The organism is Campylobacter sp. LR291e (assembly GCF_008633915.1).
Taxonomy (GTDB): Bacteria; Campylobacterota; Campylobacteria; order Campylobacterales; family Campylobacteraceae; genus Campylobacter_D.
This window is the reverse complement of the sequence record NZ_VJNV01000026.1, coordinates 1-115,343: the sequence shown is the minus strand read 5'-3', so window position 1 is coordinate 115,343 and position 115,343 is coordinate 1. Positions and strand designations below refer to the sequence as shown.

Annotated in this window: 112 protein-coding genes, 6 tRNA genes and 6 pseudogenes (1 of these 124 running past the window's edge); 72 read left to right on the top strand and 52 right to left on the bottom strand. The window is 29.4% G+C overall.

The genetic code is table 11. The features are described from left to right. From FMM58_RS06155 to FMM58_RS06125, 7 genes are all read left to right on the top strand, one after another. Positions 1-681, top strand: partial view of a bifunctional aconitate hydratase 2/2-methylisocitrate dehydratase gene (locus FMM58_RS06155; RefSeq protein ID WP_150141070.1) — the final stretch only. Its footprint begins 1,866 nt before the window's first position; 681 of the gene's 2,547 nt are visible here — the last part of the coding sequence; the start codon falls outside the window, past its left edge; it ends in the stop codon at positions 679-681. Positions 682-798: 117 nt separating this feature from the next. Then, positions 799-2,022 (top strand): ankyrin repeat domain-containing protein, encoded by a 1,224-nt coding sequence (locus FMM58_RS06150; protein WP_150141068.1) that lies wholly within the window; start codon positions 799-801, stop codon positions 2,020-2,022. A 6-nt stretch (positions 2,023-2,028) separates the two neighbouring features. Continuing rightward, positions 2,029-2,349, top strand: a complete 321-nt coding sequence (locus tag FMM58_RS06145; RefSeq protein WP_150141066.1) for a DMT family transporter — start codon at positions 2,029-2,031, stop codon at positions 2,347-2,349. Then, positions 2,346-2,657, top strand: a complete 312-nt coding sequence (locus FMM58_RS06140) for a DMT family transporter (RefSeq protein WP_150141064.1) — start codon at positions 2,346-2,348, stop codon at positions 2,655-2,657. Before FMM58_RS06145 ends, FMM58_RS06140 begins: the two co-directional genes overlap by 4 nt. Positions 2,658-2,705: 48 nt before the next feature. Then, positions 2,706-3,650, top strand: a complete 945-nt coding sequence (locus tag FMM58_RS06135) for a cation diffusion facilitator family transporter (RefSeq protein WP_150151903.1) — start codon at positions 2,706-2,708, stop codon at positions 3,648-3,650. Further along, on the top strand, positions 3,640-3,834 hold the full coding sequence (locus FMM58_RS06130) for a heavy-metal-associated domain-containing protein (RefSeq protein WP_150141060.1): 195 nt from the start codon (positions 3,640-3,642) through the stop codon (positions 3,832-3,834). Before FMM58_RS06135 ends, FMM58_RS06130 begins: the two co-directional genes overlap by 11 nt. Next, entirely contained in the window at positions 3,834-5,960 is a 2,127-nt protein-coding gene (locus tag FMM58_RS06125) for a heavy metal translocating P-type ATPase (RefSeq protein WP_150151906.1), read from the top strand. Before FMM58_RS06130 ends, FMM58_RS06125 begins: the two co-directional genes overlap by 1 nt. Here FMM58_RS06125 and FMM58_RS06120 read toward each other — a convergent pair. Further along, positions 5,957-7,132, bottom strand: coding sequence for a MalY/PatB family protein (locus tag FMM58_RS06120; protein ID WP_150180509.1), 1,176 nt, complete (start codon positions 7,130-7,132; stop codon positions 5,957-5,959). The two genes, FMM58_RS06125 and FMM58_RS06120, sit on opposite strands and share 4 nt — an antisense overlap. Before the next feature lie 9 nt (positions 7,133-7,141). Next, complete coding sequence (locus FMM58_RS06115; RefSeq protein ID WP_150151911.1) at positions 7,142-8,956, bottom strand: Na/Pi cotransporter family protein; 1,815 nt, start codon at positions 8,954-8,956, stop codon at positions 7,142-7,144. Positions 8,957-9,244: 288 nt separating this feature from the next. Here FMM58_RS06115 and FMM58_RS06110 point away from each other — a divergent pair, with 288 nt between their 5' ends. From FMM58_RS06110 to dnaK, 3 genes are read left to right on the top strand one after another with little or no spacing between them, the layout of a single operon-like run. Further along, complete coding sequence (locus FMM58_RS06110; protein WP_150141052.1) at positions 9,245-10,030, top strand: HrcA family transcriptional regulator; 786 nt, start codon at positions 9,245-9,247, stop codon at positions 10,028-10,030. After that, a complete protein-coding gene (grpE, locus tag FMM58_RS06105) occupies positions 10,027-10,545 on the top strand; it encodes a nucleotide exchange factor GrpE (RefSeq protein WP_150151914.1) in 519 nt (172 codons plus the stop codon). Before FMM58_RS06110 ends, grpE begins: the two co-directional genes overlap by 4 nt. A gap of 21 nt (positions 10,546-10,566) precedes the next feature. Beyond that, a complete protein-coding gene (gene dnaK / locus FMM58_RS06100; protein WP_150141048.1) occupies positions 10,567-12,444 on the top strand; it encodes a molecular chaperone DnaK in 1,878 nt (625 codons plus the stop codon). Positions 12,445-12,619: 175 nt separating this feature from the next. On the opposite strand, the gene FMM58_RS06095 is transcribed toward dnaK, so the two are convergent. The 4 genes from FMM58_RS06095 to FMM58_RS08755 form a co-directional block, all read right to left on the bottom strand. Then, entirely contained in the window at positions 12,620-12,802 is a 183-nt protein-coding gene (locus FMM58_RS06095) for a hypothetical protein (protein ID WP_150141046.1), read from the bottom strand. 95 nt (positions 12,803-12,897) lie between these two features. Beyond that, positions 12,898-13,368: a hypothetical protein gene (locus FMM58_RS06090; protein ID WP_150151917.1), complete on the bottom strand. Its 471-nt coding sequence runs from the start codon at positions 13,366-13,368 to the stop codon at positions 12,898-12,900. 42 nt (positions 13,369-13,410) lie between these two features. After that, the gene (locus tag FMM58_RS08760; RefSeq protein ID WP_190317962.1) at positions 13,411-13,551 is read right to left on the bottom strand and encodes a hypothetical protein; all 141 of its coding nucleotides are present in this window, start codon (positions 13,549-13,551) and stop codon (positions 13,411-13,413) included. Between the two features lie 374 nt (positions 13,552-13,925). After that, positions 13,926-14,069, bottom strand: a complete 144-nt coding sequence (locus FMM58_RS08755) for a hypothetical protein (protein ID WP_190317961.1) — start codon at positions 14,067-14,069, stop codon at positions 13,926-13,928. Between the two features lie 241 nt (positions 14,070-14,310). Between FMM58_RS08755 and FMM58_RS06085 the strand changes: the two are divergent. The 8 genes and pseudogenes from FMM58_RS06085 (at position 14,311) to FMM58_RS08740 (ending at position 17,915) form a co-directional block, all read left to right on the top strand. Continuing rightward, positions 14,311-15,168: pseudogene (locus FMM58_RS06085) on the top strand (hypothetical protein). A gap of 114 nt (positions 15,169-15,282) precedes the next feature. Further along, positions 15,283-15,423 carry a hypothetical protein gene (locus tag FMM58_RS08750; RefSeq protein WP_190317960.1) on the top strand — a complete coding sequence of 47 codons (141 nt, stop codon included), beginning with the start codon at positions 15,283-15,285 and terminating at the stop codon, positions 15,421-15,423. Further along, entirely contained in the window at positions 15,420-15,824 is a 405-nt protein-coding gene (locus FMM58_RS06080) for a hypothetical protein (protein WP_150151920.1), read from the top strand. The genes FMM58_RS08750 and FMM58_RS06080 overlap by 4 nt, the downstream gene beginning before the upstream one ends. A gap of 268 nt (positions 15,825-16,092) precedes the next feature. Beyond that, positions 16,093-16,254 carry a hypothetical protein gene (locus tag FMM58_RS08745; protein ID WP_190317959.1) on the top strand — a complete coding sequence of 54 codons (162 nt, stop codon included), beginning with the start codon at positions 16,093-16,095 and terminating at the stop codon, positions 16,252-16,254. A 324-nt stretch (positions 16,255-16,578) separates the two neighbouring features. Then, the gene (locus tag FMM58_RS06075) at positions 16,579-16,770 is read left to right on the top strand and encodes a hypothetical protein (protein ID WP_150151923.1); all 192 of its coding nucleotides are present in this window, start codon (positions 16,579-16,581) and stop codon (positions 16,768-16,770) included. Continuing rightward, entirely contained in the window at positions 16,742-16,981 is a 240-nt protein-coding gene (locus FMM58_RS06070) for a hypothetical protein (RefSeq protein ID WP_150151926.1), read from the top strand. Before FMM58_RS06075 ends, FMM58_RS06070 begins: the two co-directional genes overlap by 29 nt. A gap of 20 nt (positions 16,982-17,001) precedes the next feature. Beyond that, positions 17,002-17,589: pseudogene (locus tag FMM58_RS06065) on the top strand (cysteine peptidase family C39 domain-containing protein). A gap of 152 nt (positions 17,590-17,741) precedes the next feature. Further along, positions 17,742-17,915: a hypothetical protein gene (locus FMM58_RS08740; RefSeq protein ID WP_190317958.1), complete on the top strand. Its 174-nt coding sequence runs from the start codon at positions 17,742-17,744 to the stop codon at positions 17,913-17,915. A gap of 304 nt (positions 17,916-18,219) precedes the next feature. Here the strand turns inward: FMM58_RS08740 and FMM58_RS06060 are convergent, their stop codons facing one another. The 4 genes from FMM58_RS06060 to FMM58_RS06050 all read right to left on the bottom strand — a co-directional run bounded on the left by FMM58_RS06060 (position 18,220) and on the right by FMM58_RS06050 (position 20,849). Then, positions 18,220-18,444, bottom strand: coding sequence for a hypothetical protein (locus FMM58_RS06060; RefSeq protein ID WP_150141036.1), 225 nt, complete (start codon positions 18,442-18,444; stop codon positions 18,220-18,222). A gap of 113 nt (positions 18,445-18,557) precedes the next feature. Continuing rightward, positions 18,558-18,710 (bottom strand): hypothetical protein, encoded by a 153-nt coding sequence (locus FMM58_RS08735; RefSeq protein ID WP_190317957.1) that lies wholly within the window; start codon positions 18,708-18,710, stop codon positions 18,558-18,560. A gap of 412 nt (positions 18,711-19,122) precedes the next feature. Then, entirely contained in the window at positions 19,123-20,004 is an 882-nt protein-coding gene (locus tag FMM58_RS06055) for a polysaccharide deacetylase family protein (protein ID WP_150152090.1), read from the bottom strand. Beyond that, positions 19,983-20,849, bottom strand: coding sequence for a carbon-nitrogen hydrolase family protein (locus tag FMM58_RS06050; RefSeq protein WP_150152093.1), 867 nt, complete (start codon positions 20,847-20,849; stop codon positions 19,983-19,985). Before FMM58_RS06050 ends, FMM58_RS06055 begins: the two co-directional genes overlap by 22 nt. Positions 20,850-20,981: 132 nt before the next feature. Between FMM58_RS06050 and radA the strand changes: the two genes are divergently transcribed. Further along, complete coding sequence (radA, locus tag FMM58_RS06045; protein ID WP_150141030.1) at positions 20,982-22,319, top strand: DNA repair protein RadA; 1,338 nt, start codon at positions 20,982-20,984, stop codon at positions 22,317-22,319. A 1-nt stretch (position 22,320) separates the two neighbouring features. Then, entirely contained in the window at positions 22,321-22,698 is a 378-nt protein-coding gene (locus FMM58_RS06040; protein ID WP_150141028.1) for a hypothetical protein, read from the top strand. Between the two features lie 13 nt (positions 22,699-22,711). Here FMM58_RS06040 and FMM58_RS06035 read toward each other — a convergent pair whose 3' ends face one another. Further along, the gene (locus FMM58_RS06035) at positions 22,712-24,877 is read right to left on the bottom strand and encodes a DEAD/DEAH box helicase (protein WP_150180508.1); all 2,166 of its coding nucleotides are present in this window, start codon (positions 24,875-24,877) and stop codon (positions 22,712-22,714) included. After that, positions 24,877-26,538 (bottom strand): site-specific DNA-methyltransferase, encoded by a 1,662-nt coding sequence (locus tag FMM58_RS06030; protein WP_150180507.1) that lies wholly within the window; start codon positions 26,536-26,538, stop codon positions 24,877-24,879. The genes FMM58_RS06035 and FMM58_RS06030 overlap by 1 nt, the downstream gene beginning before the upstream one ends. 190 nt (positions 26,539-26,728) lie before the next feature. Between FMM58_RS06030 and FMM58_RS06025 the strand changes: the two genes are divergently transcribed. The 11 genes and pseudogenes from FMM58_RS06025 (at position 26,729) to FMM58_RS05975 (ending at position 37,767) form a co-directional block, all read left to right on the top strand. Further along, a complete protein-coding gene (locus FMM58_RS06025) occupies positions 26,729-27,949 on the top strand; it encodes an argininosuccinate synthase (RefSeq protein WP_150141022.1) in 1,221 nt (406 codons plus the stop codon). A 13-nt stretch (positions 27,950-27,962) separates the two neighbouring features. Next, the gene (gene rplI, locus FMM58_RS06020; RefSeq protein ID WP_150141020.1) at positions 27,963-28,406 is read left to right on the top strand and encodes a 50S ribosomal protein L9; all 444 of its coding nucleotides are present in this window, start codon (positions 27,963-27,965) and stop codon (positions 28,404-28,406) included. Continuing rightward, complete coding sequence (gene hslV, locus FMM58_RS06015) at positions 28,406-28,948, top strand: ATP-dependent protease subunit HslV (protein WP_150141018.1); 543 nt, start codon at positions 28,406-28,408, stop codon at positions 28,946-28,948. The genes rplI and hslV overlap by 1 nt, the downstream gene beginning before the upstream one ends. Continuing rightward, a complete protein-coding gene (hslU, locus tag FMM58_RS06010) occupies positions 28,945-30,264 on the top strand; it encodes an HslU--HslV peptidase ATPase subunit (RefSeq protein ID WP_150152108.1) in 1,320 nt (439 codons plus the stop codon). The genes hslV and hslU overlap by 4 nt, the downstream gene beginning before the upstream one ends. Further along, positions 30,261-31,136, top strand: coding sequence for a GTPase Era (gene era, locus FMM58_RS06005; RefSeq protein WP_150152110.1), 876 nt, complete (start codon positions 30,261-30,263; stop codon positions 31,134-31,136). The genes hslU and era overlap by 4 nt, the downstream gene beginning before the upstream one ends. Beyond that, a complete protein-coding gene (locus FMM58_RS06000; RefSeq protein WP_150152113.1) occupies positions 31,133-32,221 on the top strand; it encodes a hypothetical protein in 1,089 nt (362 codons plus the stop codon). The genes era and FMM58_RS06000 overlap by 4 nt, the downstream gene beginning before the upstream one ends. Further along, positions 32,214-32,771: a hypothetical protein gene (locus FMM58_RS05995; RefSeq protein ID WP_150141010.1), complete on the top strand. Its 558-nt coding sequence runs from the start codon at positions 32,214-32,216 to the stop codon at positions 32,769-32,771. Before FMM58_RS06000 ends, FMM58_RS05995 begins: the two co-directional genes overlap by 8 nt. Before the next feature lie 3 nt (positions 32,772-32,774). Further along, entirely contained in the window at positions 32,775-34,583 is a 1,809-nt protein-coding gene (locus FMM58_RS05990; protein WP_150180506.1) for an aminopeptidase P family protein, read from the top strand. 48 nt (positions 34,584-34,631) lie between these two features. Beyond that, positions 34,632-34,799, top strand: a pseudogene (locus FMM58_RS05985) (sugar phosphate nucleotidyltransferase); the annotation flags it as partial. A gap of 62 nt (positions 34,800-34,861) precedes the next feature. Then, on the top strand, positions 34,862-36,460 hold the full coding sequence (locus tag FMM58_RS05980; RefSeq protein ID WP_150180505.1) for a glycosyltransferase family A protein: 1,599 nt from the start codon (positions 34,862-34,864) through the stop codon (positions 36,458-36,460). Then, positions 36,457-37,767, top strand: coding sequence for a glycosyltransferase family 8 protein (locus FMM58_RS05975; RefSeq protein ID WP_150141004.1), 1,311 nt, complete (start codon positions 36,457-36,459; stop codon positions 37,765-37,767). Before FMM58_RS05980 ends, FMM58_RS05975 begins: the two co-directional genes overlap by 4 nt. 267 nt (positions 37,768-38,034) lie before the next feature. Here FMM58_RS05975 and FMM58_RS05970 read toward each other — a convergent pair whose 3' ends face one another. Both FMM58_RS05970 and dsbD read right to left on the bottom strand, forming a co-directional pair. Continuing rightward, complete coding sequence (locus FMM58_RS05970) at positions 38,035-39,411, bottom strand: sodium-dependent transporter (RefSeq protein WP_150141002.1); 1,377 nt, start codon at positions 39,409-39,411, stop codon at positions 38,035-38,037. Then, positions 39,411-41,096, bottom strand: coding sequence for a protein-disulfide reductase DsbD (gene dsbD / locus FMM58_RS05965; protein ID WP_150141000.1), 1,686 nt, complete (start codon positions 41,094-41,096; stop codon positions 39,411-39,413). Before dsbD ends, FMM58_RS05970 begins: the two co-directional genes overlap by 1 nt. 107 nt (positions 41,097-41,203) lie before the next feature. Here dsbD and ppk2 point away from each other — a divergent pair, with 107 nt between their 5' ends. Next, positions 41,204-42,175 (top strand): polyphosphate kinase 2, encoded by a 972-nt coding sequence (ppk2, locus tag FMM58_RS05960; RefSeq protein WP_150180504.1) that lies wholly within the window; start codon positions 41,204-41,206, stop codon positions 42,173-42,175. A 2-nt stretch (positions 42,176-42,177) separates the two neighbouring features. Continuing rightward, positions 42,178-43,362, top strand: coding sequence for a M20 family metallopeptidase (locus FMM58_RS05955; RefSeq protein ID WP_150180503.1), 1,185 nt, complete (start codon positions 42,178-42,180; stop codon positions 43,360-43,362). A 100-nt stretch (positions 43,363-43,462) separates the two neighbouring features. Here FMM58_RS05955 and FMM58_RS05950 read toward each other — a convergent pair whose 3' ends face one another. Together FMM58_RS05950 and rpsO are read right to left on the bottom strand one after the other, a co-directional pair. Beyond that, entirely contained in the window at positions 43,463-44,371 is a 909-nt protein-coding gene (locus FMM58_RS05950; RefSeq protein ID WP_150140994.1) for a hypothetical protein, read from the bottom strand. Between the two features lie 51 nt (positions 44,372-44,422). Beyond that, a complete protein-coding gene (gene rpsO / locus FMM58_RS05945; protein WP_150140992.1) occupies positions 44,423-44,695 on the bottom strand; it encodes a 30S ribosomal protein S15 in 273 nt (90 codons plus the stop codon). Between the two features lie 147 nt (positions 44,696-44,842). On the opposite strand from rpsO, the gene FMM58_RS05940 reads away from it, so the two are divergent. From FMM58_RS05940 to FMM58_RS05920, 5 genes are read left to right on the top strand one after another with little or no spacing between them, the layout of a single operon-like run. Then, positions 44,843-45,247 (top strand): Rrf2 family transcriptional regulator, encoded by a 405-nt coding sequence (locus FMM58_RS05940; protein ID WP_150140990.1) that lies wholly within the window; start codon positions 44,843-44,845, stop codon positions 45,245-45,247. Beyond that, on the top strand, positions 45,234-47,405 hold the full coding sequence (gene flhA / locus FMM58_RS05935; protein ID WP_150140988.1) for a flagellar biosynthesis protein FlhA: 2,172 nt from the start codon (positions 45,234-45,236) through the stop codon (positions 47,403-47,405). The genes FMM58_RS05940 and flhA overlap by 14 nt, the downstream gene beginning before the upstream one ends. Positions 47,406-47,417: 12 nt before the next feature. Next, positions 47,418-48,455, top strand: a complete 1,038-nt coding sequence (locus FMM58_RS05930; protein ID WP_150180502.1) for a DHH family phosphoesterase — start codon at positions 47,418-47,420, stop codon at positions 48,453-48,455. Further along, positions 48,448-48,678: a hypothetical protein gene (locus tag FMM58_RS05925; RefSeq protein ID WP_150140984.1), complete on the top strand. Its 231-nt coding sequence runs from the start codon at positions 48,448-48,450 to the stop codon at positions 48,676-48,678. The genes FMM58_RS05930 and FMM58_RS05925 overlap by 8 nt, the downstream gene beginning before the upstream one ends. Beyond that, positions 48,675-49,310, top strand: a complete 636-nt coding sequence (locus FMM58_RS05920) for a hypothetical protein (RefSeq protein WP_150140982.1) — start codon at positions 48,675-48,677, stop codon at positions 49,308-49,310. The genes FMM58_RS05925 and FMM58_RS05920 overlap by 4 nt, the downstream gene beginning before the upstream one ends. On the opposite strand, the gene FMM58_RS08730 is transcribed toward FMM58_RS05920, so the two are convergent. The 3 genes from FMM58_RS08730 to FMM58_RS05910 all read right to left on the bottom strand — a co-directional run bounded on the left by FMM58_RS08730 (position 49,307) and on the right by FMM58_RS05910 (position 50,793). Then, positions 49,307-49,447 carry a hypothetical protein gene (locus tag FMM58_RS08730; protein ID WP_190317956.1) on the bottom strand — a complete coding sequence of 47 codons (141 nt, stop codon included), beginning with the start codon at positions 49,445-49,447 and terminating at the stop codon, positions 49,307-49,309. The genes FMM58_RS05920 and FMM58_RS08730 overlap by 4 nt on opposite strands. An 82-nt stretch (positions 49,448-49,529) precedes the next feature. Continuing rightward, a complete protein-coding gene (locus FMM58_RS05915; RefSeq protein WP_150140980.1) occupies positions 49,530-50,165 on the bottom strand; it encodes a disulfide bond formation protein B in 636 nt (211 codons plus the stop codon). 1 nt (position 50,166) lies between these two features. Then, positions 50,167-50,793: a thiol:disulfide interchange protein DsbA/DsbL gene (locus tag FMM58_RS05910; protein WP_150140978.1), complete on the bottom strand. Its 627-nt coding sequence runs from the start codon at positions 50,791-50,793 to the stop codon at positions 50,167-50,169. A 602-nt stretch (positions 50,794-51,395) separates the two neighbouring features. On the opposite strand from FMM58_RS05910, the pseudogene FMM58_RS05905 reads away from it, so the two are divergent. The 4 genes and pseudogenes from FMM58_RS05905 to FMM58_RS05890 form a co-directional block, all read left to right on the top strand. Then, positions 51,396-52,457: pseudogene (locus FMM58_RS05905) on the top strand (tyrosine-type recombinase/integrase); the annotation flags it as partial. A 150-nt stretch (positions 52,458-52,607) separates the two neighbouring features. Further along, entirely contained in the window at positions 52,608-52,985 is a 378-nt protein-coding gene (locus FMM58_RS05900; RefSeq protein ID WP_150139705.1) for a hypothetical protein, read from the top strand. Between the two features lie 3 nt (positions 52,986-52,988). Beyond that, complete coding sequence (locus FMM58_RS05895; RefSeq protein ID WP_150139707.1) at positions 52,989-53,363, top strand: hypothetical protein; 375 nt, start codon at positions 52,989-52,991, stop codon at positions 53,361-53,363. A gap of 61 nt (positions 53,364-53,424) precedes the next feature. Continuing rightward, a tRNA-Gly gene (locus tag FMM58_RS05890) sits at positions 53,425-53,499 on the top strand. 208 nt (positions 53,500-53,707) lie between these two features. Here FMM58_RS05890 and dnaE read toward each other — a convergent pair. Then, on the bottom strand, positions 53,708-57,298 hold the full coding sequence (gene dnaE / locus FMM58_RS05885; protein WP_150139709.1) for a DNA polymerase III subunit alpha: 3,591 nt from the start codon (positions 57,296-57,298) through the stop codon (positions 53,708-53,710). Positions 57,299-57,364: 66 nt separating this feature from the next. Next, positions 57,365-57,775 carry a hypothetical protein gene (locus FMM58_RS05880; RefSeq protein ID WP_150139711.1) on the bottom strand — a complete coding sequence of 137 codons (411 nt, stop codon included), beginning with the start codon at positions 57,773-57,775 and terminating at the stop codon, positions 57,365-57,367. 126 nt (positions 57,776-57,901) lie between these two features. On the opposite strand from FMM58_RS05880, the gene FMM58_RS05875 reads away from it, so the two are divergent. Together FMM58_RS05875 and ilvA are read left to right on the top strand one after the other, a co-directional pair. Next, positions 57,902-58,312, top strand: coding sequence for a CoA-binding protein (locus FMM58_RS05875; RefSeq protein ID WP_150139713.1), 411 nt, complete (start codon positions 57,902-57,904; stop codon positions 58,310-58,312). Further along, positions 58,299-59,507, top strand: coding sequence for a threonine ammonia-lyase (gene ilvA, locus FMM58_RS05870; RefSeq protein ID WP_150139715.1), 1,209 nt, complete (start codon positions 58,299-58,301; stop codon positions 59,505-59,507). Before FMM58_RS05875 ends, ilvA begins: the two co-directional genes overlap by 14 nt. Before the next feature lie 502 nt (positions 59,508-60,009). Here ilvA and FMM58_RS09180 read toward each other — a convergent pair. The 16 genes from FMM58_RS09180 to FMM58_RS05795 form a co-directional block, all read right to left on the bottom strand. Next, positions 60,010-60,132: a hypothetical protein gene (locus tag FMM58_RS09180; protein ID WP_263312599.1), complete on the bottom strand. Its 123-nt coding sequence runs from the start codon at positions 60,130-60,132 to the stop codon at positions 60,010-60,012. Positions 60,133-60,486: 354 nt separating this feature from the next. Further along, on the bottom strand, positions 60,487-65,034 hold the full coding sequence (gene rpoC, locus FMM58_RS05865; protein ID WP_150139717.1) for a DNA-directed RNA polymerase subunit beta': 4,548 nt from the start codon (positions 65,032-65,034) through the stop codon (positions 60,487-60,489). Further along, positions 65,027-69,160, bottom strand: coding sequence for a DNA-directed RNA polymerase subunit beta (gene rpoB / locus FMM58_RS05860; protein WP_150139806.1), 4,134 nt, complete (start codon positions 69,158-69,160; stop codon positions 65,027-65,029). The genes rpoC and rpoB overlap by 8 nt, the downstream gene beginning before the upstream one ends. A gap of 102 nt (positions 69,161-69,262) precedes the next feature. Next, complete coding sequence (gene rplL, locus FMM58_RS05855) at positions 69,263-69,640, bottom strand: 50S ribosomal protein L7/L12 (RefSeq protein ID WP_150150922.1); 378 nt, start codon at positions 69,638-69,640, stop codon at positions 69,263-69,265. A gap of 13 nt (positions 69,641-69,653) precedes the next feature. Next, positions 69,654-70,136: a 50S ribosomal protein L10 gene (gene rplJ, locus FMM58_RS05850; protein ID WP_150139720.1), complete on the bottom strand. Its 483-nt coding sequence runs from the start codon at positions 70,134-70,136 to the stop codon at positions 69,654-69,656. A 142-nt stretch (positions 70,137-70,278) separates the two neighbouring features. Then, positions 70,279-70,980 (bottom strand): 50S ribosomal protein L1, encoded by a 702-nt coding sequence (rplA, locus tag FMM58_RS05845; RefSeq protein WP_150180501.1) that lies wholly within the window; start codon positions 70,978-70,980, stop codon positions 70,279-70,281. Positions 70,981-71,030: 50 nt separating this feature from the next. Further along, positions 71,031-71,456 carry a 50S ribosomal protein L11 gene (rplK, locus tag FMM58_RS05840; protein ID WP_150139724.1) on the bottom strand — a complete coding sequence of 142 codons (426 nt, stop codon included), beginning with the start codon at positions 71,454-71,456 and terminating at the stop codon, positions 71,031-71,033. 23 nt (positions 71,457-71,479) lie between these two features. Then, on the bottom strand, positions 71,480-72,016 hold the full coding sequence (gene nusG, locus FMM58_RS05835) for a transcription termination/antitermination protein NusG (RefSeq protein ID WP_150139726.1): 537 nt from the start codon (positions 72,014-72,016) through the stop codon (positions 71,480-71,482). A gap of 10 nt (positions 72,017-72,026) precedes the next feature. Next, positions 72,027-72,206, bottom strand: a complete 180-nt coding sequence (gene secE / locus FMM58_RS05830; protein ID WP_150139728.1) for a preprotein translocase subunit SecE — start codon at positions 72,204-72,206, stop codon at positions 72,027-72,029. A 17-nt stretch (positions 72,207-72,223) separates the two neighbouring features. Further along, positions 72,224-72,299: transfer RNA gene (locus tag FMM58_RS05825), tRNA-Trp, on the bottom strand. Between the two features lie 11 nt (positions 72,300-72,310). Beyond that, on the bottom strand, positions 72,311-72,469 hold the full coding sequence (rpmG, locus tag FMM58_RS05820) for a 50S ribosomal protein L33 (RefSeq protein ID WP_150139730.1): 159 nt from the start codon (positions 72,467-72,469) through the stop codon (positions 72,311-72,313). Positions 72,470-72,523: 54 nt separating this feature from the next. Beyond that, a complete protein-coding gene (gene tuf, locus FMM58_RS05815) occupies positions 72,524-73,723 on the bottom strand; it encodes an elongation factor Tu (protein WP_150139731.1) in 1,200 nt (399 codons plus the stop codon). Between the two features lie 63 nt (positions 73,724-73,786). After that, positions 73,787-73,861, bottom strand: a tRNA-Thr gene (locus FMM58_RS05810). A gap of 100 nt (positions 73,862-73,961) precedes the next feature. After that, positions 73,962-74,038 (bottom strand) — tRNA-Gly (locus FMM58_RS05805). Positions 74,039-74,050: 12 nt separating this feature from the next. After that, positions 74,051-74,136 (bottom strand) — tRNA-Tyr (locus FMM58_RS05800). An 81-nt stretch (positions 74,137-74,217) separates the two neighbouring features. Next, a tRNA-Thr gene (locus FMM58_RS05795) sits at positions 74,218-74,293 on the bottom strand. Positions 74,294-74,458: 165 nt separating this feature from the next. On the opposite strand from FMM58_RS05795, the gene FMM58_RS05790 reads away from it, so the two are divergent. Continuing rightward, positions 74,459-74,743 carry a hypothetical protein gene (locus FMM58_RS05790; protein WP_150139733.1) on the top strand — a complete coding sequence of 95 codons (285 nt, stop codon included), beginning with the start codon at positions 74,459-74,461 and terminating at the stop codon, positions 74,741-74,743. Between the two features lie 358 nt (positions 74,744-75,101). Here FMM58_RS05790 and FMM58_RS05785 read toward each other — a convergent pair whose 3' ends face one another. From FMM58_RS05785 to hemB, 6 genes are all read right to left on the bottom strand, one after another. Then, positions 75,102-77,267 carry a polyribonucleotide nucleotidyltransferase gene (locus FMM58_RS05785; protein WP_150150925.1) on the bottom strand — a complete coding sequence of 722 codons (2,166 nt, stop codon included), beginning with the start codon at positions 77,265-77,267 and terminating at the stop codon, positions 75,102-75,104. A gap of 60 nt (positions 77,268-77,327) precedes the next feature. After that, positions 77,328-79,400, bottom strand: a complete 2,073-nt coding sequence (locus FMM58_RS08725) for an LPS-assembly protein LptD (protein WP_190317955.1) — start codon at positions 79,398-79,400, stop codon at positions 77,328-77,330. Continuing rightward, positions 79,390-79,845, bottom strand: coding sequence for an RDD family protein (locus tag FMM58_RS05775; protein WP_150180500.1), 456 nt, complete (start codon positions 79,843-79,845; stop codon positions 79,390-79,392). The genes FMM58_RS08725 and FMM58_RS05775 overlap by 11 nt, the downstream gene beginning before the upstream one ends. Next, positions 79,842-81,092, bottom strand: a complete 1,251-nt coding sequence (gene purD, locus FMM58_RS05770) for a phosphoribosylamine--glycine ligase (RefSeq protein WP_150139738.1) — start codon at positions 81,090-81,092, stop codon at positions 79,842-79,844. Before purD ends, FMM58_RS05775 begins: the two co-directional genes overlap by 4 nt. Before the next feature lie 360 nt (positions 81,093-81,452). Further along, positions 81,453-82,352, bottom strand: a complete 900-nt coding sequence (gene argF / locus FMM58_RS05765) for an ornithine carbamoyltransferase (protein ID WP_150139740.1) — start codon at positions 82,350-82,352, stop codon at positions 81,453-81,455. A gap of 8 nt (positions 82,353-82,360) precedes the next feature. After that, complete coding sequence (hemB, locus tag FMM58_RS05760; protein ID WP_150139742.1) at positions 82,361-83,344, bottom strand: porphobilinogen synthase; 984 nt, start codon at positions 83,342-83,344, stop codon at positions 82,361-82,363. Positions 83,345-83,479: 135 nt separating this feature from the next. Between hemB and ribA the strand changes: the two genes are divergently transcribed. From ribA to FMM58_RS05715, 7 genes and pseudogenes are all read left to right on the top strand, one after another. Then, a complete protein-coding gene (gene ribA / locus FMM58_RS05755) occupies positions 83,480-84,049 on the top strand; it encodes a GTP cyclohydrolase II (RefSeq protein ID WP_150139744.1) in 570 nt (189 codons plus the stop codon). Then, the gene (gene rsmG, locus FMM58_RS05750) at positions 84,039-84,602 is read left to right on the top strand and encodes a 16S rRNA (guanine(527)-N(7))-methyltransferase RsmG (protein WP_223810139.1); all 564 of its coding nucleotides are present in this window, start codon (positions 84,039-84,041) and stop codon (positions 84,600-84,602) included. Before ribA ends, rsmG begins: the two co-directional genes overlap by 11 nt. A 144-nt stretch (positions 84,603-84,746) precedes the next feature. Then, on the top strand, positions 84,747-86,165 hold the full coding sequence (locus FMM58_RS05745; RefSeq protein WP_150139748.1) for a hypothetical protein: 1,419 nt from the start codon (positions 84,747-84,749) through the stop codon (positions 86,163-86,165). A gap of 309 nt (positions 86,166-86,474) precedes the next feature. Then, a complete protein-coding gene (locus FMM58_RS05740) occupies positions 86,475-86,789 on the top strand; it encodes a hypothetical protein (RefSeq protein WP_150139750.1) in 315 nt (104 codons plus the stop codon). Continuing rightward, positions 86,752-87,597: pseudogene (gene wecB / locus FMM58_RS08720) on the top strand (non-hydrolyzing UDP-N-acetylglucosamine 2-epimerase). Before FMM58_RS05740 ends, wecB begins: the two are co-directional and overlap by 38 nt. A gap of 127 nt (positions 87,598-87,724) precedes the next feature. Continuing rightward, positions 87,725-87,856, top strand: coding sequence for a glycosyltransferase family 2 protein (locus FMM58_RS09370; protein ID WP_150139810.1), 132 nt, complete (start codon positions 87,725-87,727; stop codon positions 87,854-87,856). Positions 87,857-88,019: 163 nt separating this feature from the next. Beyond that, entirely contained in the window at positions 88,020-88,262 is a 243-nt protein-coding gene (locus tag FMM58_RS05715; RefSeq protein ID WP_150139757.1) for a hypothetical protein, read from the top strand. 337 nt (positions 88,263-88,599) lie between these two features. Here the strand turns inward: FMM58_RS05715 and gmhA are convergent, their stop codons facing one another. The 4 genes from gmhA to FMM58_RS05695 are packed head-to-tail and all read right to left on the bottom strand — an operon-like array spanning position 88,600 to position 92,015. After that, the gene (gmhA, locus tag FMM58_RS05710) at positions 88,600-89,163 is read right to left on the bottom strand and encodes a D-sedoheptulose 7-phosphate isomerase (RefSeq protein WP_150139759.1); all 564 of its coding nucleotides are present in this window, start codon (positions 89,161-89,163) and stop codon (positions 88,600-88,602) included. Next, positions 89,160-90,545, bottom strand: a complete 1,386-nt coding sequence (gene rfaE1, locus FMM58_RS05705; protein ID WP_150139761.1) for a D-glycero-beta-D-manno-heptose-7-phosphate kinase — start codon at positions 90,543-90,545, stop codon at positions 89,160-89,162. The genes gmhA and rfaE1 overlap by 4 nt, the downstream gene beginning before the upstream one ends. Continuing rightward, complete coding sequence (gene rfaD, locus FMM58_RS05700; protein ID WP_150139763.1) at positions 90,538-91,491, bottom strand: ADP-glyceromanno-heptose 6-epimerase; 954 nt, start codon at positions 91,489-91,491, stop codon at positions 90,538-90,540. Before rfaD ends, rfaE1 begins: the two co-directional genes overlap by 8 nt. Further along, complete coding sequence (locus FMM58_RS05695; protein ID WP_150139765.1) at positions 91,488-92,015, bottom strand: D-glycero-alpha-D-manno-heptose-1,7-bisphosphate 7-phosphatase; 528 nt, start codon at positions 92,013-92,015, stop codon at positions 91,488-91,490. The genes rfaD and FMM58_RS05695 overlap by 4 nt, the downstream gene beginning before the upstream one ends. 116 nt (positions 92,016-92,131) lie before the next feature. Between FMM58_RS05695 and FMM58_RS05690 the strand changes: the two genes are divergently transcribed. From FMM58_RS05690 to FMM58_RS05680, 3 genes are all read left to right on the top strand, one after another. Continuing rightward, positions 92,132-92,431 carry a c-type cytochrome gene (locus FMM58_RS05690; RefSeq protein WP_150139767.1) on the top strand — a complete coding sequence of 100 codons (300 nt, stop codon included), beginning with the start codon at positions 92,132-92,134 and terminating at the stop codon, positions 92,429-92,431. 141 nt (positions 92,432-92,572) lie between these two features. After that, on the top strand, positions 92,573-92,872 hold the full coding sequence (locus tag FMM58_RS05685) for a c-type cytochrome (RefSeq protein ID WP_150139769.1): 300 nt from the start codon (positions 92,573-92,575) through the stop codon (positions 92,870-92,872). A gap of 150 nt (positions 92,873-93,022) precedes the next feature. Then, positions 93,023-94,069 carry an FkbM family methyltransferase gene (locus FMM58_RS05680; protein WP_150139771.1) on the top strand — a complete coding sequence of 349 codons (1,047 nt, stop codon included), beginning with the start codon at positions 93,023-93,025 and terminating at the stop codon, positions 94,067-94,069. Here FMM58_RS05680 and FMM58_RS05675 read toward each other — a convergent pair. Beyond that, the gene (locus FMM58_RS05675) at positions 94,066-94,272 is read right to left on the bottom strand and encodes a cbb3-type cytochrome oxidase assembly protein (RefSeq protein ID WP_150139773.1); all 207 of its coding nucleotides are present in this window, start codon (positions 94,270-94,272) and stop codon (positions 94,066-94,068) included. The two genes, FMM58_RS05680 and FMM58_RS05675, sit on opposite strands and share 4 nt — an antisense overlap. Beyond that, complete coding sequence (locus FMM58_RS05670; protein WP_150180497.1) at positions 94,269-96,620, bottom strand: heavy metal translocating P-type ATPase; 2,352 nt, start codon at positions 96,618-96,620, stop codon at positions 94,269-94,271. Before FMM58_RS05670 ends, FMM58_RS05675 begins: the two co-directional genes overlap by 4 nt. Positions 96,621-96,734: 114 nt before the next feature. Here FMM58_RS05670 and rho point away from each other — a divergent pair, with 114 nt between their 5' ends. From rho to FMM58_RS05625, 9 genes are all read left to right on the top strand, one after another. After that, the gene (gene rho, locus FMM58_RS05665) at positions 96,735-98,027 is read left to right on the top strand and encodes a transcription termination factor Rho (RefSeq protein ID WP_150139777.1); all 1,293 of its coding nucleotides are present in this window, start codon (positions 96,735-96,737) and stop codon (positions 98,025-98,027) included. Positions 98,028-98,029: 2 nt separating this feature from the next. Further along, positions 98,030-99,538, top strand: a complete 1,509-nt coding sequence (locus FMM58_RS05660) for a DNA polymerase III subunit gamma/tau (RefSeq protein ID WP_150139779.1) — start codon at positions 98,030-98,032, stop codon at positions 99,536-99,538. 15 nt (positions 99,539-99,553) lie between these two features. Beyond that, the gene (gene tatB / locus FMM58_RS05655) at positions 99,554-99,970 is read left to right on the top strand and encodes a Sec-independent protein translocase protein TatB (protein ID WP_150139781.1); all 417 of its coding nucleotides are present in this window, start codon (positions 99,554-99,556) and stop codon (positions 99,968-99,970) included. A 1-nt stretch (position 99,971) separates the two neighbouring features. Beyond that, positions 99,972-100,709: a twin-arginine translocase subunit TatC gene (gene tatC, locus FMM58_RS05650; RefSeq protein ID WP_150150933.1), complete on the top strand. Its 738-nt coding sequence runs from the start codon at positions 99,972-99,974 to the stop codon at positions 100,707-100,709. Beyond that, the gene (queA, locus tag FMM58_RS05645; RefSeq protein ID WP_411675304.1) at positions 100,702-101,721 is read left to right on the top strand and encodes a tRNA preQ1(34) S-adenosylmethionine ribosyltransferase-isomerase QueA; all 1,020 of its coding nucleotides are present in this window, start codon (positions 100,702-100,704) and stop codon (positions 101,719-101,721) included. Before tatC ends, queA begins: the two co-directional genes overlap by 8 nt. Positions 101,722-101,802: 81 nt before the next feature. Next, positions 101,803-102,291, top strand: a complete 489-nt coding sequence (locus tag FMM58_RS05640; protein WP_150139787.1) for a DUF2603 domain-containing protein — start codon at positions 101,803-101,805, stop codon at positions 102,289-102,291. After that, a complete protein-coding gene (gene hemN, locus FMM58_RS05635; RefSeq protein ID WP_150139789.1) occupies positions 102,278-103,633 on the top strand; it encodes an oxygen-independent coproporphyrinogen III oxidase in 1,356 nt (451 codons plus the stop codon). Before FMM58_RS05640 ends, hemN begins: the two co-directional genes overlap by 14 nt. A gap of 3 nt (positions 103,634-103,636) precedes the next feature. Further along, the gene (locus FMM58_RS05630; RefSeq protein WP_150139791.1) at positions 103,637-104,905 is read left to right on the top strand and encodes a (Fe-S)-binding protein; all 1,269 of its coding nucleotides are present in this window, start codon (positions 103,637-103,639) and stop codon (positions 104,903-104,905) included. Beyond that, a complete protein-coding gene (locus FMM58_RS05625; RefSeq protein WP_150139793.1) occupies positions 104,902-105,657 on the top strand; it encodes a DUF5416 family protein in 756 nt (251 codons plus the stop codon). Before FMM58_RS05630 ends, FMM58_RS05625 begins: the two co-directional genes overlap by 4 nt. Here the strand turns inward: FMM58_RS05625 and FMM58_RS05620 are convergent. Both FMM58_RS05620 and FMM58_RS05615 read right to left on the bottom strand, forming a co-directional pair. Beyond that, positions 105,638-106,369, bottom strand: a complete 732-nt coding sequence (locus FMM58_RS05620; protein WP_150139795.1) for a YaaA family protein — start codon at positions 106,367-106,369, stop codon at positions 105,638-105,640. The genes FMM58_RS05625 and FMM58_RS05620 overlap by 20 nt on opposite strands. Positions 106,370-106,372: 3 nt before the next feature. Then, positions 106,373-107,515 carry a JlpA family lipoprotein adhesin gene (locus FMM58_RS05615; protein ID WP_150139797.1) on the bottom strand — a complete coding sequence of 381 codons (1,143 nt, stop codon included), beginning with the start codon at positions 107,513-107,515 and terminating at the stop codon, positions 106,373-106,375. Between the two features lie 147 nt (positions 107,516-107,662). Here FMM58_RS05615 and FMM58_RS05610 point away from each other — a divergent pair, with 147 nt between their 5' ends. The 8 genes and pseudogenes from FMM58_RS05610 to FMM58_RS09360 all read left to right on the top strand — a co-directional run bounded on the left by FMM58_RS05610 (position 107,663) and on the right by FMM58_RS09360 (position 113,962). Beyond that, positions 107,663-108,532 carry a cysteine ABC transporter substrate-binding protein gene (locus FMM58_RS05610; RefSeq protein WP_150139798.1) on the top strand — a complete coding sequence of 290 codons (870 nt, stop codon included), beginning with the start codon at positions 107,663-107,665 and terminating at the stop codon, positions 108,530-108,532. A 93-nt stretch (positions 108,533-108,625) separates the two neighbouring features. After that, positions 108,626-108,952, top strand: coding sequence for a putative quinol monooxygenase (locus FMM58_RS05605; RefSeq protein WP_223810457.1), 327 nt, complete (start codon positions 108,626-108,628; stop codon positions 108,950-108,952). Positions 108,953-109,022: 70 nt separating this feature from the next. Next, on the top strand, positions 109,023-110,168 hold the full coding sequence (thiH, locus tag FMM58_RS05600; protein WP_150180496.1) for a 2-iminoacetate synthase ThiH: 1,146 nt from the start codon (positions 109,023-109,025) through the stop codon (positions 110,166-110,168). Next, entirely contained in the window at positions 110,158-110,769 is a 612-nt protein-coding gene (locus FMM58_RS05595; protein ID WP_150139812.1) for a thiamine phosphate synthase, read from the top strand. Before thiH ends, FMM58_RS05595 begins: the two co-directional genes overlap by 11 nt. A gap of 10 nt (positions 110,770-110,779) precedes the next feature. Then, a pseudogene (locus FMM58_RS09365) lies at positions 110,780-112,817 on the top strand (class I SAM-dependent DNA methyltransferase). A gap of 227 nt (positions 112,818-113,044) precedes the next feature. Continuing rightward, entirely contained in the window at positions 113,045-113,395 is a 351-nt protein-coding gene (locus tag FMM58_RS05580) for a hypothetical protein (protein WP_150150939.1), read from the top strand. Beyond that, a complete protein-coding gene (locus FMM58_RS09175) occupies positions 113,379-113,663 on the top strand; it encodes a restriction endonuclease subunit S (protein ID WP_317845995.1) in 285 nt (94 codons plus the stop codon). The genes FMM58_RS05580 and FMM58_RS09175 overlap by 17 nt, the downstream gene beginning before the upstream one ends. Next, positions 113,660-113,962, top strand: a complete 303-nt coding sequence (locus FMM58_RS09360) for a hypothetical protein (protein ID WP_411675303.1) — start codon at positions 113,660-113,662, stop codon at positions 113,960-113,962. The genes FMM58_RS09175 and FMM58_RS09360 overlap by 4 nt, the downstream gene beginning before the upstream one ends. Positions 113,963-115,125: 1,163 nt before the next feature. On the opposite strand, the gene FMM58_RS08715 is transcribed toward FMM58_RS09360, so the two are convergent. Further along, on the bottom strand, positions 115,126-115,343 hold a 218-nt coding region (locus FMM58_RS08715), incomplete at its 5' end, for a hypothetical protein (protein ID WP_223810143.1).

Below are 115,343 nucleotides of genomic sequence, written 5' to 3'. Positions count from 1 at the left end.
AATAAAGCAACCCTTGCAAGACGTGCTGAAAAAATGAGAGAATGGCTAAAAAATCCTACTCTTTTAAGGGCTGATAAAGATGCAAAATATGCTTATGTTTTTGATATAAATTTAAATGATATAAAAGAACCTATCTTAGCTTGTCCAAATGATCCTGATGATGTGGCTACATTAAGTGAAATTTTAAATGATAGTAAACGTCCTAAGAAGATTGACGAGGTTTTTGTTGGTTCTTGTATGACAAATATAGGACATTACAGGGCTTTAGGAGAAATTCTAAAAAATAAGGGCATGATAAATACGCGTCTGTGGGTAGTACCACCTACAAAAATGGATAAGGCCCAACTTACAAGCGAGGGTTATTATAGTATATTTGGGGCTGCTGGTGCTAGGATTGAGGTGCCTGGTTGTTCTTTATGTATGGGTAATCAAGCAAGGGTTAATGATAATGCTGTGGTATTTTCTACTTCAACTAGAAATTTTGATAATAGAATGGGAATGGGTGCACAAGTTTATCTTGGCAGTGCTGAACTTGGTGCTGTTTGTGCCTTGCTTGGAAAAATTCCAACCCCACAAGAATATCTACAAATCGTTAGCGATAAATTAAGCGATGCCCATAAGGCAAATATTTACAGATATCTAAATTTCAACGAGATTAAGAATTTCAAACTTGAAAGCTAGATTTTAAACTTGAAATTTTAAGTCCCTTTGGGCTTGAAATTTCAAGCTATTTTAAAGTAATTTTAGCTTTAATTATAAAATGTTTTAATAAAACAAATAAATTTTTAAGGCTTTACTTTGAGAATTTTAACTATTTTATTTTTCTTTGTATGTTATTTAACAGCACAAAATATCACTTGTGAATACATTGAAAAAAATCCTACTTATTTAAAAAATGTAGATTATACGAATCAAAATATACAAAATATAATAGCAAGTTGTAAAAGTTCTTTTAAAAATCAAGCTTTTACTCAAAAACTTTATAAACTTGCAAATGATATTAGAGGTAGCAATAGTTCATGTTCTGGCATTTCTTACATGCCAAAGCTAAATCATTTTAATAGCTTACTCTTAGAATTTGCCCTTAATCCTAGAAGCTTAAATAATAAAATTTCAGAAGAAAAAAATAAAAAATTAAAGACTTATTTTCGCTATTGGGGTTATCAAACCATAGGAAATTATAGGCTTTATACGCAGTTTTGGAGTGAATACGAAAAAACCTTTGAAAAATTAAAACAATATTTTCAAACAAATTTTAGCTTTAATGCAAATGAAAATACCTTGTACGCAAATAATGTTTTAAATGAATTTTTAAACTGGGCAGTTGGGGAAACAAAGATTATAAGGGATATTTCGCCTATTTCAAAGGTCTTTGTAGATAAAAATTATAATCTTACGAAATTACAAGAATATATTTATAAAAATAACCCAACAAGAGAAGAATTAACCCTTGGTCTACATACTGCACTTTTAAAAGGAGTTTCAAAAGATAGTATAGAACTACTTTTACAAATGGGGGCACAACTTGAAGCAGGGTACGAAAGTGCTATTTTTTATGCCTTGGAAAATTATGAAAGTGTTAAATTTTTAATTGATGAGGGTGCAAATGTAAATTTTACAAATGTATTTGGAAAATCGCCCTTATTTTATGCTATTGAATTTGGACAAAAGGACATTGTAAGGCTTTTAATTGCAAACGGGGCAAATGTAAATCAAAAATACATAAACAATAACGAAAAATTAGCCCTTAGTACAAATAATACTAATGCTCCATATTTTATAACCTTTTGTGCCTTAGAACATACCTCAAAAAATGTTTTAATGCACGCTGCTGCTTATGGTGATGTTGAAATTTTAAAACTTTTGGTTGAAAATAGGGCATTGTTAAATGAGGTTGATGATTTAGGCTTTAATGCCCTTGACTTTGCCTTGGCTGCTAAAAAAGATGAAAATGTAAAGTATCTTTCAACTTTGGGTTTAAAAGCAACTGATAATTTATATTATGGCGGTACTTTAGAATAAGATTTTATGAAGTTAGCTTTTTTACTGCTTTTTCTTGCCATTGTTTTTGAAAGTATAGGCACAGCCTTTTTAAAGCTTGAAAATATGCTTTTTGCACTTACTCTTACTTTTATTTTTATAAGCATTTCTTATGTTTTAATGTGCTTTTCGTTAAAAAAAATTCCAGTAGGCGTAGCCTATGCTATGTGGGAGTTAATAGGAACTATATTTGTACTTTGCATAGCCTTTTTTATTTTTAATGAAAAATTAAGCAATACTCAAATTTTAGGAGTAATACTTGCAATAATTGGAATTTTAATGATAAATTATAAGGTTTTTAAACCATGAATTATTTTTTAATTATCATTCTTTCAGCCTTGCTTGATATATTTGCAAATTTAATGCTTAAAAAATCAAATGCCTTTGAAAATAAATTTATAGGAATTATCGCTATTTTATTAGCTGTATTAGCCTTTATAGCCTTATTTTTTGCTATAAAAATCATGCCTTTAAGCATAGCTTATAGCACCTGGGGTTGTATAGGTATAATTGGTACTTTTTTAGGTGGCTTTATATTTTTCAAAGAAAAGCTTGATATTATAGGCTTTTTAGGGCTTTGTTTGATTATTATTTCTGTATTGCTTTTAAATTTATAACTTTTCATTTAATAAAGCGTATTATAAGGCTTAAAAAAAGGAGATTTTATGCCAGAAATTTTACTTCATACACCATTAATTGATAGTTCTTGTAAGCACGAATACAAACATACTCACACACATAACCATAATCATGACGCAAGAAAAATGGATAAAAAAATTTTATTAATATCATTAATTATGACCTTTTCAATGATGATAGTTCAATTTATTTATGCCCTTTTATTAAATTCACTTGCCCTGCTTAGTGATACCTTGCATATGTTTTCTGATGTTTTTGCCCTGTCAATGAGCCTTTTAGCTATATTTGCCATACAAAAATTGCATAATAAAGAAAAAAGTTTTGGATATTTTCGCCTTGAAATTTTAGTAGCCTTTATAAATTCACTAACCATTATAGTTTCTGCAATTTATATCATTTATGAAGCTATTATTAAGCTTTTATATCCTGTTAGTATTGATGCAAAAAGCTTAATGATAATCGCACTTATTGGCCTTTTGGTAAATGCTATTAATGCCTTTATGATGCTAAGGGGTGCCAATTTAAAAAATATAAACATGAAATCGGCTTTTTTACACATGCTAAGCGATTTATTAGGTTCTTTGTTTGTGTGTATAGGTGGGGTGATTGTATATTTTACAAATTTTGTCTATATTGATACAATTTTAGCACTTATTTTATCGCTTTTATTGCTTAGATGGGCTATAATTTTACTTAAAGAAAGTGTAAATGTCTTGCTTGAGGCCTCTCCTATTAATACAAAAGAGGTTGAAAAAAAGATTTTAAGCCATAGAGAAGTTAGTGAAATTTTAGATTTACACATTAGTCAAATTACGTATAAAATGCTTATTGCAACTATGTATTTAAGGGTACATCTTAAAAGCCTTGATGAGTTTGAAACTTTGGCAAAAGAACTTTCAAGAGAGCTTTTACACGACTTTGAAATAGGGCATTGCACCATACAACCATTAAGGAGTAAAAATGAAATTTAAGGTAGCAAAGGTAAATTGCCAAAACTGCGTTAATCTTATCAAAAATAGCTTAGAAGATGATTTTGGTAAGATTGATATAAATTTAGAAGATAAAATTTTAAATGTTGAGATTAGCGAAAATGATATAGAAAAATTGTGCAAAGAGATTAAAGAGTTAGGATTTGAACTTTTAGAGCGTTTATAATGAAAGAACTTCGTCTTAAAATTGGCAAAATGACTTGTACTAATTGTAGTAACGGCATTGAAAAGGTATGTAAGAAGATTGATGGTGTTGAAAATGCCAGTGTTTCTTATATAAATTCAAGTGGTGTTTTTTTGCTAAGGGATGAAAATATTATTAATACCATAAAAAATAAAATCATAAGCCTTGGTTATGAAATTTTAGAAGATGAATTTGGACTTAATAAATTCAAGCAAAAAGAACTGAAAAAGCTTAAATTCAAGCTTTTTTTAAGTTTTACTTTAAGCATTTTAATAATGTATTTTGAAATGTTTGTAAGTGGTGAATTTTCTGCTTTGATACAGGGAATTTTAAGTATGTTTGTGATTTTTTATTGTGGAAAAGATTTTTTTAAACACGCTTTTTTAGGTGTTAAAAATAAAAATTTAGATATGAATACTTTGATAGTACTAGGAAGTTTAAGTGCTTTTTTGTATTCTTTAATGGCTTATTTTGGCTTATTTGGTGAAAATTCTCAACTTTATTTTAGTGGCGGGGCTATGATTATTAGCTTTGTTCTTTTAGGTAAGGTTATTGAAGAAAGCATTAAACAAAGGGCAAGTACTTATCAAAATAACTTAAATAAAATAAACGCAAATAAAACTCTAGTGCTTGATAAAAACAATGAATTTAAAGAAAGTTTAAGTTCTTTTGTCAATATAGGGGATGAAATTTTAGTAAAAGAAGGTCAGTGTGTGTGCGTTGACGGCGTTATTTTAAAGGGTCAAGCACAAATTGATATGAGTTTTTTAAATGGGGAATTTTTGCCAGTTTTAAAAAAAGAAAATGATAAAATCGAAGCTGGTAGTATTTTAATAAATGGAAATTTACACATTAGGGCTAGTAAAAAGGCCATGGATAGTACGCTTGAAAGGCTAAAAGACTTAGTTTTTAAGGCTAGTAGTATTAAAACGCCATTAACAAAATTAGTAGATAAAATTTCAGCTTATTTTGTTGGTAGCATTATAATAATCGCCCTTTGTGTCTTTATTTTTTGGCTTATAAAGGTAAATTTAAACTTAGCCTTACTTCATGCATGTGCCACGCTTTTAATATCTTGTCCTTGTGCGTTAGGACTTGCAACGCCTATAGCTTTAAGTTTAGCCTTTAGCAAAGGTGCTCGCAATTTTATACTCATTAAAAATCCAGTAGCCCTAGAACTTTTAAGCAGTATAAAACTCGTTCTTTTTGATAAAACAGGTACCCTAACCACTAATGATTTAAATATTTTTAAGCACAATTTAAGCGATGAAGATTTTAATAAATTAGCACAAATTGAAAGCCAAAGTTTTCACCCTATTGCAAAGGCTATTGTTAAAAAGGCAGGTATTAAGGAAAATAAACTTTTAGGAGAAAGTGAGGTTTTATTAGCAAAGGGTATAAAATATAGTGAAGAAGGCGAAATTTATATAAGTGGGAATGCTGATTTTTTGCAAGAAAATTATATAAATATTGATAAAACAAGAACTTTTTTAAATGAATTTGAAGAAAGGGCACCAACCCAGCTTTATTTTGCAAAAAATAAGCTTTGTCTTGGTGGACTTTGTTTTGAAAATTCCATTAAACAAGGGGCAAAAGAATTAATTTCTTATTTATATAATAAAAAAATTTCAAGCATTATTTTAAGTGGAGATAATGAAAAAAGCGTAAGTAAGATTGCTAAGGAACTTGGCATTAAAGAATTTTACTCAAAATTAAGTCCTGATGATAAGCTAAATTTTTTACAAAAATGCAAAAAAGAAGTTTTATTTATAGGCGATGGTATAAATGATGCGACCTGTTTAAGTAGTGCAAATGCTAGTATGAGTTTTGCAAAAGCAAGTGAGTTAGCTCAAAAATCAGGTGATTTTATATTAATGAAAGATGATTTAAGATTAGTTATATTTGCTTTTAAACTTGCAAATAAAACAAAAACTATCATTAAAGAAAATCTTTTCTGGGCCTTTATTTATAATACTTGTTGTATACCTATAGCAGCAGGGGCTTTGCCTTTTATTACGCTAAGCCCTCATATTGCTGCCCTTGCTATGTGTTGTAGTTCAATAACTGTTGTATTAAATTCGCTTAGATTAAAGGCTTTAAAATTTTAGTTAAGTTCTTTGATATTGATATTATTTTCATTACAATACAACTCAACCCCTCTTACAAGCCTTTTTAAGCCATCTTGTAATCTTTCTTTTTGAGTGGCTATATTTATGCGTATAAAGCTTTTTCCATTTTTACCAAAATCAATACCCTTTGATATAAAAAGACCTGTTTTTTCTCTTAAAAACGTGGCAAAATTCGTAGTATCCTTGCAAATTGCTGAACAATCAACCCATAGTAAATAAGTAGCATTTGAAGGTACTACCTTTAACGGAGTGTGCATTTTTATATAAATTTTAGCATAGTTTTTATTTTTAGCAATCACTTCATTTAAGGCATTTAGCCATTCTTCTTGCTTATAAGCACAAATACTAGCCTCAACGCTAAAAGCACCAATATCAGCGATTTTATCGGCATTAAAGGCAATATATATCTTTCTTTTTAAATGTGGATTTGCAGCAAAGGCACTTGCACTATGTATACTTGCTAGATTAAAGGCCTTGCTAGGCGAGATTAGAGTAATTGAGTTATGATTATCTATACTAGCAAAGGGAGTATAACTATCTTGAGTTATATCACAATGAATTTCATCACTTATCACTAAAACCTTATATTTTTTACAAAGTGTAGCGATTTTTTCTAAATCCTGTCTTTGCCAAATTTTACCTATTGGATTGTGAGGGTTACAAAGTATCATTATTTTAGTTTTTGAGTGTTTTAGTTTTTTTTCAAGATCTTTAAAATCTATCTTGTAAGCATTATTTTTATAAATTAGTGGATTTTCAAGCACCTTTCTATTATTAGCCTTAATACACTTATAAAAGGTCCCATAAACTGGGCTTTGTACTAAAATAAAATCATTTTTCTTACTAAATGCTTTAATAATTGAACAAATAGCAGGAACAACTCCATAAACAAAACAAATATATTCTTTTTTTAATTCTAAATTATGCCTTTTTTTCCACCAATCTATAATGCTTTGATAAAATTCATCATTTACGATTTTATAGCCATAAAGCCCACTTTTTGCACAATCTACTATTGTCTTTACAACTTCTGGTGCACTTTCAAAGTCCATATCTGCAACCCACATAGGAAGTTCGTTATCTAAGACATTGAATTTTAAAGAATTTGTATTAAGCCTATTTGTAAGCTTAGAAAAATCAAAATCACTCATTTTAAACCCTTAATCTTTATGTATTTCTTCATCTATTAATTTTTGAGATGAATCGCCTAATTTATCATTCATGTGATAAACTAAAATTTCACTAGAATGCGTTAAATCATTTGCTATACTTTTTGCTAGTGCCATATCATTCATAATAGAACTTGCTATTGTATCGGTGATTCTATTATATCTAATGTGAGAATCAAGAGAACTTGATGATATAGAATCATATTTTTTAACATTATAATTAAGTTCTTCAATCAACTCCTTAACCCCTTCATTATCTTGTGCTTCAATGAGTGCTTGGGCTAATCTAAGTGTCCTTAATAGATTTTTTCTAATCCCATCATACTCATTTTTTATAACCTCGTTTGTAGAAAAGGCATATTTTATAATATTTATTTGCAAGGTTTGGGCTGATTTTATAGCTGTTGCCATAAATAAATTTGCCCTTCTTAAATCCATAAATTCAGCACTTATTTCAGAATCATCACTTAAAGCACTTGCATCCACTGCAAATTCTAAGATATTAGAATAAATTCCTTTAAATTTGTTTTGATATTCTTCGTCAAAATTCATCTCAATAGGGCGATTCCTACGAGATATTAACTCATCAACATTTTCTTCTGTGTAAATATCACCCGAATTTAAACTAATTGCCCTTGATACTAAATTTGTAGTATTTTTAAACAAATGCTTACTTTCAAGATATAAAACCTCTAAGGCACTATCGCTAAATTCTAAGGCACTTTCAGTAAGATAAACTGGTTGTTCGATATGTGATTTTCTAGGATTTACCTTTATTATTTTATTTAAAAAGGTACACATTTGAGATATAAAAGGATAGAAAATAACCACGCCTATAATGTTAAAAATAGTAGCAAATAATGAAAGTTTTAATACTAAATCATCACTTGCAATGCCTACAAGTTCAGCCCCCACTTCAGTCATCCAAAGATAATATTTAAAGAAAACAATGGCTAAAAGTGCAACAGCTATATTAAAAAATACATGCGTTGCAGTAAGTTTTTTACCCTCAATATTTGAATTTAAGGAACCAATAACGGTCATAATGGTACTTCCCACATTTGCCCCTATTACTATGGCTATTGAGTTTTCATAAGAAATTTCACCAGCATTTAAGGCAACTATTGCTAGGGTTAGGGTAGCGTGAGATGATTGGGTTAGGGTCGTGATAAAAAAGCCTATTAAGACATAAACTATAAGCCCTAAAAAGCCTTGCATTTGAAATTGAGAAATATCAATGCTTTCTTTGAAATTTTCAAAACCTTCTTTCATATAAGAAATGCCTAAAAATAAAAAGCCAAGTGATAATAAAAATAAGCCCAGTCCCTTTACTTTTTTGTGTTTATTTATGAAAAATAAGACCCCAAAGACTATTAAAGGCATTGCATAAAGTGAAATTTGAGATTTAACACCGAAAAAACTCATAATCCAAGCACTAAGAGCTGTGGATAAATTCACCCCATAAATCATTGCCACGCCAGAACTTAGAGTAATCAAACTAGCACTTAAAAAAGAAATGGCAATAACTGAAACAAGACCACTAGATTGCACAAAGGTAGTTAGCACAAAGGCAAAAATGAAAGATTTAAAATTCGTATTTGCTACCTTGTCTAAAAACTGGTCTAAAATTCCACCAGATAATATTTTAAAGCTTTCTTGTAAAAGAGTCATTGCAAATAAAAATATACAAATTCCGGTAAAAAGCGTTAAGAATGAAGTATGTTCTAGTAAAATTGTAAGTAAAAACAAAGATAAAATTGTTGGTACTATAATTCTAAATATGGTCCATGCTCGTTTTTTAGTCATTAATCTACCTTGTGATTTTTAAATAAAGTATAATTATACTTTAACTAAACTTAAAATAAGCATTAAATTTTAAATTTCATTGTAAATTTATTACAAAATTACAGCTTTTAAATATTTTTTTAAGTTTTTTAATACTTTATAAATATATACTAATTTAAATTGAGTTTATAAGACTAAATAAAATTAAGTGAAATTTTTTATAATTATACTTGACAAATTAACACTCAATGTTATATAATGCTGTTAGCACTTTAAGAAAGGAGTGCTAAATTTAAAGGATAAAGCTTAATGAAAAGTAGAAATAAAAGGGATTTGATTTTAGAATCTATAATTCAAACCTATTTGCTTGATAATGTTCCTATAGGTTCAAATGAGTTAAATTCCACCCTTTGCATACCAGCTTCTACAATTCGCGTTTATCTTAAACAATTAAGCGATGAGGGAATTTTAAGTAAGATTCATTTAAGTAGTGGGCGAATTCCTACCATTTTAACTATGCAAAATTACTGGGAAAATAACCTTGATACTATGTTTGAATTAGATATTAAGAATATAGATTTTTTATATGATTTAAGTAAGAAATTTGAAATTTATTGTCTAGTTTATGCAGGCAGGGATATAATCTTTAAGGAATTATTTAGCTTAAATAATAAATTTATAATTTTGGACTTTGAAGAAAGTGAAATAGCCTTAAAATATCAAGATGAAGCCTTTAAATTTTTAAAAACATTAATAGGCTTTGATTTATTTAGCCTTGAAGCCTTAGCATTAAGATTAAAATTTTTTGAATTAGTAGAAAAAATTGATAGCTTAAAGCAAAATTTACTTATGTTTAGAAGTAATGAAGAAAGGGCTTATCAAATATATAAAAATGATGATTTTGTAAGGCTTTTAGATAGTGGAATTAATCGTTATTTTACAAAAAATATAGAATTTGAACCACTTTTTAAAGAAGGCTTTATGGGTCTTAAAATAGATACTAAATTTTTAGGAAAGAATGCAAATATTATATTAGCAGGTAGTGTTTATACAGATTATAAAAAGATATTAAATCAATTAAAGGAGGTAGCGTGAGCGAAGAAGTCAATTCACAAGATACGCAAAAGGATGAAAATTTAGAAGAAGGTGTGCAAGAACTTCAAACGCACAAGGAGGAGATTTTACAAAAAGAACTTAATGATTTGCGTGATAAGTACATGAGGGCAAATGCTGAATTTGAAAACATTAAAAAAAGAATGGAAAAGGAAAAGCAAAACGCTTTAATTTATGCAAATGAAAGCTTTGCTAGGGATTTGCTTGAAGTAATTGACGCATTAGAAGCAGCTATTCGCGTAGAGGCTAATGATGAGATTAGTAAAAAAATCAAAGAAGGAGTTGAGATTACTTTAGAATTATTTTTAAAGAAACTTGAAAAACATGGGATTAAGGCTATAGATGACTCAAAGGAATTTAACCCTGATTTACACGAGGCTATGTATCATATTGCGAGTGAAAATCATAAAAGTGGTGAGATAATTGAGTCCTTACAAAAGGGTTATACAATTGCACAGCGTGTGATTAGACCTACAAAAGTTAGTGTTGCAAAATAAATTCAATAAAAAGGATAAAAAATGAGTAAAGTTATAGGCATAGACTTAGGAACAACAAATTCTTGTGTTTCTGTTTATGAAAGGGGTGAAAGCAAGGTTATACCAAATAAAGAAGGTAAAAATACAACACCTTCTGTAGTTGCTTTTACTGATAAGGGTGAAATTTTAGTAGGCGATAGTGCCAAAAGACAAGCTGTTACAAATCCTGAAAAGACTATTTATTCTATTAAAAGAATTATGGGCTTGATGATTAATGAAGAAGCAGCTAAGGAGGCAAAGGATAGATTGCCTTATCATATTACTGATAGAAATGGTGCTTGTGCTATTGAGATTGCAGGTAAAATTTATACTCCTCAAGAAATTTCAGCTAAGGTTTTAATGAAACTTAAAGAAGATGCTGAAGCCTTTTTAGGAGATAAGGTAATAGATGCAGTTATAACCGTTCCTGCGTATTTTAATGATGCTCAAAGAAAGGCTACAAAAGAAGCAGGGCAAATTGCAGGGCTTAATGTTTTGCGTATTATAAACGAACCAACAGCAGCAGCCCTTGCTTATGGGCTTGATAAAAAAGAAAGTGAAAAAATCGTAGTTTATGATTTAGGAGGTGGTACCTTTGATGTTACCGTGCTTGAAACAGGGGATAATGTAGTAGAGGTACTTGCAACTGGAGGTAATGCGTTTTTAGGAGGCGATGACTTTGATAATAAATTAATAGACTTTTTAGCATCTGAGTTTAAAAACGATACTGGCATGGATATAAAGGGCGATTTTATGGCTATGCAAAGGCTTAAAGAAGCAGCAGAAAATGCTAAAAAAGAGTTAAGCTCAGCTCAAGAAACAGACATAAATCTACCTTATATAACAGCCGATGCAAGTGGTCCTAAACACCTTGTTAAAAAGCTTACAAGGGCTAAATTTGAATCAATGATTGAAAATTTGGTTAAAGAAACAATTACAAAGATTAATGAGGTTGTAAAAGATGCCGGGCTTAATAAGGGCGATATTAAAGAAATCGTTATGGTAGGGGGTTCTACACGCGTTCCTCTAGTACAAGAAGAGGTTAAAAAAACTTTTGGAAAAGACCTTAATAAATCAGTTAATCCTGACGAAGTAGTAGCCATTGGTGCTGCTATTCAAGGTGCGGTAATTAAGGGCGATGTTAAGGATGTGCTTTTACTTGATGTTACGCCACTTTCGCTTGGTATTGAAACATTAGGTGGGGTTATGACTAAGATTATTGAAAAGGGTACTACTATTCCTACTAAAAAAGAACAAACTTTTTCAACCGCTGAGGATAATCAAAGTGCAGTTACTATCAATGTTTTACAAGGTGAAAGAGAATTTAGTAGGGATAATAAATCCTTAGGAAATTTCAATTTAGATGGCATTCCACCAGCTCCAAGAGGTGCGCCACAAATTAATGTTACCTTTGATATTGATGCAAATGGAATTTTAACAGTGTCAGCAAAGGATAATGCTACAGGTAAGGCACAAGAGATTAAAATCACAGGTTCAAGTGGATTAAGCGATGAAGAGATTAATAGAATGGTAAAGGATGCTGAAATTCACAAAGAAGAGGATAAAAAACGCAAGGAAACAGTTGATGCTAGAAACCAAGCTGATAGTTTAGCACATCAAGTAGAAAAATCTTTAAGTGAGCTTGGTGAAAAGGTGCCTAGTGAAGATAAGCAAAATATCCAAAAGGCATTAGATGAGCTTAAAGAAACACTTAAAAATGAAAATGCTACAAAAGAAGAGATTGAAAGCAAAATGAAAACTTTAAGCGATTATTCTCATAAGTTAGCTGAATCTATGTATAAAAAAGATGACAATAATCAAGCAGACACATCTAAACAAAATAAAAAAGATGATGATGTAATCGACGCTGAAGTCGAGTAATCTTTACTCTAACCTTTAAGGTTAGAGTTTAAGTTTTTATATCAATTTTAAAATTTTTTACATTATGCAATTTTTCTAAAAGTTTTATTATGCTTGTTCCCTTATTTTTTCAACTTCTAAGAAATTTAAGAAAAAATTTTTAGCTATATTATCTTTTGTGTAAGTTTGAGTGTTTTTACTTTTGCTTTGTATGGGCGTGAAAGTTATTATTTTTAGACTCATTTTCATTATTTTCATTACTAAGTATATCGTTATTAATTTGAGTATTTTGCTTTTCTTGTAAGGTTTTATTATTTAATTCTTCTAATTTTAACCATTCTTTCTTAAATTCTTCAATATCATTCATTGTCATAGACATAAGCAAAACTTGTCTTAAAATTTCACTATTGCCAACTTCTGTTATAGAATGTTCGTCTAAAAATTGGCCTAAGGCTTTTATTTCATCAAGTCCGTTTATTTACCTATTATAATAGTATCTCCTTGGGTTATATGATAACTTGCATTAATTTCTTTATCCAAATTTTTAATAAAAAGCACTAACGCATCGCCCTTACTTATGCTTTGATTATTTTCAATATCAAAATTTATTGAAGCTTCAATTTTAAAATTGCATCTATCTTCTTTTGATTTTGTAACATTCATAAGTTCATTTTTATTTTCATATATTTTTATTATATTAAAATTTTGAGTATCATATTGAAAGTATTTAGGAATATTTTCAAGTACTTCTTTGTTTAATTTTGTATTTTCATCATCAGAAATAAGCTGTAAAAACAGCTTATATGCGTTAGATAAGGTTTTGTTTATATCAATACTTGTAAAAAAAGCATTATTAATAGAACTCTTTTGGCTAATAATGTTTGCATATTCTTGTATATCCTTAGCATAAATTTTTATAATCACTTGGGATTCCTGTACTTTCATTAAAATCACTTGTAAAATATCCTTGACTATCTACTCCAAAGCCTAAATTTCACTTACAGCTTGTGATTTATTGTTTACTAAATTTGAAGATTGATTTAAGGTATCAGTGTTTAAATTTTCTTCTTTTGTATATTGCATGTTAGTTTGATAATTTAAATTTGTATGATTTATGTTATTTATCATCTTAATCCCTTTTTTAATAAATTAATTTTTATGTCAAATCGGTATAAACATGTTTATTTTAAACCACCAAAATATTTATCAAATTGATTTTTATACTGAATGCTTAGCTGTCTAATTATTAAATTATTATTTAAAACTTGTTTTTATTGTTTATGTATGCGTCCAGTTTTTAAATCATAAATTATTACATCATAAGTAAAATAATTGTATTTGTGCCCTGACTTTGATATTGTCCAATTATTTTTAGCCATAAATCCAACAAATAAATATAAATCTCCATTGGTTAAAGCGTTCCATTCTATATTCTCTCTATATGACATAGTATTAAATGATTTTGTGCGATTTGCAAGAGCGTAACATGAAGTTGTACCACATTAGTATAATGTTCCATAATACCCACCCTTAATCTCTTTCATCTCTTCATAACTAAGCTTTTTAATACCTGGCGAGTTATTACTTACTGTCCCATTTGTAATCTTTGCTAAAAAATCATCTGCTAAAGCAGATACTAAAACCAAGCTACTTAAAATAGTCGCACTAAGAAATTTTTTTTATTTTTTTATCCTTAAAATAATTTTTAAACTAATTAAATTATAACATAAAAAATTTTTATTTTTTGTAATTTATTTGTAATTTGTTTTAAAAGTAGTTTCCAAATTTATACATTTAAAAAATATACAAAGTTATAAAACATTGACTTCTTTTTAAATTTTTATAAACTTGATTTTTTTCTAAAAATCAAACTTTTATGTAGTAATAATGAGAAATTTTAAAATATTTTTAAGTTCTATTTTTGCATTTAATCTACTTTTTGCAAGTGATGAATTAAGCATTGTTTCTCTTTTTAAAAAGCAAATAGGCTTAAGAAGTATAACAAATTTATTACTTCTTAGTACAGGAAATGCAAATTCTTATTATTTTTATCTAAATATTACAGTAAGTGGAGATCCTACTATTTGGAATGATACTAAGCAATTAAGCTTAAATCAAAGTTTTGTTTCTATCTTGCATTCTAAATTTGATATATTAATATCAGGTGGTGGAAGTTATATAAGGCAAGAATATACGTATTTTTATACAAATGATTATTCAAGTGAAAATTCCTTTAAATTTGATTCATTATGGCTAGGTTTTATATACACCTTTGATAGTGTTGCAGACTTCATTCCACGGCTTACCTTTTAATCAGCCTTAATGCAAAGAGAAAAGGCAGTAGATGAAACAAAGAATTTTTATTTAAAATCTCAAAGCATACAAAGGACTTTAAGAGAATACAGCGACCCAGTTGTTTATAGCGTTTATACTGGTTTTGGATACAATGCAAAAAGAAAGTTTGATTTTGCTAGCGTTGAATACGGAAATAGTTTTTATATAGGTGGAGATTTATTCATAGTTTTAAGCCCAAAAATTACCTTAGATTTAGGAGCTGAACAAAGATTTCAAAATAAACAAAAGATTAATGGGGTACAAAACTCAGAATTAAGGTCAATTCCTACCTTTTCTATATTCAACCTATAGCTTAAATTCTAATACTGCTATGTCTGTAAATGCTAGCATAGGTGGAAGTTCTGCAACCTTGATTCTATATTTGCCTTAAGCTTATGGAAAAAATTTTAAAAATATAACAAATTTATACAAGATATAAGCATATTTAATAAAAAGATTAAATTTTTTAAAATAAGTACGATTATTGTGTTAGGATTTAATAAATTTTAGTTTAAAGTGGAAAAGATGAAAAAATTTATTAGTGTGGCTATTTTAAGTAGTTTGGTTTCAATGTTTGCTTTAGCAGATGATTTTTTAGCAAAGATTACAAACGGGACAGTAAGTGATAACTCACTAGGGGTAAAAAACTTAGTTATGAAAAGATGAAAGAGATTAAGGGTGGTTATAATATTTCAAATCCTGTACTTTTTCAAAATGCAAATTCAGGTTTTGGTGGTTTTATAGCACAAATCGGTGTAGTAATTCTTCCTGATATAGATAACGAAGTTAGTAATGGTGTAATGTGTGGATATGGTTATTCGACTTGTTCTTCTTATACAAATAAACAAGGATTTAATGAATTTGTTGATATAGCAGACCCAAGACAACATCAGTATTTAGCTATTACTGCTACAAAAACTATATCTGTTGGTGCTTTTGGGATACCACAATATACTTTTTCAAATAGTGGGATAGTTGTTGATTTAAATTCTAATGGAAGTGTTTATAAAATAAGAAATGCTGCTATTAAGGGCTATGTTGCTAATGATGTTTCTATTAAGAGTTAAAAATGATTTAAATAGAATTTTAACAACTTAGTACTAGTGTATTATATAAATTTTCTTTTAAGAAATATATGAGTTTTAATTTAATAAATAGAGCTGTAATATGTTAACTTCGAACTATCAAAATTATAATACTAGTTTAAATATTAATTTAAATACGCAAAGCAAAGGTTTAAAAGATTCAAGCCAAAGCGTAGCCTTAAATTCATAAAATACTAAAATTCAAATTTAGTAACTGATAAATCACAATCAGTAAGTGAAAGTTTAGGTTATGGAAGTGGATAAGGATGGATATTTTACAAGTGATTTTAACGAGGTTGCAAATATCTCAAGTGATATAAAATTTCATTCTTCAACCATGGAAAGCATAGTAAGGGCAAAGACTCAAACAAAAGCACCTTTTTATAGATTCTATAAAAGTAGATATAGCTAAAACAATAGGTAATGCTTATAATATGCTTATAGTATTGTAGGCGAGGATGTATTAAATTCAAAGGATAGTTTTACACTTAATGATATTTCTAATTTTCCACAAGGTTATGAGTATAACACAAAAACTCTTGAAGTTACACAAATTTATAGCAATAAAGAATTTACAAGTGCAGACCTTTTATATAATTACAACAATAAGGAAAATAAACTTATAAATTCTTTATTTTTCAATACTTCAAGCCTAAGTCAAATATTAAATAATAATAGTGGTGGTAAAGAATATTTAAATGTCGGCTTTTTGATTTCACTGCCACAAAATATATAAATGGTGATACATAAGCAAAGGTGGGCTTTTAATAGTGTTAATAGGGCAAATTACAGCGTTATAGAAAGTGAAATAACAATCACAGGAAAGCTTACAGGACATGACAAAAGTATAGATGAGACAAATTTAAAGTCTTGGGTACAAGCCCAAGGAATTTTTATAATTGATATTAATGATACAAGCTCAAATTAAATTAAATGATATTATGTCAAATACTGATATTTCTAAATTTAAGCAAGAATTTAGCGCCTTTGTTAAAGAACAACAAGATAAATATAAAAAAGATGAAACCAGCATTTACAAGGACCCTTTAAGTTTAATCTTTGAAGAAATAGATAGGGCAAGGAAGGAGATGTTACAAAAATTAAAAGAAATTCAACAAAGCATAGATATCAAGGATTAAAAGGTGTAGGTTGAAAGTATATTTTATTATATTTTTTTATAAGTATTAATCTTTTAAAAGCTGATTTTATCGTTAAATCTTATCAAGAAATTAAAAATGAAAGGGTGATAAGGTAAAATTATGAAGAAAGTTGCGGTGCTACGTCATTAACTACTATTTTTAATTTAATTGATAATAGCACTTTTAGCGAACTTGATATTTTACAAATGATAAATTCAAAAGATTTATACACAGATAAGCTAAGTTTTGCAGAATTAAAAGATATATCTAAAAAATTAGGTTTTAAAAGTAATTCTTATAAAACCAATAAAGAAATTTTAAATCAGCTTTTAAATATTCTTATTTTATTAAAAATATAAGATGACCCACGTTATCCAGATTTTATAGTAATTATAAATCACAAGGGTAATTATTTACAAGCACTTGACCTAAGTCATGGCGAATATTTTAGTTCTAAAAATCAGTTTTTTAGCATATGGGACAGGTATAATAATGGTTGTTATACCCCAATCATAGCCCCAAAGAAAAAATCAAAATTTTTACTTGACATTTCTAAATCTTTGAATTTTGATTTTAAGTCTTTTAGCTTATTAATCTTTATACTTTAAAATTTATCATTTGCGATAAAATTTTAAAAAGGAAAAATCAAATGAAAAATAACTTATTTGCACTTGCATTAAAAAAACATTCTATAAGAAGCTATAAAAATACGCGAATTGATAATTATATTATAAATGATATTATATAAATAGCACTTAGCGTGCCAACTTCTTTTGGGTATAAGGGCGTGGAATTTGTAGTTGTTAGAAATAAAGATATTATTTATAAAATAGGTGAGTGTAAAACATTTGGTGGTTCTCAAATCAATGGGGCTGATAGCGTAATAGTAGTAATGGTAAAAACGGCTGATAAAAGGCAAAGTGATTTTGGATAGAAGATGGGGCTATCGTATCAACATATATACTTTTAGCTACCGAATAATATAATCTTGGTACTTGTTGGGTATAAATTCGAAATAGAATAGGGTGATATGAGATCTCTGATGAAGAAATTTGCAACTTACTTAAAAAACCAAATGGCTATACCATTTTTAATCTTATCGCAATAGGTGAAAAAAACGAAATGAAAGCAGCCTATAAAGAAAGTGATTTAAATATGAACCTTGTACATAATGAAGCGTTTTGAAATCTTTGCAAAGTGCTTTGATTGTAATTTAAAATTTATTTTTATTTATAAACCTAAGTTTTTATATCAATCTTAAAATCATCTATATTATGCAAATTTTCTAAAAGTTCTATTATACTTGTTTCTTTGCTTTTTTCATTTTCTAAGAAATTTAAGAAAAAATCTTTTATTAAATTATCTCTTGTGTAAGTTTGAGTACTTTTAGCTTGTATAGGCACGAAATTTTTAGTATCTTTAACAACTAAATTATCTCCCATTGCCACTTCAAACTCTTGCACAAATTCATCATGCCTTTGTTTAAAATCAAGATATTTTTCTTTAAATTCATCAAGGCTTAAATCTTCTTTTATAAGTTCATTAAATTCATTTATAAAATCATTTGCTTTTTGTGTTATACTAGAATCAAGTTTAAAACTAATAGCATAGAAACATAAGCTTGTAATTTAGTTTTTTCTCTATCTAAACCTATAAAATCATTGCTAAGAATATTTTTAAAGGATGATTTTTCTATTTTATTAGGGTCTTTTAACTCATTTTCTTTCATAAAAAAATATTAAAAGATTGCATTTGTTTTTCATCTATATTCTTATAAGGTCCTAAAATTCTAATATTTATATCTAATTTTTTACCACGATAATCAGGTTCTTTAATATTTGATTGATTTTGTACTTCTAAATTATTTTCTTGTTTAATTTGAGTGTTTGAGATAATAGGACTATAATCTAAACTAGAATTTATATTTATTATTTTATATCCTTTATAAATTTTTATTTATAGGCTGATTTTTTAAATTTTAATACTTTTATATTATTTTAAAGTCAAATTTAAATCATAACACAAGTATCATTTTTATTTTAAAAAATTTAATTTTATATTTAAATATATTGCTATATTATATAAATTTATTACATTTTTAAGTTAGTGATTAAAAAGCACTTTGCCCAAAGGGGCAAAGTTTATTTTCTAGGAAAGTGTTTTAAGAAATGATTAGCCATAGTATCAAGTGTTACCCATTTAACGCCACTATGTTTATTTATATGTTTAATGATTCTTTCATGCATTAATAAAACCTGAGGTCTGCCACTTACATCAGGGTGAATTGTCATAGGAAATACTGCATAATCCATATTTTCATATACCCAATCAAACTGGTCAATCCACATTTTGCCAATATCTCTTGGAGAAATGAAACCAAAGCTGTTTGGAGATTTTTTAATAAACATCATAGGAGGCAAATCATCTAAATACCAATTAGCAGGAATTTCTACTAAATCAGTTTCTTCCCCTCTAATCAAAGGTTTCATCCAATCCTTAGCCTCGCCACTATAATCAATCTTAGTCCATTTATCCCCAACCCTTACATAATAAGGAGTAAAATCATTATGCATAAGACTATGGTCGTATTTTATACCATGTTTTAATAAAAGCTCATTTGTAATATTTGAAAATTCCCACCAAGGTGCTACATAACCAGTTGGCTTTTTGCCTGTTAATTTTTCTATCAATTCTATATTTTTAAGCAACACATCTTCTTCTTGCTTAGCACTCATAGCTATAGGATTTTCATGAGAATATCCGTGTGCCCCTATTTCATGCCCTGAATCAACTATCATTTGCATTTGTTCAGGGAAAGTTTCAATAGAATGCCCTGGAGAAAACCAAGTAGCTTTAATTTTGTATTTTTTAAAGAGTTTTAAAAGCCTAGGAATTCCAATCTCACCAGCAAAAAGACCTCTTGAAATATCATCGGGAGAATCCTCGCCCCCGTAACTTCCAAGCCAACCTGCAACAGCATCAATATCTACACCATAACCAACTAAAATTTCTTTTTTAGCCATTTTTTCTCCTTGATAATTTTTTTTAAGATTTTGCTATTAAGTTTTAAATCTATATCTTTAAGATAAGGCAAATTCTCCCTTTGAATAGCAACTTCTTCTAAGTCTATTTCCCTTATTAACACACCTTCTTTTTGAGTAATTTTTCCTAAAATTTCTCCTTTTGGATTAATTATCCTTGAATTTCCTGCAAATAAAAGTTCTTCTTGACTTAATTTTGAAATCTCGCTTCCACTTCTATTGCAAGCTAGAATAAATTGCCCATTTTCAAGAGCTCTTGCCTTACTAGCAAGGTCCCAAACATAGTTTCTAGCTTTTCCAAAGGCAGCCATATAACAAAGAATTTCAGCCCCCTTTAATGCTAAAAATCTAGCCCCCTCGCCAAAGCCTATCTCATAGCAAATTTGCAAACCTACCTTAACACTAAATTCATCAAAATTAAGCTTAAAAACAGGATATTCATTTCCACTTTTAAATCTTTTTATCTCATCGCCCCAAAGATAAATTTTTCTATATTTGCCTAAAATGCCTTTTTTGCCAATTACATAGGCAGTATCATAAAGCTTTGATTTTACCTTTTCTATGCTACAAGCTATCATATAAGCCTTATATGTTTTAGCAAGTTCTAAAAGCTTAGAAAAAATTTCATTTTTGCTAAAATCAAGCCCGAATTCTTTATCCCTATCCTCAATACAATAACCACTATCAAAAAGCTCAGGAAAAAGAACGATTTTTGCCCCGTCTTCAAGTGCGTTTTTTGCTAAATTTAAGGATTTTTTAAGATTGGCTTTTCTGTCGTAAGATATCGGTGAAAATTGAATTAGAGCTACCTTTAAAATTTTACTCATTTACCATCCGTTTTTTTATTTTAATTTTGTAATAAAGATTATACTTTTATATTATTAAATAAAACTTAGATGAAAATTTATATTAAATAATTTATGTTAAAATTTTTAAAATTAGTGTAAAAATGGAAAGTTATGGCTAAAAAGGTTATTTTTGAATGCGAAGCCTGTGGCAATCAGCAAAGCAAATGGCTAGGAAAGTGCCCTGATTGTGGTGCTTGGGATAGTTTTGTAGAATTAAATCAAGCCCAAATTCAAGTTTTAAAAGAAATCGCAAATGCAAGCTTAAAGCCTAGTGTGGCAGTTTGCATAAAAGATATAGAATTAGAAAATTTTAGTAGAATAAGCACAGAAGATGACGAGCTTAACATAGTTTTAGGTGGTGGCTTAGTAGAAGGTTCTTTAGTTTTAATAGGTGGTAGCCCCGGTGTTGGTAAATCCACGCTTTTGCTTAAAATAGCATCAAATTTAGCTAAAAATGGAAAAAAAGTACTTTATGTAAGTGGGGAAGAAAGTAAATCTCAAATTAAACTCCGTGCTGATAGACTTGATGCAAATACTGAAAATTTGTATCTTTTAACTGAACTTTGCTTAGAAAATATCCTAGAAGAACTTCATAAAAATAAGTATGAAATTTTAATAGTTGATTCAATTCAAACAATTTATTCTAACAAGATAAGTTCAGTTGCTGGTAGCATAAGTCAGGTTAGAGAGATAACCTTTGAATTAATGCGTTTAAGCAAGGCAGAAAATATTTCTACTTTTATAATAGGACATATCACAAAGGATGGTAGCATTGCAGGACCAAGAGTTTTAGAACATATGGTTGATGTGGTACTTTACTTTGAAGGCGATGCAAACCGAGAAATTCGCTTACTTCGTGGCTTTAAAAATCGCTTTGGAGGAACTAGCGAGGTAGGAATTTTTGAAATGAGTTCAAAGGGCTTAATATCTGCAAAAAACATAGCAAAACGTTTTTTTACAAGAGGAAAGGCAGTTTCAGGTAGTGCCTTAGGCGTTGTTATGGAAGGAAGTAGGGCGTTAATCTTAGAAATTCAAGCCCTTGTTTGTGAAAGTTCTTATCCTAAACGAAGTAGCACGGGCTATGAAAAAAATAGGCTAGATATGCTTATAGCCTTACTTGAAAGAAAGCTTAATATCCCCTTGGGTCATTATGATGTTTTTATAAATGTAAGTGGAGGCGTGAAAATTACAGAAACCGCCGCTGACTTAGCCGTGGTGGCTGCGATAATTTCAAGCTTTAAAAATAGACCACTAAGCAAGGATAGCGTTTTTATAGGAGAACTTAGCTTAAATGGTGAAATTAGAGATGTTTTTAGCCTTGATATTCGCTTAAAAGAAGCCAGTATGCAAAAATTTAAAAATGCTATAATTCCAGTAAAACCTTTACAAGACATGGGCTTAAAATGTTTTGTAACAAGTGAATTAAGTCAAGTTATAGAATGGATGTAAGATGCTTATTTTTGGACATAAACTTATAAAAAGTGATGAATTTATTTTTTTTCAAAAGGATTTTGATAAGGAAAAAATCAATTGTTTTAGCTTTGATGAAAAAAAACTTTTACTAGCAAAGACTCTTAATATTAAATGTGCAATCTATGTTAAAAATATTAATGAGGCTATTCTTTGCAATGCTTTAAATATTGAATTTATAATAAGTGATGATAAAAAATTAAGTAAAAAACTTAGTAAAATAGCCCAGTTTTACCTCTTTGATACAAAAACTTTATTTTTAGCAAATGATTTAAACGCCATTAAAACAGCTATTAAATGTAAAAGCGACGGATTATTGCTTAAAAATTTTATTATTGATTTTAAGGAATTTGAGTAGTCTTATAAGCAATTTAATTTTGTGATATTGCTTTGATTTGTTCTTCAAAATCAAGCTTATTTAAATCTTCTTTAAATTGTTTTTCATTATAAAAGACCTTACTATAAATTTTTTTACTATCTACTCTACATAACATAATTACAAGTTTTTTCTCAAATAATGTTTCTTTAGTGTTTTTAAAATAATCATCATACGCACTTTCTAAAAGTTTAGTTTTATTAGAATCTATATCTTTTTCATTGCTTTTGACTTCGATATATAAATAAACTCCATTTTCAAATAGCACAATAAAGTCAAAATAACTTCTTTTTATGCTATTTTCATCATCTAAATATTCTCCATAAATATTTGAGGTAGTTAGATTCTTAGCCCAAATTTTTATTGCTTCACTATCAAATAACTTATCATAGATTATTCTTTCTGGCTTAGAATCTAGTATTTGTCTATTTCCATTTTTTGATTTTATATCAAATAAATACTCCTTATTTATTTTTTCTCCTTCTTCTTTGCTATAAATTTCTCTATATTCTAGTGGATTATAACTTTCCTCTTTTATCTCATATTTTGGGCTTATTTTTCTAGTTTGTTTTAACAAGCTATTTAAATCAGTTCTAAGCTCATCAAGCAAAATTGTCATCACAAATTCACTTTGCTTCTTATTTTTTTTAGCAAACTCCTTAACACTATCAGCGATATTGTCATACAAAAATTTATTCGTATTAATAAGTTTTTTATATTCTTTTAAAAATACAAAAGCATTTGTGATATTGCTATAAATCACATTTGCACCTACATTCATTGCGATTTTCTTATACACGCCATTTACAAATCTAGCATTAATTCTTTGCATTATTTTATTGCTTTCACAGCTTAGATATTCTTGCACTTTTTCTTTAAAAGCCCTGATATTTTCACTCGCTTTTAAATCCTCTGCATTGCTTACCTCGATACGCAAAAACTTCTCATCTTTGAATCTATCCCTTACTTTATATTGATATTGCACCACTTCATTATCACTAAAATTTGAAAATAAATAATATTTATCTGTTACTTCATTTTTCTCCAAATTTGGATAAGGATTGCGTTTAATTCTACCTATTGTCTGAGTGTTTAGTTTTGTGGAGCTTACATTGCGAAGTTGCACGAGCATACACGCCCTTGGTATATCCCAGCCAGTCGCAGGTCCGATTTTAAAGATAATCACATCTATATCATTATTATTTTTAGTAATATTTTCGAGGTTAAAATTATCCTTATATACTCGATTTGAATCTTTATCATCACCAAAATATTGAATCCATGATAAATTTGCCACATTTAAAGCTTTTTTGATATTTTCTAACTCTTTCCTATATGCCTCCTTTTTCTCCATATCACTTGGCTCATTATCAACTTGTATTAGCATTGCAGGATTAATGCTTATTTTTGCATTTTTATATTCTTGTTGAATATCCTTAAATTTTTTTATTGAAGTTTCTAGCACTTCATTATCATTCACATCATTATCTAATATGGATTCAAAACTCGTCTTAAGCAAAAATTTTCCATCATTTAAAGTTTCATTATTTAAATCTTTTTCACTCATTGTCACTTGATGAGTCCCATTTTCAAAACTAGGTGTTGCTGTCATTTTGAGGATAAAATGTGCGCTAGTGTTTAATAATTTTTCAAAATTATTGTCGCTTTTAGAATCCACTTTATCTGTCCCTATATGCGCCTCATCTCTTATATAAATTATTTTATATCCACTTTGTTTGCTTGATTTTATAAAATCATCAATGATTCCATATTCGCTTAGGATTCTATTTTTGCCAAAGCTTGCCTTACCAAAAATATAGACCTTATTTCGCTCTGGTTTTATCATAGGGATAGATTCACTTTTATCATTTTTGCTTGATGAGGGCGACTTGATATATTCTACTTCAAAGTGCGCATTAAAGTCTATTTTATAGCGATTGAGTTTGGATTCAAATGCTTTTGGCAAATCCGCCGAGCTTGGCGTGGCAATGATAAAGATAAATCTATCGCCACTCTCAATTAATCTGGCTATCAAGCTACTTGCCATTAGTGTTTTGCCGCTACCTGTTGGGGATTTAAATTCAACGATAGATTTATTTTGTGGATTGTAATATCCAAAAATATTATCTACCATTTGTTCTTGTAAGTTTGTCAGTTGCATTACTTATCCTTTTGTGGATTAAGCGAGGCAAGCTCACTATATATTTTTAGCTCATCGTTTATGTCATATTCAGGATTTAATTTTTGTAATTCGCCTTTAGCAATGTTTGTTAAATCTTGAGCCTTTTCTAAATCCTTTAAACTTAATTCGTGTGTTTCTATTTCAAAAACTCTAACAGAATTTCCTTCAAGGCATTTTTTATCCTTAGAATATTGCCATTTTATAGATTCGCCATTAATCCCCTCGCCATTAATCACACGATAAAGTCTCTCGCGTGTAACATTAATGGCGATGTTATTTTCATTATTCGTAACCAAAATACACTCTCTTCTACCTCCATCCTCGGCGTTTAATTCCATAACCGCTTGCGCGGTAGTGCCACTGCCTGCAAAGAAGTCTAGAATAATAGGGCGCGAGGATTGACTAATTGATTGTGGTAGAACAAAATTTACAAGGTATTTAATAAGTTCAACAGGCTTGGGAGTGCTAAAAACACTATCATTAAAAATTTTTCGTATCGTTTCTGTCCCGTTTTCATTATTAAACATTTTATCAGCTAAAATAGTTTTTGTTTTTGTTAAACTGCTATTTTCGTTTAAATAATCTTTACGATAAATCCCCCATTTGCCATTTGACTTTTTTCTGGCTACTATTAAATCATTCTCTCTTTCTATTTTGTTTTTACTCCAAGTCCAACACTGCTCCACATTAAATGAATTTATAGGAAAAACTTCATCAGTATATTTTTCATTTCGTTGAGTGGAAACTAAACAATTTTGCGGATTTACATAAAGCGGGAAATATAGATTTGGGCGCTCTTGCCTTGTAAAATTCCTGTTGCCATTCATAAGACGCATTTCACGATACAAGCCTTTTTCATCTTGCCTATTATATTCTGCAATACTTTTATCAGTTTTATTTAACAAAAATGGCTTTAAATTCTTATAATCCCTACAATAAGAAATGCAATATTCGTGTGTTTGTGCTAGAATTTTACTTAAACTTCTCCCGCGCGGGTTGTGTTGCACTATAAAATTCGCTACAAAATTTTCCTCCCCAAAAATCTCATCACAAAGCACTTTGAGATAAGCTTGCTCTCTATCATCAATCGAGATAAATATCACTCCGCTATCTTTTAGTAGTTTCCTAGCAAGTTTAAGCCTCTCATTCATCATATTTAGCCAACCATTGCGCGTGAATTTATCGCGATAAATAAATTTATTTGCGCTAATTTCATCTTTATAGTCATTGCCATCACCTTTCATCGCCTCTGTGTTATAAGGAGGGTCGATATAAATTACATCAATTTTTTCATAATGAGTTACTAATAAATTTTTAAGCGCATCATAATTTTCGCCAATAATGAGTTTATGCTCTATATTTCCAGCCAAATTTTCTAAATTCGTGATATTGATATTAAGATTCTCATTTTCCCTTACAAAAGAAACCGCATCGTGATTAACCTCGGGCGCTTCATCAAAAACAAAGCCTAGCTTTACTCTTTGCGTAATAAAATTAAAAACTTCGTGCAAATCCGAATCTGGCGTATTTTCTATGATTTTCTTAGCGATTGCCTTTTGCTCTTGATTAAAAGAAACACTAGCTATATCATCAATTTCTCTTATTTTTTCTTTTTGTAATTCGCTAAGTTTTGTACCCATTGCATACTCCTAAAAATATTTTTGATATTCTAGCTTTTTTCTTTAAATATGTGCGTAATTAATTATTATTAATAAGAATTTCAAAATTAATAAGAATTTCAAACAAATTTTTAAAAAAATTTCCTTTTAAAATCTTAGCTTAATTAAAATTAGATACAATTTTACAAAATTTTATTTCTAAGGAAAAAATATGAAAAATAGCGTTAAAAAGGTTGTTTTAGCATATTCTGGTGGGCTTGATACAAGTATTATTTTAAAATGGTTACAAGATGAGTACAAATGTGAAGTGCTTACTTTTACAGCTGATATAGGACAGGGCGAGGAACTTGAACCTGCTAGAAAAAAGGCTTTAAGCTTAGGAATTAAAGAAGAAAATATTTTTATAAAAGATTTAAAAGATGAATTTGTTAGCGAGTATGTTTTTCCTATGTTTAGGGCTAATGCTATTTATGAAGGCGAATACTTACTAGGTACTAGCATTGCAAGGCCTTTGATTGCAAAGACTCAAGCAAATATAGCAAATATGACAAATGCCGATGCAGTAAGCCATGGGGCCACTGGTAAGGGAAATGACCAGGTTCGTTTTGAGTTAGGGTACTTAGCCTTTAATCCAAATTTAAAGATTATTGCACCTTGGAGAGAATGGGATTTAAATAGTAGGGAAAAATTACTAGCTTACGCACAAAAACATGGCATTGATATTTCTAAAAAAAAGGGAAAATCGCCTTATTCTATGGATGCAAATTTACTTCATATATCTTATGAGGGCTTGATTTTAGAAGACCCAAATGCAGCACCTGAAGAAGATATGTGGCGTTGGACAAAGAGTTTAAAAGATGCAAGTAATGAAAGTGAAATTATAGAACTTGAATTTAAAAAGGGTGATTTAGTAGCTATAAATGGTGAAAAAATGAGCCCGGCAGGGCTTTTAGCAAAATTAAACGAACTAGGAAGCAAGCATGGAATTGGTCGTTTAGATATAGTTGAAAATCGTTTTGTAGGTATGAAAAGTAGAGGTTGTTATGAAACTCCAGGGGGCACAATCTTACTTAAAGCTCATAGGGCACTTGAAAGTATAACCCTTGATAAAGAAGCAGCTCATTTAAAAGATGAATTAATGCCAAGATACGCTCATTTAATTTATAATGGCTTTTGGTTTAGCCCTGAAAGGATAATGCTACAAGCTTTGATTGATGAGAGTCAACGCTATGCAAATGGGGTTGTTAAACTTGAATTATATAAGGGAAATGTGATTGTAAGGGGTAGATTTAGTGCAAATGATAGTTTATTTAATACTGCATATTGTACCTTTGAAGAGGATGAAGTTTATAATCAAAAGGATGCGGGTGGCTTTATAAAATTAAATGCTTTGCGTTTGATAATAGCAGGTAAAAATGGACGTAAATTTTAATTAAGGAAAAATAATGAAGGTATTATTAATAAAAGATGTAAAAGCACTTGGAAAGGCAGGTGAAGTTAAAGAGGTAAAGGATGGCTATGGTCAAAATTTCTTAATAGCTAAGGGCTTTGCTAAACTTGCTACAAATGAGGTTTTGAAAAAATTTGAAAGTGATAAGAAAAAAGAGGCTGAAAATTTGCGTTTTGAACTTGCAAATTTAGAAAAATTAAAAGAAGAATTAGAAAAAATTACCATTGAAATTTTTAAACCCGTTGGGGCAAATGGTAGCTTGTTTGGTGGGGTTACGAAGGATGAAATTATACATGCTTTAAAAGAACAAAAAAAATTAGAACTTGATAAAAAAAGTTTGGAATGCGATACCCTAAAAAGCATAGGTTTACACGAAGTTTCTGTAAAGCTTGGTCATGCCATTCATGCTAAATTTAAAGTAGATTTAAAGGCTGAGTAATGTTTCATGCAACTACTATTTTAGCATATAGGGGCGAAAACAAATCAGTAATTGGAGGAGATGGTCAAGTAAGCCTTGGAAATACTATTTTTAAAAACACGGCTGTTAAAATAAGAAAATTGCAAAATGGCAAGGTTTTAGCTGGTTTTGCAGGAAGTACGGCCGATGCCTTTAATTTATTTGACATGTTTGAAAATTTACTTCAAAGTTCAAAGGGAGATTTAGAAAAGGCTGTTATTGATTTTTCAAAATCTTGGCGTAAGGATAAGTATTTAAGACGTTTAGAGGCTATGATGCTTGTTTTAGATAGAGAAAATATCTTTGTGCTTTCTGGTACAGGTGATGTTATAAAACCAGATGATGGCGCCATTGCAGCCATTGGAAGTGGTGGAAATTACGCACTTTCAGCAGCTCGTGCCTTGCATAAATACGCAAAATTAGACGAAGAAGTACTAGTAAAACAAAGCCTTGAAATAGCAGGTGAAATTTGCATTTATACCAATACAAATATACAAACTTATGTAATCGAGGATGAAAAATGAATTTAACACCAAGGCAGATAGTTCAATTTTTAGATGATTATGTAATGGGGCAAGAACAAGCAAAAAAGATAATAGCGATAGCCCTTAGAAATCGTTATCGTAGAATGAAATTAAGCAAAGAATTACAAGATGATATTATCCCTAAAAATATCTTAATGATAGGTTCAACCGGTGTTGGTAAAACAGAGATTGCAAGAAGATTATCAAAAATGCTTGGTTTTCCCTTTGTAAAAGTAGAGGCTAGTAAATATACAGAGGTGGGCTTTGTTGGTAGGGATGTAGAAAGCATGATAAGGGATTTAGCTAATGCAGCCTTAAATTTGGTAAAACAAGAAGAAAGGGAAAAGAAAAAAGATAAGATTGAAGAATATATAGAAAATAAAATTTTAGAAAAGCTTTTACCTCCACTTCCAAAAGGGGTTAGCAAGGAAAAGCAAGATGAGTATCAAAATAGCCTTGAAAAATTGCGTTTAAAGCTTAGAAATAATAGCTTAGATGATAATATCATAGAAGTAGAACTTACTCAAAGCACTCTTGAATCAGAGTCAAATTTACCACCAGAACTTGGGGCTATGCAAGATATGATAAGGGTTATTGGCGTGGGTTCAAAACGCGTTAAAAAAGAGATGAAAATAAAAGAGGCTAAGCAAGTTTTAAAAAACGAGGCTAGTGAAAAAATTTTAGATATAGAAAGCATTAAAATTGAAGCTTTAAAAAGGGCTGAAAATGAAGGGATTATCTTTATAGATGAGATTGATAAAATAGCCGTTTCAAGCACAAACTCAAGCAGACAAGACCCTAGTAAAGAAGGCGTTCAAAGGGATTTGTTGCCTATAGTTGAAGGAAGTAGCGTTCAAACTAAGCTTGGAAGTTTAACGACAGACCATATCTTATTTATAGCAGCAGGAGCCTTTCACCTTAGTAAGCCAAGCGATTTAATACCAGAATTACAGGGCCGTTTTCCTCTAAGGGTAGAACTTAATAGCCTTGATGATAAGGCACTTTATGCTATCTTAACTAGACCTAAGAATTCGCTTTTAAAGCAGTATGAAGAACTTTTAAAAACCGAAAATGTCACGCTTAAATTTGAAGAAGAGGCCATTATGGAGATTGCTAGGATAGCAAGTGTTGCAAATGATGAAATGCAAGACATTGGGGCTAGACGTTTGCACACTGTTATAGAAAAATTGCTTGAGGATTTAAGTTTTGAGGCCGATTCTTATGTTGGAGAAAGCTTTGTTGTAGATAAAAAAATGGTAGAAGAAAAACTTGGAGATATTATAGAAAATAAAGACCTTGCAAGGTATATTTTGTGAAAAGTGGCTTTGTGAGTGTTGTTGGTAGGACAAATTCAGGCAAAAGTTCTTTAATAAATTTTTTACTTGATGAAAAGATAGCCTTTACCTCTCACAAGCAAAATGCCACAAGACGCAAAATTCAAGCCATTATAATGCATGAAAATAATCAACTTATTTTTATAGATACACCAGGACTTCATAAAAGTAAAAATTTGCTTAATCAAATGATGATTGAAAGTGCTATTAAGTCTATACAAGATTGTGATGTGATTTTATTTGTAGCTAGTATTTTTGATAAAATTGATGAGTATGAAAATTTCTTAAATTTAAAGCCTAAATTTCCACATATCATTCTTTTAAACAAGGTTGATTTAGCAAAAAATGAAGAGGTTTTAAATAAGCTTGATGAATATGCTAAATTTAGCGAGTATTTTAAGGCGATTTTGCCCTTTTCTTGCAAACAAAAAACTTATAAAAAAGCCCTTTTAGATGAACTTTGCAAGTATATCCCAGAACATCCTCATTTTTTTAATAGTGAGTTTTTAAGCACAAATTCGCAAAAAGAATTATTTAAGGATTTTATTTTAGAGGCTATCTTTGAAAATGTTAGCGAGGAATTGCCATATTCTAGCGAGGTTTTAATATCAAACATAGAAGAAAAAAAAGAACTTTTAATAATAAATGCAAATATTATCACAGATACAAATTCTCACAAAGCCATGCTTATAGGAAAAGATGGCCTTACTCTTAAAAGAATAGGCAAAAGTGCAAGATTTAAAATAGAAAAATTAGCACAATGTAAGGTTTTATTAAAATTATTTGTGCAAGTTAAAAAGCACTGGCAAAAAGATGAAAGCTTTTTAAAAGAACTTTTAAATTTAGAAAAATGAAAAAGATAGAAGCTGAGATTATAACTTGCGATAAGCTTTATTATACCTTTTTAAAGGGTGAATTTGATGAGGAAAATTTATTTTTAAGGGCAAGTGAGAATTTAAAATTAAATCTTGCTTATCAACATAAAATGGCTTTTGTAAAAAATGATGATATTTATCATATTTTTTTTACTCATTTTTCAAATTTAAAGGCAAAAAATGCCTATCCTTTGCCCTTTATTTTTAAGCTTTTAACGAGTTTAAATTTAATCAAAGAAAAAAATTTTTGCATACTTTGTTTTGAAAAAAATTATTCTTTTATTTGTTTTTATGAAAATGATAATTTTACAAATTTTAAAACCCTGCCGCAATTAGAAAATAAAGATATTACTGGTTTTAAAAGTTTATGCGAGAATGCTAGGATTTTAAAATTGTTAAATCATTATAAAAGTGAGCTTTTAATAAGTTTAAATGATGAGCTTAATTTAGCTAAGTTTTTTGATGAAAAAATTAAAATTTTAAAGCTAGAAAGCCTTTATAAAAAGCCATTAAATGAGCTTTTAAAGCAAAGTTCTTTGCTTAGTAAGAATGAAAATTTCATAAAAGAAAAAGAAATTGATAAAAAGCCCTTTATTAAATTAGCCTTTGACTTTGTTGGCGTTTACATTCTTTTTTTATTAATCTTTTTGCTTAGTTCTTATCCTAAGTATAAGGAGTATAAAAATACAAAATTATATAATCAAAATATGCAAGATACGCTTTTAAAACTTGATGAAAATATAAGCTTTTTAAGTTTAAATTTAAAAGATAGCAAGCAAAAATTAGAAAATATTAAATTTTTAAATGATGAAAAAATGGGTCGTATTGAAACTTTTAAAAATACCTTAACAAATGATAAACTTTTAATACTTTCAAAGCTGATTTTATTTTTAAATGAAAATGGCTTAAAAATTTCTGCCTTAAATATTGATGAAAATATAAAACTTAGCTTTAATAATAAAGATGCCTTTAAAAAGGCTAGTATGCTTTTTAAAGAAAATGCAAATTTTAAGCTTTTAAGAAGTAGCGAAAAAGAACTTTTCTTAGGTTTTAAAAATGAATAAAATAATGGCTTTTTTAGATAAAAGAAGCAAAAGAGAAAAGGTACTTTTAATTATTTTAAGCATTGTGGTGGCTATTTTTCTTGCATTTAAAAGCTATGAGTTTATATTTTTAAAATTTGTTGATGAAGTGATTTTTTTTGAAGAAAATGCCTTAATAGATGATAAAAAAGAAGAAATTTTAGCCTTAAACAAGCAGTTAAAAGAAGTAAATTTAAAATTAAATGAAGAATTAGAAAAAAATAAAAACTATAATGAATTTTTAAGCACCTTTATAAAAAAATATGAAAATTATATAGATGAGCTTACAAATATCGCAAAAAGTGAAAATATAAGCTTAAAAATTAATGATGAAAATGAGCTTAGCCTAGAAAATTCTCGTTTAATTAAGCTTGATTTAATGATAAATGGGGAGTTTAATTCTATATTAAAAGCACTTGAAAGATTGTCAAATTCAAGGCTTATTTTTATCTTTGAAAAGATTGAGTTTTTAAATATGAAAAGCATAAATTTAGAATTAAATTTAATACTAAAATTTATTATTTTGGAGTGAAAAATGAGTATTTACAAGCAAAGAATTAAGCATTTACAAGGCATTATGCAAGATGAAAAAATAGATATATGTGTATTTTTTAATACAGATTGCCATTTAAGCGAATATATAAGTTCGTTTTGGCAAAATATAGCCTTTTTAAGTGGCTTTACTGGGTCAAATGCTACCTTGATTGTAACTCAAAAAAAGGCCTTTTTATTTACTGATGGTCGTTATTTTTTACAGGCTAAAAACGAGCTTAATCAAAGTGAAATTATTTTAGAAAAACTAAGCCCTGAAAATAGCATTTTTACTTGGTTTAAACAAAATTCTAAGAAAAAAATGCGTTGTGGTATAAATTTTTATACCCTTTCTTATAAGCTTAAAAAGGACTTAGAAAACTTTTGCAAACTCACTCATAAGGATTTTATGCCTTTTTTTAAAGAAAAAAAAGATATTTTAAAATTTAATGAAATTTACGAACACAAAGAGGAATTTATCGATAAAAGCAGGATGGAAAAATTAGAACAAATTAAAGAAATTTTGTGTCAAAAAAATCTTAAAAATCACTTGATTTCTAGTCTTGATGATATAGCTTATTTGCTAAATTTAAGGGGCAGTGATATTGAGTATAATCCTGTCTTTTTTTCTTATTTGCTTTTTATGAATGAAAAAATCATACTTTTTATAAATAAAAAAAGTCTAAATTTAAGCTTACAAAATGAGTTAAAAAAGGATAATATCAAAATTTTATCCTATGAAAAAATCACTTCTTATATGAGAAAAATCAAAGAATCGATTTTAATTGATAGTGAAAAAACTACGGCTTTTTTGATTAAAGAATTAAAACAAGGTGTAAAAATAATAAATGATGATAATCCAAGTTCTATTTTAAAGCTTTCCAAAAATGCTAAGCAAATTAGCCATATTAAACAAGCTATGATAAGTGATGGGGTTGCTATGTGCGAATTTATGGCGTATTTTGAAGAAAGCCTTAAAGAAAATGTTATTTTTAGCGAATTTGATATAGAAAAAAAATTGCAATCTTTTAGAAAAAAAGCTAAATTTTATATAAGCGATAGTTTTGCTAGTATAGTTGGTTTTAATGAAAATGGGGCGATTGTTCATTATAGGGCAAATGAAAAAAGTGCTAAATTAATCGATAAAAATGGACTTTTATTAATTGATTCAGGGGCACAGTATCAAAATGGCACCACTGATATAACTAGGGTTTTAAGGGTAAAAAAGGCAAGTATAAGGCAAAAAAGGGCATATACTCTTGTTTTAAAAGCACACATTAAAATGACAAGTGCGATTTTTCCAAAAGGAGTTAGTTTAGCTTTAATTGATAGCGTAGGCAGGAGTGTGCTATGGAACGAACATTTAGATTATAAACATGGCACAGGCCATGGGGTAGGGTATTTTTTAAATGTACATGAAGGAAATTTAAGCCTTTCTTATACTAGCAAAAATTTACAGGCCTTTAAGCCCTTTATGCTACTTTCTATAGAACCTGGCCTGTATTTTGAAAATGAATTTGGCATAAGGCTTGAAAATCTTGTTTTAATAGTACCAAGTCATAAGTATAATTTAGCTTTTAATGAATTTGATGAAAAGTTAATGAACGAAGAAGAGAGCGAATTTGGGGCTTTTTATCGTTTTGAAAGTCTAACTCTTTGTCCATTTGAAAGGGCTTTGATACTTGAAAATTTATTAGATGATTTTGAAAAAAACTGGCTTAATACTTATCATAAAAAGGTCTATGATGGTTTAAGCCCGTTTTTAGATGAAAAAACAAAAAAATGGCTTAGTGTAAAAACTGCTAAAATTTAATTTTTTGTTTAATATGTTAAAATCTTGTTTTTAAATTTAGGTTGGTGTATGAAAGTTTTAATTTTAGCCGGTGGGTTTGGTACACGTTTATCAGAAGAAACATGTTTTATGGTTGAGATAGGCAACAAGCCTATTTTATGGCATATAATGAAAATTTATAGCTTTTATGGCTTTAATAAATTTGTTGTTTTAACTGGCTATAAGGGTCATGTCATATAAGTAAATGAAAAATTAGTTAAAATTATACAAGAATAATTAAATTTAAAATAAGGATTTTAATGGAAAATATGCTTTATTCAGATAAAGAATTTAATAGAATTTTTGAAAAAATTTATAATAAAGAAAATTTTAGTTTTTTGCGTTATGGCGATGGAGAAAAACGATTTTTAAATGAAGAACATCATATTTTTGAAAAAAATCCTATAAACGATTCAAATTTTAGAAAAGAATTATTTGAAAGCTTAAAATTAGAAGATGAAAAAATTCTTTATGGAATACCTAGCACCCTTACACCCTTTACTAGTGTCTTAAATTTTTATTTTAACATGCACATAAAATCAAAAAATATTACTTTTGCAGAACTTTTTGTAAATAAAAATTATCAATATTTTAAAAAATATTTTGAAAAAATAGAAGAAGATGTAGTGTTAATAGCAAATTATAGAGCAAAGGGCAAAAAAATAGGAAATTTAAATATATTAAAACATTATGAAATAAGCGATGATTTAGATGATTTTTATAAAAATGAATTTGACAAAATGATAGAAAATATAAAAAATGATTTTGGAAATAAAGAAAATTTACTTTTTGTTATATCAGCAGGACCTTTAGCTGAATTGATAATTTATAGACTTTTTTTATCAAATCCTAATAATAGATATATAGATTTTGGCTCAGCCCTTTCAAGTGCATATTATGAAAAAACAAATAGAACATATTTAAAAAGAAAAGTTATTAAAAAATTACCCAAGGTTGTTTCTATGCCTTGTAAGCAAGAATGTGAAAATACCGATATATCCGTTGTTTTAAATCTTTATAAAAGACCACATGCCCTAACAAATCAATTAAAAGCCATACAAGCACAAAGCTTAAAGCCAAGAGAGATTATCTTATATCAAGATGGCGTATTTGAAGGTATTGAAATTCCAAAAAATATAAAAAATGAATTTGATTTAATAGAAATTTCAAAGGAAAATAAAGGTGTTTGGGCTAGATTTGATTTTGCTAAAAGAAAAGCAAACTCAAAATTTGTTTGCGTTTTTGATGACGATATTATACCAGGGTGTGATTTTTTAGCAAATTGTTTTGTTCAAATGCAAAAAAAAGAGGGTTGTTATGGTGCCTGTGGGACTATTTTAAATGTGCCTGAGGACCACCATGTGCACAATGGCATGTTTAGAATAGGCTGTGCTACTCCAAATGAAGAAAGCGTGGAGGTTGATTATGTGGGTCATTCTTGGTTTTTTAAAAAAGAATGGCTTGATGATTTTTTTACAGATACTATAAGTTTGCAAAAATATAAACTTGCAGGTGAAAATATGGGCTGGTCGCTTTCCTTACAAAAAAAAGGTATAAAAATTTTTGTTCCACCACACCCAAAAAACGAAAAAGCTATGTGGGGTACAGATAGAAAACTAGGTCAAATTTATGGAAAAAAAGGTATTTCATCGCTTAAAAGCAATGTAGATAGATTTGATGAAGTTATGAGAGAGGTATTAAAGCTAGGTTTTAAACCTATGATTGAAACTGATAAAGTCTTACATGCTAAACTTCGTAAAAAATATGGCAAAACAAAGCCTTTATGGGTAAAGAATTTTATGTATCCATTTAGACAACCTAGAAAGGCTTTTAAAAGAATGTTAGGCTTAAACAAATGATGAATATATTTTTTAACGCAGATGAAAATTACATAAAATACCTAGCTGTTTTAATAACTAGCATAGTTAAAAATACAGATAGTAAAAAAAGCTTTAAAGAATTTTGCGAAAAAGCAGCTTTTAAAGCTAACAAGGATAGTTTTTTAAGTTCTTATGAAAATGTAAATTTTGAAATTTTAAGCGATGAAGACAAAAAAGAAGGTTATATTTTTCACATTTTAACAAATTTTATAAGCGATGAAACCAGGGATAAATTGCTTTTAACCTGTCAAAATTTAAACACTCTTTATCCTTGTGAAGTTCGCATTCACCTAATAGACGATAATGAATTTAAAGGCTTTAAAAAGACAGGGGCGGCTAGGGAGAATTATTTGCCTTATTATAGGTTAAAGGCTATGTCCTTTGTGGATAAAAATGTAAGTAAGGTTCTTTACCTAGATGTTGATATGCTTGTTTTTTGTGATTTAAGAGAGTTATTTGCTATTGATTTAAAAGATTATATAGTAGCTGCTGTTAATGATTGTGGTTCTAAAAAAAGAACTATGTGCTTTATGGAAAATGGCAAGGTAAATAATTATATCTTTGATAAAAATTATTTTAATTCTGGCTTTTTATTTATAAATGTAGACGAGTATAAAAAATTTAATATTGAAGAAAAATGTATTCAAATAGCTAAAAATATGATAAGTTCAAAGACGGCTGATCAAAATTTGTTAAATGCAGCAATTGCTAGTGATAAAATCTTAAATTTAAGTTTTTCTTGGGATTTTATGGTTATAGCCCTTGCTTTTACAATATGCAAGGATGAAAGCCAAAATCGTTTGCAATATACAAGGGCTGAATTTATGCAAAGCATAAAAGATATTAAAATTTTTCATTATGGGGAAAAACCTTGGAAATTTTTAAAATCTTTTATAGATATAAAGGGTAATAATATCAATGATTATTGGTGGCAAATGGTAGAACAAACTCCAGCTTTTAAAAATGAGCTTTTAAAAGAAAAAGAAAGCATTAAGTATTATTTAATACTAGCTTCTCTTGGCTTTGAAAGCTTAAATTTGATTAAAAAATTTAGGATTTTTTCTATTAATAAATTAATAAAAGATGAAAGTAAGGATTTAGAAAGGATAGAAAGATTAAAGCGGATAAAGGATGATGATTTTAGCATTTATATAATACTTGGCGAAATGATAAATCATGCAAGAAAGTCTAAAAAAGATGGTTTTAGTGTGTTTTTAAAAGGCATTAAGGCACTTTATCTTTTCAATAAATATTCCACTCAAAAATTCATTAAAAAGCTAAAATAAAATTTTTTTCAAAGTTTGATACAAAATTAAAGTATAATATGTAAATTTTTATCAAAATTTTGATAAAAATTTAAAATTTTGAATTTTTCACAAGATTTGACACAAATTTAAAAAAGAGTATGCAAATTTGTTTCAACATTTGATACAAATTTGAAAATGCCCTCGCGAATTTGTATCATTTTTTGATAAAAAATTTAATAAATCATAAATTAAGCTATTAAAATACATTAAAATAACTAATAAAGTGTTTTATCAAAATTTGAGAAATTAATTAAAAACCCCAAAATAAAAAATCAAGGCTATAACAAAGGGTAGTATAAATTTAACATAATAAAACCATATATTTAACCAGATTGTTTTTATTTTGCCATTGTTTGAAAGCTCTTTTAAGCTTTGTTCTTTACCCATTACAAAGCCAAGATAAATGCAACATAAAAAGGCAGTTAAGACAAATAAGATATTGCCGCTCACAAAATCAAAGCTATCAAAGATATTTTTATCTTTGATTATAGTTATATCACGCCAAGGTCCATAGCAAAGTATGCAAGGTAAGTTTCCTAAGATGAAAATTAAGCCCAAAGTTAGATTAATGGCTGTTTTTTTGCTAAGCTTAAATTTTTCTTCTAAAACGCTAATTATTACTTGATAAATAGGCAAACTAGTAGTAAGGGCTGCTATTAATAAAAGTGTGAAAAATATAGCACAAACTATACTTCCAAAAGGCACATAAGAAAAGGCTATCGGCAAGGTTTCAAAGACTAGAGATGGACCCTTATCGGGCGTTAAATTTGCACTAAATAAAACAGGGAAAATCATAAAACCTGCCAAAACTGCTATTAAGGTATTTAAAATCCCTGTATAAATTGCCGTTTTAATCATATTTTCATTTTTTTTAAGGTGAGATGAAAGGGTTATCATAACGCCAAAGCCAAGAGAAAGAGCAAAAAATACTTGCCCTAAGACATCTATAAAAAGCTTAGTATTAAACATATCGCTTATTGAACTTGCATTAAAATTTATAATCTTTGATAAATCAGGTTTTAAATAAAATTCAATCCCCTTAAAAGCCCCGTCCAAGCTTAAATTTCTAAAAATTACAATTAAAAGGCAGATAAAAAGCCCAGGCATTAAAAATTTAACCGATTTTTCAATGCCATCAATTATGCCCTTTCTTAAAATTATATAATTAATTAAAACAAAAATGCTAGTAAAAATTCCAACTCCAAGGGGATTAAAGGCGATATTTTGCGTATAAAATTCTTGAGTAAAGGCTTCATTTATAGGGCTATTTAGATTAAATTTGCCTATTAATAAAGAAAAAATATAAACTAAGACAAAACCACCTAAGACCATATAATAAGCCATTATCCCAAAGCTACCAAGCAAACCCATATAGCCTATGCCTTGCCATTTTGGCTTAAAGCTATCAACGCTATTTTTTAATGAACTTCGCCCTATAACATTTTCAACTAAGATAACAGGAATTCCTATTATTATCATGGCTATACAAAAGACAAGTACATATGCCCCACCTCCATTTTCACCCACCAAATAAGGAAAACGCCAAGTAGCTCCAAAGCCAATAGTAGCACCAGCCACGGTTAAGATATATGTTAGGGTATTGCTCCAAGTTTGTCTAGCCATTATTTTTCCTTATCTAAAATATTTAAAAGTTCATTTGCACTTATAAAGCCTGTGATTCTTGTGTTTTCAACGCCCTTATTAAAAAAGAGTATAACAGGGGGTGCAAAGACATTAAATTCTTTCATTAATCTTAAATTTTTTTCGCTACTTTGTGTAATATCAATCTTTACAAGCTTATAAGAATTTAAAATATTTTTTACTCTTTCATCCTTAAAAGTAAACTCATCCAAAAGCTTACAATTTTCACACCACTTAGCCGTAAAATCAAGCATTAAAAGCTCTTCTTTTGCAATTAATTCCTTTATATCATTTAAATTTGAAAGATAATTAAAATTTAAGCTTGAATTTTGAGTATTATTAAATTCAAATGGTCTTAAAAAGCTTTTTGCCCCAAAAATTCCTGCTAAAAATATACTTAAAGAATAGCTTAAAATAAGTATTAAAACGCTTTTTTTGATCTTTTCAAAAGCACTTTCATTTTTCTCAAATAACCCCATAAATACCACAAAAAACACGCCCAAAATTCCAAACATTATTAAAATAAATCTTGTATCAATAATGCGTGAAAGTATCCAAATACTAAGCCCTAGCATAATAAAACCAAAGAAAATTTTAATCTTTATCATCCAAGGACCTGGTCTTAAAAAGCCTATGCCAAAGCCTATAAATAAAAGTGGGGTTCCCATGCCAAAACTCATTATAAATAAGCTAAGACCACCTATTAAAATATCATTTGAATTTGCTATGTAAAGTAGGGCACCTGCAAGAGGTGGGGCTATGCAAGGACCTACTATAAGGGCTGATAAAAAGCCCATTAAGGCTATACCAAAAATGCCTTTTTTCTTATTGCTTGTGTTATAAATAAAGCTTTGAAATCTTAAAGGAAGTTCAAATTTAACTATATCAAACATAGCAAAGGCAAAAAATACAAAGAGCAGGGCAAAGATTATCAAAACGTTTGGCTTTTGCAAAAAGACTTGTACGCTTGTGCCTAAAAAACTTGCTAAAATTCCAGCCAGTGCATAGGCTAAGGACATAAAAAACACATAAATAAAGGCTAAGAAAAAGCTATATTTTTTTGAAAGTCCACTTTGTGCTATGATAAATGATGATAAAATAGGAATCATAGGTAAAACACAAGGAGTTAGGGACAAAAGCAAACCATAGCCATAAAAGCTTAATAAAATCACAAAAATATTAGAATTTGCTAAAAAAGAAGCTATTGAATTTTCGCTATTTTGATTATTTTCTTTTTTAATAGGTGCTTGTAAGCTAGAAAGTTCGTAAAATTCATTGTTTTTAACTATATTAAAAAGCCTAGTTTGAGGCTGATAACAAAGCCCGGCTGTTGAACAACCTTGAAAGCTAAATTTTAAAATATTTTCTTTTTCCGTGTAATTTTGTAACAATTCATTAGAAAGAGTTACATTTAAGTCATTATAATGAACATATTCTTCGCCTTTTTTAACGGGTTTTTTTAAATTTAAAAGAGAAGTTATATCTTTATCGTTTAATAAAATTTTGATTTTATCATCATAAAGATAGATATTTTCTCCAAGTATTAAATTTATTTTAATACCTTCTTTGGTGGTGTTATTTTCGATTTTAAAGGCTTGTTCTAAAGTTAAAATATTATTAGAAAAGGCTAAGCAAATAAAAGAAAACAAGATAAAAATAAAACGCATTGTAAATCCTAAATAAATATTAATGAAATTTTATAAATTTTTCAGCTTTAATTATAGTTAATTATGGTAAATTTTAAACCGTTATTTAAAATTTTAAGGAGTTGGCGATGAGCGAAGAGCTTTTAGAAAGAGAAGAAGAACAATTTAAAGAACTTAAAGATGATTTAAAGGATGAAAAAGAAGAGAATGAAAAAAAAGAAAAGGAAAAAGACAATAAAAAATATATCACTATAAAAAAGAAAAAAAGCACTATTAAGTATGAGAATAATTTAAGATTGCTTCAAATTGAACTTTTAAAATTTCAAAACTATGTAAAAGCACAAGGCTTAAAAGTGCTTTTAATAATGGAAGGTCGCGACGCTGCAGGAAAGGGTGGGACGATTAAAAGAATAATTGAACATTTAAATCCTAGGGGTTGTCGCACAGTAGCCCTTGAAAAACCAAGTGATGTGGAAAAAACTCAATGGTATTTTCAAAGATATATAGCACATTTGCCATCAGCTGGTGAAATAGTTATCTTCGATAGGTCTTGGTATAATAGAGGTGGAGTTGAACCTGTAATGGGCTTTTGTACTCCTCAACAACACAAGGATTTTTTAAGAGAGGTGCCACTTTTTGAAAACATGCTAGTTAATAGTGGAATTATCGTTTTTAAATTCTATTTTTCAGTTTCACAGGCCGAACAAAAAAAGAGATTTGATAAACGTCGCAAAGACCCACTTAAACAATACAAACTTTCACCAGTTGACCAAAAATCTCAAGAATTATGGGATAAATACACACTAGCAAAATATTCTATGCTACTTGCTTCAAATACAGAAGAATGCCCTTGGACTATAATTCGTTCTGATAATAAGAAAAAAGCTAGATTAAATACCATTAGACACATGCTTTCTAGGGTTAATTATGAAGATAAGCAAGAAGGCGATTTTTCTGTGATGAATGAGGACTTAGTTTTAAGTGGCGAACAAGAAATTCATAAAATGGAAGCAAATTTAGGCAATGCTAGTATAAATTTAAAAAATGGCAAAAAGAAGAAAGATAAATATACTAGCGAAAAAATTCAAAACATGGATTAAAATTGCAAGAAAAATTGGCAAAATTAGCCCAGAAGTATTATGATGAAGTTGTAGAACTTAGGCATAAGATTCACGAAGAACCTGAGCTTGAATTTGAAGAATTTAATACTGCTAGGCTAATTTGCAAAATTTTAGATAAATACAAAATTCCTTACAAAAAAAACATTGCAAAAACGGGTATTTTAGCGTATATTAATGGAAAGAACCCTGGAAAATGCGTTTTATTTCGTGCTGATATGGATGCATTGCCTGTGCAAGAAGAAACAAATTTGCCTTTTTCTTCAAAGATTAAGGGTAAAATGCATGCTTGTGGGCATGATGGACATTGCGCAGGACTTGTTGGGGCTATGCTTGTTTTAAATGAGTTAAAAAATGAATTTAGTGGTACTATTAAATTTATGTTTCAACCTGCCGAAGAGGGAAGTGGTGGGGCATTGCCTATGATTAAGGAAGGAATTTTAGAAAATCCTTATGTAGATGCAGTTTTTGGTTGTCACTTGTGGGGTAGTGTGCTAGAAAATCAAGTTCAAATTGTAAGTGGAGAAATGATGGCAGGGGTGGATATTTTTACCCTTGAATTTATAGGACAAGGAGGACATGGGGCACACCCTCATACTACAAAGGACCCCATAATAATGGCTGCTAAATTTATCAACGATATACAATGTGTTATTTCAAGACGTTTAAGGCCTGTTGATGCAGGAGTTATAACAATAGGTAGCGTTAGGGCTGGGACTACTTTTAATGTTATACCACAAAATGCCATTTTAAAAGGCACGGTTCGTTTTTTAAATGAAGAAAATCATAAGCTTTTAAAAAGCAATATTGAAAGGATAGCAAAGGCAGTTGCCTTGGAATTTGAAGCTGAATTTAAGCTTGATTATGTAAGGGAGTATCCTCCCTTAATCAATGATGATAAAATGGCAAAACTTGCAAGAAAGGCACTTTCAAAGATAATAAAAGATGAAAATATCATAAAAGAAGCTAAAGCTGATATGGGGGCTGAGGATTTTGCTTTTTTAACGAAAGAAAGACCAGGGACTTATATCTTTGTAGGCATTGCTAAGGATATTAATAATCCTATCTTACACCATAGTTCAAATTTTTGCTGGGACGATGAAAATTTAAAACTTTTAATGAAAACTCACTGCGTTATAGCACTGGATTTTTTAGCTAGTAAAGATTAAAATTTAAGTTCTTAAAAATTTATCTTTCATATAGTTTTATAAATTTTTGCAATCAAATTTTAAATATTATACAAAAATATTTTAAGTTATTTAAAAAAAATCAACCACCCTTGAACAAATCAATAGTATCTTTAACTATACTTATAGCACCTGCTAGGGTTATAATAAAGGCGATTAAATTTATTCTATTGTCCCTTTTTCTCTGTTTATTATCATCATATTCTTTTTGTTCAATTTCAATAATATCTATAATATCTTCTGCTTGTGCCTTTACCTCTGCGTATTTATCGCCTATTTTATAATACTCTTCTATTATATTCCAAAGTACATGAAGTTGTTGTCTGCTGTGTTTTACTGGATTTGAAAAAAAGTGCTTTAAGCCAAAGATATAAATTTGCTTTCTAATATCACTTGCATTTTTATGTTTTTTGTCAAAATAAAGAGTAGAGGTATTTTGTAAAAACTCATCAATTTTTTCCATATAAGCTATATAAAGGGCATAAAGAATCAAGGTATTTTCAAATTTTTCATTTTGTTCGTTTTTAGAATCTGCATCAATATTTACAAAATTGTTTAAAAATAAAAATCCACTTTCTCCAAAAACTACCTTAATATCAGGGTTATCATAACAATTTTCATCATTAATTGTAAGTGTAAATGAATTTCTTAAATGTTGAGAAATTCTTGCATTTTCTATATTTTTATAGTTTGAAATTTCGCTTTGGTCCATATTTTTACAATCCATTTTCCTACTAAAATAATAAACCTTGCCCTTATTATCACTTCCTTTAAAAAGAGAGGCTTGAATTCTTATATTAAAAAATTCAAAGACATATTCTTTATATATGTTTATATAGCATTTAAAATCATCTTTTAAAAGTCCATGTAAGAAATTAGCCTTTTTATCTTGGTTAAGTTCGTATCCCTTTGGTATATTATTTACAACATTTATAAAAAATTCTTTTTCAGGTATAAAAAATTCGTCTTTTTTTTCCTGTTCTTCATTCATGCTAATCCTTTGTAAGAAAAATTTGGATTAAGCTAAGCCCTAGAATAGGGCTTATTTATCTCTAAGATTTAATTCATTAATAAGTTTGCTATAGCTTGTATAATTCTTTCTTTTAAGATATGCTAAAAGTCTTTTTCTACGACCTACAAGCTTTAAAAGCCCAAGTCTTGATGAAAAATCTTTTTTGTAAATTTTTAAATGTTCAGTAAGTTCTGAAATTCTAGTACTTAATAGTGCTACTTGAACCTCAGTTGAACCTGTATCTCCAGGTTTTCTAGCGAATTTCGCAACAATTTCTGCTTTTTTAGCCGAATCCAAAGCCATTTTAGACCTCCTGATTGGTGAATTTAAAACTGCGATTATAACCCAGAAAAACAAAAAAAAAGCTGAAATTACACAATTTTAAATGATTTTATAAGATTAATTTATTATAATTAGCCATACTTTATTTATTTTTTTAAGGAGTTTTTCGTGCTTTTTACCAAGGCTAGCGAATATGCTTTACTTTCTTTGATTTATATTGCACAAAAAGAAACACCACAAGATGTCGATACAATGGCTATTGAACTTGATATTCCTAAGAGTTTTTTAGCTAAGATTTTGCAAAATTTGGCAAAAAATGGTTTATTAAAATCTTTCAAGGGTGCAAAGGGTGGTTTTATACTCATTAAGGACCCAAAAGAATATACTTTAAAGGAAATTATAAATGTAGCTGAAAAAAAGGAGGTAAATGTGTTTGAATGTAGCAGTGGAATTTGCCCTAATCAAAAAGGTGATTGTGGCTTATTGTCTATGTTAGTGAATTTACAACACAAGATTGATGAATTTTTACTTTCTATTTCTTTAGCAGATATTATAAATAATGGCAAAAAATAAAATAGTTGATTTAGTTTTCCCATTTTTAGGACCTTTAATAGCCCCTATTGTAAAGGCAAAAAGCCTTACTATAGTAGGTTTTTTAGTTTGTATTTTAGCTATTATAATAGTCCCTTTACCTAGTGCCTTACTTGATTTTTTCTTAGCACTTTCTATTTCTTTGTCTGTGTTGATTATTTTAATTTCAATTTATATACCAAAGCCAACCGACCTTACTACCTTTCCAACGCTTATTTTGATTATAACCTTATTTAGATTATCATTAAATATCGCAACTACTCGTATGATTTTGAGCGAAGGTCAGAATGGACCAGAAGCAGTTAGTGAGATTATAGCGGCCTTTGGGAATTTCGTAGTTGGTGGAAGTTATGTTATAGGTATTATCATTTTTTCTATCTTAGTTTTAATAAATTTTATGGTAGTTACAAAGGGTTCAACTCGTGTAAGTGAAGTGCAAGCAAGATTTACGCTTGATGCTATGCCAGGTAAGCAAATGGCGATTGATGCTGATTTAAACGCAGGTTTGATTGATGAAAATACTGCCCGTGCTAGAAGACAAGAAATAATAGCTGAGGCAAATTTTTACGGGGCAATGGATGGTTCTAGTAAATTTATAAAGGGTGATGCAGTTGCTGGGATTATCATAACAATCATAAATTTAATAGGTGGCTTTTTAATAGGATCTTTTCAACACGATATGAGTTTAAGCGATGCAGCAGAGGTCTTTACAAAATTAACCATAGGTGATGGGCTAGTTTCTCAAATTCCTGGACTCGTAACTTCAACTGCTACTGCTATTATAATTACCCGTGCTAGTAAGGATGAGGATAACTTTGCAGAAGGTTCATTAAAACAGCTTTTAAATGAGTATAGAACCCTTTTAATAGTAGGCTTTATTTTATTTATCTTTGCCCTTGTACCTGGACTTCCTCATTATTCTTTAGGCTTTATGGCATTGGTATTTTTAAGCCTTGGCTATCTTACAAAACAAGTTCAAGAAGGAAATATTGACATATCAATTACTAAAAAGGCAAAACCTGCAGCTCAAAAGGGTAGCGAGGCTACTGCAGGACAAACCTTACAAGCCCATAAGAAAAGTGAAGAAGAAATCATAAAAGAAGAAGAACATAAAATCAATGATATCTTAAAGGTTGAAATTTTAGAACTTGAATTAGGTTATGGCTTGATTAAACTAGCAGAAAGCGAACTTACTGAAAGAATTCGTTCTATGCGTAGAAATATAGCCGAAAGCCTTGGTTTTTTAATGCCTAAGATTAGAATTAGAGATAATTTAAATTTAAAGCCAAATGAGTACAACTTTAAATTCAAGGGAAATTCTCTAGCCCTTGTTGAAATTTACCCTGATAAATATTTGGCTATGGATAGTGGTTTTATTACAGAAGAAATTGAAGGCATTGCTACAAAAGAACCTGCTTTTGGTACGGATGCACTTTGGATTGATGCAAATTTAAGAGACGAGGCTACCTTAAATGGTTATATAGTTATAGAACCAGCCAGTGTAATAGCTACTCATATGAGTGAGCTTATAAAGGCCCATGCTTATGAGCTTTTAACTAGACAAGAGGTGCAGAATTTACTCGAAAAGGTTAAGGCTGATTATCCTATCATAGTTGATGGGGCAGTGGGGGCTACTTCTCTTGGAATGATACAAAAGGTGCTCAAAGACTTGTTAAAACATAAAATTCCTATTAAGGATATGCTAACTATCTTAGAATCAGTGCAAGACGTTGCAGAAGTAAGTAAAAGCTTTGATACCATTATAGAACATGTAAGGGCATCGTTAGCAAGGACTATTACAAATATGTATTTAAATGATAAGGGAATTTTAGATATCTTTATGCTTGATTCTGGAATTTCTAGCGTTTTAATGCAAAATATACAATTTAAAGATGGTGTTTATCATTTGCCTTTAAGTGTGGCCCAAACTGGCGTTATTGTTGAAACCTTAAAGCAAGAATATGCTGCAGTTGCAAATGGTCGGATTAAGCCTTTTATTTTATGTGTTGATCCACAGCTTAGAAAATTCTTTTCTAATCTTTGTTTTAATTTTAATCTTAATATCGTGGTTATTAGCTTTGCTGAAGTAGCTGAAAATACGAATTTTAACACAGAAGGAATTATTAAGATAGAATTTTAAAAAAGGAAAAAAATGAAAATTTATCACTTATCACATACGGATTTAGATGGTTATTCTTGTCAATATATTACAAATTTTTATTTTAAAAATTTAAGATTTTATAATTCAAATTATGGAAAAGAAATAAATGAAAATTTTAATATCATTTTAGAAGATATTAAAAACGATGAAGAAAAAAAAGCTTTAATCTTAATTACTGATTTAAATTTAACCCTTAATCAATGCGAGGAATTTGATAAAATTTGCAAGGAAAAAAATATAAAAATTTTATTGCTTGACCATCATCAAAGTGGGCTTGAATGTATGCAAAAATTTGATTGGTATTTTTTAGATTCTACTCGTTGTGCTACTAAGATTGTATATGATTTTTTTTCTAAAATTTGCGTAGAAAATGAAGAACTTAGCGAATTTGCAAGGGTTGTAAATGCTGTTGATATTTGGCTTAAAGAAGATAAATACTTTGAACTAGGTAAGGTTTTTTTAAATTTAATCGCAAATGCAAAGGAGATTAATCGGGTTATGTTTAAAAACGAAAGCATTAATTATTTTTTCTTTTTACTTAAAAATGCTTGTAAATTTATACATAAAGAAAATGCAAATATAGCACTGGATAATGCCATTTATTTTATAAAAAAAGATTATTTTTCTTCTTTAAATGATGATACTTTAGCAAATTTAATATCTTGCTTTGTGGTTGAAATTCTAAGCAAAGAAAAAGAAAGGTTTAGAATTTATTATGAACGCAAAAAGGGTATTTTAACCTATAATATAGGCAGTACTTCCATAATAGGCAATGATTTTTTAGTTAAAAATCCTGATTATGATTTTTTTGTTGATATAAATTCTAGAAAGGCTGTAAGTTTTAGGGCAAATGGGAATTTTGATGTAAGTTTAATGGCTAAAAAATTAGTAGGGGGAGGAGGGCATAAAAGTGCAAGTGGTGGGCTGTTTGCAGGATTTAAGGATAGCAGTAATTACAATTATATAAGGGCTCAATTTATCGATTTAATCAAGTCAAAAGAAGTAAAAAAGGAAGAAAAAAGTGAGTGAGAATTTAAAAGAGATTATAGATAATTTACAATATGAATTAAGCATCACCCTTGAAGCCTTACTTTTAGTTTTTGGGGTAAAAAGGGATAAATTAGAAGATGCAATTGAAATTTATATAGAAAATATAGATGAAGTGCTTAAAGATTCAAAAAATGAAGGGGTTGATGAAATTTTAGAAATGCTTGAGTATCTTAAAAAAGAACACAAAGAACTTTTTAAGTGAGAATTATCTTTTTTTTGTTTTTTATGATTTTATCCTTAGGGGCAAATGAAATTTATAGTATTTTAAATGATTTTGCCTTTGAAAAGAAAGAAAGTAAAAATTTAAACATTGTTGAAAGTAGGGTGCTTACCCTTAAAAAAGATAATCAAAAATGCCTTGAAATCTTGCTTAATGATAAGGAAGTTAGAATTTTAAATATCTTTGAATATTGTGAGAATTTAAGCAAGAATAGTGCTTTTAAAGCTTATTTAGAAAATGAGTTTTTTGACCTTTATAAAAATGATTATAGCGAATTTATAAACTTGCAAATTAAAAATTTACAAAGGGCCATGCAAGATATTATGCTTTATTATAAACTACACTTAACTTTTACAAATGATTTAAAAACAATGAGTAAGCTTGATAATTTAAAGCTTGAAAATTTAGATAAAAAAGAAGGTGGTAATATTTATTTTTTAGTGGAAAATAGGGCGTGTGTTGAACTTTCTTTTTTAAGGATTAATGAAAAAATGGCAATGTTTGTAAAAGCCTTAAAAAGCAATGAAAAAAATTGTCAAATTTTAACAAATTCTCCAAGTTTTAAGCAATTAAGCCTTATTAAAGATGAAGTAAAAAGCTATATTTTAGACTAATTTTTACTAAATAAGGTTTTTATTTTTGAAAACAAAGCATTAAAAAAAAGTGCTAACTGGCATTTTTCCTTTTTGCCTAGGGTTTGAAAGACGCAAGTATCTAAATCTCTTTTTTCTTGTATACTTAAATTTTTCATAAAATATAACCTTATTATAAAAAATTGATTAAGTTAGAATTATAGCATATATATCATAATATGTGACATTTTTTTAAGAATTTTAAGAACTTTTTTTAACTTTAAAAATATTTAAAAAATAAAGATAAAAAGATATAATCCATATTATAAGAAATAGCATAAAAAAGATAAGGCAAAACTGGGGCATATTTATAAGATTAAGCTTTGGGATTAAATACCAGCCATTTTCATAAATACCACCATTTCCTATAAAAAATTCTTGCAAAGAGCTTAATATAGTATCTTGGCTTATATATGGTCTATCGTTTCCACATTCTGCTAAGGGCAAAAAAAAGCTTGGGAAATACTCATGTAAGGGTAGATTAAAGATAAATTCAGGTATTTGCTTACAACCACTTAGTGCTGCAAAGGGATTTAGCTCATCCATTGCCTTATAAATTTTTGTTAAATAAAAACTATGTTTTAAGCCTAAAATTAAGCCAGAAAAGCCTAAAATTGCACAAATAAGGCTTATTAAAAAATTTGGCTTAAAAAGCATTATAAAACTAGCAAATATTAAAATTAAAATATCAAAACGAATATAAACGCATTGTTCGCAAGGTCTCATAAAAAGGTATTTTTGGAAGAAAAAATGCGATAATAAAAAAGGAATTAAAAAAAATAAAAAAAGCAAAAACCATATAAGTCTTTGCTTTGAAAATAGAGCATTTTTTAGCATTTTATTCTTTTTTGCTAAGTTCTTCTATTAAATTTTGTAAGGCTTCAAGGGAGATAACTGCTTCTGGCTTGATTTGATACTTACCATTTACCACAAAAGCAGGGGTCCCAAAGGTCCTAGCAACTTCATTTGCGTAAGCATATTCATTTAAAATATTTTTTGCCTTATCACTTTGCAAGGTTTTATTTAGTTCTTCCTTTGAAATTTTCAAGTTTTGCAAACTAAAATTTACAAAAGCATCAATATCATTAAATTCTTGTTTATTAACAAAATAAGCCCTAAAATAAGCATCTGCAAGTTGCTCGCTTAAAGAGTTTTTATCACTAGCATCTGTATTATTTTCCTTATCTTTAAGATAGGCATAGGCAAAAAATTCATTCATTTGACTAGCGATTTTACCATTCATAAGACTTACTGGGTAAATATTAAAGCTTAAATTTGGAAGGGATTTTTTAAGCTTTTGAAGTGTGCCAAAATGATGATGATTGTAGCAGTGCCCACACCTATATGCAAAGATCTCAATAACTGAATTTTTAGCGTTATTAAAGGGCTTTTCTAATACTATATAATCTTCACAAAAACCCAAAACAAAAGCTGAACATAAACAAAGTATAGCCTTTTTAAACATTTCTTTCCTTTAAATTAAATTCAAAAAGCAAATTATAATGAAAAAAACTTAACTTTTTAAAAATTTTGCAAAATTAAGTAAAAAATTTAAAAAATAGGGTGAAATTTATAAGCCTAAATTTTATCAATTTTAGTATTTTTTGATAATTATATAAATATAAAATTTGACTTAATAGTATAAAATTTAATTTTTTATTTATAAAATTTTAAAATAGATTGTAAAATAATGCAAATAAATTTACTCATTTTTATATGCTAAATTTTATGGATAAATTTTTTTCACACAAAAGGTAAAGTTACCGAAAACCTATAAATTAAGGCTTAAATTTTTTAGTGGGGGAGAAATATATGAAAATAAAAAAAAGTTTGAAAATTATAGTTTTCAATACAAAATTATAAATTTAACTTAGATTTTACCTTTTATCATATTATTATGTGTATAAATTAAGATTAATTTTATATTTATTATGATAGTAATATAATTATAATTTTAAAAATTATATTTTTAAAAAAAAGCTTTTTTTTACTAAATTAATATTAAAATATCAAAATATTTTTTAAAGCCATTCTAGGCTAATTTTTAAAACTTAGGAAAATTTTTTAATGAAATATCCACTTGATTGTGAAGACAATTTTGAAAAATCTCTTTTATTTTGGTTAATGCGTTATGTTAAATTTAAACTTAGTTCTTTATCTAATAAGGAGCTTAAAAACCCAGAAGCACTTGGAGAGGTAAATTTGATGCTAAATCGTGGCGTTAAAAATATAGAAGAACTAGACGCCCTTACAAAAAAGGCTAGAAATGCTGGATTAAACGGCGTTAATACCTATTTTAACCCCTTAAAAAAATTATATGAATATCTTTGTCATTATAGGCTTTATTCTTTAAAGCAAATTGATGAAAATTTGATTATTGAAATCCTTGCAAGTATCACAGGTTCGCTTTCTGATGCAAGTAAGAAAAATTATCGTATAGCCATGATTAATTTTTTTGATTATTTAGATAAAAATAATGAAGAGGATGAAAAGGCACATGTTTTTGATATAAGCCTTAAAAATTGGGCAGGTGTGGCAGGTTATAAAGGCGTTAAATTGCCTGAGTTTATGAGCGAGGATGAACTTAGTAAATTTCTTAATGCCATTGAAACTACCGATTTTAAAAGCAATACTATTAGAAATCGTTTAATACTTAAAATTATCATTTTTACAGGCATTAGAGTAAGCGAGGCCTTGCATATTAGAATGAAAGATATAAACGAAGAAAATGATTTATATACCATTAGAATTCGTGGTAAGGGCAATAAATACCGCGTTGTAATGATTAAAAAAGAATTGATAGAAGAACTTTTAAAAAATGTAAAGATTAACTATGCTAGTCAGGACGCCTTACTTTTTGTTAATAAAAAAGGAACCCCACTAACTCAGGCTTATATCAGCCGTATAGTTGAACAAATTTTATTTCGTGCTGGAATTCGTAAGCAAAAAAATGGTGCACATATGTTAAGGCATACCTTTGCCACTCTACTTTATAAAAAACAAAAAGACCTTGTATTAGTCCAAGAAGCCCTAGGTCATGCAAGTGTTAGCACCTCTAGGATTTATACGCATTTTGATAATGAAAAATTAAAATTAGCAGCAGAGATCGCACAAGAATTAAACAATAATAAAACAAATGATGATGTTTTTAATATAGATGATGAAAATTTAGATATTGATGAGAATAATTTAAATTTAGATGAAAAAAATGAGCAATAAATTTATTTTTGCTTAAATTTTTTGCTAAAATATTTTTAAAATTTCACAAAAGGAAAGAAAATGAAAAAAGACTACGGCACTTGGCTTTTAGAAAAAGGCGTTAGTAAAGATGAAGAGGTGAATTTTCACCAAGTACCTCTTGATTTAATAGGTATTTCAGGTCCAAATTCCTTTGTTTTTATGGTTGAAACAGATGGAAATGAAGAAGAATACGGCATTGCATTTTCTTTTGATGAAAATATTTTAAATGATTTAATTATTCTTGATGAAAGTTGTGAAAATAAGATAAATGAGCTAAAAAATGGTAAAATTCCAAATGTAATTAAACTTGATAAAACCATAACTATACCCCTAATTACTGCTAATATAGGTGAAGAAATTCAAAATGAAGAACAAGTTTTTGTACCCTTAGTAATTAAAAAAATTAGCAAAGCTTAAAAAATGCAAGATTATGGCTTATGGCTTTTAAAAACTGGCAAGGTCGGTAAGGATAGCAAGGGGCAAGATAAGGAAATAAAACTCTTTGATGTTCCTTTAAATAAATTAATTATCATTGATAAAAATCTTTTTTCAGCACAAGGTATGATAAAGGATTACGAGGTTAAATTTGATTTTGATGAGCATATTTTAAAAGAAATTTTAATCTTAGATGATAGTTTAAAATTTGAAGAAATTAATTTTAACAAAACTCCACAAAGCTTTAATTTTGAAAAAGCCTTAATTATCCCTTGTATAACTTGCGTTCTTGGACAAAATTTGGTAGGTGAAAATTTCATACCTCTAGTTGTAAGGAAAATTAGTAAAGATAAGGTTTAATTGCCCTATTTTTAAAAAATCTTGACAAAGGCTTGAAAATTTATTATAATCATATTCTTTTGCGGGAATAGCTCAGGGGTAGAGCATAACCTTGCCAAGGTTGGGGTCGCGAGTTCGAATCTCGTTTCCCGCTCCATTTTAAATATAATTATATTTTAAAATATCAATTTTTTATTTTAAAATATTTTTTAAACTTCAATTAGCATTAAAAATTTAAAGTTTTTAAGGGTAAAATTATCTTGTTTTTTAAAATTTTATTTTTTAAAATAAATTAAAGAATATATAATCCCTTTAAGAGCTATTTAAAAAAACTAGTCTCACAAAGCTAAAGAATTTTAATAAAATCAAATCGCCCTATTTTCATACTTTTCAAGTTCTTGCATGGTTTGTTCAGGTATTATAAAATTTGTATGATAAAGCAGACAAGAATCAGTGCTTACAACGCGTAAAATAAGCTTTTTATTGCCCTTTTCATAAGGATTATGTTTTTTTGTGGCAAGTTCATAAATTTGATAAATTATATCTTTATTTAAGGTGCTTAAATCAAGTTTTATAACCTTACTTTCAAACTCTAAAGGCTCACTAGTGAAATTTTCTTTATAAGTTTGCTTTTTCTTTTTAGGTTTTATATTTAAATTCTTTAATTCATCAAGCCTTTTGATATCCTTTATAAAAAAACTAAGCTCCCCTTCTTCGTTTTTATAGCTTAAAATAAAACCATAGGCTAAATTTTTGCTTTCATTATTTTCATAAATTTTTTCAATTAAATCTATATTTGATTCAAAAATCATAGCCTCAAAACTAGAATAAAAATCCAAAATTTCAACTCTCCCATATCTTTTAGTATTTTTACTTATTAAGGACTTAAAATTTTCAATTCTTCCTATGCTTAAAAGTTCCCCATAACCACTTAAATTTTCAAATTCAATACTCTTTGTATATTCTATATCTTTAAATTCATCATAAAATTTATCCAAAGGATGACCTGATATATAAATACCTAGAATTTCCTTTTCAAAGCCTAGTTTATCCATTAAATCAAATTCATCATCGTTTTTTTTAATATCTACCTTAATGCCACTTGTAAGCTCACTTACGCTAAATAAAGACTGACTAGCCTCCTTTCTAATATTAGCCATTTTTCTAGAACTTTCAGCCATAATATCAAGATTATTAAAAAGGCATTTTCTAGTATAATTAAACTCATCAAAGGCTCCTGCTTTTACTAAGGCTTCTATGGTTCTTTTATTAACTTTAGCTGGATCAATTTTATTTAGAAAATCATCAATATCCTTAAATTCGCCATCTTTTCTAGCTTCTAAGATATTTTCCACAGCCCCTATTCCAACGCTTTTAATAGCCCCAAGCCCGTAAACTATAGCATCTTCTTTATCATTTATAGCAACAGCACTAAATTCCCTTATAGCCTTATTTACACTAGGTGGTAAAAGTTTGATATTCATTTTTTTCATCTCATCTATGTAAATAGCTACCTTATCTACATTATTTTCTTCGCTTGTTAAAAGTGCGGCCATAAATTCACTAGGATAATAAGTCTTTAAAAAAGCCGTTTGAAAGGTAATCATAGCATAGGCTGCTGAGTGAGATTTATTAAAGCCATAACCTGCAAATTTTACTATTAACTCCCATAATTCTTCTGCTTTTTTTCTATCATAGCCTTGATTTTGTGCTCCATTTGCAAATTCATCTTTTAATTTTGCCATTTTTTCAGGGTCTTTTTTACCCATAGCCCTACGAACCACATCAGCCCCACCCAAAGAAAAGCCACCTATGATTTGTACTATTTGCATAACTTGTTCTTGATAAACAATAACCCCATAAGTTGGCTCAAGCACTTCTTTTAAGTTATCAAAAGGATAAACTATTTTTTTATGCCCATGTTTTCTTTCTATAAAATCATCAAGCATACCCGATTCCATAGGTCCTGGTCTATAAAGTGCCAAAACAGCGATAATATCTTCAAATCTTTCAGGTTTTAATCTCGCATTTAAGCTTTGCATACCTCCTGATTCTATTTGAAAAATTCCTAAGGTATTACCACTTTGTATAGTGTTATAAACCTTTGAATCATTTACATCTATACTTTCCCAAATTATTTCTTTATTATATCTTTGCTTAATAAGCCTAATGGCATTGTCGATTAAGGTTAAGGTTTTAAGTCCTAAAAAGTCAAATTTGATTAAATCAACACTTTCTAAATAATCCTTAGAATACTGCGTTACTAAGTGATTTTCATCATTTTTTGCCTGTCTAAAAAGAGGAGTTTTATTCCATAAGGGCTCATTTGATATAACCACACCAGCTGCGTGCATTCCCGCGTTTCTATTAAGTCCTTCAAGGGCTTGGGCGTATTCCCAAACCTCTGAACCCTTTGGGTGATTGTTTATAAATTCTCTAATCTTTGGTTCTTTTTCATAGGCTTCTTTTAATGTAATTTTAAGCTCATCAGGTATAAGCTTTGCAAGTGCATCAGCATCGGCTATTGACATATCGCAAACCCTAGCCACATCTCTAATTACTCCCTTTGCTAGTAATTTACCAAAGGTAATAACCTGTGCTACCTTATCACTTCCATATTTTTCAATTACATAATCAATAACCTCCCCTCTTCTATCCTGACAAAAATCCACATCAATATCAGGCATTGACACTCTTTCAGGATTTAAAAAACGTTCAAAAAGCAGGTTATAAGGCAAGGGGTCAATATCTGTTATTTTAAGGCAATACGATACCAAACTTCCAGCAGCTGAGCCCCTACCCGGTCCAACTGGAATTCCTTTGTCCTTTGCAACCTTTATAAAATCATGTACTATTAACATATAGCCTGAAAATTTCATTTCTTTAATGATTTTAATCTCTCTTTGAAGCCTTTGCTTATATTCTTCATGTTTATTTTCATCAACAAATTTTAATCTTTCTTCAAGTCCTTTTTCACATAAAAACTCAAAAATCTTATCATCATTATCAAAGCTAAATTCCTTAAATTCTTCATCTAAACTAATATTAAATTCTTTTGCGTAATTTCTTGTAAATTTAAAATTTGGAGGAGTTGCATCGCCTAGTTTTATTTCTAAATTACATTTTTGAACTATTTCTTGGGTATTTGATATAGCCTCTGGGATATCTAAAAAAATTTCACTCATTTGGGCTGGAGTTTTTACATAAAATTCATGTACGCTATGTCTTAATCTATCAGGGTCATTTAGCTTTTTTCCCATTGCTATACACATGAAAACTTCATGTGCGCTTGCCCTTTCTTTAAAGGTATAATGCGTATCATTTGTAGCTATTAATTTTATATCAAGTTCTTTGGCTAATCTTATAACATCATCATCAATTAATCTTTGATCTTCTATCCCATGCCTCATAATCTCTAAATAAAAATCATCCTTAAAAACACTCTTATACCACAAAGCAATCTCTTTTGCCACCTCGTAGCCTTTCGCACCAAATTTAACATTTCTTTCATTATGTATATTTAAGTGCCAGTTTATCTCACCTTGCAAACAAGCAGAAGAACAAATAAGCCCTTCGCTATGCTTTGCTAGAAGTTTTTTATTAATACGAGGATAATAATAAAGCCCCTTTATATAACTTTGTGAGCTTAAATACATTAAATTCTTATACCCTACTTCGTTTTTTGCATAAAGACAAAGGTGGAAACGTTGGCGAGAGCTTTTATCACTTATATCATCGTTATTATGTAAGTATGCTTCAATGCCAATTATAGGCTTTAAGCCGTATGATTTCATAGTCAAAAAAAAATCAATAGCCCCAAACATATTACCATGGTCTGTCATTGCAACGCTGGTTGCCCCTTGTTCTTTTAAGGTTTGGGCTAGTTCTTTAAGTTTATTTGCCCCGTCTAAAAGCGAGTATTCTGTATGTAAATGAAGGTGTGTAAATTCACTCATTTTTATCCTTAAAGGCTAGTTTTATAAATGCAATTATAGCCTTTAAATTTTTTAATTTTGCTAAAATTATATAAAAATATAGTTCATTAATTTAGCCAAAATAACGATAAAAAAGCATATTATAAAAACAATAGGATGAACAAATTTTCCAAGATGGTTAGGTTTTTTTAATAAAAAATAATAAGTTAAAGAAAAAATAACTAAACAAAATATAATGGCTGCTAAAAGCATTTTTATTAAAAAAAGTAAATTTAAGGGATTAAAATGAAAACTAGCCATAGCCCCACCACTTAAAAATAAAAGCAAAACTATAAAGGGCATAATTTTTACTGCATTATTTTTAAAAAACTCACTTCCTAAATTTGCATTTTTCCTTTTAATAGGACCTAGAATAAATAAATCAACAAATAAATAACCTATAAAAAATATCGCACAAAATAAGTGCAAGATTAAAATATAAGGGTAAAGTTCTAACATAATATCTCCTTTTTTTAAGTGATTTTACAAAAAAATATTTTAAAAAAAATTAGCCTTTGTTAAAAATTGATTAAATTTAAGCAAATTGTATTATAATTTAGCTTTTTATTTACAAAGAAAGAGAATATGCAAGAAAAGATTGATTTTATATTAAATACCATGAAAAATATCGCTATTATAGGACTTAGCCCGGATAGTTCTAAGGCTTCTTATATGGTGGGTAAATTCTTACAAGAAAAGGGTTTTAATATCTTTCCTATTTATCCAAAAGAAGATAAAATTTTAAATAAAAAAGTGTATAGAAATTTAAAAGAAATTAATAAAAAAATAGACACTTGCATAATGTTTAGAAAGGGTGAGTTTGCTAGTGAAATTTTCCCACTTATTAAAGAAAAAAATATTAAAAATTTCTGGCTACAACTTGGCATTGTAAATAACGAAGTAGCAAGACTTGCACAAGAATGTAATATAAATTTTATACAAGACAAATGTATAATGCTAGAATTTCAAAAAAGGATAAAAGATGATAGAACTTAACAAAATTTATAGGGCTAAACAACAAATTTCAAATTATATTTCTAAAACGCCCTTTACTTACTCGCCTTTTTTAAGTCAAATGCTAGATACAGAAATTTTTTTAAAAAGTGAGAATTTGCAAATTACAGGGGCTTATAAGATTAGAGGGGCTTATAATAAAATCTTAAATTTAAGCGAAGAAGAAAAACAAAAAGGAGTTATTGCTGCAAGTGCTGGAAATCACGCACAAGGAGTGGCAATCAGTGCTAGAAATTTTGGCATAAAGGCTGTTATTGTAATGCCTGAGTCAACCCCTCTTTTAAAGGTGAGTGCTACAAGGGCTTTGGGAGCTGAGATTATCTTAAAGGGAGATAATTTTGACGAGGCCTTTGCCTTTGCTGTTGATTATGCAAAGAAACATAAATTAAGCTTTGTTCACCCCTTTGAAGATGAAATGGTAATGGCTGGACAAGGTACTATAATGCTTGAAATGTTAAATGATGTGGCTGATTTGGATATGATTATAGTGCCAGTTGGAGGAGGAGGCTTGATAAGTGGCGTAGCAAGTGCTGCAAAGCAAATAAATCCAAATATAAAGGTAATTGCAGTTAGTGCAAAGGGTGCCCCTGCCATGTATGAAAGCTATCGACATAAAAAGGCAAAGAATTCAAAAAGCGTTAGGACCATTGCTGATGGTATAGCTGTTAGGGATGCTAATCCTAAGAATTTAAATATTATACTTGAGTGCGTTGATGAATTTGTGCAAGTTGATGATGAAGAGATTGCCGAGGCTGTTTTGTATTTGCTTGAAAAACACAAGATTATCGCAGAAGGGGCTGGGGCTGTTGGGGTTAGTGCACTTTTACATAAAAAAATAAAGCTTAATAATGCTAAAAAGGTTGGCGTTATAATAAGTGGTGGAAATATTGACGTACAAATGTTAAATATTATCATAGAAAAGGGACTTTTTAAGGCATATCGCAAGATGCAAATAAATGTTACACTAATCGATAAACCCGGCGCACTTTTAAGCTTAACTGATAGTCTTAAAAGTGCTAATGCAAATATAGTAAAAATTGATTATGACCGCTTTTCAACTAAGCTTGATTATGGGGATGCTATGATTTCTATAACGCTTGAAACAAAGGGCAAAGAACATCAAGAAAAGGTGCGTCAAATTCTAAGCCAAAAGGCGTTTAATTTCTATGAAGAGTGAAATTTTTTCATAGAAATTTGTTTGTGAATTTTTTGTAGTGTTATTGTTTTGTTATTTCTTATAAATTTATATTTTTAATTATGATTTTAAAATTTCTTTGATTACTATATATCTACTTCTTCTGGAAAGCTTGTTTCTATGCCAAGAGTTGAATAAAATTTATTTAGCCTCGGTTTTGTTTATAGGGTCATGGGTTAGTCCTTAAATTTTTAATTAATAAAAATTTTTTATTATTCTAACATTTTAAATGGGTATTTTTTCATACTTCTTTCATATAGTATAGATTAAAATAATCAATATTTAAAACTAAACTTTTAGAATCTACCCAAAATATTATATACTTTATAATAAGTACTATCATTTAATCTTAATTCATCATCATAATTTTTTCTTGTTGAACAAGTAAGATTGATATTTTTGTACCAAATTCATATTTTATAAAAGGAAAATAATCTTGCGTTGGCATTTTAGCTGATAAAATCAGTTCTTTTAAACATAATGATTAGTCAGTATCACCTTGTAAATTTTCTAAATCAAGTATATTATATACTTCTTTAATGGTTTTATTATAATAAATTATTTCTTCAAGTCCTGCTATATAAGTAAAATATCTAAATTTAAGCATATCATTAATAACTTCATTGTGATATCCTTTCTTTCTTAATTCATATTATCTAAAAATACGTTATCTATATCATAAAATCTTTGTATATAAGCAATTTTATATTTATATTCTTTTATTCTACTTATATCATTAATGCATATTTCTATTGCAGTAATAATTTTTTAAAACTATCTTTTATAGTTTTTCGTATAAGTTCTTTATTGTTAACAAATTCTTGTTTAAGGGTATGCTTATGTATTTTAAAATCATATAAAAAAGCCCCACACACTTCACTAATAAAACAAGTAAAAATAACAATAAAAAAGAATTTTTTTAAAAAAAATTTTAGAGATAAAGGGTCTAAAAATTTAGACCCTAATTTTGTTCTTTAAGCTTTAAATTATTTTCATCATAAAGCCCAGTACCAACAGGAATCATTCTGCCAAGAATAACATTTTCTTTCAAGTCTTCTAAATAGTCAAATTTCCCAGCTATACTGGCTTCTGTTAAAACCTTTGTAGTTTCTTGAAAAGACGCAGCAGAAATAACACTATCGCTTCCAATAGCAGCCCTTGTAACACCCAAAAGCACAGGTTCGGCAATAGCAGGTTCTCCGCCCATTTTTATAATTCTTTCATTTTCTTCCCTAAATTTTCTCCTAGAAACTAAGTCCCCTTCTATAAATTTAGTATTACCACTATCAATAACCTTTACCTGTCTTAGCATTTGAGAAACAATAACTTCTATATGCTTATCAGATATCACAACGCCTTGACTTCGATAAACTTGTTGAATTTCAGAAATCAAATAATAATGCAAGGCCTTTTCACCTAGAATTTTAAGCACGTCATGGCTTGAAATAAACCCATCAGTTAGCTTTTCACCAGCATGTATAAATTCGCCTTCTCTTACTTGAATATGCTTTGATTTGTCTATTAAATACTCAACACTTATCCCATCTTCTGTTTCAATGATAATCTTTTCCTTTGAACGCAAAGGCTTATCAAAATGGACAATCCCATCAACTTCTGCAATCATAGCTATATTTTTTGGTTTTCTTGCCTCAAAAAGCTCACTTACCCTAGGCAAACCACCCGTAATATCCTTTGATTTTGCAACTGCCTTTGGAGTTTTAGCTAAGATATCAGCCTGTTTTACACTATCTCCATCATTTACAAAGATAACTGTTTTTGGTTCAAGTTGATATTGTACGCTTTTACCATTTTTTCCTGTGATAATAATAGCCGGACGAACCCCACTTGGAATATATTCATTTATAACCAAAGAACGTTTTCCAGTGGCTTCATCGACTTGTTCATCAGCAATATAACCTATTTCAATGCCATCAAAACTAACAACACCATCAATTTCAGCAATTGTAGTATTATTATAAGCATCCCATTTTGCAATTACAATTTTTTCTTTTTTAGAAGCACTTGCTAAAATGGCATTAGGGTCATCTATCTCAACGCTATCGTTAAATTCTATCCTACTTTCTCTAGGTATATAATGCCTTTTTGCCTCTCTATCATTTTCATCAGCCAATACAACAAAAAAGCCTTTTTCTTTTACAATATCGCCTTTTTTGATATTTTTAACTCTATCAAGTCCATCGCCTTTAAGAACATAAAATTTTAAAATTCCTTTCTCCCCTGCCCTTATGTTTTGTACCACAGGGTCGCCATCTTTTACTAAAATTTCACTAGCAAAAGGAATTCTATTTGGTATATTCCAGCCTTCTTTAATCACTTCAACTATGCTTTCATTTTCTTCAATCTCGCTTCCATCAGTATAAGGCAAGTATAATTTTCCATCTATGTTACCACTTACACCAGCTAACTCATTTGGCTTAGCTAGATCATATTTTCTAAGTGTAAATTTAGTCTCATCTTTTTTATTTTTAAGAGTAATAGTGACATCATCATGTATATTTTCAATGCTAATTACACCCTTAAAAGGTGCCTTTATTTTCGGTTCTACAAGGAAAACTGCAGCATTTCTTCTATTGATTACTATATTCTTACCCTCTTTGTTTTTATAGGTTTTTAGATTATAAAATCTTATAAAACCTTCTTTTTTAGCACTTACTTGTCTATCTTGTAAATCAGTACTTGCAGTACCACCACTATGGAAAGTCCTAAGGGTTAATTGAGTACCTGGTTCGCCTATTGATTGGGCTGATATAATGCCTACAGCTTCGCCTGGTTTTACCATTTTACCATCCCCAAGATTGATACCATAGCATTTTGCACAAATTCCCTTTTTAGCCTTACAAGTAATAGGAGTTCTAATATTTACGCTTTTAATACCACTTTCAGTGATAATTCTAGCCTTTTCTTCATTAATCAAAGTACCTTCTGCAAATAAAACCGAATTTGTTATAGGGTCGATTACATCCTCTGCTAAAATCCTACCTAAAATTCTTTCTTCTAAGGTTTCAACTATAGAACTATCAGCTGTTATTTCATTTATCTCAATGCCCTCATGAGTACCACAATCTTCAATGGTTATCTTAACATTTTGTGCCACATCAATAAGCTTTCTAGTTAAATAACCAGCATTTGCAGTTTTAAGAGCAGTATCTGCAAGACCCTTTCTAGCCCCATGCGTTGAAATAAAATACTCAAGTACATTTAAGCCCTCTCTAAAATTTGAGATAATAGGAGTTTCTATAATAGAACCATCAGGCTTAGTCATCAAACCACGCATAGCAGCAAGTTGTGAAATTTGTGCTGCACTCCCCCTAGCACCAGAATCAGCCATCATATAAATAGAATTAAAGCCATCCTTATCTCTTTCAACTAAATCCATCATTTCTTTTGAAAGTTTGTTATTTGTACTCTTCCAAATATCAATGATTTTATTGTATTTTTCGCTCGAGGTAATAAGACCAAGATTATAAGAATTTTGAATTTCGCTAACTTGCTTTTTAGCATTTTCTATTTCTTTTTGTTTGTCTTCTGGCACGATAATATCAGCAATTGATATAGAAATTCCAGCCTTAGTTGCATATTCAAAACCTAAATTTTTAAGCTTATCTAAGAAACTTGCCATAATCTCTAAACCACCATTTTTATAAATATAATCAACCAAATTTGCAATATCTTTTTTCTTTAAAACCTTATTCCACATATTTTCAGGGACAAAATCAGGTAAGATATTTTTAATAATCAAACGACCAGCAGTGGTAGTAATTTTACGTTCATCAACCATAGTTTGAATATTTGCGTGTATATCAAGGCATTTTAATTGTAAGGCAATCATTACCTCATGAATTCCAGTACAAATTTTATGGGCTCCTCTAGCCCCTGTTTTTTCAAGTGAAAGATAATAAATTCCTAAAATCATATCCTGACTTGGAACGGTTACTGACTTACCACTTGCAGGTAATAAAATATTAGTAGATGAAAGCATTAAAACCTTGCATTCTGCAATAGCTTCTTGAGAAAGTGGGACGTGAACTGCCATTTGGTCGCCATCAAAATCAGCATTAAAGGCAGCACAAACTAAAGGATGAAGTTGTATAGCCTTGCCCTCAACTAAGACAGGGTGAAAGGCTTGAATAGAAAGTTTATGCAAGGTAGGAGCACGGTTAAGCATAACAGGATGACCATTAACTACTTCTTCAAGACACTCCCAAACCTCGTTAGTTTTATTTTCTATCATTTTTTTAGCTTGTTTAACAGTGGTAGCATAACCCTTTTCTTCAAGTTTTGCTAAGAGATGTGGTTTAAAAAGTTCAAGTGCCATTTTCTTAGGCAAACCACATTGGTCCATTCTAAGCTTTGGACCAACAACGATTACGCTACGACCAGAAAAGTCAACCCTTTTTCCAAGTAAATTTTGTCTAAAACGACCTTGTTTTCCCTTTATAATCTCACTTAAAGATTTTAATGGACGTTTATTTGCACCCTTTACAGCATTTGAACGGCGACCATTATCAAAAAGAGCGTCAACTGCTTCTTGTAACATTCTTTTTTCATTTCTAATAATAATCTCAGGTGCATCAAGTTCCATTAATTTTTTAAGTCTAGTGTTTCTATTAATTACACGGCGATATAAATCATTTACATCAGAAACAGCAAATTTTCCTCCATCTAATGCAACCAAAGGCCTTAAATCAGGTGGTAAAACAGGTAAATTTGTAATCATCATCCATTCAGGGCGATTAGGAACAGTGTCCTCACTATCTCCATTTGAATTTGAATTTAAAAAATTCTCAACTACTTTTAACCTTTTAATAATAGTCTTTTTCTTAGCCTCTGAGTTAGTAGCTTGTAATTCTTCTTTTAATTGATTTAACAAAGATACTAGGTCTAAATTTGCTAATAAATCCCTAACAACTTCACCACCCATTCTAGCCTTAAAACCACTATTTTCATATCTTTGCATTAAATTTTGATATTGTTCTTCGTTTAATACATCACAATGTGCGACTTTTTTTGTATTGTCATTATCATAAAAAGCCTCGCCTGGTTCTTCAACTATATAGGCTTCATAATAAAGCACTCTTTCTAAGTCTTTCATTTTAACGCCTAAAAGCGTTCCTATACGACTTGGCAAGGAATTTACGTACCAAATGTGTGCTACTGGGGTTACTAATTCTATGTGTCCCATTCTTGAACGACGAACCTTTGAACTTGCTATTTCAACGCCACATTTTTCACATTTTGTGCCTTTAAAACGCATTTTTTTATATTTACCACAAAGGCATTCATAATCTCTAATAGGACCAAAAATTTTAGCACAAAAAAGCCCATCTCTTTCAGGCTTTAAGGTTCGATAATTAATAGTTTCTGGTTTTTTAACCTCTCCACATGTCCAAGATTTTATTTTTTCAGGGCTTGTAAGTCTTAATTGAAAGGCTTCAAAATCTCTTGGTCTTGTATCTTCTTCTATTTTTATAGTCTTAAATTTACTCATTATCATCGTCCTTTTCAAAAATTTCAACATCTAAGGCTAGTGATTTTAGCTCATTTGTTAAAACAAAAAATGTTTCTGGAATTCCAGTTGCAGGTACATTTTCACCCTTGGTTAAGGCTTTATAAGCATTGAAACGTCCTTCAACATCATCTGATTTTACGGTTAACATTTCTCTTAAAGTATGTGCTGCTCCATATGCCTCAAGTGCCCAAACTTCCATTTCACCAAATCTTTGACCACCAAATAAGGCCTTACCACCTACTGGTTGTTGTGTTACTAGGCTATAAGGTCCAGTACTTCTTGCGTGTATCTTTTCATCTACTAAATGGTGTAGTTTTAGCATATACATACAACCAACATGCACCCTTTCATCAATCTTTTCTCCTGTACGTCCATCATAAAGCTCAGTTTTTCCATCCACATCAATCTTTGCCATTTCAAAAAGCTTTCTAAATTCTTCTATATTTACGCCCTCAAAAACAGGGGTAGCAAATTTAACACCTCTAGCCCAATCTCTAGCATAATTTAAAAGCTCATCATCGCTTAATTTTTTAATGGCATCTTTTTCACTTGCAAGACGGGAAATAGAACATATTTCAAGCATTTTATTTCTTAATTGTTTAATATAATCTTTTTGTTTAGCATTAAAAATATCTTGAATTTGTTCTCCTAATTTAAGCCCTATAAATCCCAAATGACTTTCTAAAATTTGTCCTATATTCATACGACTTGGAACACCTAGTGGATTTAAGGCTATGTCTATGCTTCTTCCGTTGGCTAAATAAGGCATATCAATTTCAGGTACTATAGTAGAAACTATGCCCTTATTTCCGTGGCGACCTGCCATTTTATCACCAACTTTAAGCTTTCTCTTTGTGGCTATATAAATTTTTACAAGTTTTACAACACCACTTGGCAAAATATCATCTTTTTCTAAAATTTCAAGCTTTTCATCGTGTTCAGCCTTTAATTTTTTCTTTTCACCTTGAAAATAATTTTTAAGCTCTTCGTATTCTTTTTGAATATCCTTTGAATAAGCTTTTATCAAGGTAGTTAAGGTAAAGCGATTAAATTTTTCTAAGTCGCTAACTTCGACCTTTTGCCCTTTTTTATAGTTTTTATTATTAATTTTTTGACCACTAGCAAGATGGGCCTTTGATAAAAGAGAGATTACTCTTAGCATTTCTTCTCTATCCATCATTAAAAGCCTATCATGGTGTTCTTTTTCAAGTGCTACCTTTTCTTTATCATAAGACTTCATAGCCCTACTATCTTTTTCATAGCCCTTTTTAGTGAAAATTTTAACATCAACCACAACACCTTCCAAAGAAGCAGTAGCGTATAAAGATTTATTTACAACATGTCCGGCTTTTTCACCAAAAATAGCTCTCAATAGCCTTTCTTCAGGAGTTGGCTTAACCTCTCCTTTTGGAGAAACCTTACCTACTAAAATCATACCTGGCTTAATGTGAGTGCCTATCTTAGCAATACCACTTTCATCAAGGTGTGCCACATCTTCTTCTTTTATATTTGGAATATCCTTTGTAATCTCTTCAACCCCATCTTTTAATTCTCTTGCTTCGATTTCTTTTTCATAAATATGAACGCTAGTAAAAACATCATCTCTTATAATTTTTTCACTTACTACAATGGCATCTTCGTAATTATAACCATTCCAAGACATAAAGGCTACTAAAACATTCTTGCCAATAGCTAATTCTCCTTGGTCCATGCTAGGACCATCTGCTATAATTTGCCCTGCTTTAACAACTTCGCCTTTTTTTACTATAGGATGTTGAATATAGGTTGTATTTTGATTTGTTCTTAAATTTTTTTCCATTATATAATGGTCTATAAAAGGTCCCTTATCATCTTCACCTAGTATAAATATGCTTTTATTATCAACCTTTTCAATAACCCCGCCTCTTTTTGCCTTAATAGCCTCCCAAGCATCTCTTGCGATAATCCTTTCCATACCTGTTCCAACTATAGGTGCAGCTGTAGTTAAAAGTGGTACGGCTTGTCTTTGCATATTTGAACCCATTAAAGCACGGTTTGCATCATCGTGTTCTAAAAAAGGAATTAATGATGCTGCAACGCCAACTATCATACCAGAACAAAGGTCTATTAATTGTACGTCTTCTCGCCTTGCAAGCGTGGTTTCTCCATCTTGTCTAACCTCTATAAAATCTTCTAAAATATTACCCCTTGCATCAACCTTTGTAGAAGCAGGAGCTATAAAAAGTCCTTCTTCTTGAGTGGCTGTTAGATATACAATCTCATTTAAAACTTTACCATTTTGAACCTTTTTATAAGGAGCTTCAACAAAGCCAAGTTCATTAACCTTTGCATAAGTAGAAAGTGTATTAATAAGCCCTATGTTTTGACCTTCTGGCGTTTCAACAGGACAAATTCTACCATAATGAGTAGCATGTACGTCCCGTACCTCAAAACCTGCCCTTTCTTTTACTAAACCACCCTCGCCAAGTGCTGATAAACGGCGTTTATGAGTAACTTCGCTTAAAGGATTTGTTTGGTCCATAAATTGAGAAAGCTGACCACCTGTGAAAAATTCCAAAATAGTTGTAGTTATCATTTTTGGATTTATCAAATCATAAGGCATAACCTTATCAATATCTGCATTTAAGGCTGTAAATTTATCTCTAATAGCCTTTTGCATTTTAGCAAGTCCAAGGTGAAGTTCATTTGCTAATAACTCACCGATAGAACGAATTCTACGATTTCCTAAATGGTCTCTATCATCAATATGACCTTTTCCATTTTTAATCTTTATAAGATATTTTGCAGTTTTTATAATATCTTCATTTGTTAAAACGGTCATGTATTCAGGTACTTCAAGCCCTAATTTATGATTCATTTTCATTCTACCAACTTTGGTTAAATCATATCTTTCAGGATTAAAAAATAAATCGTTTACAAAAACCTTTGCTGCCTCTTTTACAACAGGTTCTCCAGGTCTCATAACCTTATAAATTCTAATAGCAGCTAAGTCGTTTTCATCATCTATATTTTCACTTTGTTTTAAAAGCTTTAAAGTTTCATTGTCTTGTACAAAGGAATTTAAAATAGCCGCATCAACACCATTTGCCATATCATTTGCTATATCAAAGCTTTTTTGTTCCTTAATCTTTGTTAATTTAGCCTCGTCAATTTGAGTTATAGAATCAAAAAGTACTTCTCCTGTATCACTATCTATTATAGGATTAGCTAAATAGCGATTTACCAAGGTATCAGCAGGATATTCTATCCATTTTAAACCATCTTTTATAAGTTGGTCGCTTTTTTTCTTAGTTAATTTTTTACCAGCTTGATGAACAATATTGCCTTTTTCATCTTTAATATCGTATTCTACTCTATCTATAAAATTATTCGGGTTAAATTCAGTTAAAAATTTATCTTTTTTAACAAAGATAGTTTGTATAGGGTAAAATAATCTTATAATATCTTGTTTTTTATATCCTAGGGCCCTAAATAAGATTGTTATAGGCACCTTTCTTCTTTTATTTATCCTTACATAAAGTACGTCTTTTGCATCATATTCAAAATATAGCCAAGAACCCCTATCTGGTATGATTTGGGCTGTATAGACTAATTTATTTGCGACCGTTGAACTTTCTTCTTCTTTAAAAATAACGCCCGGGCTTCTATGAAGTTGATTAACAACCACCCTTTCAACGCCATTAATTATAAAAGAAACCCTATCAGTCATCAAAGGAATATCGCGTATAAAAATATCTTGTTCTTTAATATCTTTTATGCCTACCTTTTCTCCACTTTTTTCATCTTTATCATAAAGTGTAAGGCGAATTTTCATTTTTAAATTCACAGAATAAGTAAGCCCTCTTTCCATACATTCTCGTATGGTATATCTTGGCTTTGTAATCTCACTACTAACATATTCTAAACTTAAACGATTTTGTGGGTCGTGTATAGGAAATATAGATTTAAAAACCTTTTCTATGCCACTTTCACTATTTGTATTACTAAGATTTAAAAAATAATCAAAACTTGCTTTTTGTAGTTGTAAAAGATTTGGAATTTCTATTTGTTTTGAAATATTTGAGAAATCTGCTCTTAAACGATTTCCTAGCTTATTGTCTAACATATTACTACCCCATGGTAAATTTGTCATAAAAAGAAGACCTAAAAAAATAGGTAAATTTAAAAAAGAAGACTAAAAACTAGTCTTCTTTAAACACTGAAAAAATTATTTAAGCTCTACTTTTGCACCAGCTTCTTCAAGTTGCTTTTTAGCTTCTTCTGCTTCTGCTTTTGCAATTCCTTCTTTTAATGTTGAAGGAGTTTGTTCAACTGCATCCTTTGCCTCTTTTAAACCAAGACCTGTTAAAGCACGAACAACCTTAATAACTTCTATTTTCTTAGCACCAGCTTCAACTAAAACAACATTAAATTCAGTTTTTTCTTCGCTAGCACCTCCAGCTGTACCGCCACCTGCACCACCAGCTACTACAACAGGTGTTGCACTAACGCCAAATTTTTCTTCGAATTCTTTAACTAATTCTGATAATTCAAGAACACTCAAATTTGAGATATATTCTAATACATCTTCTTTACTAATTGCCATTTTTTATCCTTTTTTATTCTGATTCTTTTTTATTTTTAAGCGCATTTAAACCAATTACAAAATTGGTAAGTGGCGCATTCCATACTTGCAAAAGCATAGCAAGCAACTCATTTCTTGAAGGCATTTTAGCCAATGCCTTAACTTTAGCTATATCAGCAACTTCGCCATCAATATAGGCTAATTTTATTTGAAAAAATTCATTATTATTTTCTTCAAATTTAGCTGCAATCTTTGAAACACTAAGTTGGTCTTCTCCCCAAAGATATATATTTGTATCTTTAAGTTCTAGACCTGTTTTACCGGAATTGTTAAGAGCAATGCTAGCTAAAGTATTTTTAATAATTTGTACTTTAACATTATTTTCTCTTGCATTGTTTCTTAATTCTTCAAGTTTTTTAGTACTAAGTCCTTTGTAATTACATACTACAATGGCTTCACTACTTTTAAAACCTTCTTCGAGCTTAGAAACAATTTCAATTTTTTCGCTTTTAGTCACATTTTCTCCTTTCCGATTGAGATTTCAAGCAGAGCGGTTTCCCATTTAAGCATAAGCCTCGACTATCTTCAATCTAAATTTAAATTTCAAAAAAAGAACTTTTTTTCAAATTTAAATTCATAAGAGTTGTAAAAAACAACTCTTATTTCATATCAAGCAATTCTTGAGTTTCAAGTTTTAAAGAAGGACTCATCGTTAAAGACAAAGCCGCACTTTTTATATATCTGCCCTTTGCAGCTGATGGCTTATGCTTATTTATAGCCTTGATAAAGGTTGAAAGATTATTAAATAATTGTTCTTTACTAAAACTAACCTTACCAAGTCCAGCATGGATATTTCCTTGTTTATCAACTCGGAAATTTACTTGACCACTTTTTGCATTTGTGATAGCTTGTACAACATCCATCGTAACGGTTCCTGTTTTAGGATTTGGCATTAATCCCTTAGGTCCTAAAATACGACCAACCTTTCCAACAAGACCCATTAAATTTGGTGTAGCAATTAAAACATCAAAATTCATATTGCCTTTTTGAATTTCTTCTATTAAATCATCACTACCAACTATATCAGCACCTGCATTTTTAGCCTCATCGGCCTTAGCATCCTTTGCTATAACACCAACGCGTACCTTTTTGCCAGTACCAGCAGGTAAAACAACAGAACCCCTAACCATTTGGTCTGCATGTCTTGGGTCAACATTTAATTTAAGTGCTAACTCAACAGTCTCATCAAATTTAGCAGAAGCTAAATTTTTAACAAGTTCAATCCCTTCTTGTAAAGAATAATCCTTATTTGGATCAATTTTTTGTGATAATTCTTTTAATCTTTTTGTTATCTTAGCCATTTTTCTCTCCGCATTTTTAAAGTGCTACCACCCTTGGTGGTTGTAAATTTTTAATCAACTATTTCAACGCCCATAGAACGAGCCGAACCAGCAATAATCTTAGCTGCTTGTTCTTTATCTTTTGTATTTAAATCCGCAAGCTTTTTATCAACAATTTCTAAAACTTGTTTTTTAGTAAGCTTTCCTACCTTATTTTTTAAAGGATTATCAGTACCCTTTGAAATTCCAGCTGCCTTTTTAATCAAATCAGTAGCCGGTGGTTGCTTGGTAATAAAAGTAAAACTTTTATCAGCATAAACAGTTATAACAACAGGAATATTAAAACCTACCATATCCTTTGTTCTTTCATTAAAAGCCTTGCAAAATTCCATAATATTAACACCTTGTTGACCTAATGCTGGACCAACTGGAGGTGAAGGATTTGCTTTTGTTGCAGCAATTTGCAATTTAATCTCACCTACGACTTTTTTAGCCATAACAAATCTCCTTTAGCTTGATATTAAATAATTTTCTCAACTTGAGAATAAGGTATATTATCCACTGGTGTTGAGCGACCAAAGATTGAAACATTTAATTTTAATAGACCTCTAACCATATCATATTCTTGAACAATAGCAGTACAATTTGCAAAAGCACCGCCTATAATACGAACATTCTCACCTAACTCAAACGAAATTTTAGGCTTAGGTGCAGCTCGGTTATACGCCTTTTCTAAAATCAAATTTATATCTTTTTCATTTAGCGGGGTAGGACGTTTTGACTCGCCTATAAAACGACCAACCTTTGGAAGAGATTGAATTTTATGCCAAAGTTCAATATTTAAATCAAGCAATGCAAAAACATAACCAGAATACAAACTTCTTTCGCTAATCTTTTCTTTTCCGTTTTTAAACTCGATAACATCTTCTGTAGGAACTACTATCTCTTTAAGTTGTTCTTCAATTTTGTTATCCTTAACTAAATTTTCAATGGCCTTTTTTACAGCCATTTCACTTCCTGCATAAGTTTGAATCGCATACCATTTATGAGTACCCATTTTTAATCCTTCAAATAACTGCAGAAACGAATAAAGACATAATCCAATCCACTAATGCCAAAAATAAAGAAACCACACTAACCACTATAAACACGGTTATATATGCGTTTCTAACTTGTTCTTTTAAAGGAAAAATAACTTTCCTTAATTCTACTCTTGATAATTTAAAATAAGTTATTAATTTTTCCATATTAAAACCTTACACTATGGCAGGACAAGAGGGACTCGAACCCCCAACCATCGGATTTGGAATCCGGCGCTCTACCATTAGAGCTATTGTCCTTTTATCCAAATTTAACTTTTTAACTTAACTTCTTTGTGAATTGTATGTTTTTTAAGTCTTGGGCAATATTTTTTCAATTCTAACTTTTCAGTAGTGTTTTTACTATTTTTAAAGGTGCTATAATTGATATCACCACTTTCTTCACATTTTAAACCAACTTTAATTCTCATTGTTTTTCCTTAAAATTTAAAAAAGCCAAGCTTAAAAACTTGGCTTAAAATTTTTTATTTATTAATCTTAGAAACAACACCAGAACCAACAGTCTTACCACCTTCACGGATAGCAAATCTTGTTCCTTCTTCAAGTGCAACAGGCGCAATAAGTGTAACGCTAATTCTAACATTTTCACCAGGCATAACCATTTCAACACCTTCAGCTAACTTAATAGAACCTGTAACATCAGTAGTTCTTACATAAAATTGAGGTCTGTAGTTGTTAAAGAATGGAGTATGACGACCACCTTCATCTTTATTTAAGATATAAACTTCAGCTTCAAATTCAGTATGTGGAGTTATTGATTTAGGTTTTGCAAGAACCATACCACGAATTACATCTTCTTTTTTAGTACCACGAAGCAAAACGCCCACATTGTCACCAGCTTGACCTTGGTCCATTTCTTTTCTAAACATTTCAACACCAGTAACTGTAGTAGTTTGAGTATCTTTAATACCTACTATTTCAATAGTATCACCGATTTTAACTACACCCTTTTCAATTCTACCTGTTACAACAGTACCACGACCAGAGATAGAGAAAACATCTTCAATAGGCATTAAGAAATCTTTTTCAATATCACGGGTTGGAGTTGGAATATAGCTATCAACAGCAGCCATTAAATCTAAAATTTTAGCTGACCATTCTCCATCTTGTCCAGCCTTTGCTTCTTCAAGTGCTTTTAACGCAGAACCAGCAATAATAGGAGTATCATCACCAGGGAAATCATAAGAACTTAATAATTCTCTAATTTCCATTTCTACTAATTCTAAAAGCTCAGCATCATCAACCATATCAGCCTTATTCATAAATACAACTATGTAAGGTACACCAACTTGACGAGAAAGTAAGATATGTTCTCTAGTTTGTGGCATAGGACCATCAGCAGCAGAAACAACAAGAATAGCCCCGTCCATTTGTGCAGCACCTGTAATCATGTTTTTAACATAGTCAGCATGTCCTGGACAATCAACATGTGCATAGTGACGATTATCTGTTTCGTATTCTATATGTGAAGTAGCGATAGTAATACCACGTTCTTTTTCTTCAGGAGCGTTATCGATATTATCATAATCTTTAAGCTCTGCTAAACCCTTTCTTGATAAAACAGCAGAAATAGCAGCTGTTAGTGTAGTCTTGCCATGGTCAACGTGACCTATGGTTCCTATATTTACATGTGGCTTGTTGCGCGAAAATTTCTCTTTAGCCATCTTATTCCTCCGTATAAAATAAATTTAAAGCAAAATAAGTCTATATTTATATTTTTCACAAAATGGAGCTCATAGCGGGAATTGAACCCGCGACCTCTCCCTTACCAAGGGAGTGCTCTACCTCTGAGCCATACGAGCGCTCAGAAAAATCATAAACAAACACAGACAACTCTAAAAACCAAAACGGGATAATTCTGTAAACTTTAATAAAAATACAGCTCCCAGCTTTTACTTCTTTTGGAGCGGGAAACGGGACTCGAACCCGCGACCCTCAGCTTGGAAGGCTGATGCTCTAGCCAACTGAGCTACTCCCGCAAGTAACTAAAATGGTGGTGAGTCGTGGATTCGAACCACGGAAGGCGAAAGCCAGCAGATTTACAGTCTGCCCTCGTTGGCCACTTGAGTAACTCACCGAAAAACAAAAAATATCATTTATAAACTTTATAAAACAACGATATTCTGGTCAAACACTGTTAAAAAATATGCAATTATAATGGAGCTGGTTAAGGGACTTGAACCCCCGGCCTGCTGCTTACAAGGCAGCTGCTCTACCAACTGAGCTAAACCAGCACATAAAAAACACGGATTATAGCTTAAAATTTCTTATTTGTCAAGCATAAAGCCTTATTTTTATTAAAATTTTTCTATTTTTTCCTTAATATTTTAGCTTTGAAATTTAAGCACTTTGAAACTTAAATTTTTATAGTATTTTAAAACACTTAAAAGGAATTTAAAATGAAGGGTCAAAATTTACTTTTTATGATTGTTGTTTTTTCTATGTCTTATAGTGTGGATAAATTAGATGATAAAATTATTAAAAATGATGTTTATTATTTGCAACACAAAGCCGAACTTAAGGCTAAATTTAAATGGTGTTTGCAAAAAATTGAAAAAACTGGTTTTTATACAAGATATGATGCAAGAAATGATTTTTTAGATCTTTTAGGTCATAAATATCTTAAATTAGCAAGAAATTTATATAAGGTTACCTTTGATGAAAAGGATAAGGCAAATATATAAATTGCGACACATTCTCGCATATTATGTTGGATATGACTAGGGGTTGGAGATAAAAATTTATTTTTTAAATAATATAAATCAATGCTTCATTAGATTTTAACATTAGATTTTAAATTTTTAAATTTATAATTATTCAATTTGCAAAATCAAGCTAAGTTTTATAATTTAGATTTTAAAGAATAACTATCTTTAAATATAGATTTTTAATTTTTTACAAATTTTTATCTCTCCAAATTTTTTTATTTGATGATAAATACCATACTTAGCAAGTGCATAATTTTTATTTAAACAATAGTTTTAGTATAAATTTCAAAAAAGCTTAAAATTTAAAGTATAAAACTTTAAATTTTAACTTTAATCAAAGCATTTCTATAGTAATTTTGCCATTTTTTATTTCAGTGATTTTTACCCTAAGACTTTCATTTTCGTGCACTTTTCTTTTAAGTTTAGAACTATGTATTAAGCCATCAACACCATTTTTTAAACTAACAAAAACACCAAATGGAGCTACTTTTTGAACTATCCCTTCAAATTCATCTCCTATATTAAAATTTGATAAATCCCTAGCCTTGTCAAATTTCTTACCCTTTGAAGTACTTGTTATACTTATTATATAATCCTTTGCTGCCTTAACTTGATTACTTTCATTACCTGCGATTTTTATCTCGCCTTTTTCTCTGTCTAAATCAACGCTAACCCCAAATTTTTCAATAATTTCCTTTATAGTTTTTCCAGCTTGACCTATAATATCTACTATTTTTGAAGGGTCTACGCTAAAAAGTTCAAGCTTTGGTAAAATTTCTTCATTGACTACAATTTCTTTATTTGCTTCTTCCATTATGCCTAAAATGTGAAGTCTTGCCTCTTTTGCTTGATAAAGGGCTTCTTTAAGTATGTTTTTATCAATGCCTCCAAGCTTTATATCCATTTGCAAGGCAGTTACTCCGTCTTTACTTCCTGCTACTTTAAAATCCATATCCCCGTCATGATCTTCTAATCCCATTATATCAGTTAATATAGCATACTTATCATCTTCTATAACCAAGCCCATGGCAACTCCAGCTATTAATTTAATGCTAGGTACTCCAGCTGCCCTAAGTGCTAGAGAGCCCCCACAAACACTAGCCATAGAACTAGAACCATTACTTTCTAAAATTTCACTTACTAGCCTTATAACATAGGGATAATTTTCATCCACGCTTGGATAAAGTGCCCTTTTTGCTAAATTTCCATGACCTAATTCTCTCCTACCAGGTGCCTTTATAGCACTTGCCTCGCCTACACTAAAACCAGGGAAATTATAATTTACCATAAAACGTTCGCTAATTGGATTTTTTTCTGTTAACAAATCACTCATTTGTGCGTCACTATCACCACCTAAAGTAGCAATAACAAGTGCTTGAGTTTGACCTCTTGTAAAAAGACAAGAACCATGTGCGTTGGGCAATATATTAGTTTCAATACTAATAGGTCTTACTTCATTTAACTTTCTACCATCAGCCCTTTTTCTTTCATTTAAAATTTGTTCTCTTACAAGTTTTTTCTTAAAATTTGCTAAAATTTTATGAACTAATTCTTCGCTATATTCTTTTTCTTTAATCTCATCTAAATTTAAGATATTTTGTGCGATTTTATTTAACTCACTAGCTCTTTCACTCTTTGCCATTTGATTAATAGCCCTTTTAAACTCCTCTTTAAAATTATTTTCAACAAAATTTGCAAGCTCATTATTTTCAAGTTCTACTTTATATTCAAGACTAGCTTCTTTTTTGTGCTTTGCAAATGCTTCTTCATAAGCATTAGAACCATTTAAAATAGCCCTTTGTGCTAAATCAAGTGCTTGTAAAATTTCATCTTCGCTTAATTCATTAAGATTTTGTTCGTATAAGCTTGTAACACCTAGTGCATCAGCAAATGGTGTTTCAATAAGCATATCACTTTCCTTTTGACTAGGTAAGCTTCTCATTTCTATCATTAAAAGCTCGTCCTTAACCCCTGCCACATATAAATCTACACTACTTTCTTTTAATAAAGAATTGCTAGGATTTAGCACAAACTCATTATTAATTCTAGCAATTCTAACCCCACAAACTGGTGCTTTTATAGGAATATCGCTTAAAAATAAGGCAACACTTGCAGCATTTAAACTCATAACTTGCAAATCAATCTCGCTATCAGTAGAAAGTACCATTACTACAATCTGCGTAGGATAAGCATAGCCTTTTGGAAAAAGAGGTCTTAAACTTCTGTCAATAATCCTAGCTGTTAAGGTTTCATTATCTCCTGGCTTAGTTTCTCTTTTTATATAACCACCTGGAATTTTACCGGCTGAGTAAGCTTTTTCAATGTATTGAACGGTTAGGGGTAAAAAATCTTCATCAACTTGCTTTTCTTCCCTTGCTACAGCTGCTAAAACTACACTTTTACCCATTCTCATTAAGACCGAACCAGCTGCTTGTTTTGCAACCTTATCTACATCAAAAATTTCTAAATTTTGATTGATTTGAATGCTGTATTGTGTCATTTCATCTCCTTTTGAATACAAATTTTTTAAATTTTTAAACAAATTTAACATTTAACTTTCCTAAATATCATTTTCTTCCTCGCTAGTATTAAAATTATATTTTATACCACCAAGTGGGTAAAAATTAAATATAAAATACACCCCACTTTGATTTTTAGCACTAATTCCTGCACTGGTTAATTGTGGGTCTATTCTTTCTCTATAAACTAAGGAATAATTCCAACATTTTCTTTGATAAGTATAACCTGCCTCCCACATATTAGCCTTAGACCTTTGTACATCCATCCAAATTCCACCAAATAAAATATAATTTTTATTAAGTTCTATATTGGTATTTGTACCTATAAAACTATATTTGCCATACTCATCATTTTGATAAGCATGAGAAAAATTTAAGTTATACACAGGGTTAAATTCTAGTTGAAACTGCGTTACAACATAGTCAAAATGATTCGTTTCATAAGAATATGTTACCTCACTATTAAAACGAAAATTATCATTATAATAATAAGTTAATAAATTTGTCAAATCCTCAAATTTATTAATGGTAGTTAGGTAATTTACATGCAAACGATGCTTTATCTTTTTTTCTCCAAAATCATTGTAAAAATATTGATTTACATAGCCTTGTACATAGTCTCTTTCATCTTCATTTACTAAATAATCAGCTGTAATTAAGCCAGAAGTATTACCACGCCAACGATACTTTGTACCAAAATTTATAGTATGAAAAAAGCTAGGATAAGCACTTGATAAGTCAGTATAAAAATCTAGTTCGTGTGTATTTCTATAAAAATGTTCATGTTTTTTATCGGGGTCATAAGTATAATTTACAAAAGAAGCATATAATTCTTCTGTAAAATTTATATGCAAATAATTATTAAATAAGGCTTGATGATAAGAAATAGGCAAAATAAAATTGGTTTGATTAGCATAACTTCCTTCTCTTCTATAATAATTATGAAAAAAGGCATCAAAAGAAAATAAAAATTTATTATTTATCCATTCATTATTAAATAAATCATCTATTAAGGTATTTGAAAAATGGTGATACTGCAAGGATGGATATTCTTGCATAGTGTATTTATTTGTCGTTGTTGAAGTATCTATATAATACCTCGCATAAAGGGCTAAAAAATCATTTTCATTTGCTAAAAAATAATTAAATTTTGAAGTTACCAAAGAGGTTAAATCCCTATAATCTCTATTTCCAAGCGTTAAATAATCAATATCGTTTAAATAAATTCCATCAAACCAAAGCCCTTCTTGAAAATTATCCCCCAAAAAATACTTAAAAACATTATCTCTTAGATATCTTAACTCTATACCAGAATGGGTTTGATATTTTAAATTTTCATCCTTAAAATAATCATTAAATTCCCTAAAAAGTCCTGCGTTAAACTCACCCATTCCATGCAAAGAATCAACAAAACGAAGGGTAGAATAAACCCCATACCCTCTATTTGTTCGAATTTGAGGGTCAAGTTCAAGGTCCCAGCTATCATACTCGGCTATATAAATAGGCTGTTCGTAATGAAAACCCTCATCAGTATTTAAAGAAAATTTTGGCACTAAAAGCCCACTTTGCCTATTAGTATCAGCACTAAATCCAAAATAAGGCAAATATAAAATAGGCACATCTTTAACATAAAGCCTAGCATTATATAAATGCACAAAATTACTTTCTCTATTTAAATATCCATCGCTAAATCTAAATTCCCAGTCAGGATTTTCTACATTACAGCTTGAAACAGAAGAAATTCTACTTTCAAATTTATCATTTGTTAAAGCACTTTCCTTGCTCTTAAACCATACTTCCATTTTATTATTTGCAAAGAAAAAATCCTCAAAATTTGCCTCATTTGTATCAAGCTTTAATTTAGCATATTTAGAATGAGAGCGTTCATTTTGTCCTCTTAAAATATTTACATCGCCAAATAATTCTATCTCGCTAGTTTTTTCATTATAAATTGCCTTTTTTGCAGTGATAAAATAAAAATCAGAAAAAATTACAACATCATCTTGTGCTATTAAAAGCTCTCCTTCTTTAACAGCACTTAAGGCATAAATATCAACTTGTGCAGCTTCTAAAAAAACAAAGCTAGAGAAAAAAAAACAAATTTTACGCCACATCGATAACTATCGTTTTTGCTAAATAATCTTGCCAGGTTTTAAATAAATTGTTACTAAGTGCCCAGGCAAAACCTAACATAAAAGACATATCGCTAATTTGCCTAATGATTGCCCTTATTGCACTTTGAATTAAATTTGGTTTATCTAGTATTCTTTCATCAATAATCATAATCTTACAAACCATTTTTCCAAGGGTAGCCCCATATAAAAAGGTAAAAAAAGTTTGATAAAAAAAATTAAGCAAATAAACAGATAAGACAAATTGAGGGGTTACTGATAAAAATTGCACGGGGTCATCAGGAATTTGATAAAAATCACCCATAAAAACTAGTGCACATAAAATACCTACAATAAAACTATCTATAATATAAGCAATCACTCGTTTAGGAAAACTAGCAATTTTTAACTCTTCTCTTTCTAATTTATCATATAAATCTTCTCTCATTTAATAACCTGAAATCCTATATCTTTTCTAAATTGCTTACCCTTAAAATTCACATTATCGCATAATTTATAAGCTTTGTTGCGTGCATTTTTTATATTTTTACCCATACCCACACACACTAAAACCCTGCCACCATCAGCTACTAATTTATTATCTTCTAAACTAACACCAGCATAAGAGATATGAGTATTTGAAGGAATTTTTTTAATCTTTATCTTAGTCTTTGGCGAAGCCTTATAAGGATAATTTTTACTAGCACAAACAACACCAACAGCAAATTCCTTTTTAATCTTTGCTTGGGTATATTTTAATCTTTTATCAATACTAGCCATTATTAATTCTAATGGATTTTCAATCAAAGGCATTAAAACCTCGCATTCAGGGTCGCCAAAACGAACATTAAATTCCAGAACATAAGGCTTATTTTTAACAACCATAATCCCTACAAAAAGCACCCCACAAAACTCGCTACCTTCTTCTTTCATGCCTTGCAAGGTAGGAATAATAATATCTTTTTTAATCTTTCTAATCAAACTTTCATTTGCTAAAGAACTTGGGGCATAAGCACCCATTCCACCAGTATTTGGCCCCTTATCATTATCAAGTAATTTTTTATGGTCTTGTGCTACTGGTAAAAGCACAAAATCACTACCATCACAAATTGCAAAAACGCTTAATTCAAAGCCATCTAAGTATTCTTCAATAACTACAATTTTACCAGCATCGCCAAAGCTTTCACCACTTAGCATTTTTTCAGTAGTTTCAATGGCTTTTTTATGGCTTTTTTCGATAATCACGCCCTTACCTGCACAAAGTCCATCAGCCTTTATTACTATTGGAGGAGTTAAAGAATTTATAAATTGTTTCGCCTTTTCTAAATCATTTGTATTAAGAAATTTAGCCGTTTTAATATGATATTTTTTTAAAAAACTTTTCATAAAGCTTTTAGAACTTTCAAGCATGGCAGCGGCCTTTGAGGGACCAAAAATTTTAAGATTAAATTGTTCAAAAATGTCAACTACGCCTCGTGCTAAAAAGTCCTCACTGCCTACTATACAAAGGTCATAGCCCTTTTCTTTTGCATAGGTAGCTAAAACAAAGGGGTCTTTTATGTTTAAATTTGTGCCAAGAACACTTGTAGCACCATTGCCAGGGGCAAAACAAAATTCTATATCTTCTTGAACGCGTTTTAATGCTAGGGCTATGGAATACTCTCTTGCACCACTGCCTAAAATCATAACTTTCATAATCTCTCCTCATAAAACCCAAACAGCCGCTGAAAAAAGATTGACCCCAAAAGTCAAAGGAAAACCGCTAGGCAATTTTTAAGGGCTGCAGCTTCTCGCCTTTTAAAGCTCAAGCGAAGTCACAGACACGGTAAACCGCACAATCGCAGTAAATAAAAATGTGTTGGATCACTTTATAGACGCGCACTGTTCAGGCAATGGAAATTATAACGATTTTTAGCTTAATTTAAACACTATCAAGGGCAAATTTTTAATAATTTTGCTCATTTTTTAAAAATTTTATACCCTTAATAATAATTTTAAATGTGAGAATTTTAAGTAAAAATAACTATAAAATTTTGTATCAAAGGATACAAAATTTTATCTTTGCTTATCTAAAAAACAAAGTAAGGATTGAACTACATAAAGTCGGTTAACAGCCTCGTCAAATATTTCTTTATTATGTTCTTCAAAAATCTCTTCACTTACCTCAAAACCCCTATAAGCTGGTAAGCAGTGCAAAAATAAGGCCTTATTATTTGCTAAATTCATAGCATCTTTATCTACGCAAAAACCTTCAAATTCTTTTAATTTTTGTTCTTTTTGTCCTTCTTCACCCATAGAAACCCAGGTATCAGTTATAATTACATCTTTTCCTTTTATAGCCTCATTTTTATCATTACTTATTTGAATTTTAGCCCCACTTTTTTTAGCCATATTTTTAGCAAATTCTAAAATTTCATCATTTATTTTATAATTAACAGGACTTGCAATGCTTATTTCAATGCCTAAGATTGATGCAGCTATTAGCCAAGAATTGCACATATTATTTGTATCACCTATAAAGGCTACTCGACCTGATTTTTTATATTCTTTCATGGTTAATAAATCACCTAGTACTTGAGTTGGATGATACAAATCGCTAAGTCCGTTAATCACAGGGGCTTTAGAAAAACTAGCAAATTCAAGTAAGGTAGAATGAGAATTTACTCTAAGCATTACAAAATCAGTCATAGAACCAATAACTCTAGCTGTATCTTTTATGGGTTCGCCCCTGCTTAATTGAATATCCTTTGAACTTAAAAACAAGGCCTTTCCACCAAGTTTACTAATGCCAAGTTCAAAGGCTATTCTAGTACGGGTTGAATTTTTTTCAAAAATCATAGCTAAATTTTTATTTTTTAAATGCTTTTTTGGGTGTTTTTTAAGCTTTGATGCCTTATTTACAAGGGCTATAATCTCATCTTGATTATAATCTCTTAAAGTTAGAAAATGTCTCATTTTTATCCTTATAAAGTGTTTTTAAGAAGTCTTGCTACTTCTTTTGCATGATAAGTAATTATTAATTTTGCACCAGCCCTTTTAAAGCTAAGTAAAATTTCAAACATGACCTTTTCATAATCAATAACTCCAAGCTTTTGCCCTGCTTTTAAAAGTGCGTATTCTCCACTTACATTATAAACACAAATTGGTAATTTTGAATGCTTAGCTAAATCTTTTACAATGTCTAAATAAGCAAGGGCTGGTTTTACCATTAAAATATCAGCCCCCTGCTTTTCATCTTCAAGGCTTTCAAGCAAAGCCTCTTTGCCATTTGCACTATCCATTTGATAGCTTTTTCTATCTCCATACGCAGGAGTTGAATCAGCCACATCTCTAAAAGGGCCATAAAAACTAGACGCAAATTTCGTAGAATACGCCATTAAAGGTAAATTTTCATAACCCTTTTTATCAAGCCCCTTTCTTAGATATTCAATTATCCCATCCATCATTCCACTAGGTGCTATCATATCAGCCCCTGCATTTGCGTGAACTAAGGCTTGTTTAAGTGAAATTTTTAAGGTAGCATCATTATCAACGCTTTTATTTTTTAAATCTATAATCCCACAATGCCCATGGTCTGTATATTCACAAAAACATAAATCAGTAATAACAAATAAGCTTGGAAAATTTTGCTTAATAGCAATTATACTTCTAGCAATTAGCGAATTTTCATCAAGGGCCTCGCTTCCACAACTATCTTTTAAACTGCTATCAATCACCCCAAATAACATAATAGCCTTAATATTTAAATCAACAAGTTCTTTACATTCTCTTAAAATTTCATCTATACTCATTTGAAAGACACCAGGCATTGAGCTAATCTCGCGTTTAATATTTGTCCCATCTACTACAAAAAGTGGATAAATCAAATCTTCAACCTGCAACGAATTTTCGCGTACCATAGCCCTTAAATTTTCATTTATTCTAAGTCTTCTGAATCGTTTAAACATTGTTAATCCTTTGTTTTAAAAAATAGGAAAAATTTTAGCATAAAAATTTATTAAAAAAACTTAACTCGTTTAAAATTGTGTACTTATTTTTGCTAAAATTGCAAGATTATTTTTAAAAACAAGGAAAAGTAGTATATGGATATAAAAATTTCAGAGGTAGCAAAATTGCCTACTAGTTTTGGAGAGTTTAAAATTCAAGCCTTTAAGGAAAAGGAAAAGGAACATTTATGTATTTTTAAAGGAGAAATTAAGGATATTTTAAATTTAAGAATTCACTCAGAATGCCTGACTGGCGATACTTTGAATAGTTTAAAATGCGATTGTGGAGAACAGCTTAAATTTGCATTAAAATATATTGAAGAATATGGAGGAATGGTTATTTATCTAAGGCAAGAAGGACGCAATATAGGACTTTTCAATAAGGTAAATGCTTATGCCCTACAAGATAAGGGTTGTAATACCATAGAGGCAAATTTAAAGCTAGGATTTAAGGCAGACGAAAGGACTTACGAGGCAGTTGAGTTTATTTTAAATCATTATCAAATTTCAAAGATAAATTTATTAACTAATAATCCTTTAAAAATTCAAAGTTTCAAAGGCATAGAAGTAGTACAAAGAGTGCCTGTTTTGACTAAACCTACGGAATTTAACGAGGATTATCTAAAGATAAAAAAAGAACAAATGGGACATTTGCTTGGAAAGTGAATTTAGCGAATTTAGCTTTTTAGACGATAATTTTTTTCAAAAAATTAAGCTTTACAAAGATTTACTTAACGAATTTAACGCTGTGCATAATCTAACAAATTTTAAGGATATTAATAAAGAAGTTAAAGATAGTATTAGAGTGCTTAAATTTAAGGATTTAAACTGGGCTAAAAATATCATAGATATAGGAAGTGGTGCGGGTTTTCCTGCTGTTTTTTTAGCCTTAATCTTAAAGGCTAATTTTTATCTTTTTGAACCAAATGCAAAAAAAGTGTCCTTTTTGTACAATATAAAAATAAAATGTGATATTAAAAATATACATATTATAAAAGAAAAAATTCAAGATTATAAAGCCCCATTTATAGCCGATATTATCACTTCTAGGGCCTTGATGAGTGTTGACAATTTAATTAAAATTTCTAAGAATTTTTTTAATGAAAAATCACTTTTTGTGCTATATAAGGGTAGCAATTTAGAAAAAGAATTAAGTAATTTTAAAGAATATGAAATCATTGAAAATGGTTTAAGAAAATATTGCTTTTTACAAATTTAAGCACCTTATAAATACCTAAATTTAGGCATTTAAACCAAAAAAGTAAATTTTTGATAATTTTTTTTTAAATATTATTAAAATTTTATGCAAATAAGGTTAAAATAGCAAAGTTAGTGATAAAGCAAAAGGTTTGAAGGACGCAAAATGCATGGTAAGATAGCCATTTATATGGATTCTACAGGACGTGGAACGGTTGTAAATTCAGCGAAGATGTTTTTTGAGTTTAACCGCCAAACTTGGAGCGATAAAAGAAGTATGCCAAGTGCTGGAATGTTTGTTGAATTTCGCCCTGATGGCAAGAATATCACAGGCATTCGCCCTTCTAAATTTCAAGACTTTAAAGAAGGTGAGTTTATAGTAGAAAATGATTTTTGGCGTACTGATAGTGATGATGAGCTTGAAGACTTGCAAAGTTCAAGAAGAAGTGCTTATATAACCGAACTTTACCGAAAAACTGACTTTGATACGGTGGAAAAAATCCCCCTTTCTTTTACCATTCCTCAAGCCATTCAAAAGTATTTTGCAAATGAAATTTTATCCGTTGAAGCCCTTAAAGTAAATGTCCAAGATGAAAAAGAAATTCCTTGTATTTTGGATTATTTAATCTTAAAAAGATTTGTAAATAAGGCACTTGATACACTTATTTTTATGGATAATTCAACTGACCAAACCCAGTTTAACTCCCTAAAAAGCATAGTTATGCATCTTGAAAATTCATATAATGATATGCGTGATAAGGGTAAAATTTTTAATATAACAAAGATTTTTAACGATACTTTTTTATCCTTACAATGCCATTATCAAGCTTTGGTTGCTACCATTGATACTAGGCAAAATCGCCTAACTTCACTTGAAAACCAAATTCGCACCATTCAACTTGAAATGAATTTAAGCAGGAGTAGAAACCCAGACCCTGAAAGAATGAAAGCTAGAGAAGAAAGGCTTGAGAAATTTCAAAAAGAGGCAAATTATTATAAGACTACTTTAAAAAGATTAGAGGCCATTAAGGATGATTTTTATAAGAAAAATTTTACTATCTTTGAAAATGCTTTCCGTTTATCAAGGGAAAAACTTTTTTCTAAGATAGTAACTGGCTTAAATTTGTGTGCTACTATTATAGATGTAAAAATTTGGCATATATCACTTAAATCAACAGGGGTAAAAAATTCATATTTTACAAGAAGTAATATAGAAAATTCCTTTTGTTCTTTGTCCTTTGCTGAACATTATTTAAGCAGACTTAATAAAACTGCCTTAAATCCCTTTGACCAAAAATTGTTAGTTTATATAGAAAAAATCACCAAAGAACAAAGAAAAAATTTCTTAGTGGTTACTTCTGATTTAGAGCTTTTATGTCGCATAAAATGTGAAATTTTTGCTATAAATCCTTATTATTTAGTAAAATATGCTCCAAAAAAGGTAAATTATCAATCCTTAATGCGTAGTAATATCTTTGATATTGTGTATATAGATGAAAAGCATGTTTGGGAAAGTGTGGCTGATATTATCTTGCAAGGAAAGCAATTTGACAGAAGTGGAAAGACTAAATTTAAGTTAATTTAAAAATAAGCCAAGAATAAATTAAACTTAGAAATAAATTTTACAAAGTACAAAGTCAAAATAAAACTATAAAAGGCTTTTATTTTTTCTTGTTAAAAAAATATTTTCACAATAGCTTAAAAAACTACTCTCACTAGCCTTAAAAACTGGTTTTTAACAAAATTCTTTTAGGCTTTTTTTATCTGTATTTTTAACTATGCTAGTTATTAAAACAACTAGATATTTTATATAATTTTCACCTGCGTTAAAAAAAATGTTTATTTTTTTTTGTGATACTATTACATTATTTTTTTAATATTACAAGGATTATTAATGAAAAATATTTTAATTCTTTTTGAAATTATTAAATTAGCACCTTTAATTTTAAAATTTCAAAAACATAAAGAATTTAGGCTTTTAATAGCAAATAGCGAACAACAAAAAAAATTATCTAATCAAAGTTTAAAATTTTTTAGTATAAAGGCTGATATTAACCTAGATATTATGACAGATAATCAACAATTATGTGATTTACAAGCCAATCTTTTAACTAAATTAAATAAAATTTTTAAAACACAAAATAGATGCCACTATAGTACAAGGCAATACTATGAGTGCTTTTTGTGGGGCTTTGGCAAGTTTTTATAATAAAGTTCCTATTTTTCATGTAGAAGCTGGATTAAGGTCTTATGATATTTGAACCATTCCCAAAAGAAGCTATAAGGGTTATGATTTCTAAAATTGCAAATTTGCATTTTGCCCCTACAAAAATAGTAGCAAATGTCTTAAAAAAGAAGGTGTAAATGATTCTTTAATACACATAACAGGCAATGCTTCAATAGATGCTTTATTTGCTATTAAGTTAAATGAAAATGAATTCTTAAATGATATTTCAAAACTTAGCGATAAATTTAATAAAAATAATTTTAAAAGCAAATCAGTTTTAATTACCATACACAGAAGAGAAAATCATGGGAAAAGACTGCAATATATTTTAAAGGCTATAATTAAACTAGCTAAAATTTTTAAAACACACCAATTTATAATACCCCTACACCAAAATCCAAATGTAAAAAAAGTACTTATTGAAACACTTGATAAATTTTCAAATATTGTTTTAGTCCCTGCTTTAAATTATCCAAATTTAGTTTATGTTATGAAATATGCAAAGCTTATTATAACTGATAATGGAGACATACAAGAAGAAGGCACAAGCTTTAAAGTGCCTATTTTGGTAGCTAGGTACACAACTGAAAGAATGGGAGGGATTAAAATGAAATGTGCAAAATTAGTAGGGGCTGATGAAAAAAATATATTTAAAGAAGCTAGTAAAATTTTAAAACAAAATAAAAAAGCTACTCGCGTTAGCGTAAAAAATCCCTATGAAGACGGCAAGGCAAGTAAAAAGATAATAAAATATATAAGGGAGTTTTTTAAAAATGAGAGATTTAATTAATGTAGTTTTACCAACATATAATAGCAAAAATATATAAGAAGTGCTATTGATAGTATTTTAAATAAAAGTTATAATAATTTTAAACTCACATAATTGTAAATGATTGTTCTACTGATAACACACAGAAATTATACAAGAATATGCAAACAAGGATAAAAGAATTCATATAATCAATAATGAAATTAATCAAAAATTACCGAAGTCTTTAAATATAGGTTTTGAATATGCCTTAAATAATAATGGGATGGGGGGTATTTAACTTGGACTAGTGACGATAATATATTTAGGGAAAATGCGTTTGAAAGAATGATTAATTTTTAAATGAGAATAAACATATTGATTTAGTATATTGTGACCATACAATAAGATTAATACACAAAGATATTATTGTAAAGGAATTTGAAGTAGCTGTATGTGACACAATGGTAGATTTTATAGAAAAATCTCGTATGACTTATTTTTTATATAGAAGTGAAGCTACAAAGCAAGTAGGAAAATACAATGAAAATTTATTTTTAGCCGAAGATTATGAATATTTTTTACGATTTGCTTTGTATAATGAAAATTTAGGATTTTTACACGAAAATTTATATATCTATAAAAGACATGATAATAATTTATCTAATACAAAAAAAGACAAGCCAGAAAGGCAAGTTGGAGAGTAAAAAATAACATATTTCCCTTATATTTTAAAAAATATCCAAATTTATATGAAAAATTAAACATAAAAACAAAATTAATACTTTGAATTAAATTTATTATTTGAAAAAGCAAAAAAAGTGTGCCTACAATACAACTTTATAGAATGCTTAAAAAGCTTATATATGGTCAAAGCAAGAAAGATATATTAAATGTATGTGTAAATTAAATTTTTTCTTAACACTTAGGACTTTGTTTTCTAAAAAAATTGGAAAAATCGTATAGATTAAATTTTTAGTAGTTTTTACTTTTCATTTTATAATTTTAAGCTTTTAAGCTTTTTATTTTAATAATAATGCCTTTTTAATCAAAGGCATTGTCAATTATTTGACATAAAGAGTGTATTATTAAAATATGCATTTCTTGAATTCTAGCTGTATCATCGCTAGAGACTACTAAATTTATATCGCATTTTTCATTCATAAACCCTCCACCTTTACCACTAAGACCAAGGCATAAAAGCCCTATTTTCTTTGCCTCATCAAGTGCATTTAAGACATTTGGGCTTTTCCCACTTGTTGAGATTCCTATTAAAACATCGCCCTTTTTTGCCAGTGCTAAAACCTGTCTTGAAAATACAAACTCATAGCCATAATCATTGCCTATAGCAGTAAGGGCTGAAGTATCCGTGCTTAAAGAGATTGCACTTAGTGCCATTCTTTCTTTTTTATAGCGTCCACTTAATTCTGCTGCAAAGTGCTGGGCATCGGCTGCACTTCCTCCATTTCCACAAATTAAAATCTTACCACCCATTTTTAAGGTCTCTACTAAAAGCCCACCAGCCCTTGAAATTTCGCCACTTAAAAGCTTAGTATTATTTAAAGTTTCAAGGTGTTTTTCAAATTCATTTTCTACTATTTTTATCATTTTATACCCCTTATTTTTTCTATGATTTTACTAGTACTAAATCCTTCTTCAAAATCCATTAACTCAACCCTTTCAACCAAATCAGTCCCAACTACTTCCTTATTTTTATAATCACTCCCCTTAACTAAAATATCAGGTCTTAAAGCCTTGATAAGTTCATAAGGCGTATCTTCATCAAAGATAACTACAAAGTCTACAAAGGATAAACAAGCCAATAAACAAGCCCTTTCAAATTCTGAATTTATAGGTCTTTCTTCGCCTTTTAATCTTTTGATACTTGAGTCTGAATTTAAGCCTACTATAAGCATAGAACCTAATTTTTTAGCCTTTTGCAAATATTTTATATGTCCAAAATGCAAAATATCAAAACAACCATTTGTAAAAACTACCTTTTTATGATTATTTTTTAAAATTTTTATAAGCTCATCTTTGCTTTTAATCTTACTTTCAAAGCCATCTTTATCGTGATTTTGCATATCTTCAAAGCTAACGCTAACACTTCCTATTTTACTAACCACAACAGCTGCTGCTTTGTTTGCTACTTCACAAGCTGTTATTATAGGAACATCTAAGGCTAGGCAAAAGGCTAAAACTGCTATTACGCTATCACCTGCCCCTGTTACATCAAAAACCTCTCTTGCCTTAGCTGGTACTATGCTTAAATGCTCATCATAAACGGCAATCCCTGCTTCTGAAAGCGTTATTATGGCGTATTTTAGATTAAATTCATCCTTTAATCTTATAAGTGCAAATTCAAGATTTCTATCATCTAAATTTTCCATTTTCAAAGCTTGTAAGGCTTCTTTTTTATTAGGCGTTAAAAGCGTAGCTCCTTTATATTTTGTATAATCACTGCCCTTTGGATCTATTAAAACAGGAATTTTTAAAGCCCTTGCCTTTTCAATCACAAAGGCACAAAATTCACGCGTTAAAACGCCCTTTGCATAATCGCTTAAAATGATAGCATCAAAATCACTTGCTATTTTATCAAATTCAAGCATTAATTCATCTATTACCAAAATATCATCACAATCTTCTTCATCAAGCCTTAAAACTTGTTGATTATGTGCTACAATTCGGTTTTTAAGGGGGGTCTTTCTTCCCTTTTGAGTTATAAATTTTGCCTTTAAATTTGCCTTTAAAAAATCCCCGCTCTCATCATCTCCAACCACGCCAAGCCCAAAAACATCAGCCCCAAGTGCCTTTAAATTTGCATAAACATTAGCCGCCCCACCTGGTCTTTTATCTTCATTTAAAGATTTTGCCACTATAACAGGTGCTTCAGGGCTAATCCTAGAACACTCACACCATATATAATTATCCACCATAAAATCGCCCATTACTAAAATTTTAGGGCTTTTTGAGGCTAAAAGTTTAAGCATTTTTTAGTTCCTCTTCATATATTCTTTTAATCTCATCTAAATAATCTTTAATTCCTTCTTCTAAGCTAAATTCACTCTCATAAGCAAAACTTTTATCAAGCTGGGCCTGGGTGTGAAATTGATAAGCGTTAATATATGGATTTTTAATATATTCACAAGTTAAATTTGTATTTAATTCTTTTTGTAAAATGTCTAGTACGTCTTGAAAACTTCTTGCCTTACCACTTCCTACATTATAAACCCCACACTCTGCTTCAAGTGCCTTTAAATTTGCACTCACAACATCTTTAATATAAACAAAATCTCTAAAAATTTTATCACTTCCTTTAAAAAGCTTAGGATTATCGCCCTTTAAAAGTTGTAAGCCAAGTTGCAAAATCATAGACGCAGTTTTTCCTTTAAAATACTCACCATTCCCATAAACATTAAAATAGCGAAGTCCTACTATATGGGCTTTTTTGTAATATTTTTTAGCCATATTATCCATCATTAATTTTGAAAAAGCATAGGGATTTTTAGGATTTTCTTTTCCTACTTGTTGAGGGCTTGGCAAATTTCCATAAACAGAGGCTGAGCTTGCATAGATTAATTTTGCATTAAGCTTTATGCTAAGTTTTATAAATTCTTCAAAGCTATTTAAATTCGTGCTTAAAACTTGATTTTGATTGTAAGCAGTTGTATCTGAAATAGCAGCTTGATGAAAGATAATATTGGGCTTAAAATCACTTATTTTTTTAAATGTTTCTTTGTCATTTATATCGCCTATAAAAAGTCTCCCCTTATAATTTAGCAAATTTTTAAAATGCCCTAAACATTCTAAATTTCCATTGTCTAAATAGCTTTGCCCTCTCATTTTATCTATAACTAAAATTTCATGTTTTTCTTGCAAACAAAGGGCTAAATTTGAACCTATAAACCCTGCCCCACCTGTGATTACTATCTTCATACTAAACCTTTCTTAAAATAATCTAAACACTCATTTAAATTTTTAAAAATCTTAAAATAATCAAATTTTTCTTTAAAATTCTCATTTATAAGAAATAAATTTTTAATCCCTGCCCTTTGCCCTGCTTGCATATCGCTTAACTTATCGCCTAATAAAAAAGAAGTGCTCACATTTATGTTAAAATCTTTAAGTGCTTGTTTAATCATACCAGGGGCAGGTTTTCTACACTCACAATTTTCACTTTCTAAGTGAGGACAATGATAAAATTTACTAATCTTAATGCCTTTTTTTTCAAATTCTAAACGCATAAATTCATGTAAAATAACTAAATCTTTTTCACTATAATACTTTCTATTTATGCCTGATTGATTCGTAACTACTATTATAATATAATTTTGTAACTTAAAATACTTGCAAAGTTCAAAAATTCCTTGACAAAATTGCACTTCTTCAATTTTATATAAATAATGCTTGTCAACATTGATAATGCCGTCTCTATCTAAAAATAAAGCCTTGTCTTTCATAAGATATATTATAATATAAGTTTATAAAATTTAAGCATTTTTCATTAAATAATAAAGAAAGATTAAGAATAATTAATTACAATTTTTTAGAATTAAATTCTCAAAAGGAGTATAAAATGAAAAAATTGCTAGTTATGTCAATGGCAGCATGTATTGGGATATCAGCTTTTGCGGCGGATGGGGCTACACTTTATAAAAAATGTGCAGTTTGTCACGGACCTAAAGCTGATAAGGTATATTTAAAAAAGGTTCCAGCTCTTAAAGATTCAACAGCTGAACAAAGACTTGGATATATGAAAGAATACGCAGCAGGTACTAGAAATGCCTATGGTCAAGGTAAAATTATGACTCAAAATATTAAAGGTTTAACAGAAGAAGATTTTGAGGCTATTGAAGCATATATTGATAGCTTATAGTTTTATAAAGTTGCTTTAATAATATTTTATACTTTTAAAACATATTTTAAATTCAAAAATTAATATATTTTTTTATAATTAATAAAAATTATTTAAGAATAACTAATTATAATAACTTGATTTTATCAAAAGGAGTATAAAATGAAAAAATTGCTAGTTATGTCAATGGCAGCATGTATTGGGATATCAGCTTTTGCAGCGGATGGGGCTACACTTTATAAAAAATGTGCAGTTTGTCACGGACCTAAAGCTGATAAGGTTTATCTTGGAAAGGTTCCAGCCCTTAAAACATTATCACAAGATGAAAGACTTAAATATATGAGTGAGTATAAGGCTGGTACTAGAAATGCCTATGGTCAAGGCAATATCATGAAAATCAATGTTAAGGACTTAACAGAAGAAGATTTTAAAGCAATTGATGCTTATATTGATAGCTTATAAAAATTTCCCCTTTTTTAAAGGGGATTCTAAACTACTTTGAATTTATTTTTCACACTAAATTTTTAAAGAACTTTCTTAAATTTCGCCTTTTTAAGCTTATTTTTATGGGGGGGGGTATCATACCTTTTTAAGATTTTAAAAAGGAAAAAAATGCAAGATGATTTTTATGAATTAAGCTTTGAAAATGGTATAAAATATAAAATGTATCTACCCTTTAAAGATAGCGATTATATACAAAAAACGATTTTTCACACTAAAGCCCCTTATGAAATAGAAATGCTAAAAGATATGATAACTCGTATAAAACCAAATTCAAATATCTTAGATATAGGAATGAATATAGCAAATCATAGCTTATTTTTAGCAGCTCATAATTTTAAAATTTTTGCCTTTGAGGCGAATAAAAAAATGATTGACATAGCTAGAAAAAGTATAGAAATAAATGGCTTTGAAGATAGAATTTTTATCTATGAAATGGGGGTGAGCGACAAGGAAGAAAGGGCGTACTATAAAAAAGAAAATCCATATAATTTTGGTGGAATGTCCTTAACCTTGCTTAATGAAGAAGAAACAAAGGATGATTACATACAATGTAAAAGCATAGATAGCCTAAATATACAAGATGAAATTTCTTTGATAAAGCTTGATATTGAAGGTATGGAAGATAAAGCTTTAAGGGGTTTAAAAGCATTGATTTTAAAAAATCGCCCCTTGATATATGTGGAGGCAAATTATGTTGGTGATTTGATAAAGGTTGATAGAATTTTATCAAGTTTTAATTATATTCATATGGATATTTTTGGAAGTTCTCCTACACATTTATATTATCCCATAGAAAAACTCTCTCAAAATGAGTTATTTAAAAATATATCCTATAAACAAGCTTTAACAAGGCTTGATTATACACATTATAAACAAAATAATTTTATACATAATAACTTGCAAAATATTTTAAATTTAGATAGAAAACTAGAAAAAGAAATCTTAGATATAAAAAAAGAATTTTTAAAGTTATTAAACAAAGACAAAGAAATAAAAGAACTTAAAAATACTATTGCAAGACATAAAAAAATGCTTTGTTTTCGCTGGGGCAAGTCGCTTTTAAGTGCTATTAAGAATCCTTTTAAATTTATTATTTTGCCTTTTATTTTAATCAATGATTATAAGAAATTTAAAAGAGATTTAAAAAAAGATTAATCCCTTTTTTTCCTTTTTAATGCCTCTTCTTTGCGTTTTTGCAAGTTATAAGCATCATTAAGGGCTTCTACACTATCATCAAGGGTTGTAAATTTATAATCATCATCAAACTGCTTTCCACGAATTCCCCATAATAAAGCCGTTAAAATAATGAAAAAACCCACTATTGACACGGCTATCATCATCATAATTACACCATTCATTCTTTTATCCTTAAAGCGTTTAAAACCACTATTATACTACTAAAGGACATAGATAAGGCAGCAATTAGTGGATTAATAAGACCTAAAAAGGCAAGTGGTATGGTCAAGATATTATAAAATATGGAAAATATCAAATTTTGCTTAATGATTTTAAAGGTATTTTTAGATAATTTTAAGGCAGTTTTTAAGGAATTTAAATCATTTTTTAAAAGTAAAATATCACTTCCTTCAATGGCTAAATCACTTCCTTGACTTAATGTTATAGAAACTGCTGCAAAATTTAGTGCTAAGGCGTCATTTACCCCATCTCCCACAAATAAAATTTTATGATTTTTACTTTCTTTTTCTAGCTCATTAAGCTTAGTTTGAGGCAGACAATTAGCCTTAAATTTAGCAATATTCAAAGCCTTTGCCACCTTTGAAACTGCTTTTTCATTATCTCCACTTAAAATCATAGTCTTAATTTTTTCTTCTCTTAAATACTTACTTAATTCTATCGCACCACTTCTTAACTCATTTTCAAATTCAAAAAAAGCCTTAACTTCGCCATTTATCGCTAAGATAAAATGCGAATTTTCAAAGTCCTTTATATGTATATTATTTTCCTTTAAAAACAATGAATTTCCACCTATAAACTCATTTTGCCCTAATCTTGCCTTTAAACCCTTAGCTTGTATATTAAAAAGTTTTTTAAAATTTAAATTTTCACCCATCTCTCCCCTATCTTTTAAAAATCTTGCAATACTTGCAGAAATAGGATGAGAAGAGAGTTTTACAAAATTATAAAGTTCATTTAAATTTAAGCCTTTGTCTATAAAAAAATTGCAAATTTTAAGCTCACTTTTGGTTAAAACCCCTGTTTTGTCAAAAACTGCCATATTGCATTTGCTTAATTTTTCAATAACTTCTGGGCTTTTAAATAAGATATGCTTTTTTAAGGCCTTGCCAAGTGCTACTAAATTACTCACAGGCGTTGCAAGGGCTAAGGCACAAGGACAAGCAATTATCAAAACAGAAATGGCATTGACAAGCGAAATTTCCACGCTTTTATTATTTATAAAATACCAAAAACAAAAGCATAAAAAGGCTATACTTAAAATCGAGCGTGAAAAATAAGCACTTATCTTTGATACAAGGCTTTGAATATGCGTTTTTTTAGAACTTGAAAATTCTAATAATTTTATGATTTGGCTAAGTTTAGAATCTTCATATTTTTTTAAGGCCTCATATTCCACGCTTCCATCAATGACGATACAAGCTGAATTTATTAAATTCCCACTTTGTACCAAAAGGGGTTCGTTTTCTCCATTTAAAGAACTAGTATCAATACTAGCTTGACCACTTAAAACCTTGCCATCTATTAAAATTTTATCCCCACTTCTAAGTAAAATTCTATCCTTAATAGCTACTTCTTTAACAGGTTTTAAAACAAAATCACGTCCATTATAAACTAAAATTTCATTTTGTAAAAAGTCATTTAAGCCATCAACTGCATCAAAGGCCCTTTTTTTGCTAAATACTTCTAAATATTTTCCTATAAAAACAAAGCAAATTATCATAGCCACAGAGTCAAAATACACCTCGCCAACCCTTGTAAACATAGCAACTAAAGAATAAACATAAGCAAGACTTGCCCCACTAATTACTAGGGTATCCATATTTAAGCTTTTATTTTTAAGGGCTTTTAGGGCACTTTTATAAAAATTTGACCCCGTATAAAAAAGAACGGGGGTAGCCAAAATAAATTCAGCAAAATTTAAAATATCCTTAATCTCATCATCCATTCCACTAAAAAAACCTGCATATTTTGCAACAGCTATCCACATTACATTCATAACGCAAGCTATGCCGACCACTAATTTTGCATAAAATTCGCGTTTTAAAATAGTAGCCTTATTATCAACTTTTAACGGGTCATACGCACTAGCCTTATAACCTATGCTTTCAATTAAGCTTAAAATTTTAACTAAGCTTATTAAACTTTCATCAAAAACAATCCTTGCTTTATGCGTTAAATTATTAATATCTAGTTCTAAAATTCCATCTTGTTTTATAAGAATTTTTTCATTTAACCACACACAGGCCGCACATTCAATGCCATGTATCATTAAATAAATTTCACTAAAACCATCCTTAGTTTTTCGTATAAAATCATCATAATTTTTTATATTAGTACTTAAATTTACGGGATTTAAGGTAATGCTTCCTAATTTTTCATAAAATTCATCAAGTTTATTTTCATATAAAAGCTCATAAACCTTCTCACAACCCGTGCAACAAAAGTATTTATCATTAGCCCTTATCATTTGACTTTCATTAAAATCTAATCTACAATGCGTACATTTCATATTTTCACTTTAAAATTTTTTCCTAATTATAATTAAAATTTGACAAAAAAATATTTTTTTTCTAAAATCACATTCTTAAAACTGCAAAAATACTTAACAAGCTTACGAGGATTTATGGAAAAAAAACGATACCAAAGAACCCACATTCCAGTGGATGGATACAAGATAGAGGATTTAAAATTACTTGATTTAGAAAAATTAGTAGCAATTGCAAATGAATGTGAGATAGAAAATCCTAGCGAATTTCTAAGACAAGAACTTATGTTTGAAATTTTAAAGGCACAAACTAAAAAGGGTGGCTTTATATTATTTACAGGAATTTTAGAAATATGTCCTGAGGGCTATGGCTTTTTAAGAGGAATGGATAATTATCTAAGCGATAGCGTAAATGATGCCTATGTTTCAAATTCTCAAATTCGCAAATTCGCATTAAGAGTTGGGGATGTAGTAACCGGGCAAGTTAGAGAACCAAACGAGGCTGAGAAGTATTATGCCCTACTTCAAATAGAAGCTATTAACTATGTACCATTACAAGAAGCTAGAAAAAGACCCTTATTTGATAATCTAACCCCTATTTTTCCTACTGAAAAAATTAAACTTGAATATGATGCTATGAAGTTAACTGGTAGGGTGCTTGATTTATTTACTCCTATTGGAAAAGGACAAAGAGGCTTGATTGTAGCGCCTCCTAGAACGGGTAAAACTGAACTTATGAAAGAATTAGCCTCTGCCATTGCTAAAAATCACCCCGAAATGCACTTAATAGTACTTTTAATCGATGAAAGGCCAGAAGAAGTTACTGATATGCAAAGAAGTGTTAGAGGAGAGGTTTTTAGTTCTACCTTTGATTTACCAGCTTACAATCATGTAAGGGTAGCTGAACTTATCATAGAAAAGGCTAAAAGAATGGTAGAAATGGGCAAGGATGTAATCATACTGCTTGATAGTATTACTAGACTTGCTAGGGCTTATAATACAGCTACGCCAAGTTCTGGTAAGGTATTAAGTGGAGGCGTTGATGCAAATGCCTTACATAAGCCAAAACGTTTTTTTGGGGCTGCTAGAAATATAGAAAATGGAGGTAGTCTTACTATAATCGCCACTGCCTTGATTGATACTGGTTCAAGAATGGATGATGTGATATTCGAGGAATTTAAAGGCACTGGAAATAGTGAGATTATACTTGATAGAAATATCTCAGATAGAAGAATTTATCCTGCTATAAATATTATAAAATCGGGCACTAGAAAAGAAGAATTATTACAAGAACCAAGTAAATTACAAAAAATTTGGGCGATTCGTTCTGCAGTTTCTACTATGGATGATGTTGAGGCCTTGAAATTTTTATATTCTAAGATGCTTAAAACAAAAGATAATGCTGAACTTTTATCTATAATGAATGAGTAAAAATGTTTCAAGCCCTAGCCTTAAAATATAGACCTAAGACCTTTGACGAGCTTGTCGGCCAAAAAACCATTAGTATAAGTTTAAAATATGCCCTAAATTCGCAAAAATTAGCACATGCTTATTTATTTTCAGGGCTTAGAGGAAGTGGGAAGACATCTAGTGCTAGAATTTTTTCAAGGGCCTTAGTTTGTGAAAAGGGACCTAGTGCTACTCCTTGTGGAGAATGTAAGCAATGCCTTGCAGCCCTTGAAAATAAGCATATTGATATTATAGAAATGGATGCAGCAAGTAATAGAGGGCTTGAAGATATTCAAAGCCTTATAGAACAAACAAAGTATGCTCCGTCTATGGCAAGATTTAAAATTTTTATCATAGATGAAGTGCATATGCTAACAACTCAAGCAGCAAATGCTCTTTTAAAAACCCTTGAAGAACCCCCTGCTTATGTTAAATTTATACTTGCTACAACTGACCCCTTAAAACTACCAGCGACCGTTCTTTCACGCACTCAACATTTTCGTTTTAAACAAATTTCGCTTAATGAAATTTTAAGTCATTTAAAAAATATTTTAGAAAAAGAAAATGTGGAATTTGAAGAAGAGGCCTTAAAATTTATAGCTAGAAGTGCAAATGGTTCTTTAAGAGATACCCTAACCTTGCTAGACCAAGCAATTATTTATTGTGAAAATAAATTAAGCACAGCTAAAATTACGCAAATGTTAGGCTTTTTAGACCCACAAAGTATAAAAGAGTTTTATCAAGCCATTTTGCAAAGGGATAAAGAAAAGATTTTTACTTATTTAAAAGACTTGCAAGATTACGAGGCAGGTAGCGTTATAGATGAAATGATTTTTTATTTAAAAGAGAAATTTTTTGAACAAAGCCCTGAATTTAGCACCCTTATGTATGAGAGATTTTTTAGAATTTTATCTAGGGCAAAGACTATGATTAGCAATGATGATGGCTTTACCTTGTGTGTAATGGCTTTTATGATGATGGAAGCAAGCAATTTAAAGGAAATTGACGCCCAAATTACTAAGATACAAAACGCCCCTATTCAAATTTTAAGTCAAAATATACAAAATCCAAGTTCTACTAAAAATACTAGTTCTGCTAAAAACGCTTATGATAGGTTGCTTGAGTTAATTTATGATAGGGACTTTGACCTTGGGGATTGCTTTAAGAAAAATACACATTTTTTAAGCTTTGAAAATAATATTTTAAACATTAGTTCAAGTGCAGAAAATGAAGATAGGAATCTTCTAAATAAAGGCTTTAAAAGGATAGTTCAATTATTTCAAAAAGAATTTGGACCAAATGCAAAAATTGAAGTAAAAAAGGCTATAAACATAGATGAAAGCAAACTTCAAAGCATAACGCAAAATAACATAAAACAAGATAATAAAGCCCATTTTGAATCACTTATTAAGGATGCTAAGAAATTTAATAAAGAAGATGATTTAAAAGAAACATTGACAAAATATTTTGGGGAGCCAAAAATTGAAAGTTAAAAGCGAATTTAAATTATGAGTATGGGAGAAATTTTAGTCATAATAGTTATTGGAATTTTAATATTAGGACCTGAAAAACTCCCTGAAACTATAATACAATTAGCTAAAATTTGGAAGGCCTTAAAACGCAATGTAGATGAGGCAAAATCTAGCATTGAAAAAGAAATTCGCATTAATGAGCTTAAAGAAGAAACTAGAAAATTCCAAGATGAATTTTCTCAAGCTAACGAAAATATAAGAAAAAAACTTAGCTTTGAAGAATTTGATGATTTAAAAAGGGATATTGCAAATAATGTTAAGGTGGATTTAACCTTTGATAGTAGAAAAGAAAGCAATAATATAGATGAAGTTAAGCCCCTTGATAAGTTAGAAAATGAAAATTTAAAAGATGAAAAATTAGCTAGTTTAAATGATGAAGTAAAGAAAGATTAATATGTTTGAAGATTTAAAACCACATTTAATAGAACTTAGAAAAAGACTTTTTATAAGCGTAGCATGCGTTTTTATATTGTTTTTTGTATGCTTTGCTTTTAATAGCTATATTATAAATATCTTACAAACTCCTATTGTAAAAATCTTACCTGAATTTTCAAATCAAATAACCTTTGTTGAGTTGCAAGAACCCTTATTCACTGCGATGAAAGTAAGCTTTTTTGCTGCCTTTATACTCTCTTTGCCCGTGATTTTTTGGCAGTTTTGGAAATTTGTAGAACCAGGTCTTTATGATAATGAAAAAAAGCTAGTCTTGCCCTTTGTAAGCTTTGCTAGTATAATGTTTATTTTAGGTTGCTTGTTTTGCTATTTTATAGTAGTTCCCCTAGCCTTTAAATTTTTGATAGACTTTGGCGTTGATATGCAAAATTTTAAGCCCTTAATTAGCATAGGACTTTATGTTGGCTTTTTTACAAAATTAATGATAGCCTTTGGACTTGCCTTTGAAATGCCTGTGATTACTTATTTTTTTGCAAAATTAGGGCTTGTTGATGATATTTTTTTAAAAAAACATTTTAGGGTAAGTGTATTAATTATCTTTGTCTTTGCTGCGATGATGACACCACCTGATGTAATATCACAATTTTTAATGGCTATTCCACTATGTGCTTTATATGGACTTTCGATAATGATTGCAAAAAAGGTAAATCCAGCCAAAAAAGATAAAAATGATTCATGAAGATTTATTGCTTTTAAATTATGATTATGAGTTGCCAAAAAATTTAATAGCAAATTATCCCTTAATACCCCAAGAAGATGCTAAAATTCTAGTTTATGATAGAAAAAATGACAAAATAAGGCATTTACAATTTAAACATTTAAGCGAAATTTTGCCAGATTGTGAGATTATTTTTAATGATACAAAGGTAATTAAGGCCAGAATTTATGGAAAAAAGCAAAGTGGAGGCAAGATAGAATGCTTTTTACACCAGCCCTTAAACGATAATGCTTTTTTAGCACAAATTAAAGGCAGGGTTAAAAAGGGTGAAATTTTAGATTTTGACAACAATTTAAAAGTAGAAATTTTAGAACTTTTAGAAAATGGAATAAGAAAAATTAAATTCATTAAAGATAAAGAACTTTTACAAACTAAGCAAGTTTTTGAACTTTTAGAACAAATCGGCCACATACCTCTTCCTCCTTACATAAAAAGAGCTTATGAAAAAAGCGATGAAATCACTTATCAAAGTATTTTTGCTAGGAATTTAGGAGCAGTAGCAGCCCCAACTGCTAGTCTTCATTTTAGTAAAAATTTAATAAACACCTTGCAAAAAAATCATAATTTACATTTTATAACCTTACATGTTGGGGCTGGTACCTTTAAGGGCGTTGAATGTGAAAATATACAAAATCACCTTATGCATAGTGAATTTTTTAATATAAATGAAGAAGTTACGAAGCTAATTTTAAGCGATAAAAATATACTTTGTGTAGGCACAACAGTTACTAGGTGCGTAGAATATTTTATAAGGACAAAAAAAACAAAGGGTTATTGTGATTTATTTTTACACCCCTTTAATAAGCCACTTAGGACAAATTTTTTACTTACAAATTTTCACCTGCCAAAGACTACCTTATTAATGCTAGTAGCTTCTTTTATAGGGCGTAAAAAAACCCTTGAACTTTATAAAGAAGCCATTTTAAAGCAATATCGCTTTTATTCTTATGGCGATGCTATGTTAATAATATAAAAAATTAAAAAATTTAAAGAAAATATACCTGTTTTAAAGCAAAAAATTGTTAAAATTACGCATTAAAAATTAAGGATGATTATGAAAAGTTTAAAAAAACACAGCGACAATGTAGACCAGATTAACCAGTTTGCCGAAAGACTAGGAATAGAAGAAAAAGATAAAACCGTTTTTAGAGTTAGTAAAAATACAGATAATGCAAAGATTTTAAGTCTTATACATGGTCATTGTAATGGGCCTGAGCCTTGGTTTGTGATAGATGAAAATGATAATTTACACACTATGATTTCACTTTCTACGCTTAAAAATATCTTAGATAACCTTAGACAAAATCAAAAAGAAAATTTCGAATTAAGGCTTGAAAAGGCTATTTATCAACAAATTCCTATTGATTTTAATGATGTGTGGCTGGTAGCAATGGATGCCATTAAAGAAAAATTTCAAGACAGAGGCGTTAACATAGATGTAGACCTTGATAAAATCGTAGCTGAAGTAAAAAAGAAACACCCAAATTTATTTGTAGATATGCAAGAAATGATAGACAAGGCAAGGGACAATGAGAGATTATAAAAGCTTTGTAAAATACTCAAAAGCTGGACCAAGATATACCTCATACCCTACTGCTATTGAATTTAGCACAAATTTTAAATATGAAAAATACATAGAACTTTTAAAAAAGCAAGATAGGGATTTATCTTTATATTTTCACCTGCCTTTTTGTAGAAGTGCTTGTTATTTTTGTGGCTGTAATGTAATTTACACTGCAAAAGAAGAAAATAAAGAAAGATATCTAAGCTATATTTTCAAAGAACTTGACTTGCTTAGCAAAATCATTAATACTAAAAGAAAGGTTATACAAATGCACTTTGGAGGTGGGACCCCTACTTTTTTTAGTGCTAAGCAACTTGAAAGATTGATTTTAAAAATAAAAGAAAAATTTATAAATCTTGATGAAAGGGCTGAGATTAGCTGTGAGATTGACCCTAGATTTTTAAACGAAGAACAAGCCAGTGTACTTACAAAACATGGCTTTAATAGGATTAGCTTTGGGGTACAAGACTTTGATGAAAGGGTACAAAAAGAAATTCATAGAATTCAACCCTTTGAGTTAACTCAAAATGTCGTAAATTTGGTAAGAAGCAAGGGTATAAAATCTGTTAATATAGACTTAATTTATGGACTTCCTTATCAAAGCCTTGAAAGTTTTGAAAAAACCCTTGAAAAAGCCCTTATAATAAACCCTGACCGCTTTGCAATATTTAATTACGCCCATGTGCCTTGGCTTAAAAAAAATATGAGAAAATTTAATGAAAGTACTATACCAAGCCCTGATATAAAACTTGCTATCTTGGAATATTGTGAAAAATTTCTTACTCAAAATGATTATAAAATGATAGGAATGGACCATTTTGCAAAGGCTGATGATGAGCTTTTTAAAGCCCTTGAAAATGGCACTTTACATAGAAATTTTCAAGGTTATACTACCAAAGGTGGGGCTGATTTAATAGGAGTTGGCTTAACTAGCATAGGAGAAGGTGTTAATCATTATGCACAAAATTTTAAGGATATGCCTTCGTATGAAAGGGCTATTGATAATGATTGTTTGCCCTTTGAAAAGGGAATTTTATTAAATAATGATGATATGCTTAGAAAGGCTGTAATTATGTCTTTAATGGCAAATTTTGCTCTAAATATCAAGGATATAGAAAAGGAATTTAATATAGATTTTTTTGAATATTTTAATGATGATTTAAAAGAACTGCAAGAATATAAAAATTTTCTAAGCATAGATAAAAACTCCATTAAGGTTAATGAAACTGGGGTCTTACTCATTAGAAATATAGCTATGTGTTTTGATGCTTATTATAAAAAAATAAGTGAAGATAAAAAAGTCTTTTCAAAAACGGTTTAAATAATGAATTTATCAAAGCTTTATAATGCTTGTGTGAAATGTGGCAAGTGTATACCAGAGTGTACAATACATAAAATAAATTCTGATGAGATTACCTCGCCTCGTGGCTTTTTAGACCTTTTGCAAGCTTATAAAGAAGGTGATATTAAGCTAGATAAAGAAGCTAAAAAAGTATTTGAGTCTTGTTTTTTGTGTACAAACTGCGTTGAAGTGTGTCCTAATCATATTCAAGTTGATAATGCCATTGAAAATATTCGCTATGATATAGCTAAAAAATTTGGCATTGCTTGGTATAAAAAGCTTATTTTTTATTTTTTAAATAATAGAAAAATCCTTGATATAGTGGCTAAATTTGGCTTTGTCTTTCAAAGCTGTGCCTTTAAAATCCATGATAAAAACGATGGTATGCAAGCTAAATTTTCAATGCCCTTTATTAAAAAGGGTCGTTTTTTAACTAGCTTTAAAAAGAAAAGTTTTTTAAATTCAAACCCTGATTTTATAGATAATGGTGGGAGTCAAAATATAGGCTTTTTTGTGGGCTGCTTATCAAATTATTTTTATATTGAAGGTGCGAAATCAGTTTTAAAAGTAGCAAAGGCCTTAAAAATCAATGTTGATTTGATGAAAGAACAGCTTTGCTGTGGGGCACCTCAATTTTTCACGGGCGATTTTAAAAGCGTTTCAAAACTAGCAAAGCAAAATATAATTTATTTTGAAAAAAAGCTTGAAAAGCTTGATTTTATCATAACCATAGAGGCTACTTGTTCGGCTATGATAAATGTGGATTATGAGCATTTTTTTACTATGCAAAATGAACTTGATTGGGCTAAAAGGGCAAAAGAAATTTCATCAAAAATCATACTAGCAACCAAATTTTTTCACGACCATACCAAACTTTTAGAACTTCTTAAAGATAACAAAAAACAAAATTTAAGCCTAACTTATCACGACCCTTGCCATGCTAGAAAAATGCAGGGAGTTTTCAAAGAACCAAGAACTTTATTAAAGCAAAATTTCGTTTTTAAAGAATTAGAAAATTCAAATTCTTGCTGTGGTTTTGGTGGGGTTAGTATGCAAAGTGATTATTATGAAAAGTCTTTAGAAGTGGGGATTAAAAAGGCAAAGGATATTGAAAAATGCGAAGTTTTGGTTGTAAGTGCTGAGTGTTCTGCTTGTAGAATGCAAATTTCAAATGCCCTAATACAAAATAAAAGCAAAACTATATTTAAAAATCCACTTGAATTAATAGCCATGGCTTTGGAGGATAAATGAAACTTAGTTTTCAAGGATTAACAAAAGAGTATAAAATTCACAAATCTTATTTTTGCAAAAGGGCATTTATACTAGAAGATACCATTGAAAATAGAGATGAAAGTGTTTTTATAACGCCTTTAATTAATATCTTAGAATTCAAGGATGATAGTTTTTCATTTAATGAAATTTACACACATTTAAACGAAGAAGAACAAGAAAATTTAATAATAATCGAAGAAGAAAATTTACAAGATGATTTTGAAAAAAATGATATAGAAAAAAAAGAAACTTTAGAAAACTCAAATTTTAAAAAGATAAAAAATTTTAAGCAAATTAGTAAAATTTCTCGTTTCTTTTCAAATTCATGTTTTGATATTTATCAAAAAAAATACGCACAAAATGAGCTTTTACATAAAAAAACTAGCGATAAGGTGCATATTTTTGAACATATTTCTTTTTTCGAATTTGATAGCTTGTTTACTAAGATTGAACTTTTAAATTATGACCCAGCCACTGATAGCCTTAGTTTTAACCTTGATTTATTTCCAAGTGGGGTAAAGTACAAATATGCCATTTATGAAAATAGCTTACTCATTATTTTATTAGGTTCTATATCAAATGAGAATTTATTTAAATTCTTAAAAAGCTTTGTTTATAAAAATAAAAATAAGGCAAGTTGTGAGAAAATTTTTACCTTAAATATCAATCAAAACCCAGTTTTTGTCTTAAATTTAAAATTAGTTGACGAACCTATGAACTTTGCAAGATAAATTTAGTTTTTAAGCCCTTTTTATCAATATCTTTTAGGCTTAAATTTGAAGGTAAATTTTCTAAAAGAATTTTGCAAGAATTAATACCTTTTAAGGCAATATGCCTTAACAAAAGCCCACGATAAGCCTTTGCAAAATGGCTTACCACCTTGCCATTTTTTAGGAATTTAAAAACATAAAATTCTTTATTTGGGATATAAAATTTATCATAAAAACTAGCCCTTAAATCTAAAATTTCATCATCTTTTAAGTACTCATTTAAGGCCTTTGAAAAATGATTTTTATAAAATTTTTCTATCTCAAAATTTGGTAATTTAAAGCCTTGCTTAAATTTATAAAAGGGCAAAGCATCACTTGCCAAAACTGGCCCAAAGAGATTTGAAAAGATAAGCACATTTTTAAGTAAAAAGTTTTGAGCCCTTTCATCTAGGCTTAAAAAAGCTAAATTTTCATAACTAACCCCATTATAAAGTTCTATGGCCCTTGTAGTATTTGCTTTTTTTAAATCATTTTTAAATTTTTCAAAATTATTTTTTAAGCCAAAAAGTCCTTGCAAAAGTGTATCATCATTAGAATTTATAACTTCTTCATAAGCCTTTAAAGCTTGCATTCTATAAGTAAAAAGTTCTTTAAAGATAAAAGAGTCCTTGCTTATAAAAGGACCCTTACAATCATAATTTTTTGCCTCGCTTGGAGAAAAAAGTATTTTCATAGCCTAAAAATCAAAATCAGTATAAGGTATTAAATTATCAGCCACAAAAAGCCATAAGGTATTAATATCATTAAGTACATTTTTACCATTAATGGTTATAGCCATGTATTTAAATGGGTCTTTTGCAAGTGTATCTAAGTTTACATCGCCAAATACCATATTTAAATTTAGCTTATAAACAGGCTTTTCTGTAATGCTATCTACAAGGTTTAAGATATTTTTCATGCTTGTATTTAACCTTGCATCATCACCATGTAATATAATAGAACTTATAGTACTTTTAATAGCAGCAACATAGCTTTTTAAAGCATTTTTACTATCAAAGCTAATATTTAGCTTTGTATCTAGTAAATGTATATAACTAAGGCTTTCTAGCAAGGATACTAAGGCCTGTGGATCTTGTACCTCTTGAGGGCTAAAAAACATAGTAGCAAGTTTTAAATTTATATTATCGTTAAGTTCTATAGCATCAGTGTTAAATTTCAAATTTATTTTATCAAACCAATCCAAACCTGCATTTTTAAACACGGCACTAGAATTTATATTTGCCTTCAATGGTCCTTTAAGCCCTATTAATGCATAATCATAAATAATTTTTATGCCATCATTTTGTCTACTCATAATTATATCGCCCTGCCATTTATACTCATCTTTTATAAAATTAGCAAGCAGAGAATTTAAACTTTCATCTCCTGTACTAACTGAGTCAGTTAATAAATTTGCTACTTCATCTCCTATTTTAAGACCACTTATATTTATAGTATGTTTTAATTTTTTTTTATTTTTAAACATATCTTCTATATATTGTTTATATGAAATTTCGCCTTCTTTTTTGCCTGTATAAACTTCATTAAAACGAAGACTTATTTTATTTGCTTGAAGTAAGGGTGCTTGTTTATAATCTTGAAAAATATCGCTACTATAAAGCTTAAAACCATCATTTTCACAAAGTATAAAGGAGCTATCATTTTTGCAAACAAAATTTGAAATTTCAAGTTCTTTTTTATCCTTTATAAACCATTCTTTATACGAATTTGAAAATTCATTAACCCTAGTTTCGTATTTTTTAACAATCTCATCTTCTATAGAATTAGAACACGCCACAAAGATAAAAGCAAACAAGCTTAACAGCAAAGCCTTTTTCATAACTTCTCCTTAAAAAAATAAACAAAATTATATTTATTTTTTATTAAATCATAGTAAAGTTATAAATTTTTTAAAAAAAAATGTTTTTATCCTAAATCATTAAATAAAAAAAAGTATAATGGCAAAAATTTTTTTGAAAGGTAGGATATGAGAAAAATACTCCTTAGTGTTTTTGCACTCTTTGTTGCACTATTTTTGAGTGCTTGTTCTGATTCTAAACCAACTACAAATTCAAATGTAGATAGTAATGAGTCAGCAAAACTTAGCGTCTTAGATGAAATTAAGAAAAAAGACGTTATTAGAATAGGCGTTTTTGGAGATAAGCCTCCATTTGGTTATGTTGATGCAAATGGAAAGAATCAAGGTTATGATGTAGTACTTGCAAAACGTATCGCAAAAGAACTTTTAGGCGATGAAAATAAGGTAGAATTTGTACTTGTTGAGGCTGCTAATAGGGTTGAGTTTTTAAAGTCTAATAAGGTAGATGTTATCTTAGCAAATTTCACTCAAACTCCTGAAAGGGCCGAACAAGTTGATTTTGCAAAACCTTATATGAAAGTAGCCTTAGGCGTTGCTGTGCCAAATGATTCAAATATTGAAAAAATCGAGGATTTAAAGGATAAAACCTTACTTTTAAATAAGGGTACTACAGCAGATGCTTATTTTACTAAAAATCATCCTGATTTTAAAAGCTTAAAATATGACCAAAACACAGAAACCTTTGCTGCACTAATGGATAAAAGAGGAGAAGCTTTAAGCCATGATAATACCTTGCTTTTTGCCTGGGTAAAAGAACACCCTGATTATAAGGTAGTTATTAAAGAACTTGGAAACCTTGATGTAATCGCCCCTGCAGTTTCAAAAGGCAATAAAGAATTAAAAGATTTTATTGATAATTTAATAGTAAATCTTGGTAAAGAACAATTCTTCCATAAAGCCTATGATGATACCTTAAAAGCTCATTTTTCAGATGATATTAAGGCTGATGATGTGGTTATTGAGGGTGGTGAGTTTTAATTTTAGGGCGACTTCGCCCTATTTTTTTAAAATATGAAAAAAATATTAATATTAATCTTATCATTTATAGCCTTATTTTCAAGCGAGTTATCAATGGATAATATGATTGTAAGAATTTCAGATATTAAAATTTACCCTGAATATTTAAACGAGTATTTAACTTATGCTAAAGAAGTAGCAGAAACTTCCATGGAAAAAGAAAAAGGCGTTATCGCACTTTATCCTATGATAGTTATTAAAGATAATACTCAAATTAAAATTTTAGAAATTTACAAAAATCAAGTTGCTTATGAAGAACATATCAAAACAAAACATTTTCAAAAATACAAACAAGGAACATTACACATGGTAAAGTCCCTTGAATTAATAGACACCTATCAACTAAGTGAAAAGAATTTTAAAAGAATTTTTAAATATTAATCAAAATTTCATTTTTTATAAATTATTAATAAGATTTTGTTAAAATCCCTAAAAAATTTAAGGATAAATAATGCAAGATTGTATGCAGTATGAACCATTTATGAAAGATATAAAAAGCGATATTTTTGAAAAAGTTTTAACCCAAAGAAATTCTTATGAAGAAAGCGAATTTAATGAAGTTGATATTAAAAAGGCATTAAATGCTGAATACTTAAACGAAAATGATTTAAAAGCCCTACTTTCAAGTAAGGCTGAAAATTTCATAGATGAGATAGTCTTAAAGGCAGCTAAGGTACAAAAAAAATACTTTGGAAATTGTATTTTTTTATTTACCCCTCTTTATTTAAGTAATTTTTGTGCTAGTAAATGCGTGTATTGTGGCTTTCAAAAGGGCAATAACATAGCCAGGGCAAAATTAAGCGAAGAAGAGATTGAAGAAGAATTACAAATCATTGCAAAAAGTGGTTTAGAAGAGCTCTTACTTTTAACTGGCGAAGGACGCGAATTTGCAAGCGTTGAGTATATTAGCAAAGCTTGTAAAATGGCAAGAAAATATTTTAAGGTAGTTGGGGTTGAAATTTACCCTTTAAATGTCGATGAGTACGAAATTTTACATAAATCAGGCTGTGATTATGTAACCATTTTTCAAGAAACTTATAATCCACAAAAATACGAAAAATTGCACCTAGCAGGTGAAAAACGCGTTATGCCTTATAGATTTAATGGCCAGGAAAGGGCCCTAAGGGCTGGAATGCGTGGGGTTGCCTTTGGGGCATTACTTGGCATTGATGATTTTAGAAAAGATGCCCTGTCTTGTGCACTACACGCCTTTTATTTACAAAAACTTTACCCTCACGCTGAAATTTCAATATCTGTACCAAGGTTAAGACCTATAATAAACAATAACAAAATTCGCCCAAAGGATGTTAGCGAAAAAAGATTATTACAAGTTTTATGTGCTTATCGTTTGTTTTTGCCTTTTGCAAATTTAGTTATATCAAGTCGCGAAAGAGCTGGTTTTAGAGATGAAGTTATAAAATATGGGGCTACTAAAATGAGTGCTGGGGTAAGCGTTGGCATAGGCGAACACAGAGGCGACAAAAAGGGCGATAATCAATTTGAAATAGCTGATAATAGAGATGTAAAAAGTATTTTAAAAATGCTAAATTCTAACAATTTTCAAGCTGTAATGAGTGATAGTATTTATGTGGGATAAAAAAATCATCGCAATTAGCGATATGGACCTAGTTGAAGGCGATTTTTTAAAGCAGGTTGAAAAACTCGCAAGGGCTAAGGTTGATGCCTTTGTTTTAAGGGAAAAAAAGCTTAGCGAATTCGAATATATGGACCTTGCAAAAGAGGTATTGAAAATTTGCAATAAGGCTAAGGTAACTTGCATTTTGCATACCTATGATAGATTAAGTTTAAGGCTTGGACATAGACAATTTCATGCTACCTTGCCACTTTTAAGGCAAGATAGTAAAATCGTGCGTTATTTTTACTCAATAGGCACTTCTATACATTCAAAAGAAGAGCTTTTAGAGGCCATGAGTTATAGGGTAAATTACGCCTTTGTGGGTCATATTTTTGAAAGTTCTTGTAAGAAAGATTTAGCACCAAAGGGGCTTGAGTTTTTAAAAGAACTTTGTTCATTTAGTAAAATTCCACTCTTTGCAATAGGTGGGATAAACGCTAATAATATCAATCTTTTAAAGGATATTAACATAAGTGGCGTTTGCATGAGAGAAGCACTAATGTGCGAAAAAAATCCTAAAAAGCTTGTGAAATTTTGCAAGGAAAGTTTAAAGAATTTATAAAGGAAAAAAAATGAATCAAACTTGGACACATGAAAATTATGTTGATGATTTTGTAAAAGCAAATTTATCAAATTTAGGACTTGTAAAGGGTAGAGATTTTTATGAAAAAAGAGCTTACTCGCCTTATTTAAAAGAGGTTTTGCAAGGTGCAAGTAAGACAGCTAAAAAACGGGTACTAAGATTCCAGATTTTAGCATTGAAATTTATAAAAATACTGCAAACCAGCCTATACCTATTCTTTTTGAATGCAAACTTCACCTTTCAAAGCTAATTTTAAATAAAAACAATAATATCAGTCTTAAAAAAGGGCCATTGGTGATTATGCAGTTAATGGGAGCGTTTATTATGCAAAAAGCATTATTGAAAGTGGCAAATATAAAGAAGCTATTGCTATAGGCGTAGCAGGAGATGATAAAAATAATGTTAAAATGCAAATGTATTATGTTTATGGCTCAAGCCTTTTTTCTCATAAGCTTTTAGATAATCAAACTTTTGATTTTTAAAAAATAAAAAGACCTTTAAAACCTTTTATAAATCAGCTATTTTAATCGAAGAAGATAAACATAAACTCATTATTAAAACTCAAAACTATCTACAAGAACACGCTAAAAAGCTTAATAAACTTATGCACAATCACAATATAACAGCACCTCAAAGAGTACTTTACATATCAGGTATGCTTTTATCTATGCAAGATATAGGGGATGAAAGAGATCTTAGTATAGAAAATTTACAAGGTTCTCAACTAGAAAATAAAAGAGATGAAAAGCTTATAATAAATCAAATAGAAGAATTTTTAAAACATAAAATCAAAGATGAAACAAAAAGAAATCTTATGTTAAGTTTTTAATGAAATTTCAAAGGACTTAGATAGGGATAAAATTCAAACTATAAGCACGGCTAGTGATTCAAAAATTGGCAACGATAAACTAGTAGCTAATCTACTAGCTACTCAATCAAGCACAAATAAACAAATTTTTACTTATATTTATCATTATATTTTTAAACAAATCAAAATCGAAGGACACGCTGATATAATGGGGCAAATGTATAGTGAGTTTTTAAAATATGCCCTAGGTGATGGCAAAGAACTTGGCATTGTCTTAACCCATCCTTATATAACCAAAATGATGGCCCAAATCTTAGAAATCGATGAAGATTGTAAGGTTATGGACTTAGCTACAGGTTCAACTGGATTTTTAATATCTGCTATGGAACTTATGATAGAAAGGGTAAAAAATAAATTTAGTAAGAATAGTACTAAAACAAATGAAAAAATCAAAGCCATAAAGCAAAATAAACTCTTAGGCGTAGAATACAACGCTGAAATGTTTACCCTTGCTACTACAAATATGATTTTAAGAGGCGATGAAAGTTTAAAAATTCAAAAGGCAAACACCTTTGATACGCTACCAAGCCTTTATGAATATTTTAAGGCAACTAGAATTTTACTAAATTCTCCATTTACTTGGGATGAAAATGGTATGCCATTTATAGAATTTGGATTAAGAAATATGCAAAAAGGATGGCTTGTAGCTATCATTATACAAGATTCAGCAGGAAGTGGTAAGGCTACAAAAAGCAATACTAAAATTCTAAAAAATCACACTTTAAAGGCAAGTATTAAAATGCCTATGGATTTATTTCAACCTATGGCTGGAGTTCAAACTAGTATTTATATCTTTGAGACAAAAATTCCTCACGATTTTGAAAAGCCTGTAAAATTTATAGATTTTAGAAATGATGGCTATAAGCGTACAAAAAATACTTTGCAAGAAATTTCAAACCCTGAGTTAAGGTATAAAGAAATAATCAATATCTACAAGGCAGGTAAAAACGCAAAAATAACTAAGGACTTATGGGATATTGATAAAAATTTATATAGAAGATTTTATCGATTCTAGTGGTTGTGATTGGAATTTTGACCAGCATAAAAAGATAGATTCTAAGCCTAGTTTAGTAGACTTTAAAAAAATGTAAGTGATTTTCTAGCCTTTGAGATTTCTCAAATATTAAAAAACGAGGTCAAAGAAAAATCTTTTTTTTAAGCCACTCTCTATTAGGGCTTGAAGAAAAATTCAAGCAAGAGGGTGGCGAATTTAGGGAATTTAGGTTAAAAGATTTATTTTTTTGTGAAAGAAGTACGAGATTAGTTAAAAATGATAGAATTAAGAGCGAAATTCCTTTAATAACAGCAGGGGAACAAAATTAAGGCGTAAAAGAATTTATAGGCAATGAAAATCAAAAAATTTTTTCTAACGCTATTACTATTGATATGTTTTGTAATTCTTTTATTCATATTAGCCCTTTTTGTTGCGATGATAATATTTTAGTTTTAACAGCTAAAATTCCTATAAATATATTTAGTATGCAATATATTAGCACGACAATTGGCAAAGATAAAGAAAAATGGAGTTATGGAAAACAATATCGACAAAATAGTTTTATAAAACATAAAATAACCTTACCCGTTAAAAACAACCAAATCGCCTTTGATTATATGGAAAGCTACGTACGCGAACTTGATGCCTATCTTACAGCTAGTGGCTTGAAAGATTATGTATTAAACGAAGAAGAAAAACAAGTACTTAACGCCTTTAACGCACTTAATAGGGGGGGGGTCTAAGGGTATCTTAGATTCTAATTACTCAAATTTACAATGGCAGAAAGTTAAGATTGGGGATTTATTTGATATTCACCCGACAAGTTCGTATGGATACACAAATTCAACACTATTTAAAACAAAAGGCAAAGTGCCTGTAGTGGTTAATTCAAGTTTATCAAATGGAATCGGTGGATATGTTGATTTACCACCTACAGAAAAAGGCAATATGATAACTTATAGCGATACAACTACGTCAGATGCTATTTTTATCAACCAAATAACTTTATAGGTTATTCTCATATTCAAGGCTTATATCCTTACGATTCTAATTTATGGAATGAAAAGCGTTATATATATTTTTTAACTACATTCAAAAAAGCAGCCTTTTCAAGATTTGATTATGCAAATAAATTTAATCGTAAGATTGCAAAAGAAATGTTTGTAACTTTCCCCACAAACAAAGACAAGCAAATCGCCTTTGATTTTATAGAAAAATTTATAAGGACTATTCAAAAAGAAAGTATAAAGGAAGTAGTTTTATATACTGAAAGAAAAATAAAGGCTTATGAAAGGGTTATTAATAATTAAGCCTTTAAATATTTTTACTACCTTTTAAGGTAGTAAAAATATTTTATATTATCGTTAAAAAACAATAGCAAAGTACTAGGTATATAAAATAATAAAGATAGCATAGCACATATTTTAAATATTTTATTTTTATTTAAAAACCAAGATATAAAACCGGTAGCACCAACAATACCATATAATAAAAAGCATAAATAAATAATACTTTCTACAAAACTTAACTCATTATTAAATACTAAATAACTAAAAACTAAAGCGTATATAAATGGCAAACAAAAATACCATAATAAAAAATAAGTAACAGAAATATTATTTTTATATTGTTCTGCAAAAACACTTAAAATTCCTAATAAGAAAATTAAAATAATCTTCTATAAGCCCTGAAAAAATAAAACTTCAAAATCTCTACTTGACTCAAAAAACATTCCATAAAGCAATAATAACAATAAAGACAGCCAAAATATCAATATGGATTTTTTAAACTTATTCATCTACCAAAGAAAAATCTTTCTAATAAATTAAATGGTGATAATAAATTGCATATTGTAAAAAAGATAAAAATAGCAATTCTTAAATTTTTAAATTTATAAGCTAAAAATAATAAAATAAAATCAAATAAAAAACAAATAATTTTAAATATAATAAAAACGTTTTTGCTTACTTTCAATTCTGTTTGAAATAAACCCCATGAATCATTGCTACTTATTAATAAATATATATATCATGTAAAGAAAAAAAATACTAAATAACAAAACGACAAAATAACAGCAAAAAATCTTAATTTTTGCGTAAAGATAAAAACTATAGGACTTAAAACAAGAAAAAAATATATTATCATTGTATAATTTTGCATTCTTTAAGTAAATTAAATAAATTACTAGAACATTCTACCTTTGTATAGTTTTCATATTTTACAAATAAAGGGATTTTAACATTATTTTTTAAAATTTCATCTTTATAAATTTGAATTAACTATAATAAGATTTTAAAAAATTTATCATTATTATCCTATAAATCAATACATCCAGCACTTCCAGCACTCCAACCACCATGAATATAAAATCCAGTTCTATTGTAAGTTTCTTGATTATTTAAATTTATTTGGACATTTTTATTACCCCAACTAGTGTATCTATAAAATGCTGCATCGCTTATTTTATCAATTTCTATAAAATACTTTCTGATATAGGACCTTCGTTTTTTAACATTTGTCTTTCTTGTTCATAGGTAAAATAATATTTATTATTTTCTAATTGTGGTTTGCCACTTACTGCTTGAAAAGAATGTTGAAGTTTATTTTTAATGAATATATCTAAACTTTTACCATTAAATTTTAAAGATATTAATTCTTCTTTTGTAAGTTTCTTTATCTCTTTCCTATTCC

Coding starts and splice junctions, on each gene's coding strand:
- FMM58_RS06145 (WP_150141066.1), top strand. CDS start 2,029: ATGAAGTTAGCTTTTTTACTGCTTTTTCTTGCCATTGTTTTTGAAAGT.
- FMM58_RS06140 (WP_150141064.1), top strand. CDS start 2,346: ATGAATTATTTTTTAATTATCATTCTTTCAGCCTTGCTTGATATATTT.
- FMM58_RS06135 (WP_150151903.1), top strand. CDS start 2,706: ATGCCAGAAATTTTACTTCATACACCATTAATTGATAGTTCTTGTAAG.
- FMM58_RS06130 (WP_150141060.1), top strand. CDS start 3,640: ATGAAATTTAAGGTAGCAAAGGTAAATTGCCAAAACTGCGTTAATCTT.
- FMM58_RS06125 (WP_150151906.1), top strand. CDS start 3,834: ATGAAAGAACTTCGTCTTAAAATTGGCAAAATGACTTGTACTAATTGT.
- FMM58_RS06120 (WP_150180509.1), bottom strand. CDS start 7,132: ATGAGTGATTTTGATTTTTCTAAGCTTACAAATAGGCTTAATACAAAT.
- FMM58_RS06115 (WP_150151911.1), bottom strand. CDS start 8,956: ATGACTAAAAAACGAGCATGGACCATATTTAGAATTATAGTACCAACA.
- FMM58_RS06110 (WP_150141052.1), top strand. CDS start 9,245: ATGAAAAGTAGAAATAAAAGGGATTTGATTTTAGAATCTATAATTCAA.
- dnaK (WP_150141048.1), top strand. CDS start 10,567: ATGAGTAAAGTTATAGGCATAGACTTAGGAACAACAAATTCTTGTGTT.
- FMM58_RS06095 (WP_150141046.1), bottom strand. CDS start 12,802: ATGTCTATGACAATGAATGATATTGAAGAATTTAAGAAAGAATGGTTA.
- FMM58_RS06090 (WP_150151917.1), bottom strand. CDS start 13,368: ATGAAAGTACAGGAATCCCAAGTGATTATAAAAATTTATGCTAAGGAT.
- FMM58_RS08760 (WP_190317962.1), bottom strand. CDS start 13,551: ATGATAAATAACATAAATCATACAAATTTAAATTATCAAACTAACATG.
- FMM58_RS08750 (WP_190317960.1), top strand. CDS start 15,283: ATGAAAAAATTTATTAGTGTGGCTATTTTAAGTAGTTTGGTTTCAATG.
- FMM58_RS06080 (WP_150151920.1), top strand. CDS start 15,420: ATGAAAGAGATTAAGGGTGGTTATAATATTTCAAATCCTGTACTTTTT.
- FMM58_RS08745 (WP_190317959.1), top strand. CDS start 16,093: ATGGAAGTGGATAAGGATGGATATTTTACAAGTGATTTTAACGAGGTT.
- FMM58_RS06075 (WP_150151923.1), top strand. CDS start 16,579: ATGGTGATACATAAGCAAAGGTGGGCTTTTAATAGTGTTAATAGGGCA.
- FMM58_RS08735 (WP_190317957.1), bottom strand. CDS start 18,710: ATGAAAGAAAATGAGTTAAAAGACCCTAATAAAATAGAAAAATCATCC.
- FMM58_RS06055 (WP_150152090.1), bottom strand. CDS start 20,004: ATGGCTAAAAAAGAAATTTTAGTTGGTTATGGTGTAGATATTGATGCT.
- FMM58_RS06050 (WP_150152093.1), bottom strand. CDS start 20,849: ATGAGTAAAATTTTAAAGGTAGCTCTAATTCAATTTTCACCGATATCT.
- radA (WP_150141030.1), top strand. CDS start 20,982: ATGGCTAAAAAGGTTATTTTTGAATGCGAAGCCTGTGGCAATCAGCAA.
- FMM58_RS06040 (WP_150141028.1), top strand. CDS start 22,321: ATGCTTATTTTTGGACATAAACTTATAAAAAGTGATGAATTTATTTTT.
- FMM58_RS06035 (WP_150180508.1), bottom strand. CDS start 24,877: ATGCAACTGACAAACTTACAAGAACAAATGGTAGATAATATTTTTGGA.
- FMM58_RS06030 (WP_150180507.1), bottom strand. CDS start 26,538: ATGGGTACAAAACTTAGCGAATTACAAAAAGAAAAAATAAGAGAAATT.
- FMM58_RS06025 (WP_150141022.1), top strand. CDS start 26,729: ATGAAAAATAGCGTTAAAAAGGTTGTTTTAGCATATTCTGGTGGGCTT.
- rplI (WP_150141020.1), top strand. CDS start 27,963: ATGAAGGTATTATTAATAAAAGATGTAAAAGCACTTGGAAAGGCAGGT.
- hslV (WP_150141018.1), top strand. CDS start 28,406: ATGTTTCATGCAACTACTATTTTAGCATATAGGGGCGAAAACAAATCA.
- hslU (WP_150152108.1), top strand. CDS start 28,945: ATGAATTTAACACCAAGGCAGATAGTTCAATTTTTAGATGATTATGTA.
- FMM58_RS06000 (WP_150152113.1), top strand. CDS start 31,133: ATGAAAAAGATAGAAGCTGAGATTATAACTTGCGATAAGCTTTATTAT.
- FMM58_RS05995 (WP_150141010.1), top strand. CDS start 32,214: ATGAATAAAATAATGGCTTTTTTAGATAAAAGAAGCAAAAGAGAAAAG.
- FMM58_RS05990 (WP_150180506.1), top strand. CDS start 32,775: ATGAGTATTTACAAGCAAAGAATTAAGCATTTACAAGGCATTATGCAA.
- FMM58_RS05980 (WP_150180505.1), top strand. CDS start 34,862: ATGGAAAATATGCTTTATTCAGATAAAGAATTTAATAGAATTTTTGAA.
- FMM58_RS05975 (WP_150141004.1), top strand. CDS start 36,457: ATGATGAATATATTTTTTAACGCAGATGAAAATTACATAAAATACCTA.
- FMM58_RS05970 (WP_150141002.1), bottom strand. CDS start 39,411: ATGGCTAGACAAACTTGGAGCAATACCCTAACATATATCTTAACCGTG.
- dsbD (WP_150141000.1), bottom strand. CDS start 41,096: ATGCGTTTTATTTTTATCTTGTTTTCTTTTATTTGCTTAGCCTTTTCT.
- ppk2 (WP_150180504.1), top strand. CDS start 41,204: ATGAGCGAAGAGCTTTTAGAAAGAGAAGAAGAACAATTTAAAGAACTT.
- FMM58_RS05950 (WP_150140994.1), bottom strand. CDS start 44,371: ATGAATGAAGAACAGGAAAAAAAAGACGAATTTTTTATACCTGAAAAA.
- rpsO (WP_150140992.1), bottom strand. CDS start 44,695: ATGGCTTTGGATTCGGCTAAAAAAGCAGAAATTGTTGCGAAATTCGCT.
- flhA (WP_150140988.1), top strand. CDS start 45,234: ATGGCAAAAAATAAAATAGTTGATTTAGTTTTCCCATTTTTAGGACCT.
- FMM58_RS05930 (WP_150180502.1), top strand. CDS start 47,418: ATGAAAATTTATCACTTATCACATACGGATTTAGATGGTTATTCTTGT.
- FMM58_RS08730 (WP_190317956.1), bottom strand. CDS start 49,447: ATGAAAAATTTAAGTATACAAGAAAAAAGAGATTTAGATACTTGCGTC.
- FMM58_RS05915 (WP_150140980.1), bottom strand. CDS start 50,165: ATGCTAAAAAATGCTCTATTTTCAAAGCAAAGACTTATATGGTTTTTG.
- FMM58_RS05910 (WP_150140978.1), bottom strand. CDS start 50,793: ATGTTTAAAAAGGCTATACTTTGTTTATGTTCAGCTTTTGTTTTGGGT.
- FMM58_RS05900 (WP_150139705.1), top strand. CDS start 52,608: ATGAAAAAAGACTACGGCACTTGGCTTTTAGAAAAAGGCGTTAGTAAA.
- FMM58_RS05895 (WP_150139707.1), top strand. CDS start 52,989: ATGCAAGATTATGGCTTATGGCTTTTAAAAACTGGCAAGGTCGGTAAG.
- dnaE (WP_150139709.1), bottom strand. CDS start 57,298: ATGAGTGAATTTACACACCTTCATTTACATACAGAATACTCGCTTTTA.
- FMM58_RS05880 (WP_150139711.1), bottom strand. CDS start 57,775: ATGTTAGAACTTTACCCTTATATTTTAATCTTGCACTTATTTTGTGCG.
- FMM58_RS05875 (WP_150139713.1), top strand. CDS start 57,902: ATGCAAGAAAAGATTGATTTTATATTAAATACCATGAAAAATATCGCT.
- ilvA (WP_150139715.1), top strand. CDS start 58,299: ATGATAGAACTTAACAAAATTTATAGGGCTAAACAACAAATTTCAAAT.
- FMM58_RS09180 (WP_263312599.1), bottom strand. CDS start 60,132: ATGCTTAAATTTAGATATTTTACTTATATAGCAGGACTTGAAGAAATA.
- rpoC (WP_150139717.1), bottom strand. CDS start 65,034: ATGAGTAAATTTAAGACTATAAAAATAGAAGAAGATACAAGACCAAGA.
- rpoB (WP_150139806.1), bottom strand. CDS start 69,160: ATGTTAGACAATAAGCTAGGAAATCGTTTAAGAGCAGATTTCTCAAAT.
- rplL (WP_150150922.1), bottom strand. CDS start 69,640: ATGGCAATTAGTAAAGAAGATGTATTAGAATATATCTCAAATTTGAGT.
- rplA (WP_150180501.1), bottom strand. CDS start 70,980: ATGGCTAAGATAACAAAAAGATTAAAAGAATTATCACAAAAAATTGAT.
- rplK (WP_150139724.1), bottom strand. CDS start 71,456: ATGGCTAAAAAAGTCGTAGGTGAGATTAAATTGCAAATTGCTGCAACA.
- nusG (WP_150139726.1), bottom strand. CDS start 72,016: ATGGGTACTCATAAATGGTATGCGATTCAAACTTATGCAGGAAGTGAA.
- secE (WP_150139728.1), bottom strand. CDS start 72,206: ATGGAAAAATTAATAACTTATTTTAAATTATCAAGAGTAGAATTAAGG.
- rpmG (WP_150139730.1), bottom strand. CDS start 72,469: ATGAGAATTAAAGTTGGTTTAAAATGTGAAGAAAGTGGTGATATCAAT.
- tuf (WP_150139731.1), bottom strand. CDS start 73,723: ATGGCTAAAGAGAAATTTTCGCGCAACAAGCCACATGTAAATATAGGA.
- FMM58_RS05790 (WP_150139733.1), top strand. CDS start 74,459: ATGAAGGGTCAAAATTTACTTTTTATGATTGTTGTTTTTTCTATGTCT.
- FMM58_RS05785 (WP_150150925.1), bottom strand. CDS start 77,267: ATGACACAATACAGCATTCAAATCAATCAAAATTTAGAAATTTTTGAT.
- FMM58_RS08725 (WP_190317955.1), bottom strand. CDS start 79,400: ATGTGGCGTAAAATTTGTTTTTTTTTCTCTAGCTTTGTTTTTTTAGAA.
- FMM58_RS05775 (WP_150180500.1), bottom strand. CDS start 79,845: ATGAGAGAAGATTTATATGATAAATTAGAAAGAGAAGAGTTAAAAATT.
- purD (WP_150139738.1), bottom strand. CDS start 81,092: ATGAAAGTTATGATTTTAGGCAGTGGTGCAAGAGAGTATTCCATAGCC.
- argF (WP_150139740.1), bottom strand. CDS start 82,352: ATGAGACATTTTCTAACTTTAAGAGATTATAATCAAGATGAGATTATA.
- hemB (WP_150139742.1), bottom strand. CDS start 83,344: ATGTTTAAACGATTCAGAAGACTTAGAATAAATGAAAATTTAAGGGCT.
- ribA (WP_150139744.1), top strand. CDS start 83,480: ATGGATATAAAAATTTCAGAGGTAGCAAAATTGCCTACTAGTTTTGGA.
- FMM58_RS05745 (WP_150139748.1), top strand. CDS start 84,747: ATGCATGGTAAGATAGCCATTTATATGGATTCTACAGGACGTGGAACG.
- FMM58_RS05740 (WP_150139750.1), top strand. CDS start 86,475: ATGAAAAATATTTTAATTCTTTTTGAAATTATTAAATTAGCACCTTTA.
- FMM58_RS05715 (WP_150139757.1), top strand. CDS start 88,020: ATGGTAGATTTTATAGAAAAATCTCGTATGACTTATTTTTTATATAGA.
- gmhA (WP_150139759.1), bottom strand. CDS start 89,163: ATGATAAAAATAGTAGAAAATGAATTTGAAAAACACCTTGAAACTTTA.
- rfaE1 (WP_150139761.1), bottom strand. CDS start 90,545: ATGCTTAAACTTTTAGCCTCAAAAAGCCCTAAAATTTTAGTAATGGGC.
- rfaD (WP_150139763.1), bottom strand. CDS start 91,491: ATGAAGATAGTAATCACAGGTGGGGCAGGGTTTATAGGTTCAAATTTA.
- FMM58_RS05695 (WP_150139765.1), bottom strand. CDS start 92,015: ATGAAAGACAAGGCTTTATTTTTAGATAGAGACGGCATTATCAATGTT.
- FMM58_RS05690 (WP_150139767.1), top strand. CDS start 92,132: ATGAAAAAATTGCTAGTTATGTCAATGGCAGCATGTATTGGGATATCA.
- FMM58_RS05685 (WP_150139769.1), top strand. CDS start 92,573: ATGAAAAAATTGCTAGTTATGTCAATGGCAGCATGTATTGGGATATCA.
- FMM58_RS05680 (WP_150139771.1), top strand. CDS start 93,023: ATGCAAGATGATTTTTATGAATTAAGCTTTGAAAATGGTATAAAATAT.
- FMM58_RS05675 (WP_150139773.1), bottom strand. CDS start 94,272: ATGAATGGTGTAATTATGATGATGATAGCCGTGTCAATAGTGGGTTTT.
- FMM58_RS05670 (WP_150180497.1), bottom strand. CDS start 96,620: ATGAAATGTACGCATTGTAGATTAGATTTTAATGAAAGTCAAATGATA.
- rho (WP_150139777.1), top strand. CDS start 96,735: ATGGAAAAAAAACGATACCAAAGAACCCACATTCCAGTGGATGGATAC.
- FMM58_RS05660 (WP_150139779.1), top strand. CDS start 98,030: ATGTTTCAAGCCCTAGCCTTAAAATATAGACCTAAGACCTTTGACGAG.
- tatB (WP_150139781.1), top strand. CDS start 99,554: ATGAGTATGGGAGAAATTTTAGTCATAATAGTTATTGGAATTTTAATA.
- tatC (WP_150150933.1), top strand. CDS start 99,972: ATGTTTGAAGATTTAAAACCACATTTAATAGAACTTAGAAAAAGACTT.
- FMM58_RS05640 (WP_150139787.1), top strand. CDS start 101,803: ATGAAAAGTTTAAAAAAACACAGCGACAATGTAGACCAGATTAACCAG.
- hemN (WP_150139789.1), top strand. CDS start 102,278: ATGAGAGATTATAAAAGCTTTGTAAAATACTCAAAAGCTGGACCAAGA.
- FMM58_RS05630 (WP_150139791.1), top strand. CDS start 103,637: ATGAATTTATCAAAGCTTTATAATGCTTGTGTGAAATGTGGCAAGTGT.
- FMM58_RS05625 (WP_150139793.1), top strand. CDS start 104,902: ATGAAACTTAGTTTTCAAGGATTAACAAAAGAGTATAAAATTCACAAA.
- FMM58_RS05620 (WP_150139795.1), bottom strand. CDS start 106,369: ATGAAAATACTTTTTTCTCCAAGCGAGGCAAAAAATTATGATTGTAAG.
- FMM58_RS05615 (WP_150139797.1), bottom strand. CDS start 107,515: ATGAAAAAGGCTTTGCTGTTAAGCTTGTTTGCTTTTATCTTTGTGGCG.
- FMM58_RS05610 (WP_150139798.1), top strand. CDS start 107,663: ATGAGAAAAATACTCCTTAGTGTTTTTGCACTCTTTGTTGCACTATTT.
- FMM58_RS05605 (WP_223810457.1), top strand. CDS start 108,626: ATGGATAATATGATTGTAAGAATTTCAGATATTAAAATTTACCCTGAA.
- thiH (WP_150180496.1), top strand. CDS start 109,023: ATGCAAGATTGTATGCAGTATGAACCATTTATGAAAGATATAAAAAGC.
- FMM58_RS05595 (WP_150139812.1), top strand. CDS start 110,158: ATGTGGGATAAAAAAATCATCGCAATTAGCGATATGGACCTAGTTGAA.
- FMM58_RS05580 (WP_150150939.1), top strand. CDS start 113,045: ATGTTTTGTAATTCTTTTATTCATATTAGCCCTTTTTGTTGCGATGAT.